The sequence below is a fragment of the Andreprevotia chitinilytica DSM 18519 genome, from assembly GCF_000711875.1.
GTDB lineage: Bacteria > Pseudomonadota > Gammaproteobacteria > Burkholderiales > Chitinibacteraceae > Andreprevotia > Andreprevotia chitinilytica.
The window spans coordinates 173015-288357 of sequence record NZ_JONM01000005.1 but is presented as its reverse complement, the minus strand read 5'-3'; the positions used below and the strand labels follow the sequence as shown (position 1 = coordinate 288357).

Annotated in this window: 98 protein-coding genes and 1 pseudogene (1 of these 99 cut by a window edge); 40 read left to right on the top strand and 59 right to left on the bottom strand. The window is 59.4% G+C overall.

Annotation, left to right across the window (positions count from 1 at the left end; all coding sequences use genetic code 11):
* Nucleotides 1-12: 12 nt before the first annotated feature.
* The 7 genes from BR41_RS09285 to BR41_RS09255 all read right to left on the bottom strand — a co-directional run bounded on the left by BR41_RS09285 (nt 13) and on the right by BR41_RS09255 (nt 9063).
* Nucleotides 13-2133, bottom strand: coding sequence for an ATP-binding response regulator (locus BR41_RS09285; protein WP_035055535.1), 2121 nt, complete (start codon nt 2131-2133; stop codon nt 13-15).
* Nucleotides 2134-2208: 75 nt separating this feature from the next.
* Complete coding sequence (greB, locus tag BR41_RS09280; protein ID WP_051710573.1) at nt 2209-2793, bottom strand: transcription elongation factor GreB; 585 nt, start codon at nt 2791-2793, stop codon at nt 2209-2211.
* A gap of 31 nt (nt 2794-2824) precedes the next feature.
* Entirely contained in the window at nt 2825-3196 is a 372-nt protein-coding gene (locus tag BR41_RS09275; protein WP_035055533.1) for a cupin domain-containing protein, read from the bottom strand.
* 170 nt (nt 3197-3366) lie between these two features.
* On the bottom strand, nt 3367-4722 hold the full coding sequence (gene rluB, locus BR41_RS09270; protein ID WP_035055532.1) for a 23S rRNA pseudouridine(2605) synthase RluB: 1356 nt from the start codon (nt 4720-4722) through the stop codon (nt 3367-3369).
* 100 nt (nt 4723-4822) lie between these two features.
* Entirely contained in the window at nt 4823-5269 is a 447-nt protein-coding gene (locus tag BR41_RS09265; RefSeq protein ID WP_035055531.1) for a hypothetical protein, read from the bottom strand.
* A gap of 94 nt (nt 5270-5363) precedes the next feature.
* Entirely contained in the window at nt 5364-7928 is a 2565-nt protein-coding gene (gene mutS, locus BR41_RS09260) for a DNA mismatch repair protein MutS (RefSeq protein ID WP_051710571.1), read from the bottom strand.
* 82 nt (nt 7929-8010) lie between these two features.
* Nucleotides 8011-9063 (bottom strand): PDDEXK nuclease domain-containing protein, encoded by a 1053-nt coding sequence (locus tag BR41_RS09255; RefSeq protein ID WP_035055530.1) that lies wholly within the window; start codon nt 9061-9063, stop codon nt 8011-8013.
* Between the two features lie 241 nt (nt 9064-9304).
* Between BR41_RS09255 and BR41_RS09250 the strand changes: the two genes are divergently transcribed.
* The gene (locus BR41_RS09250) at nt 9305-9490 is read left to right on the top strand and encodes a ribbon-helix-helix protein (RefSeq protein WP_035055529.1); all 186 of its coding nucleotides are present in this window, start codon (nt 9305-9307) and stop codon (nt 9488-9490) included.
* Between the two features lie 11 nt (nt 9491-9501).
* On the opposite strand, the gene BR41_RS09245 is transcribed toward BR41_RS09250, so the two are convergent.
* Nucleotides 9502-11235 (bottom strand): SulP family inorganic anion transporter, encoded by a 1734-nt coding sequence (locus BR41_RS09245; protein ID WP_035055528.1) that lies wholly within the window; start codon nt 11233-11235, stop codon nt 9502-9504.
* A gap of 274 nt (nt 11236-11509) precedes the next feature.
* Here BR41_RS09245 and BR41_RS09240 point away from each other — a divergent pair, with 274 nt between their 5' ends.
* Both BR41_RS09240 and BR41_RS22840 read left to right on the top strand, forming a co-directional pair.
* Complete coding sequence (locus tag BR41_RS09240) at nt 11510-12340, top strand: spermine/spermidine synthase domain-containing protein (protein WP_051710569.1); 831 nt, start codon at nt 11510-11512, stop codon at nt 12338-12340.
* A 6-nt stretch (nt 12341-12346) separates the two neighbouring features.
* On the top strand, nt 12347-13141 hold the full coding sequence (locus tag BR41_RS22840) for a fused MFS/spermidine synthase (RefSeq protein ID WP_051710567.1): 795 nt from the start codon (nt 12347-12349) through the stop codon (nt 13139-13141).
* Between the two features lie 66 nt (nt 13142-13207).
* Here BR41_RS22840 and BR41_RS09230 read toward each other — a convergent pair whose 3' ends face one another.
* Nucleotides 13208-13669, bottom strand: coding sequence for a CopD family protein (locus BR41_RS09230; RefSeq protein WP_035055527.1), 462 nt, complete (start codon nt 13667-13669; stop codon nt 13208-13210).
* Between the two features lie 190 nt (nt 13670-13859).
* Nucleotides 13860-14483: a PadR family transcriptional regulator gene (locus BR41_RS09225; RefSeq protein ID WP_035055526.1), complete on the bottom strand. Its 624-nt coding sequence runs from the start codon at nt 14481-14483 to the stop codon at nt 13860-13862.
* Between the two features lie 113 nt (nt 14484-14596).
* On the opposite strand from BR41_RS09225, the gene BR41_RS09220 reads away from it, so the two are divergent.
* Both BR41_RS09220 and BR41_RS09215 read left to right on the top strand, forming a co-directional pair.
* Complete coding sequence (locus tag BR41_RS09220; RefSeq protein ID WP_051710564.1) at nt 14597-15823, top strand: FAD-dependent monooxygenase; 1227 nt, start codon at nt 14597-14599, stop codon at nt 15821-15823.
* Between the two features lie 173 nt (nt 15824-15996).
* A complete protein-coding gene (locus BR41_RS09215; RefSeq protein ID WP_035055525.1) occupies nt 15997-16452 on the top strand; it encodes a hypothetical protein in 456 nt (151 codons plus the stop codon).
* Between the two features lie 84 nt (nt 16453-16536).
* On the opposite strand, the gene BR41_RS09210 is transcribed toward BR41_RS09215, so the two are convergent.
* Complete coding sequence (locus BR41_RS09210) at nt 16537-16956, bottom strand: DUF3293 domain-containing protein (protein WP_035055524.1); 420 nt, start codon at nt 16954-16956, stop codon at nt 16537-16539.
* A 446-nt stretch (nt 16957-17402) separates the two neighbouring features.
* On the opposite strand from BR41_RS09210, the gene BR41_RS09205 reads away from it, so the two are divergent.
* The 4 genes from BR41_RS09205 (at nt 17403) to BR41_RS09190 (ending at nt 21731) form a co-directional block, all read left to right on the top strand.
* Entirely contained in the window at nt 17403-18755 is a 1353-nt protein-coding gene (locus BR41_RS09205) for a porin (RefSeq protein ID WP_211251705.1), read from the top strand.
* Nucleotides 18756-18904: 149 nt separating this feature from the next.
* Nucleotides 18905-19906: an ABC transporter substrate-binding protein gene (locus BR41_RS09200; RefSeq protein ID WP_035055523.1), complete on the top strand. Its 1002-nt coding sequence runs from the start codon at nt 18905-18907 to the stop codon at nt 19904-19906.
* A gap of 99 nt (nt 19907-20005) precedes the next feature.
* Nucleotides 20006-20827, top strand: coding sequence for an ABC transporter ATP-binding protein (locus tag BR41_RS09195; protein WP_084186959.1), 822 nt, complete (start codon nt 20006-20008; stop codon nt 20825-20827).
* A 16-nt stretch (nt 20828-20843) separates the two neighbouring features.
* Nucleotides 20844-21731 carry an ABC transporter permease gene (locus tag BR41_RS09190; RefSeq protein ID WP_035055521.1) on the top strand — a complete coding sequence of 296 codons (888 nt, stop codon included), beginning with the start codon at nt 20844-20846 and terminating at the stop codon, nt 21729-21731.
* Between the two features lie 340 nt (nt 21732-22071).
* Here BR41_RS09190 and BR41_RS09185 read toward each other — a convergent pair whose 3' ends face one another.
* Both BR41_RS09185 and BR41_RS09180 read right to left on the bottom strand, forming a co-directional pair.
* Nucleotides 22072-23511 (bottom strand): sensor histidine kinase, encoded by a 1440-nt coding sequence (locus BR41_RS09185; RefSeq protein WP_051710560.1) that lies wholly within the window; start codon nt 23509-23511, stop codon nt 22072-22074.
* Nucleotides 23508-24173, bottom strand: coding sequence for a response regulator (locus tag BR41_RS09180; RefSeq protein WP_035055520.1), 666 nt, complete (start codon nt 24171-24173; stop codon nt 23508-23510). The genes BR41_RS09185 and BR41_RS09180 overlap by 4 nt, the downstream gene beginning before the upstream one ends.
* 320 nt (nt 24174-24493) lie before the next feature.
* Here BR41_RS09180 and BR41_RS09175 point away from each other — a divergent pair, with 320 nt between their 5' ends.
* Nucleotides 24494-25633, top strand: coding sequence for an ABC transporter substrate-binding protein (locus BR41_RS09175; RefSeq protein ID WP_245615841.1), 1140 nt, complete (start codon nt 24494-24496; stop codon nt 25631-25633).
* Between the two features lie 304 nt (nt 25634-25937).
* Here the strand turns inward: BR41_RS09175 and BR41_RS09170 are convergent, their stop codons facing one another.
* On the bottom strand, nt 25938-26720 hold the full coding sequence (locus tag BR41_RS09170; RefSeq protein WP_035055519.1) for an inositol monophosphatase family protein: 783 nt from the start codon (nt 26718-26720) through the stop codon (nt 25938-25940).
* 292 nt (nt 26721-27012) lie between these two features.
* On the opposite strand from BR41_RS09170, the gene BR41_RS09165 reads away from it, so the two are divergent.
* The 6 genes from BR41_RS09165 (at nt 27013) to BR41_RS22835 (ending at nt 32444) form a co-directional block, all read left to right on the top strand.
* A complete protein-coding gene (locus BR41_RS09165; RefSeq protein ID WP_035055517.1) occupies nt 27013-27792 on the top strand; it encodes an RNA methyltransferase in 780 nt (259 codons plus the stop codon).
* A 32-nt stretch (nt 27793-27824) separates the two neighbouring features.
* Nucleotides 27825-28409 carry a YdeI/OmpD-associated family protein gene (locus BR41_RS09160; RefSeq protein ID WP_035055515.1) on the top strand — a complete coding sequence of 195 codons (585 nt, stop codon included), beginning with the start codon at nt 27825-27827 and terminating at the stop codon, nt 28407-28409.
* 96 nt (nt 28410-28505) lie between these two features.
* Nucleotides 28506-28943: a DUF4399 domain-containing protein gene (locus BR41_RS09155; RefSeq protein ID WP_035055513.1), complete on the top strand. Its 438-nt coding sequence runs from the start codon at nt 28506-28508 to the stop codon at nt 28941-28943.
* A gap of 184 nt (nt 28944-29127) precedes the next feature.
* Complete coding sequence (locus BR41_RS09150; protein WP_035055511.1) at nt 29128-29808, top strand: Fe2+-dependent dioxygenase; 681 nt, start codon at nt 29128-29130, stop codon at nt 29806-29808.
* A gap of 141 nt (nt 29809-29949) precedes the next feature.
* Nucleotides 29950-30561 carry a LysE/ArgO family amino acid transporter gene (locus tag BR41_RS09145; protein WP_035055509.1) on the top strand — a complete coding sequence of 204 codons (612 nt, stop codon included), beginning with the start codon at nt 29950-29952 and terminating at the stop codon, nt 30559-30561.
* A gap of 269 nt (nt 30562-30830) precedes the next feature.
* Nucleotides 30831-32444 carry a methyl-accepting chemotaxis protein gene (locus BR41_RS22835; protein ID WP_051710558.1) on the top strand — a complete coding sequence of 538 codons (1614 nt, stop codon included), beginning with the start codon at nt 30831-30833 and terminating at the stop codon, nt 32442-32444.
* A gap of 327 nt (nt 32445-32771) precedes the next feature.
* Here BR41_RS22835 and BR41_RS09135 read toward each other — a convergent pair whose 3' ends face one another.
* A complete protein-coding gene (locus BR41_RS09135) occupies nt 32772-33785 on the bottom strand; it encodes a Gfo/Idh/MocA family protein (RefSeq protein WP_035055508.1) in 1014 nt (337 codons plus the stop codon).
* A 256-nt stretch (nt 33786-34041) separates the two neighbouring features.
* On the opposite strand from BR41_RS09135, the gene BR41_RS09130 reads away from it, so the two are divergent.
* On the top strand, nt 34042-35037 hold the full coding sequence (locus BR41_RS09130) for a serine/threonine protein kinase (protein WP_035055506.1): 996 nt from the start codon (nt 34042-34044) through the stop codon (nt 35035-35037).
* Nucleotides 35038-35055: 18 nt separating this feature from the next.
* Here BR41_RS09130 and tilS read toward each other — a convergent pair whose 3' ends face one another.
* From tilS to fliW, 3 genes are all read right to left on the bottom strand, one after another.
* A complete protein-coding gene (gene tilS, locus BR41_RS09125; protein WP_035055505.1) occupies nt 35056-36381 on the bottom strand; it encodes a tRNA lysidine(34) synthetase TilS in 1326 nt (441 codons plus the stop codon).
* The gene (locus BR41_RS09120; RefSeq protein ID WP_035055503.1) at nt 36350-37318 is read right to left on the bottom strand and encodes an acetyl-CoA carboxylase carboxyltransferase subunit alpha; all 969 of its coding nucleotides are present in this window, start codon (nt 37316-37318) and stop codon (nt 36350-36352) included. The genes tilS and BR41_RS09120 overlap by 32 nt, the downstream gene beginning before the upstream one ends.
* 145 nt (nt 37319-37463) lie before the next feature.
* Complete coding sequence (gene fliW, locus BR41_RS09115; protein ID WP_035055488.1) at nt 37464-37880, bottom strand: flagellar assembly protein FliW; 417 nt, start codon at nt 37878-37880, stop codon at nt 37464-37466.
* A 215-nt stretch (nt 37881-38095) separates the two neighbouring features.
* On the opposite strand from fliW, the gene flgM reads away from it, so the two are divergent.
* Both flgM and flgN read left to right on the top strand, forming a co-directional pair.
* Nucleotides 38096-38383 (top strand): flagellar biosynthesis anti-sigma factor FlgM, encoded by a 288-nt coding sequence (gene flgM / locus BR41_RS09110; protein ID WP_035055485.1) that lies wholly within the window; start codon nt 38096-38098, stop codon nt 38381-38383.
* A gap of 3 nt (nt 38384-38386) precedes the next feature.
* Nucleotides 38387-38869: a flagellar export chaperone FlgN gene (gene flgN / locus BR41_RS09105; protein ID WP_035055482.1), complete on the top strand. Its 483-nt coding sequence runs from the start codon at nt 38387-38389 to the stop codon at nt 38867-38869.
* A 52-nt stretch (nt 38870-38921) separates the two neighbouring features.
* Here flgN and BR41_RS09100 read toward each other — a convergent pair whose 3' ends face one another.
* From BR41_RS09100 to BR41_RS09045, 12 genes are all read right to left on the bottom strand, one after another.
* Nucleotides 38922-39458, bottom strand: a complete 537-nt coding sequence (locus BR41_RS09100; RefSeq protein WP_035055479.1) for a C40 family peptidase — start codon at nt 39456-39458, stop codon at nt 38922-38924.
* A gap of 26 nt (nt 39459-39484) precedes the next feature.
* Entirely contained in the window at nt 39485-39916 is a 432-nt protein-coding gene (gene fliJ / locus BR41_RS09095; protein WP_035055477.1) for a flagellar export protein FliJ, read from the bottom strand.
* A gap of 26 nt (nt 39917-39942) precedes the next feature.
* Entirely contained in the window at nt 39943-41340 is a 1398-nt protein-coding gene (gene fliI / locus BR41_RS09090; protein ID WP_035055614.1) for a flagellar protein export ATPase FliI, read from the bottom strand.
* Complete coding sequence (locus BR41_RS09085; RefSeq protein ID WP_084186950.1) at nt 41333-42139, bottom strand: flagellar assembly protein FliH; 807 nt, start codon at nt 42137-42139, stop codon at nt 41333-41335. Before BR41_RS09085 ends, fliI begins: the two co-directional genes overlap by 8 nt.
* Nucleotides 42140-42142: 3 nt before the next feature.
* The gene (gene fliG / locus BR41_RS09080; RefSeq protein ID WP_245615839.1) at nt 42143-43150 is read right to left on the bottom strand and encodes a flagellar motor switch protein FliG; all 1008 of its coding nucleotides are present in this window, start codon (nt 43148-43150) and stop codon (nt 42143-42145) included.
* Nucleotides 43151-43159: 9 nt separating this feature from the next.
* Nucleotides 43160-44827 carry a flagellar basal-body MS-ring/collar protein FliF gene (gene fliF / locus BR41_RS09075; protein ID WP_051710552.1) on the bottom strand — a complete coding sequence of 556 codons (1668 nt, stop codon included), beginning with the start codon at nt 44825-44827 and terminating at the stop codon, nt 43160-43162.
* Between the two features lie 92 nt (nt 44828-44919).
* Entirely contained in the window at nt 44920-45243 is a 324-nt protein-coding gene (gene fliE / locus BR41_RS09070) for a flagellar hook-basal body complex protein FliE (protein WP_035055473.1), read from the bottom strand.
* A gap of 95 nt (nt 45244-45338) precedes the next feature.
* The gene (locus tag BR41_RS09065; protein WP_035055471.1) at nt 45339-46682 is read right to left on the bottom strand and encodes a sigma-54-dependent transcriptional regulator; all 1344 of its coding nucleotides are present in this window, start codon (nt 46680-46682) and stop codon (nt 45339-45341) included.
* Between the two features lie 60 nt (nt 46683-46742).
* A complete protein-coding gene (locus BR41_RS09060; protein ID WP_281174004.1) occupies nt 46743-47471 on the bottom strand; it encodes a chemotaxis protein CheB in 729 nt (242 codons plus the stop codon).
* A gap of 150 nt (nt 47472-47621) precedes the next feature.
* Complete coding sequence (locus BR41_RS09055; RefSeq protein WP_035055469.1) at nt 47622-49343, bottom strand: ATP-binding SpoIIE family protein phosphatase; 1722 nt, start codon at nt 49341-49343, stop codon at nt 47622-47624.
* Nucleotides 49344-49353: 10 nt separating this feature from the next.
* A complete protein-coding gene (locus BR41_RS09050) occupies nt 49354-49659 on the bottom strand; it encodes an STAS domain-containing protein (protein ID WP_035055467.1) in 306 nt (101 codons plus the stop codon).
* 84 nt (nt 49660-49743) lie between these two features.
* Nucleotides 49744-50916, bottom strand: coding sequence for a sensor histidine kinase (locus tag BR41_RS09045; RefSeq protein WP_035055465.1), 1173 nt, complete (start codon nt 50914-50916; stop codon nt 49744-49746).
* 218 nt (nt 50917-51134) lie between these two features.
* Here BR41_RS09045 and BR41_RS09040 point away from each other — a divergent pair, with 218 nt between their 5' ends.
* The 6 genes from BR41_RS09040 to BR41_RS09015 all read left to right on the top strand — a co-directional run bounded on the left by BR41_RS09040 (nt 51135) and on the right by BR41_RS09015 (nt 57569).
* Entirely contained in the window at nt 51135-52085 is a 951-nt protein-coding gene (locus BR41_RS09040; protein ID WP_035055463.1) for a chemotaxis protein, read from the top strand.
* A 12-nt stretch (nt 52086-52097) separates the two neighbouring features.
* Nucleotides 52098-53036, top strand: a complete 939-nt coding sequence (locus BR41_RS09035) for a chemotaxis protein (RefSeq protein WP_035055460.1) — start codon at nt 52098-52100, stop codon at nt 53034-53036.
* A gap of 72 nt (nt 53037-53108) precedes the next feature.
* Nucleotides 53109-53498, top strand: a complete 390-nt coding sequence (gene cheY, locus BR41_RS09030) for a chemotaxis response regulator CheY (protein ID WP_035055457.1) — start codon at nt 53109-53111, stop codon at nt 53496-53498.
* Between the two features lie 12 nt (nt 53499-53510).
* On the top strand, nt 53511-54302 hold the full coding sequence (gene cheZ, locus BR41_RS09025; protein ID WP_035055454.1) for a protein phosphatase CheZ: 792 nt from the start codon (nt 53511-53513) through the stop codon (nt 54300-54302).
* Nucleotides 54303-54329: 27 nt separating this feature from the next.
* Entirely contained in the window at nt 54330-56264 is a 1935-nt protein-coding gene (locus BR41_RS09020; protein WP_035055451.1) for a chemotaxis protein CheA, read from the top strand.
* A gap of 87 nt (nt 56265-56351) precedes the next feature.
* Complete coding sequence (locus tag BR41_RS09015) at nt 56352-57569, top strand: EAL and HDOD domain-containing protein (RefSeq protein ID WP_035055448.1); 1218 nt, start codon at nt 56352-56354, stop codon at nt 57567-57569.
* 131 nt (nt 57570-57700) lie between these two features.
* Here BR41_RS09015 and BR41_RS09010 read toward each other — a convergent pair whose 3' ends face one another.
* The 3 genes from BR41_RS09010 to BR41_RS09000 form a co-directional block, all read right to left on the bottom strand.
* Nucleotides 57701-58342: an SEN1982 family lipoprotein gene (locus tag BR41_RS09010; RefSeq protein ID WP_156970629.1), complete on the bottom strand. Its 642-nt coding sequence runs from the start codon at nt 58340-58342 to the stop codon at nt 57701-57703.
* A 94-nt stretch (nt 58343-58436) separates the two neighbouring features.
* On the bottom strand, nt 58437-58838 hold the full coding sequence (gene msrB / locus BR41_RS09005; protein WP_035055608.1) for a peptide-methionine (R)-S-oxide reductase MsrB: 402 nt from the start codon (nt 58836-58838) through the stop codon (nt 58437-58439).
* A 27-nt stretch (nt 58839-58865) separates the two neighbouring features.
* Nucleotides 58866-59693 (bottom strand): alpha/beta hydrolase, encoded by an 828-nt coding sequence (locus BR41_RS09000; protein WP_035055443.1) that lies wholly within the window; start codon nt 59691-59693, stop codon nt 58866-58868.
* A 382-nt stretch (nt 59694-60075) separates the two neighbouring features.
* Here BR41_RS09000 and BR41_RS22830 point away from each other — a divergent pair, with 382 nt between their 5' ends.
* The 3 genes from BR41_RS22830 (at nt 60076) to BR41_RS08985 (ending at nt 65927) form a co-directional block, all read left to right on the top strand.
* Nucleotides 60076-63468, top strand: a complete 3393-nt coding sequence (locus BR41_RS22830; protein ID WP_051710548.1) for a DNA translocase FtsK — start codon at nt 60076-60078, stop codon at nt 63466-63468.
* Nucleotides 63465-64199 carry a pseudouridine synthase gene (locus BR41_RS08990; protein WP_035055440.1) on the top strand — a complete coding sequence of 245 codons (735 nt, stop codon included), beginning with the start codon at nt 63465-63467 and terminating at the stop codon, nt 64197-64199. Before BR41_RS22830 ends, BR41_RS08990 begins: the two co-directional genes overlap by 4 nt.
* A 405-nt stretch (nt 64200-64604) precedes the next feature.
* Nucleotides 64605-65927: an MFS transporter gene (locus BR41_RS08985; protein WP_035055437.1), complete on the top strand. Its 1323-nt coding sequence runs from the start codon at nt 64605-64607 to the stop codon at nt 65925-65927.
* Nucleotides 65928-66113: 186 nt separating this feature from the next.
* Here BR41_RS08985 and fumC read toward each other — a convergent pair whose 3' ends face one another.
* Nucleotides 66114-67517: a class II fumarate hydratase gene (gene fumC / locus BR41_RS08980; RefSeq protein WP_035055434.1), complete on the bottom strand. Its 1404-nt coding sequence runs from the start codon at nt 67515-67517 to the stop codon at nt 66114-66116.
* Between the two features lie 132 nt (nt 67518-67649).
* On the opposite strand from fumC, the gene ettA reads away from it, so the two are divergent.
* Together ettA and yjjJ are read left to right on the top strand one after the other, a co-directional pair.
* Entirely contained in the window at nt 67650-69317 is a 1668-nt protein-coding gene (gene ettA / locus BR41_RS08975; RefSeq protein ID WP_035055431.1) for an energy-dependent translational throttle protein EttA, read from the top strand.
* A gap of 176 nt (nt 69318-69493) precedes the next feature.
* A complete protein-coding gene (gene yjjJ, locus BR41_RS08970; RefSeq protein WP_035055428.1) occupies nt 69494-70822 on the top strand; it encodes a type II toxin-antitoxin system HipA family toxin YjjJ in 1329 nt (442 codons plus the stop codon).
* Between the two features lie 6 nt (nt 70823-70828).
* Here the strand turns inward: yjjJ and BR41_RS08965 are convergent, their stop codons facing one another.
* The gene (locus BR41_RS08965; protein ID WP_035055425.1) at nt 70829-72193 is read right to left on the bottom strand and encodes an MATE family efflux transporter; all 1365 of its coding nucleotides are present in this window, start codon (nt 72191-72193) and stop codon (nt 70829-70831) included.
* Between the two features lie 137 nt (nt 72194-72330).
* Nucleotides 72331-72831 (bottom strand): GyrI-like domain-containing protein, encoded by a 501-nt coding sequence (locus BR41_RS08960; RefSeq protein ID WP_051710546.1) that lies wholly within the window; start codon nt 72829-72831, stop codon nt 72331-72333.
* Nucleotides 72832-73067: 236 nt separating this feature from the next.
* Here BR41_RS08960 and dbpA point away from each other — a divergent pair, with 236 nt between their 5' ends.
* Both dbpA and BR41_RS24120 read left to right on the top strand, forming a co-directional pair.
* Nucleotides 73068-74453 carry an ATP-dependent RNA helicase DbpA gene (gene dbpA, locus BR41_RS08955; protein ID WP_035055422.1) on the top strand — a complete coding sequence of 462 codons (1386 nt, stop codon included), beginning with the start codon at nt 73068-73070 and terminating at the stop codon, nt 74451-74453.
* 37 nt (nt 74454-74490) lie between these two features.
* A complete protein-coding gene (locus tag BR41_RS24120; protein ID WP_156970627.1) occupies nt 74491-74643 on the top strand; it encodes a hypothetical protein in 153 nt (50 codons plus the stop codon).
* A 294-nt stretch (nt 74644-74937) separates the two neighbouring features.
* On the opposite strand, the gene BR41_RS08950 is transcribed toward BR41_RS24120, so the two are convergent.
* From BR41_RS08950 to BR41_RS08940, 3 genes are all read right to left on the bottom strand, one after another.
* The gene (locus BR41_RS08950; protein WP_035055419.1) at nt 74938-75597 is read right to left on the bottom strand and encodes a pseudouridine synthase; all 660 of its coding nucleotides are present in this window, start codon (nt 75595-75597) and stop codon (nt 74938-74940) included.
* A gap of 32 nt (nt 75598-75629) precedes the next feature.
* On the bottom strand, nt 75630-77510 hold the full coding sequence (locus BR41_RS08945) for a methyl-accepting chemotaxis protein (RefSeq protein ID WP_035055417.1): 1881 nt from the start codon (nt 77508-77510) through the stop codon (nt 75630-75632).
* Between the two features lie 79 nt (nt 77511-77589).
* On the bottom strand, nt 77590-78531 hold the full coding sequence (locus tag BR41_RS08940; protein ID WP_051710545.1) for a LysR substrate-binding domain-containing protein: 942 nt from the start codon (nt 78529-78531) through the stop codon (nt 77590-77592).
* A 482-nt stretch (nt 78532-79013) separates the two neighbouring features.
* Here BR41_RS08940 and aspA point away from each other — a divergent pair, with 482 nt between their 5' ends.
* From aspA to BR41_RS08910, 6 genes are all read left to right on the top strand, one after another.
* Nucleotides 79014-80465 (top strand): aspartate ammonia-lyase, encoded by a 1452-nt coding sequence (aspA, locus tag BR41_RS08935; protein ID WP_245615838.1) that lies wholly within the window; start codon nt 79014-79016, stop codon nt 80463-80465.
* Between the two features lie 182 nt (nt 80466-80647).
* Complete coding sequence (locus BR41_RS08930; RefSeq protein WP_035055414.1) at nt 80648-81937, top strand: dicarboxylate/amino acid:cation symporter; 1290 nt, start codon at nt 80648-80650, stop codon at nt 81935-81937.
* A 234-nt stretch (nt 81938-82171) separates the two neighbouring features.
* Nucleotides 82172-83620 carry a cysteate racemase gene (gene cuyB, locus BR41_RS08925; RefSeq protein ID WP_035055411.1) on the top strand — a complete coding sequence of 483 codons (1449 nt, stop codon included), beginning with the start codon at nt 82172-82174 and terminating at the stop codon, nt 83618-83620.
* 196 nt (nt 83621-83816) lie between these two features.
* A complete protein-coding gene (locus BR41_RS08920; RefSeq protein ID WP_035055409.1) occupies nt 83817-84620 on the top strand; it encodes an ABC transporter substrate-binding protein in 804 nt (267 codons plus the stop codon).
* A gap of 243 nt (nt 84621-84863) precedes the next feature.
* The gene (locus tag BR41_RS08915) at nt 84864-85604 is read left to right on the top strand and encodes an ABC transporter permease subunit (protein ID WP_035055406.1); all 741 of its coding nucleotides are present in this window, start codon (nt 84864-84866) and stop codon (nt 85602-85604) included.
* Entirely contained in the window at nt 85586-86287 is a 702-nt protein-coding gene (locus tag BR41_RS08910) for an amino acid ABC transporter permease (protein WP_245615837.1), read from the top strand. The genes BR41_RS08915 and BR41_RS08910 overlap by 19 nt, the downstream gene beginning before the upstream one ends.
* A gap of 166 nt (nt 86288-86453) precedes the next feature.
* Here BR41_RS08910 and BR41_RS08905 read toward each other — a convergent pair whose 3' ends face one another.
* Nucleotides 86454-87182, bottom strand: coding sequence for a hypothetical protein (locus BR41_RS08905; RefSeq protein ID WP_035055403.1), 729 nt, complete (start codon nt 87180-87182; stop codon nt 86454-86456).
* Between the two features lie 556 nt (nt 87183-87738).
* Between BR41_RS08905 and BR41_RS24115 the strand changes: the two genes are divergently transcribed.
* Together BR41_RS24115 and BR41_RS08895 are read left to right on the top strand one after the other, a co-directional pair.
* The gene (locus BR41_RS24115) at nt 87739-88008 is read left to right on the top strand and encodes a hypothetical protein (RefSeq protein ID WP_156970625.1); all 270 of its coding nucleotides are present in this window, start codon (nt 87739-87741) and stop codon (nt 88006-88008) included.
* Nucleotides 88001-88276, top strand: coding sequence for a hypothetical protein (locus BR41_RS08895; RefSeq protein WP_156970624.1), 276 nt, complete (start codon nt 88001-88003; stop codon nt 88274-88276). Before BR41_RS24115 ends, BR41_RS08895 begins: the two co-directional genes overlap by 8 nt.
* Nucleotides 88277-88431: 155 nt before the next feature.
* Here the strand turns inward: BR41_RS08895 and BR41_RS24110 are convergent, their stop codons facing one another.
* From BR41_RS24110 to motB, 19 genes and pseudogenes are all read right to left on the bottom strand, one after another.
* Entirely contained in the window at nt 88432-88740 is a 309-nt protein-coding gene (locus BR41_RS24110; RefSeq protein ID WP_156970623.1) for a hypothetical protein, read from the bottom strand.
* A 49-nt stretch (nt 88741-88789) separates the two neighbouring features.
* Complete coding sequence (locus BR41_RS24105) at nt 88790-88984, bottom strand: hypothetical protein (protein WP_156970622.1); 195 nt, start codon at nt 88982-88984, stop codon at nt 88790-88792.
* Between the two features lie 413 nt (nt 88985-89397).
* Nucleotides 89398-91938, bottom strand: a complete 2541-nt coding sequence (locus BR41_RS08890; RefSeq protein ID WP_051710542.1) for an RHS repeat-associated core domain-containing protein — start codon at nt 91936-91938, stop codon at nt 89398-89400.
* A gap of 35 nt (nt 91939-91973) precedes the next feature.
* Nucleotides 91974-93443, bottom strand: a complete 1470-nt coding sequence (locus BR41_RS24610; protein ID WP_169741276.1) for an RHS repeat domain-containing protein — start codon at nt 93441-93443, stop codon at nt 91974-91976.
* A 126-nt stretch (nt 93444-93569) separates the two neighbouring features.
* Nucleotides 93570-93911 (bottom strand): annotated as a pseudogene (locus BR41_RS25545) (DUF6531 domain-containing protein); the annotation flags it as partial.
* Between the two features lie 535 nt (nt 93912-94446).
* Nucleotides 94447-94797 (bottom strand): hypothetical protein, encoded by a 351-nt coding sequence (locus BR41_RS08875; RefSeq protein WP_051710539.1) that lies wholly within the window; start codon nt 94795-94797, stop codon nt 94447-94449.
* Between the two features lie 526 nt (nt 94798-95323).
* Nucleotides 95324-97999: a carbohydrate-binding module family 20 domain-containing protein gene (locus BR41_RS25420; protein WP_051710537.1), complete on the bottom strand. Its 2676-nt coding sequence runs from the start codon at nt 97997-97999 to the stop codon at nt 95324-95326.
* 595 nt (nt 98000-98594) lie between these two features.
* Nucleotides 98595-99485, bottom strand: a complete 891-nt coding sequence (gene malG / locus BR41_RS08860; protein ID WP_035055388.1) for a maltose ABC transporter permease MalG — start codon at nt 99483-99485, stop codon at nt 98595-98597.
* A 152-nt stretch (nt 99486-99637) separates the two neighbouring features.
* Complete coding sequence (gene malF / locus BR41_RS08855) at nt 99638-101200, bottom strand: maltose ABC transporter permease MalF (protein WP_035055385.1); 1563 nt, start codon at nt 101198-101200, stop codon at nt 99638-99640.
* A 344-nt stretch (nt 101201-101544) separates the two neighbouring features.
* Nucleotides 101545-102753 (bottom strand): maltose/maltodextrin ABC transporter substrate-binding protein MalE, encoded by a 1209-nt coding sequence (malE, locus tag BR41_RS08850; RefSeq protein WP_051710535.1) that lies wholly within the window; start codon nt 102751-102753, stop codon nt 101545-101547.
* 313 nt (nt 102754-103066) lie between these two features.
* Nucleotides 103067-104170 carry an ABC transporter ATP-binding protein gene (locus BR41_RS08845; RefSeq protein ID WP_035055382.1) on the bottom strand — a complete coding sequence of 368 codons (1104 nt, stop codon included), beginning with the start codon at nt 104168-104170 and terminating at the stop codon, nt 103067-103069.
* 215 nt (nt 104171-104385) lie between these two features.
* Nucleotides 104386-106011 (bottom strand): alpha-glucosidase, encoded by a 1626-nt coding sequence (locus BR41_RS08840; RefSeq protein ID WP_035055379.1) that lies wholly within the window; start codon nt 106009-106011, stop codon nt 104386-104388.
* A gap of 235 nt (nt 106012-106246) precedes the next feature.
* Entirely contained in the window at nt 106247-107518 is a 1272-nt protein-coding gene (locus BR41_RS08835) for a maltoporin (protein ID WP_035055376.1), read from the bottom strand.
* A gap of 815 nt (nt 107519-108333) precedes the next feature.
* Complete coding sequence (locus tag BR41_RS08830; RefSeq protein ID WP_035055373.1) at nt 108334-109347, bottom strand: substrate-binding domain-containing protein; 1014 nt, start codon at nt 109345-109347, stop codon at nt 108334-108336.
* 447 nt (nt 109348-109794) lie between these two features.
* Nucleotides 109795-110895, bottom strand: a complete 1101-nt coding sequence (locus BR41_RS22820) for a porin (protein ID WP_051710530.1) — start codon at nt 110893-110895, stop codon at nt 109795-109797.
* Between the two features lie 516 nt (nt 110896-111411).
* Entirely contained in the window at nt 111412-112185 is a 774-nt protein-coding gene (locus tag BR41_RS08820) for a TrmH family RNA methyltransferase (protein WP_051710529.1), read from the bottom strand.
* Between the two features lie 34 nt (nt 112186-112219).
* Complete coding sequence (locus tag BR41_RS25415; protein WP_051710526.1) at nt 112220-113758, bottom strand: HDOD domain-containing protein; 1539 nt, start codon at nt 113756-113758, stop codon at nt 112220-112222.
* Entirely contained in the window at nt 113746-114462 is a 717-nt protein-coding gene (locus tag BR41_RS08810; protein ID WP_051710524.1) for a class I SAM-dependent methyltransferase, read from the bottom strand. The genes BR41_RS25415 and BR41_RS08810 overlap by 13 nt, the downstream gene beginning before the upstream one ends.
* A gap of 9 nt (nt 114463-114471) precedes the next feature.
* Nucleotides 114472-115343 carry the 3' portion of a flagellar motor protein MotB gene (motB, locus tag BR41_RS08805; RefSeq protein ID WP_035055370.1) on the bottom strand. 25 nt of this gene lie beyond the right edge of the window, so the window shows 872 of its 897 coding nt (coding positions 26-897); its start codon lies beyond the right edge, outside the window; the stop codon is at nt 114472-114474.

Below are 115343 nucleotides of genomic sequence, written 5' to 3'. Positions count from 1 at the left end.
AGCGAATCAATTTCAAGAGCCGGATTCTACCTGATCCCTACTCGGACTGATCCGACCCGATGCTGGCGGGGTCGGGGCATCGACCGGCAAGGTGACGATAAAGGTCGCGCCGTGGCCGAGCAGGCTTTCGCAGCGCACTTCGCCGCCCATTTCCTCCACCAGCCGGCGCACGATGGAAAGACCAAGGCCGGTTGCGTGTTCGCCGCCCGTGGGCACGGCGGAAAGACGCGAGAACTTGCGGAACAGCTTGCCCATTTCATGCGCAGCGATGCCGGGGCCGGAGTCAACGATGCGCAGCGTAACGTGCGTTTGATCCCGATAAGCGCCGATGCGGATGAGGGTCTGGTACGGCGCGTATTTGCTGGCGTTGGAAATCAGGTTGTCGAGCACCTGCCACAGCGCCTGCCGATCCACGCTGAATACGATGTTGCTGGGGGTATAGAGCAGATTCTGGCGCTTTTCCTCCAGACGGGTTTCCCAGGCTTTTTGCAGCTCTGGGATCAGCACATCGAGGGTGAGCATTTCTGGATGCAAGCGGAACTGGCCTGCTTCCAGCGTGTGGATATCCAGCAGGTTGCCGAGGATGCGCTGGATGCGGTCGGCGTGTTCATTGATGCCGTGCAGGCGCTCTTTCACACGCTCCTGCGGCCATTCGTCCAACCGAGCGGCAATCAGGCTGGCCATGCCGCCGATGCTGGCGACCGGGTTCTTGAGATCGTGCGCGGCAATGGTCAGCAGGTCGTTCTTTTCCGCATCGAGCGCGGTGAGGCGCAGGTTGGCGGATTCCAGTGCGGTGTTACGGATGGCGAGCTGCTCGGTGCGCTCGGCGACTTGTTCTTCCAGATGCTGGCGGTGGTGTTCGACCGTGCGCGACATATCATCGAAGGCGCGGGCCAGTTCGCCGATTTCGTCGTTGCGGGCGGTATCCAGCTCGCTGGTTCGCTTGCCCTCGGCCAAGGCGGAGATGGCGTTTTTCAGGCGGTTGAGCGGCCGGCTCACATCCACGCGCAGCACCCAGGCGAGCAAGCCCAGCTCGACCATCAGGGCGACCAATCCCAACAGCAGCACCATGCTGGCCGCGAGCGCCGCCTGCTGCTGCAGCAAGCGCTTGGGATAGACAATGACGAACAGCCAATCCGCGCCCCGAATCGGCGCGACGCCAAGCCAGTATTTGCCATCGGCGGATTCGACAAAGCGCTGTTTGTCGCCCGCGCTCATCGCAGCATGGAAGAAACCAGCCAGCTGCGGATCGTGTTGCTTGTTGAGGTTGTAACGCCCCATGTTGGCGAAAATCTGCTTCATGCGCTCGCCATGCGCGATCAGATCGCCATCGCGGGTGACGATGAAATTGGTGGTGCCGGCAATGCTGATGTTGTTGGTGCGATCGATCAGTTGTTCGATGAGCACGTCCTGCCCGGAACCGCCGATGTATTTGCCGAGGTAATCGATCGGCGTCACCACCGACACCATCCACTGCAGCGCCTGTTTGTCGTAATAGATGCCGGTCCAGAATGTCTTGCGATCGGGGTTTCGCCCAGGCGTAGCACCGATCTCTGTATCCAGCTCTTCGCCGAAACTCGCCACCGAGCCATTGCGGGCATAGTTGAGATCCGGCAGGAACATCAGGCTGCAATCCGAGACGTTCAGATCGATGAAGGTGTCGTAATAGCGGTTGCGGAACGCCGGGCCGTACTGGGTGAGCAAGTCGTAGCCGAGCAACACCTGCCGCTTGAATTCAGGCGTGAGCGGCACCTTGGGCATGATGGCGACGGTGGCCTTGTATTCGAAGTCATCCAGCGTGGCCTTGATGCGCCGCATGCCGTCGCGGTCAGTGCCGATCAGCGCGTCGAAGCGGGGGCTGGGGTCGGATTGCTGCATGGCGGCGTAGCGGCGGACGAACTCGTTGCGCACCAGCTTGGTATTGGTTTCCGCCTGCAAGAACAGCTCGCTCTCCATCTGGCTGCGCGCCGTGATGTATTTCTCCAGGCTGGAGAGCGCTTCTTCTTGCAAACTCACATAGCTGAAGTAGTAGCTGAGTGCGGAAAGCAGGATCGCCGTCAGCGCAATGCGGATCGCCATATTGCGCAGGACACGACGAAACAGGCTGGATGGCGGGGCGGCGGGTGGATTCATCCGGCGAGGATAATGCAGCCTGCATACATCGCCAAATTAATGTCGAGTTGATGTCGGCATTGCGTTGGCTTGGCGTCAGGCCAGATCACCATCCGATGGGAATTCCGTCTGCAAGGCGACGTACATTACCTCAAGGATTTCCAGATCTTCCATTCCACCCGGCGTGCGCAATGGCACCGTATCGCCCTCGCGCGCCTTGAGCAGCGCCCGCGCCACGGGCGACGTCCAGCTGATGTAGTTGCGCTTCAGATCGGTCTCGTCGATGCCGACGATGGCGACGGTTTCTTCCCGGCCGTCTTCACGCAGATAAGTGACCGTGGCGCTGAAGAAGATTTGATCGGTGGCCTCACGGGTTTCCGGGTCGACCACTTCGGCGTTTTCCAGCCGCTTTTGCAGAAAGCGGATACGCCGGTCGATCTCGCGCAGCCGGCGTTTGCCATATTGGTAATCGGCGTTTTCCGAGCGATCGCCATTGCTGGCCGCCCAGTTCACCACTTGCGTGACGTGCGGGCGCTCCTTGTGCACGAGTTCGTACAGCTCGGTACGCAGACGATTCCAGCCACCCGGCGTCATGTAGTTCTTGCTGCCGACGGGCACCGCCATTTCTGGCGGCAGGTCGTCATCGTCGTTATCGGATTCTTTGGTGAAGGCTTTATTCATGGGCGTACAACATGTTCTTGCAGCGGATCATTCAAACCGGGCGGAGTTGCTCGTCGACGGAACGCGTCTTTTCCATGACCACGTCGCCGGTATGCAGGGTGGATTTGCGCTCGATCAACATGAGGTGGCACTCCTCCTCGGCAACGGGGTTATGCCGCACGCCCTTGGGCACGACGAACATTTGGCCTTCGCTCAAATCGACCGTTTCCTGCTCCATCTCGATGCGTAGCCGCCCCTTGAGGATGTAGAACAACTCGTCTTCGTGCTCGTGGCTATGCCACGTGAGCGAGCCGTGCACCTTGGCAACTTTGACGAACGAGTCGTCAACTTCACCGACGACGCGTGGCGACCAGTGCTCAGACAATGCAGCGGCGACTTCCTTGAGCGAAACGGCTGATGGCATCTGGATTTCCTTGGGGGGTAAACAATGCTTCAAACCTGTTTGCGGCCATTTCTCCCCTCGCCCACTTGTGGGAGAGGGGCCGGGGGTGAGGGTCGTACAACATGCATCGACCTCCGCAAGCACCCTCTCCCTAACCCTCTCCCACAAGTGTGAGAGGGGACAAACTGCGCTTATTCGCGAGCCTGCCCGTTCAACTTGAGGCCCGCCCACTTCACCACCGTCAGCACTTCGGTTTCCGACAACTCATAGAACTGCCCACGCTTGAGGCGTGACGGCAGGTTGAGCATGCCGAAGCGCACACGCATCAAGCGGCTCACGGTCAGTTCGAAGTGTTCGAACATCCGGCGCACTTCGCGGTTGCGGCCTTCTTTGAGGATGACGTGATACCAGTGGTTCTGGCCTTCGCCACCGGCGGCGACGATGCTTTGGAACTTGGCCGGGCCGTCGTCGAGCTGGATGCCCTTGCGCAGTGCGGATAGTTGCTCTTCGGTCAGCTCCCCCAGAACACGTACGGCGTATTCGCGTTCGACTTCAAAGCTCGGGTGCGTCATGCGGTTGGCGAGATCGCCGGAGGTAGTGAACACCAGCAAGCCACTGGTGTTGAAGTCCAGCCGGCCGACGGCAACCCATTTGCTGGATGCCACGCGTGGCAAGCGATCGAACACGGTGGCGCGGCCTTCCGGATCATCACGGGTGACCAGCTCGCCTTCCTGCTTGTGATACAGCACCACGCGCGGCAAGCGGTCTTGCCACTTGAGCGGAATGCGCTTGCCGTCGATACGGACATCATCGCCCGGTTTGATCTTGGCGCCGAGTTCGGCCACCTTGCCGTCCACGGTCACACGGCCAGCGGCAATCCACTCTTCCATCTCGCGACGCGAACCGATGCCGGAGAACGCCAGCGCTTTCTGCAAGCGCTCTTCGCCGACCTGATCGGAGGTCAGGCGCTTGGCGCGCAGTTGCTTCTGGATCGCGACGACTTTTTGTGAATCCGGCCGGGTTTGCATGCGCTTGGCACGAGCGACGGATGACGGCGCTTTGCCACGCACGCCGGGCGAACGCGGCTTGGCACCTGCGCTGCCCTGACCTTCGCCGCTGCGGCCTTCAGGACGACCTTCGCCACGTGCCGTTGTGGCTGCTGCCGGTTTGCCGCTGCTGCGCGGTTTGCCACCCGCCTCTTCCGGCCGGCCAAACCACTCGCCTTTTTCCTTCGGCGTGCGGGCCTCTTGCCGGGCACGGCGAACGTCGCCGGTACGCAGGCTGGCCGGCTTGCTGGCCGGTTTACCAGTGGACGACTTGCCCTGGCGCGGATTGCCTTCGCCGGTGGCACTTGCTGGAGTCGCTGGCTTGCCGCGACCGCCTTGTGCTTGCCCTTCCGGCGCGGCTTTGGGCGACGAACCGTAGGGCTTGGGGCGGCCACCCGTAGCGCCGGCCTTGGGGGGCAAGGCTTGCTTGGCGCGATCCTGCCCGTGGGCGCGTTCTTCACGAATCGCGGGCTGAGGACGGCGGGCGCGGGTTTCTTTCATGGCGAATCCAATTCTTTAGAAAATCTGGCGAAACGGTCGATTATACGCGTTTAAACGTAAGAGCCGCCTTGCGGCGGCTCTGTGGTAGGGCATTCAAGGTTCAGTTACCGGTGTAAAACGCAATCGCGCCCAAGCTCGTGAGACCGAGGTTGAAATGCTGATCGGCGAGTTTTTCATCGCTATCCCGCAATTCGGTGCGCCGCAAGATGTCATGCAGCACTTCCACTTCCTTGAACCACTTCAGCAAGCGCGTATCTGCGTTGATGAAGGCTTCGATCTTGTCTTTGGCATCCGATTCGCTGGCGACCAACACCAAACCGCCTTCGGTACTGCGCAGCTGGATGGCCGGTGGCACGTTCACGCCAAGCTGGCCCAGGTGTTCCAGCAAATCATCGCCATATCGTTTCAATTCGCTCGCAGCCTTTTGCCGGACATCGGCGAGCTTGATGCCTTCATCGGGGTCGCTCGCACCAAGAAAACGGGCAATCCCTTCGTCGAGCCCGTCTTCACCTTCCGGGCGGCTCAGTGGTTCAGTAACGCTATTCACAGCCGATTCCTCTTCTGGGTTCCAAATTTGCTACCACCATCGTAGGCAAACGGCCCGGTACGCAAAAGTCGAAATCGCCAACATTTACACTAAGTTACAAAACCAAACCCCTGATGGCGTAAAGGGTATCGAGCGCTTCGCGCGGGGTCATGCTATCGGGATCAAGCGCCAGCAAGGCTTCCAGCGCCGGGTGCGATTCCGGCTCATCCGTTTCAAACGCCGTGGGTGCAAACAGGTCCGGCTGACCGTTCGTCGAAATACTCGTTTGTTCCAATTCCAGCAATTTCTTCTTTGCGAGCCGGATCGCGTCTCTGGGTACGCCGGCGAGCTGCGCGACGGCGATCCCATAACTTTGCGATGCCGGCCCTTCCTGCACTGCATGCAGGAACACGATGCGGTCTTTGTGCTCGACCGCATCCAGATGCACGTTGGCGACGACGGGGTAATCCTGCGCCAGTCGCGTCAATTCGAAATAGTGGGTGGCAAACAAGGTGTAGGCGCGGTTCTTTTCGATCAGTTGCTTGGCAATCGACCATGCCAACGCGAGGCCATCGAACGTGGACGTACCACGCCCGACTTCGTCCATCAGCACCAGGGAGTGTTCGCTGGCGTTGTTGAGGATATTGGCCGTTTCGGTCATCTCGACCATAAAGGTGGAACGCCCGCCGGCCAAGTCGTCGCTCGCGCCGATACGGGTAAAGATGCGATCCACCTTGCCGATCACCGCCCGCGTGGCCGGCACGAAACTGCCCACATGCGCCAGCAGCACGATCAGCGCCACCTGCCGCATATAGGTCGATTTACCGCCCATGTTCGGGCCGGTGATCAGCAGCAATTTGCGGGTCAGGCTGAACTGCACACCGTTGGGGATGAAGTCGTCGATTTGTGCTTCCACCACCGGATGGCGACCGGCATCGATGTCGATGCGCATCTCATCAACGAACTCCGGCGCGATGTAGCCCCGACTGACCGCATGGGCGGCGAAGCCGGCCAGCACGTCGACGGTAGCCAGTGCCTGCGCGGCCAAACGCAAGGCGGCCAGATGGGTTTGCAACTGCGCCAGCACGGCTTCGAACAGCTGTTTTTCGAGCGCCAGCGCCCGGTCTTGCGCCGAGAGCGCCTTGTCTTCGAACGCCTTGAGTTCCGGCGTGATGTAGCGCTCGGCGTTCTTCATGGTCTGGCGGCGGCGGTAGTCCGGCGGCACCTGATCCAGATACGAGTTGGTGATTTCGATGAAGAAGCCGGCGACTCGGTTGTATTCCACCCGCAGTGTGGCGATGCCGGTGCGTTCACGCTCACGCGCCTCCATCTGCGCCAGATAGGCACCGCAATCGTTCTGAATGCCGCGCAGCTCGTCCAGCTCGGGCGAGTAACCATCAGCGATCACGCCGCCTTCACGCAGCAGCACCGATGGCTCGGGGAGGATGGCCGCCGCCAGCAACGCATGAATCGCCACATCCGGCGCGAGCGCTTGGGCGAGGCCGCCAAAGAACGGCGCATCCGGCAACGCAGCAATCAAGGACGGCAGTTGCGCCAGCGAATCCCGCAGGCTGGATAGATCACGCGGTCGGGCCGATTGCAGCGCGATGCGGCCGGCGATGCGCTCCACATCCGCCACCTGATCCAGCACTGCATGTAGATCGGCATATGCGCCGGTTTCCACCAATGCGCCAATCGCCTGCTGACGTTCCAGAATCCGCGCATGGTTGCGCAGCGGATGATGCAGCCAATGCCGCAGCAATCGCGAGCCCATGCCGGTCGCGCAGTTATCCAGCAGCGAGAACAAGGTCGGCGAGGGTTCGCCGCGAATGGTTTCGGTCAGCTCCAGATTGCGCCGCGTGGCCGCATCCAGCTCGATGTATTGCGTGGCGTGTTCGACTCGCAAACCAGCCAGCGCCGGCAGCGCCCCGCCCTGCGTAGTTCTCACGTACTCCAGCAACGCGCCTGCGCCACCGACTGCGAGCACCGGTTCGGTCACGCCGAAACCGGCCAGATCGTGGGTGCCGAAATGCCGACTGAGATTGCGCTCGGCGGTCTCGGCATCGAACTGCCACGGCGCAAGCTTGCGTACCGGAATTGTCAGGTTATTCAGCAGCGCCAGATCGGCATCGTCTGCCACCAGTACTTCGGCCGGGCGCAAGCGTTCCAGCTCCGAGCCCAGCTTTTCGATCTCGGTATCCATCAACGCGAAATCGCCGGAGGCCAACGACAACCACGCCATGCCCAGCCGCCCCTTGAATGGCACCAGCGCCAGCAGGCGGTTTTCCTGTTTGTCGTCCAGCAGCGCCGCATCGGTCAGCGTGCCGGGGGTGACGATCTTCACCACCTTGCGCTCGACCGGGCCTTTGCTGGTCGCCACATCACCCACTTGTTCGGCAATCGCCACCGATTCGCCCAGCTTCACCAGCTTGGCCAGATACACCTCGCAAGCATGGTAGGGAATGCCGGCCATGCGGATCGGCTGCCCGGCGCTCTGGCCACGGGTGGTGAGGGTGATGTCCAGCAGCTTGGAGGCCTTTACGGCGTCGTCGTAAAACAGCTCGTAAAAGTCGCCCATGCGAAAGAACAGCAGCTTGTCGGCGTTCTCGGCCTTGAGCTTGAGGTACTGCGCCATGAACGGGGTGTGCTGGGGCGTGGCGGAATCGGTTTTCTTGACCATGAAATCGGGAAGACGGCGAATTGCGGGAAGGGGGCGAGTTTACCGCGAGCGCGGGGAAGGCGGGACGGGACGACTCAACATCTCACTCATCTTCGCGTGGCGCAAAACGCTGACGCGCAATCGCTATGGACTGGTGCAACTTGACCTGCAGAGCCTCACGCGATGGCAAAACAGTCAGATATTCCGCCACATGAATGCTGCTTTTATCCAGCTCCAGCAGCTCAATCTGTTCCTGCGTCTTGCCGGTACACAGAATGATGCCCAGCGGCGGCGCTTCGCCGGCTTCCTGTTCGTACTTGGCCAGCCACCGCAGATAGAGCTCCATCTGCCCCTTGTAAGCCGCATCGAAATCGCCAATTTTCAGGTCGACGGCGACCAAGCGCTTCAGCTTGCGGTTGTAGAACAGCAGGTCGATGTAATAGTCGCGATGATCGATCTGCAGGCGCTTCTGGCGGGCAATAAAGGTGAAACCTGCACCGAGTTCAAGCAAAAAATGCTCGATCTCGCGCAGAATGGCGTCTTCCAGGTCTTTTTCCAGATAACGATCCTGCATCCCCAGGAAATCGAGCAAGTACGGATCTTTCAACATCACGTCCTGACTGACGTGGTCTTCATCACGCAGCGTTTCGATCTGATGCCGGATCGTTTCTTCCGGTTTGCGCGACAGCGCCGTACGCTCGAACAGCATCGACTGGATCTGCTTTTCCAACATGCGAGTGCTCCAGCGCTCTACGCGGCACATCTCAGCGTAAAAATCGCGCTTGAGCGGATCTTTCAGCGGAATCAGCGACTTGAAATGTGACCACCCCAATTGTCGCCACAGTGCCGCGACAATGTCCTTATCTGGAAAAGCTTCGGCGAACTGCATCATGCGCCGCAGGTTCTTTTCTTCGAACGAGCGGCCATAGTCGGCACTCAATTGTCTCGCCAGCGTCGCGACCACCTGCTGTCCGTATCCGGCGCGCTCGCCTTGCAGGATTTCACGGTGAATGCGTTGGCCGATCTGCCAATACAGCTGTGTCAGCTCAGCATTCGCCGTAACCGCCACACGCAGACGGGCCGAATCGATAAGTTGCCGGACCTCCGCAAGCAACGGTGCGTGTCCGGGCAGCAATGCATCGACTTCATTGCTCATATGAAACAATCCTTTCAGTCAGCCGTGCACGGCGGCCGTGCGGGCTTTAATGGCGGTGGACACGCAGGAAACCATCTTGAAAGGCCCTGCCGGAGAAGCAATCCAATATCTTCCTTACCGCGCGGATAACAAGAAGAGGAGAAGTTTACCTTTGAAATACTTGACCGCACGATCACGCACAGACAGCCAAATCAATACACATATAATGTGCTTTCAACTCACACCGCCACGGCACTCCATCATGGAAAACAAAACGGCTCGCCTTACGGTGCTGATCGATCCCGAGAAGAAAAAAGCCTTCGAAACCCTTTGCGCCGCGCAGGATCTGACGCCCTCGCAAGTGGTGCGCCAGATGATCCGCGACTATCTGGAGAAGCACGGGGTTGGTTACGCCAGCAAGAGCGCCATCGGCTCGACCAAGCGCTGAGCGCCGTCAAACTATCGGTCGTCTTCGAAAAACCGCCGACTCGTCTCGATCAGATGACAGGCTTGCTCGCTTAACGGGTGGTGCCGTTTGCCCTCCATTTCAGGCGCGATGGCATCAGCGCGAGCCAACGCTGCCGGGAAGTCAGCCAGAAAGTCTCCCGCTTGCAACAACGCGATCACATCCGCTTTTTCCAGTTTGGCCCGCACCCGTGCGTTGGCTTCACACAGCATCACGCGCACACCGCGCTTTTCCAGTTTGCCGATCACCTCCTCCAACATCTGCAAGCCGGTGATGTCCATGAAGGGCACATGCCGTAAACGCAGAATGAGGATGTGCGGGTCGGAATGCGTTTGTAGCAGCACCCGCTCGAAATTTTCGACCGCGCCAAAGAAGAACGGCCCGTCGATCTCATACACCAGCACGCCCTTGGGCAGATCGAACAAGCCCTGATTCAACAGCTCGATCTTCAGCTCGTCCCCGCTCAACTGCTGGACTTCGACGCTGGCCGCCATGCGGCGCAGGAAATGCAGGATCGCCAGCGTGACGCCGATGTTCACGGCGACCACCAGATCGGCGAACACGGTCAGCAGAAAGGTGATCAGCAGTACGACTACATCCGCACGAGGCGCGCGGCGCACCATGCGAGCAAAGTGGCGCATTTCGCTCATGTTGAACGCCACCACGAACAGGATGGCCGCCAACGCCGCGAGCGGAATGTTGACCGCCAAGGGCGCGAGGAACAGCAATACCGCGACCAGCGTCAGCGCATGCACAACGCCGGCCAAGGGGCTGCTGCCACCATTGCGGATATTGGTGGCAGTGCGGGCAATGGCCCCGGTCGCCGCGAAGCCACCGAAAAACGGAATCGCGATATTCGCAATGCCCTGCCCGATCAGTTCCTGGTTGGAGTCATGCTTGGTGCCCGCCATGCCATCGGCCACCACCGCCGAGAGCAGCGATTCGATCGCGCCGAGCATGGCAATGGTGAACGCCGGCCCGAGCAGCTCAATCACCCGCGCCAAGGTCACGGTCGGCAACGCAAAGCTCGGCAAGCCCTGCGGAATGCCGCCGAAGGCGCTGCCGATGGTCGCTACGCCGGGGAAACGGAATAGCGCCACCAAGGCGGTGGCAAACGCCATTGCCAACAGTGGCCCCGGCACGCGTCGAACCCAAGGGATGCGGGGCGCAAACACCACGATCAGCAGGCTCAGCACCGCCAATGCAGTCGTGGCGATATGCAAATGCGGCAAGGCTTCAAGCAGATGCCAGAACTTTTCGTGGAAGTGCGCTCCGGTCACGCTGGGCAAGCCGAAGAAGTCCTTCCATTGCCCGACGAAGATGATGACGCCAATGCCGGCAGTGAAACCGACGATGACCGGCGCCGGAATGAACTTGATCACCGCACCCATGCGCCCCACGCCGAGCAAGGCCAGCATGCAGCCGGCCATCAGCGTGGCAATCTGCAAGCCATCGATGCCGTGGCGGGCGGTGATGCTGGCGAGGATGGCGATGAATGCGCCGGTCGGCCCGGCGATCTGCACCCGGCTGCCGCCCAGCACCGAGACCAGAAAGCCGCCGATGATCGCGGTATACAGACCCTGCTCCGGCCGCGCGCCCGAGGCAATGGCAAAGGCCATCGACAGCGGCAAGGCGACCACGCCGACAATGACGCCGGCCACCGCGTTATGCAGTAGCTTGTCGCGGCTTAGCAACCCGGCGCGGGCGGCTTCCAGCAAGGCAATCACGGTCTTTCCACGTCGGTTTCTCCACGCACCAGCGCTTCATCAGATGCGCAGTATATGCCTAATAAATATGCAATTCATTAACATGCTATGATAACAAACCACGTCAGCAGGCTGGCTTTTGGGTAAAAACGTTGCGATATCCTGATCGGAAAAACCGCGGCTACCCATTGGCAAGCATGTCGTTGCGCAGCAAGCCATAACTGCAAGTTAGTTACGGGCAGATCAAGCCACCAAGCCACGCCTGGTATTTCCTTCGTCGAGACCTGCACTTCGCATGAGCCGTCCACCACCGCTTTTCAATCACACCCACGATCAATTGGCAGAAATGCTGGCTAATTGCGCCGGCAAACCGTTCACCTACGATGGCAACGGCACGGTGTCGCTGCACTTTGATATGTCCACCGTCCAGAGCCGGATGCGTCCCGATCAGCCAGACCAGCTGGTGCTGGGTTACACGCGCACGATGATGGGCAGCCTGCTGCTCAACCCGCAGCCCCAGCACATCACGCAGATCGGCTTGGGCGGCGGATCACTCGCCAAGTATTGCCACCGCTACCTGCCCGACGCCGTGATCGACGTGGCCGAAATCAATCCAGACATCATCGCCTTGCGCGACGAATTCGCCATTCCGCCCGACAGTGCCCGCTTCAGGGTGCATTGCGACGATGGCGCCCGCTTCATTGCCGCACAGGCCAACCGGATCGACCTGCTGTTCGTGGATGGCTTCGATGCCGATGGCCAAGCGCCATCGCTCTGCACGCAACGCTTCTACGATGACTGCCAGCAAGCGCTGACCGCAGATGGCCTCCTGGTCATCAATCTGTCCGGCATGGACCCGCATATCGCCCATTATCTCGACCGGCTTGGGCGCAGCTTTGGCAACGAGGTTGTCGTCATCCGTTCGGAAGACTGCACCAACAAGATCGCCTTCGCTGCCAAGGGCCCGGCCTTGCAGCGCGCTGAAGCCGAGTTGCTGGCCCGCGCCTGGCAACTGGAGCAGCAACACCCGCTGAAGTTGCGTAATATCGCGCATCGCTTGGCCGCCAGCCGCCGCCATGGCTATTTTCTGACCGATGAACCCGGCGATGACATCCATGCCGAATGACGCGCCATGACCCCGCTGCAGCACATCAAGTCAGCGCTCGATATCCCCGCCACCGATACCGGCCAGCCCTATCTGGTCGAATCCGGCGACTATCTATCGCTCCATTTCGATTCGCTCTCCACGCAAAGCCTCATGAAGAAATCAGATACCAGCCAACTCGTCCTGCCCTACACCGAAGCCATGCTGAGCTTCGCCCCGTTCTATCCCGACCCGGACGACATCCTGATCGTCGGTCTGGGCGGCGGCTCGCTCTCGAAATACTGTGCACTGCTCTTCCCCCGCGCCCGCATCACCACGGTGGAAGTCGATGAACGCGTGATCGCCCTACGCGACAAGTTCGAGCTGCCGGCTGATTCGGAGCACTTCCGGGTCATCCACGCCGATGCCGCCACCTACATCGGCCGCAACCGCAAAGTGGCCGACGTCATCCTGCTGGATGCCTACGATAAGCACGGCATCCCCGCGCCACTGGCGACGCAGTTTTTCTACGACGGCTGCAATCTGGCGTTGCGCGACAACGGGGTGGTAGTGGCCAACTTCAGCGCCGCCGTCAAACAAACGGGCGCTTATCTCGGCCGCATGCGCACAGCCTTCGACGACCGTGTGCTGCGCTTGCAAGCCAAGGGCGGTGGCAATGTCATTTCGCTGGCACTGAAAGGCTTGCCGCAGCCGGATTGGTCACTCATCGAAGCGAAGACGGAAGAACTGAAGCAAACACTGGGATTCAGCCTGCTGTTCTATGTAGAGCAAATGAAGCAAAGCGCGGCGCGCAGAAAAGCGGCCGAAGAGATGATGGGGTGATGATTGTGGCGGGGGCTGTGGCGGGCATGCTTTCATAGCAAACCCTCCCTCTCCCACCTTGGCGATCTAGGTCAACCAGCGCCCAAGCGTCGCCAGTGCAATCGTCACGAAGCCAAGGATCAGATTCAAGCCGACCGCCTGCCGGATGCGATTCAGTGCGGCACCGCCGGCCTTCCAGTCCTCGGTATCCACCGCCCGGCCCAGCGCCGCATACGGGCCGGTCACGACGTAGATAAAGATCGCGATCATCACCAAACCGCTGCCCAGCATCAGGTGCCAATTGAGCGGCGCAGCGGCGAACCCTACGTGGCCCAGAATGCCTCCCCCGCTGAGTGGAATCAGGATCACCGCGCCCCAGACCCACACGAAAAACCGCGCAAAGACACGCCGCCATAGTCGCAGACGTTGCGGCGCTTCCAGCACCTCGCCCGCCGCCGGGCGCAGGCACATATAGGCGAAGAACATGCCACCAACCCAAACGGTGACGCTGGCGATGTGCAAAAAGCGAAAGAGCGGTTCCAGGTTCATGAGTTTGTCTTGGCCTTGGGTGAAACGGGTTGGGAATGTTGCGTCTTATACCTTGGGTGACCGGGTGAGGTCGAATCCGGCGTAGTGTCGATTCGTCTCTTCAATCGCCCCGTTCATGTAGCCCGGACGGCTTCACCGGCCGGGGCGCGGCGTCGCTCGAAGCAACCCCGGCCACACGTTGGTGTCCGGGCTACGGTTTCTCTCCCCCTGCAAACGCTGCTGCAATCTCCCGCAGCCACGCCGGGCTCCAGGTGATCGTCTTCGCCCGCAGCTCATCGATCAACGCCCGCACCCAGCCCAATTCGGCCTGCAGCATGGTTTGCCGATATTCGTCCTCGACCAGAAACAAGCGTGGCAAGCCGCCAGCCAGCGCGCCCTTCATGCCAGCGCTGATCTGCGCCAACTGTCCCTCAAGCACCGTCACCCGCGCTTCTAATTGACGCTGCACCTCCTCGGGCGACAGCACGGGCAGAAACGCCAACGCAGCAGGGAATTCAGGAAATTCAGCCGTCGGCGACGAAAGCATCGCCTTGAGCCAGTCCTGCAATGCCTCGCCGCCCTCCTCCGTGATTTCGTACACCACCCGCTCGGGGCGGCCGTCGTCCCGCGCAGTCGTCTGCACACGAATGAGTTCCGAGCGCAGCAAGCGCGCAATCGTCTGATAGACGCTGTTGCGCTGCGCCACGTTGACGACGCTGTCCTTGGCACGCTGCTTGATCAGCTCGTGCATCCGATACGCATGCATCGGTGCTTCGGCGAGCAAGGAAAGCACCACCATCGCCAGCGGTGATCTTTGACGTGACCGGTCTGCCATGGCCTTGAGTCTCTCTGTTTGAACAACGGCGCGATGTTGATTTATTAGTCATAAAATGTATATTAGTCATAATATGACTATTACGTATTTTCTGACCCATCTTGGAGCTAGACATGAAAGCACTGATCATCGGCGGCGGCATTGCAGGGACGGTTTCCGCCATCGCGCTACGCAAAGCAGGGATCGAGTCGGTCGTCTTTGAATCGTTTGATCGGAGTGCGGATGGTGTCGGCGCCTTCCTCACGCTGGCGGTCAACGGCATCGAGGCGCTGCAAGCCATCGATATCGATACCGCCCGGCTGGGCGGATTCGCCACGCCGCGCATGGCCTTGCACCTTGGCAATGGCAAGCAACTCGTCGAGTTCACCAATGGCCCACCGCTCGCCAACGGCGCGACGGCGCAAACCATCCAGCGTGGCGCGTTGTATGGCGCGTTGCGTGATGAGGCAATCCGGCGCGGCATCCGCATCGACTACGGCAAGCGCCTTGTTTCGGCACGCTGCACGTCGGCCGGCAAGGTCATCGCGGTGTTTGCCGATGGCAGTGAAGAAGAAGGCGACCTGCTGATCGGTGCCGATGGCCTGCATTCACGCGTGCGCGAAATCATCAACCCCAATGTGCCCGGCGCCCGCTACGTTGGCTTGCTCAATACCGGCGGCTACGCACGAGGGATTACCGTGCCGGGCCAAGTCGGCACGATGCAGATGTACTTCGGCAAGCGCTGCTTCTTTTGCTATTTGCCGGCTCCGAACGGCGAGGTCTGGTGGTTCGCCAATCCGGCCCGTGCCAAGGAACTCAGCAAGGCCGAACTGCAAGCGATCACGCCGGCACAGTGGCGTGCCGAGTTGTGCGACTTGTTCGCAAAAGATGCCTCGCCAGCCGTCGACCTCATCCGCGCTACGGACGAAATCCTGGCTGGCTGGAACACCTACGACATGCCCACGGTGCCCATCTGGCACAAGGAGCGGATGATCATCATCGGCGACGCTGCACACGCCACCTCGCCGTCATCCGGCCAAGGCGCATCAATGGCGATCGAAGATGCTGTCGTCCTCGCCAAGTGCCTGCGCGATGAAGCGGATATCGATGTGGCTTTTGCAGCATACGAGCTGCTGCGGCGCGAGCGCGTTGAACGCATCGTGGCGCAGGGCAAGAAAAATGGGGACAGTAAGACGCCGGGCTTGTTGGGGCGGGCCATCCGCGATCTGGCACTGCGCTTGATCTTTAGCCGCCAACGCAGCAACCGCAAAGATCCGATGCAGTGGATTTTTGATCATCACGTGGCTTGGGACGGCGCGACAAAAGATGGCGCCATCTTGAACGGCGCAACGGCACGTTAAGAAACAACCCCGATGCTGGCGCGTGCTCTGCAAACACTCGCCAGCATGGCCGGCAACCAGACCAAACGTGCGATCTGCCAACAGCGAGCGGCGACCAAGGCATTTCCCATAGCGTCTAAGACGCTTTCCAGTACAATGCCCGGCTTTAGAATCTGCCAACAACAGACAGCACAATGAACATTTTTGAAAGCAAGGCAATTGCAACACTGGTAGTCAGTGGCTGCCTGATGATCAGCCAAGCAGTCCGTGCGGAGGATAAGGCAGCGGAATGGTCAACGCCATCAGCGAGTGACCTCAGCTTGATCCTGAATCGCTGCCAGGTTAGCGGTGGGAAATTCATGAATATGGGTCAGATGAACTGCTTTTACGAAGGACTGGGCGCAAAAACCGCAGACTTGAACAGCGCCTTACTGCTCAAGGACATCGACAAATTCAACGGTCTCAGCAAAGAGGGTGAAGCGACGCTCAAAGAAACCCTGGAAGCGAATTGTGCCAAGAATATGCCACTCGACCCCGATGGCGGCGTAGCTCGCCGGAACGTATGCCCAGGCTTCGCCGCAGGTTTTATTCAGCAGCTAAAAGTACTGGCCGCAAAGACAGCCAGCACTACCGAAGCATCGCAGCAATAGTGTCTTGCTCGCCTGCTAACAACAGCAGGTCTAACAAAAAACGCGGCCCGGGCCGCGTTTTTTCATTGCTGCACACCCACCCACTCACTTCACCCAAAGCAACTCCGCCTCATGCCCTGGCGGGCCGTACACGATGGCGTTCTGCTCGTAGCTGCGCGCGATATCAAGCGCTGCATCCCGTTCGATATCCAGAATCAGCACCGATAGCTCGGGCGTCCAGTCCGCCGTGGCCGGTTCGCCCAAGCCTTCGAAATAGACATAGCTGGATGCAGCAAGCTGATCGAGCAGGTTTTGGTGGCGTGCCAGGTTTTCGTTCTCGCACAGCGCACCGGAACGGGGGTTGGCGGCCGAGACGAAAGCCCAACCGGGGACGCCTTCCCGATTCAGCAGCGCATCCATATCAGGGTGAAGCTCTCCGATGCGCACAACCAGTCCGAGCGAGGGCACGGTGTAGCGGGTAGCGCGGTAGGCGGCTTCGAGGGACTGGATATCTGCAGAATGCATATGGAAAAGGTCAATAAGCGGATCACCTAGTCTACACCTCTTATCCGTTCACAAATGCCATAGATTCGCTTTTTGTTGCCTCGCAGCATTGGGGACTTCCCGAATCGGCCTCCCCGCCTCTGGAAATCAAACACGGTTTGAATTTCGGGCTCAGTACCGGCCCATATTGCATCGCATCAATCATGCACCATCAGCGGGACACCCATGAATCCCTGTCTGGATGCGTGCTTGCGGCCTGCCGTGCGCCAAATTGATACACGTCCGCACCAATGCCGGGCTGGAAAGCGATTTGAAAGCTGACGCGGCTTAGGATGCGTCCGAGTCTGGCGTTATCGAATGTTCCCTACATCGATTTCATACCAAAAACGTCATCGCCTGATTCTGCATCGCCCATTGCCAGATCACTGATTTGGCTTAGAACGCCCATACCTTGAGGAGTTGATTAAATGCAATTCAAGAGAAAATCGCTATATGTGATCATGCTCGGCTGTTTTTATGCTTCGGCCCCGGCTTTTGCCGATGAAATCTCCGATCTGAAAGCCGAGATTGCCGCCCAGAAGAAACATGCAGCAGAACAACAAGCGCAACTTGATGCATTGGAAAAGAAACTGGATGCCTCGATCCAGTCCCAGCAAAAAGTCGCTGCCAATGCACCCAGCACCCCGGATGTCGCCCCGCTTGAAAAACACCCGGTCTGGGGTACGCCTGGCTATACCGGCCTGACCTATCACACGGCCAAAGATACGATCAGCCTTTATGGCTTGATCGATCTGACCGCAAGCAATATCAACCATACCGATTCATCCGGCGGCCGCACGACGAGCTTCCACCCGACGGGTTGGTTCAGCGGTAGCCGTTGGGGTCTGGATGGCTCGCACAAACTGACCGACAATACGCGCGTCATTTATCGCCTCGAAAGCGAATATGAAATGAACACCGGCAATATGGATACGCCGGGGACGCTGTTCAATCGCGATGCGTGGATCGGCTTCGAAAACGATACCTACGGTAAATTCACCTTCGGCCGCCAAAACGCGCTGGGCCGCGATATCGTAGCCGGCTACCTCGACCCGTACGGTGCAGCAGCAGCCAGCACGAACGAAGGCGGCGGCAGCAACACCAACAACTTCAAGCAGATGATTTACTACGCGGGCAGCGCAACGGGCACCCGTTTTGATCGCGGCGCGGTCTGGAAGAAGAAGTTCGATTCCGGCATCGTCGCCGGCCTCGGTTATCAAGCTGCTGGCGCCACAGACAATGCCGGCCCGCATGACACCACCAAAACGGCTGCACTCGCCTATAACGGCGGCATGTTCAATCTGGCCGGCTATTACACCCATGCGAATGTCACCGGCCTCGCGCACGATGCTTATTCGCTCGGCGGCAATGTCACGTTCAATAAGCTGGTACGCCTGAACGCCGGCTATTTCCACTACACCGCAGATCAAGGCGGCGGTGTCGGCCAGCGCAAGGACAATGCTTATACCATTTCCGCCAAGCTGACCCCGGCCGGCCAATTCGATTATGAACTCGGTTATCAAGTCATGAAGGCCGATAACGCTGGCTATAACGGTAGTGGCATTACGCTGAACGCATTCAAGGATACGTCCGGCGTCACCACCACCGGCTCCGGCAAGCGTTCCACCCTGTATGCATCGGCGTTCTATCACTTCGACCCGCAAACCGATGTTTATGTGGCATTCGATTATCTGAAACTGGATGGCGGATACACCCAGGCTTCCACGCACGGCTTTGATTCCCAAACCGAAGTGGCAACTGGCGTACGTTATAAGTTCTGATCGTAGTCAGGCGGATTCCGGCCGTACTTAAACAATCGGCCGATTGTGTTGGCCCGGAATCCGCCAGTAAATCCAAATACAGATTTCCATGCAGTTTTTGGGGCGCAGCGGATTGGCAATTGCCCCGCATTATTCCAAGGAGTTACCACATGATTCGTAAGCATGCTTTATTGGGCACTGCCGTTTTTGCCTCGCTGGTTGGGGCTTGCGCAACCGCGACCGCTGCGGACAAAGTCACCATCATGGTCGGCGGCTATGAAAAGCAGATCTACCTGCCGGCGAAACTGGCCGAAGGTCTTGGTTATTTCAAGGCGGAAGGCCTTGATGTCGAACTCCTGAACGAGACCTCGGGCGTCGACGCTGAAAACGAACTGCTGGCAGGCGCCGTGCAAGCGGTGGTTGGCTTCTACGACCACTGTGTCGACCTGCAAGCCAAAGGCAAAACCGTCGAATCCGTCGTGCAATTCGCCGATGCACCGGGCGAAGTGGAAATGGTCTCCACCAAGCACCCGGAAATCAAATCGATGGCGGATGTGAAAGGCAAGAGTCTGGGCGTGACCGGTCTGGGTTCGTCGACCAACTTCCTGACCCAGTATCTGGCCGTGAAAGCCGGCGTTGGCCTGAGCGATTTCACCACGCTGCCGGTTGGCGCAGGCACCACCTTCATCGCCGCCATGCAGCAGGACAAGATCCAGGCTGGCATGACCACCGAGCCGACGATTTCCCGCCTGATCAAAACCGGCGACGCCAAAATACTGGTCGATCTGCGCACCATGGCGAAGACCAAGCAAGCACTGGGTGGCACTTATCCGGCCGCATCGCTGTATATGCAAACCGAGTGGGTGAACAGCCACAAGGAAATCACGCAGAAGCTCGCCAATGCCTTCGTCAAGACATTGCGCTTCATCAGCACGCATTCAGCAGCTGAAATCGCAGAAAAGATGCCCAAGGACTTTTACGCTGGCGATAAAGAAGCTTACATCCAGGCACTGACCGGTTCGAAAGGCATGTTCACCGCCGATGGTGTGATGCCTGCAGGTGGCCCGGAAACAGTGCTGACTGTGCTGGCGGCGCACTCCAAGAACGTCAAGGGCAAGACCATCGATCTGTCCAAGACCTACACCACCGAGTTCGTCAGCAAGGTCAAGTAACCCGTCGGCCTGTCGACCGGTGAACCGATCGGCAGGCTTGTCCAATCAAGTACGTTCCGGCGCCCGTCCGTTCGGCGCAGGACGAGAGAGATGAAAATCATGTCTGCTCCACACGACCCGATGACACCGGCCGTCGAAATGATCAACGTCAGCCGGCGTTTCGTTACGCCGGATGGCAAATCAATGACTGCGATCCGCAACTTCAACATGACCATCGGCCGCGGCGAATTCGTCGCCATCGTCGGTCCGACCGGTTGCGGCAAGTCCACCACGCTGAACCTCGTCACTGGCCTGGCCAAGCCCTCCAGCGGTGAAGTGCGCCTGTTCGGCCAGCCCATCAACGGCATCGACCCCCGCATCGGTTTTGCCTTTCAGACCGATGCCCTCTTCCCGTGGCGCAGCGTGATCGACAACGTGGTGGCCGGCCCGCTGTTTCGCGGCAAGCCCAAGGCCGAAGCCTATGAGCGGGCGCGGGAGTGGCTGGCGCGGGTCAATCTGACCGGGCATGAATCGAAGTTTCCGCATCAGCTCTCCGGCGGCATGCGCAAGCGCGTGGCGCTGGCGCAAACCTTCATCAACGAGCCGCAAGTGTTGCTGATGGATGAGCCGTTCTCCGCACTGGACGTGCAAACCCGCGTGCTGATGCACGATGAGCTGCTGAAGCTGTGGTCAGAAGCCAAGGCGTCGGTGCTGTTCGTCACCCACGATCTGGAAGAAGCGATTGCGCTGGCTGACCGGGTCTATGTGCTGACAGCAGGCCCGGCGACCGTGAAGTCCGTCTACGAAATCGATATCCCCCGCCCACGCGTCGCATCCGAAATCCGCTTTGACCAGCGGTTCGTCGATATCTCGCACACGATCTGGAACGACCTGCGGGAAGAAGTAATGGCCGGCGCGGCCCGTACCGAAGTGGCCGCATAGGCGCAAGGAAGACATGATGACTGCTACCGTAACCAATACCGCAACGCAAACCGCCGCCCCGGCATTCCGGGCCGGCACCTCCGATGCCGAGATCGAAGCCGCTGCCGCCAAGGCGGCGCGCAAACGCAAGAACATGGTGATGTTCTGGCGCTTGCTGATCCTGGTGGTGTTTCTGGGCGGCTGGGAAATCGCCTCGCGCGCGAAGTGGATCGACGAGTTCTTCTTCGCCAGCCCGTCCACCATCATGAAGCGCTTGTATGAATGGGGCACCCAGGGCACCGACGGCGTTTCGCTCTGGTATCACCTGTGGGTGACCATGGAAGAATCGTTGATCGGTTTCTTCGTCGGCTCCATAACCGGCGTCCTCGTCGGCGTAGCACTGGGCCGCAACAAGATGGCGTCCGATGTGTTCTCGGTCTACATCAAGGTGATCAACTCGGTGCCGCGCGTGGTGCTGGCGCCGATCTTCATCATGCTGTTCGGCCTGGGCCTGGCATCGAAGGTCGCCCTCTCCTTCGTGATGGTGTTCTTCGTGGTGTTCTCCAACGCCTTCCAGGGCGTGCGTGAAGCGGATCGTGCGTTGATTGCCAATGCGCAGATCCTGGGCGCATCCAAGTGGCAGATCACCCGCTCGGTCATCGTGCCGTCGGCCATGAGCTGGATCTTCGCCTCGCTGCATGTGAGCTTCGGCTTCGCCATCATCGGCGCGATCGTCGGCGAGTTCGTCGGCTCCCGCTACGGCATCGGCCTGCTGATCAACGTGGCGCGCGGCTCGTTTGACGCCGCCGGCATGTACGCCGCCATCGTCATCATCATGGTGGTGGCACTGTTGGCCGAATACCTGATGACGCTGCTGGAACATCGCCTCGCCAAATGGCGTCCGGCGCCGTTACAGGACAATTGATGCGGCGTTGATTCAAACCGTTGCCCAAGAAAAAAGGTGGTCTGATGACCACCTTTTTTTGCGTCTGATTTTTTTGGCATATCGTCGTAGCCCGGACGGCTTTGCCGGCCGGGGGCCGTTGCGTTCAACCGGCATCGTATATTGTCCAGTCAGCCCCCGGGCCATCTGCGGTGTCCAGGCTACCGGCAGAGATTTTGTAGGCGCGAGTTTGCTCGCAATGACAATGGTTCATCCATCGGAGCAATCGCGAGCAAGCTCGCTCCTACAAGAATCACTGCTGGTTTTGTCGGATTGGGTCAGATGGCAGCACAAATGGCCCCGGCCGGCAAAACCGTCCAGGCTATACCCCGACCCCGTTCGCAACCTGCCCCGTAAACCGCAACTCCACCGTCAATCCCCCGCCCGGTGTATCGGCCAGTCGCAGATTCGCGCCATGCTGGCGGGCGATCTCGCGCACGATGGCTAGCCCGAGTCCGCTGCCTTCCACCTGCATGCCGGGAATCCGGTAGAAGCGCAGGAAAACCCGGTCATGCTCATCGGGCGGGATGCCGGGGCCGTTGTCGATGACTTTGAGCATGGGCGTATCGCCGTCCTGCTCTACCCGCACGGTGATTTGCTTGCCGTAGCCGGCGTAGCGAATGGCGTTATCGACCAGATTGCCGATCAACTCCTGCAGCAACTCCGTCTTACCTTCCACCATCGGCGTAGCCTGCTGCTCGAAACCAAGATCGACGCCCTTGCGCCGCGCCACTGGTGCCCATTCCAGCGCCACATCACGCGCCACGGTCGCCAATTCAATTGGTTGCAGCACCACCACGGAGCCGCTGTCCGGCTCCAAGCGGGACAGTGACAGCAGTTGCTTTACCCCGTGCGAAGCCTGCTTCACTGTATTGAGCAAGCCACGCAGCTGACCCTGTACGGCCGGGCTGGCGTCTTCACGCAAAGCCAGTTCCGCCTGTGCCTGCATGACGGCCAGCGGCGTTTTCAGCTGGTGGGCCGCATCGGCAAAGAAGCGGCGGCGAGCGGTGAGCATGCGCTCAATGCGTGCCACGTATTGGTTAAGCGCTTCGACCAGCGGTTTGAGTTCGGCGCGCAGCTCGCTCTCATCGAGCGGCGACAGGTCATCTTCATCCCGGGCCGACACGCGCTCGGATAGTTTGCGCAACGGCCGCAAGCCGCGGCTGATGGCCAGCATGACGATGACGAAGGCCAGCAAGATCAGCAGCCCTTCTTGCAGCAACGCCCCAATCAGGATCTCGCGTGCCAGCTCGCGGCGTAGCTCCGGGGTTTCGGCCACCTGCACCCAGACCTGCCGCGTCTGCGCGGTCGCCACGTCGCGCACCGACAGGCGCATGGCGATCAAGCGCAAGGTGTCGCCTTGGTATTGCGCGTCGTAATACACCGGCTGGTAACTGACCACACGTTCCGGGTGCTTGGGCTGCGGCAGGTTGGCGTAGCCGGTCAGCAGCTTGCCGCCGTCCTCGGCCACGCGATAGAACACCCGGCCCTGGCTGTTGGCTTCAAAGATTTCCAGTGCCAGATACGGGATATCGACCTGAATCTGACCATTGCGCAGTTGCACCCCTTCGGCGATGGATTTGGCCGAGGTGAACAAGGTGCGGTCGAACGCGACATTGGCGGCATGCAGCGCGCGCTGGTAGGTGAGCCAGGCATCGAGCGCCAGCAGCACCAGCAGCGGCACCAGCAGCCAGATGGACAAACTCAGCCGCAAGCTGCGCTGGCGAGCGGCGGCACGACCTTTGGTGGGTTCGGCCGTCATTTTTCTTCCAGCAGATAACCCAAGCCGCGCAGGGTGACGATGGCGATGCGGCTGCCTTCCAGCTTCTTGCGCAGACGATGGACGTAGATTTCAATCGCGTCCGGGCTGCTTGAATCATCGAAACCGAAGATTTTTTCCGACAACGCATCCTTGCTCACCGCCTTGCCGCCGCGCAGCAGCAGCACTTCCAGCACCGCATGCTCGCGCGGGGTGAGATTGAGCAGGTTTTGATCGAGTGTGAAGGCACGGCTGACGCTGTCGTATTCGAGCGGCCCGAAGCGGATCACCGGGCTATCGTGACCGTGGCTGCGCCGGATCAGTGCACGCGCTCGTGCTTCCAGCTCGTTCAGATCACAGGGTTTGGCGAGGTAGTCGTCCGCGCCCATATTGAGACCCTTCACCCGCTCCTCGACCGAGCCATGCGCAGTCAGGATCAGCACCGGTAGCGGATTACGACGCTGACGCAGCCGCTGCAGCACGCCCCAGCCATCGAGCTTGGGCAGCGCCAGATCGAGGATCACCAGGGCGTAATCCTCTGTGCGCAGCACCTGATCGGCCGCCTCGCCGTTATGCATGCAATCGACGCTGAAACCCGCCTGGGTCAAGGCCTGGCTGAGCGACTCAGCGAGCGGAACGTTATCTTCGACGAGGAGAATGCGCATGCGGCGGTCATCACGTGTAGGGCAGCCAAGCGGTGGGCCGGCTGGTATCGCACCGGTCGGCAAGGCCACAGGCGCGATGGGATTCTCGAAAAATACCCAGTCAGTATAAGGGGTGCGAAACCGGCCATTGCACCTTGCGATATGCGATTGGAGTATCTGTGGCGCAGACAATCCCTGCCATCAGCAATACCCCGCAGTGCGCCAGCCTGGCGCAATCACGCACACTGCTCGCACCAACTTCGAGCTGGAAAGTGAATTGAAAGCCAAAGCAGCTAGGATGACATCACGATGCCGGCAATCCGATCTGGCAGGAGCCCGATATGCAACGTGAGATGAACCGCAGGTTGATGCACGGCAAGTGGATACGTTTTGCTCAGCAGCTACTGGCCGGCTTTTCCTGTGTCATCACTACTTTCGCGATCTCCGCACCCTTGCCGGCTGGTTATCCAAGCGACTATCCGGACATCATCAGCGCGGCAAAAAAAGAGGGCAAAGTCATTGTCTACTCCGTCACCCACACCGCCGCGGTCCACCCCCTGATCAATGACTTCGAAGCGCTGTATCCCGGCGTGAAAGTCGAATACAGCGATCTGGACAGCGCCATCCTCTACAACCGTTTCGTCAGCGAAAATGCCGCCGGCACGCCCAGCGCCGACGTGTTGTGGAGCTCGGCGATGGACTTGCAGGTGAAGCTCGTCAACGATGGCTATGCCGCCGCTTATGCATCGCCGGAAATCCCCAACCTGCCCAGCTGGGCGCACTACCAGAACAGCGCCTACGGCACCACCTTCGAGCCCTTGGCCATCGTCTACAACAAGCACCAGATCGCCGCCAGCGAAGTACCACAAACCCGCGCCGAACTGATCAAGCTGTTGAAGGGCAACCCGAAGAAATTCGCCGGCAAGGTCACCACCTACGACATCGAAAAATCCGGCGTGGGCTTCAATTATCTGACGCAGGATTTCCACATCGGCGGCAATACCATCTGGGATCTGGTGCGCGCCATGGGCGCAGCCAACGTGAAGCTGCAATCGTCCAGCGGCACGATGCTGGAGCGCATCTCGTCGGGCGATAGCCTGATCGGCTACAACATGATCGGCTCCTACGCCCACGCCCGCGCCAGGAAAGACCCATCGATCGGCTATGTGTATCCGCGTGACTACACCCAAGTGCTCAGCCGGCTGATGCTGATCACCAAGAACGCCAGGAACCCGAACGCGGCCAGACTGTGGCTCGACTACATCCTCTCCAAGCGCGGCCAGACCGTGCTGGCCAATCAGGCGGACTTGTTCGCGCTACGCAGTGACGTTGGCGGCGATAACTCCGCTGCCGGGCTAACCCGACAACTGGGCGCGAGCCTGAAGCCAGTGCAGGTCGGCATCGGCTTGCTGGTTTATCTGGATCAGGCCAAGCGGATGGAATTCATGAAGACGTGGCAGCAGGCGGTGAAGAAGCCTTGAGGCGTGAGGCGTGAGGCGTGAGGCGTGAGGCGTGAGGCGTGAGGCGTGAGGCGTGAGGCGTGAGGCGTGAGGCGTGAGGCGTGAGGCGTGCAGATTATGTGACCGACGCATGTTGTAGGAGCGAGCTTGCTCGCGATTGCATCGCATCATTCACCGTCGTCATCGCGAGCAAGCTCGCTCCTACAATGGTTTTGAAGAAAAAACGGGACGATAAAATCGTCCCGTTTTTTCATTGCAGAGATCGGCGCTCGAGGCCAAGGTCGTTCACCTCACGCCTCACACCTATCCCCTCACTTCTACTACCTCACTTCATGTGCTGGCGAATCACTTGCAGCATCTGCCCAAACACACGCGGCGTACCGCACAGCACGTCGCCGGATTCGAGGAATTTCTCTTCGCCGTTCAGATCGGTGACGAGGCCACCGGCCTCTTGCACCAGCAGCGTGCCGGCCGCGATATCAACCAGTTTGAGATCGAACTCAAAGAAGCCATCGAAGCGGCCGCAAGCCACGTAGGCCAGATCCAGCGCAGCGGCACCAGGGCGGCGCACGCCGGCGGCTTTTTGGGCCATGTCGCGGAAGATGTTCAGGTACACATCGAGGTTCTTGAAATTGGTGTACGGAAAACCGGTGCCGACCAGCGCTTCGGACAACTCACGTGCCTTGGAAACACGAATGCGGCGGTCATTCAGGAAGGCGCCAACGCCGCGCGTGGCGGTGAAGAGGTCATTGCGGTTCGGGTCGTAGACGACGGCTTGGGTAATCACGCCCTTGTGTTCGAGCGCAATCGATACCGCGTATTGCGGGAAGCCATGCAGGAAGTTGGTGGTGCCATCGAGCGGGTCGATGATCCAGGTGAATTCGGAATTGCCTTGATTGCCGGATTCTTCAGCGTGGATCGCGTGGTTTGGATACGCCTCAAGAATCGTTTCGATGATCGCCTGCTCCGCGGCGCGGTCGACTTCGGAGACGAAATCGTTGTGGCCTTTCTTCTCGGTCGTGATGACGTCGAGATTGTTCGAAGCGCGTTGAATGACGGAGGCGGCACGGCGGGCGGCGCGGACGGCCGTGTTGAGCATCGGATGCATGGCGATTTCCTTGTTATGGCAAAGCTGAAAACGACGAAACCGCCCCACTCCTGATCAGGAATGGCTAAATCGGCAAACTACATCAGATGCGGCAGTGTCGTGTTCGGGTACGGCCCAAACAGCTTTTAAAGATCGGATTCAAAACAAAATTTCCGCGATTCTACCTTGCAACGCAGCACTTGGCAGCAACGTCATGCCACCGGCCAGCCCCCAGCGACCCCATTTCGGCACGGCAAACCTCGAAGCCGCGTAAAATGCCGCGCTTATCCTCTCCGCGCTGATCCCCCCTGCCATGTCGTCCAGCCCTGCCCCGTCCCCCACCGATTGCCTCGCCAATATCCGCGTCGTGCTCTCCCACACCAGCCACCCCGGCAATATCGGCTCGACCGCGCGGGCCATGAAGAACATGGGGCTGACCCGGCTGTATCTGGTCAATCCGAAGGAATTCCCGTCAGAGGTCGCCACCTCGCTCGCCAGCAGCGCGGACGACGTGCTCGATAACGCCATCGTGGTCGATTCCATCGAAAAAGCGCTGGAAGGCACATCGATCCAGGTCGCCATGACCGCCCGCCGCCGCGAGCTGACCCTGCCGCTGCAAACCCCGCGCAAGCTGGTGCCCGAGCTGATCGCCGAAGCACAAAGCGGCACCGAAATCGCCCTCGTCTTCGGCACAGAAATGAGCGGCCTCACCATGGATGAAGTGCGCCAGTGCAACCGCATGGTGACCATCCCCACCAATCCGGATTACTCCAGCCTCAACCTCTCGCAAGCCGTGCAAGTGCTCACCTATGAGCTACGCGCCACGCTGCTGGACGACGTGAGTTACCTCGAAGAAAAGCGCCACTACGCCAGCCACGAATACATCGAGCTGTTCTTCAAGCATCTGGAAGAAACGCTGATCACCATCGGCTTTTTGCGCCCGCACGCCCCCAAGCGCCTGATGCCGCGCCTGCGCCGGCTGTTTTTGCGCACCCATCTGGAACAAGAGGAAGTCGACATCCTGCGCGGTATTTGCCGGGCGGCGGTGGAGTTCGAGCGCAAGCCGTTACCACCCGGTAAAACAGACGCGTGATCGTACGAGTGCAGGCAAAGGGAGCACGAATCATGGGCAATACCTTGAACGAGCAGCCGATCCTGCAATTCGAGCATCAGGACGCTTGGCAAACATGGCTGGCAGAGAACCATGCAACCTCGACGGGCCTATGGCTGAGGCTGGCCAAGAAAGGCGCTGACCAAGCATCGGTTTCGTATGCTGAAGCAATTGAAGTCGCCCTGTGTTACGGCTGGATCGACGGCCAGAAGAAGCCGGACAACGCGCATTACTGGCTGCAGAAATTCACGCCACGCTCCGCAAAAAGTATCTGGTCGCAAATCAACCGGGATAAAGCGCTGGCATTGATCGAAAGCGGCCGGATGATGCCAGCCGGGCAGCGGGAAATCGAACGTGCGCAAAGCGATGGCCGCTGGCAGGCGGCCTATGCATCGGCCAGTCAATCAACCGTGCCGGATGACTTCCAGCAGGCATTGGATGCCAACGCCACGGCCAAGGCGTTTTTCGCCACGCTGGATCGCCAGAATCGCTTCGCGATGCTGTTTCGGATTCAGACCGTCAAGAAAGCCGAGACCCGCGCCAGGAAAATTCAGCAGTTCGTTCAGATGCTGGAGAAGCACGAAAAGCTGTATCCGTAACGCATGCTCGCGCTGTCCCGGCCTCCCGATAATGGACGCGAACTTGCCGGTCGGGGGCTAGTCTTCGTGTATCCCACACACGCGAATGGAGCCCCCATGAATATCACCTTGCCCCGCCTCGGGCTGGCCGCGCTGCTGATCGGCGCAATCACCTGCGCAGTAGCGGACGACTTGCCACGCACCAAGGCACCGACCGGTGCAAAGGCCTATTTCATCACCCCGGCCGATGGCGCGGTGGTGGATAAGACCTTCACCGTCAGATTCGGCCTCAAAGGCATGGGGGTCGCGCCAGTGGGCGTGGATAACCCGACCACCGGCCATCACCACCTGTTGATCGATCTGGCTGAGTTGCCGGCGATGAATCAGCCGCTGCCGATGACGGAACATATCCGCCACTTTGGCCAAGGCCAGACTGAAACCGAGCTCACCTTGCCGCCCGGCAAACACACCTTGCAGCTGTTGATCGGCGACAAATTTCACCTGCCGCACGATCCGCCGGTGATCTCGGAGAAAATCACGGTGACCGTCAAGTAATCAATCTGGACATGGGCATCTGCCCACACCGGTCATTCACGTTCAAACCAAGCGCCATCCCCCCCTCAGGAGAACGGCGCTTTTTTTGGGCGGTTGGAATCCTGCGCCATCGCGAGCAAATTCGCCCCTCCAGCTATAAAGACCAAGCAGCCCCTTCTCAGCGGCATGATCAAGGACCAACTCCATGATGCTGCATATTCCCGCCGTGCTGACCCGCGAACAGGTCACCGAATTCTGCCGGTTGCTGGATCAAGCCACTTGGGTCGATGGCAAAGTCACCGCCGGTTACCAATCCGCCCGCGTTAAAAACAATCATCAACTGGCGGAGGGATCGCCGCTTGCCCGGCAGCTTGGGCACACCATCGAAACCGCGCTGGCGCAAGCGCCGCTGTTCATCTCGGCGGCGCTACCACACAAGATCGTCCCCCCCCTGTTCAACCGGTATGGCGAAGGTGAAACCTTCGGCAACCACGTCGATAACGCCATCCGCAAAGGCAATCGCCACGGGGAGCACCTTCGCACTGATCTGTCGTGCACCCTGTTCCTGAGTGATCCCGATGACTACGACGGCGGTGAGCTGTCAGTGGATGACCTCTACGGCACCCATTCGGCCAAGCTGCCGGCTGGCGACTTGATCCTCTACCCTTCCACCAGCCTGCACCGGGTCGAGCCGATCACCCGTGGCGTACGGGTGGCATCGTTCTTTTGGGTGCAAAGCATGGTTCGCGACGACTGGCAGCGCACCATGTTGTTCAATCTGGATACGACGATCCAGAAACTGAAGCGCAAGACCGGCGATTGTGACGAGGTCGTGGCGCTCACCAGCCACTATCACAACCTGCTGCGGCTCTGGGCTGAGGTGTGAGGTGTGAGGTGTGAGGTGTGAGGTGTGAGGTGTGAGGTGTGAGGTGTGAGGTGTGAGCAGTCTGGATGCGGGATGCCCCCGCTTGCAAGGTATGGCAACGCCACTTAGCCTTGATCGCTTTTCCGCAAACCAGTCCTCCGCATGTTCGCTTCTTTTCTCAATGGCATGGCGCTCACCGCCAGCCTGATCATGGCCGTCGGCGCGCAAAACGCCTTCGTACTCCGGCAAGGTATCGCCCGTCGCTACATGTTTCTGACCGCGCTTGTCTGCTCATTGTGCGATCTGGTCTTGATGAGCGCCGGCGTGGCCGGCATGGGCGAGCTGCTTGCCGCCGCGCCCGGCCTGCAACACTGGATGGCGATTGGCGGCGCGATCTTCGTCACCTGGTACGGCGCCATGGCGCTGAAAAAAGCCGTGCATCCGGGCACGCTATCGCCCGACGCCAATCAAGGCCTCGCCAATCCGAAAGCCGTGGTAATCGCCGCGCTCGGGTTTTCAGTCCTGAACCCGCATGCGCTGCTCGATACCATCGTGCTGGTCGGCGGCATCGGCGCGCAGCAACCGGTGGCGGATCGGCCGATCTTCCTGGCCGGCGCGGTCGGCTTCTCCTTCATCTGGTTCTTCTCGCTCGCATTTGGCGCCAGCCAGCTCACCCCGCTGTTCAAGAAGCCAGCGGCGTGGCGCATCCTCGACCTGCTGATCGCGGTCATGATGTTTGGCATTGCGTGGACGTTGATCAAAACCTTCTGCTGAGCGTCACTAGCAAAACCCTGCTGGCGGCGTTGTGCTCGCTTGCCGTACATGAAGTACTGTCTACGCTTCGCACGCCTTGCCAGCACCGCTACGCTGGGTTTTTCTAGCGACGCTTCAAACACCAAACGAGCCACAACGCACCAAACCGGGGCAAACCCACCCCGTTAAACCCCTTATTGGCGCAGCTCCGCACCCTGCCTACGATGCAACGACAAAGGCATAACACCGGATGTCCGGTCGGCCAATTCAAGGTATGCAGAGGTCATGGAATGAACATCGGTCAGAAACTCGGCGCGTTGATTGCTCTGGCGGTCGCAGCGCTGGTGCTCGTCGGCGGAACGGCGCTCGTCAAATTCAATAGCACGTCCGCCAGCGTGGATTTCATGTCCGATGTTGCGGTCGACGGACTGGTGCGGGTCTACCAGATCAACAACGCCTACAAGGTCGAGCAGATCCTCACCAACCAGTATGTGGCCGAGCAAAACCCGCTCGACAAGGACAAGCTCGGCAGCACCATCGATGAGCAGCGCAAAGCGCTCACCGCCGCCATGAAAGCCTATGAGAGCACGATTGCCGAGGAGACCGACCGCAAGAACTTCGGCGACTTCAAGGCGCGCATCACCGAGTTCAGCCAGATCTATGATCAGCTGCGCAAGGCATCCAAGGACGGGGACATTGCCACCGCGCAAATGTTGATGACCAGCAAGGGCCGTGATGCCGCCGTCGCAGCAGAAGCGGTGCTGCAGAAGCTCACCGACTACAACATCGAAGGTGCGCACAAGCAGGTGGCCGAAGTCCACCAAGGCCAACGCAGCGGCAAAATCGTGCTGATTTCAGCGACGTTGGTCGCGCTAGTGGCGCTGATCGGCTTTGGACTGGTGCTGTTGCGCTCGATTCGCTCGCCGCTGAAGGCGCTGCAACGCACCGTCAGCCAGATCGAAACGAGCCTCGACTTCACCCAACGCGTGCCGGTAACGAGCCGCGACGAAATCGGCGAAACCGTCGCTGCCTTCAACCGGCTGCTGGAGCGCATGCAGGGTAGCCTGAAGGAAATCTCCAGCCGCATCGGCAATGTGTCACAAGCTGCGAATGAGATGAGCCGCTCCGCCAACGAGATGTCCAAGAATGCCGGCCATACCAGCGAAGCCTCCAGCAGCATGGCAGCGACGGTGGAAGAAGTGACCGTCAGCATCAACCACATCGCCGACCGCACGGGCGAAGCTGACGAGCTGGCTCGCCAATCCGGCCAGCAAGCCCGTGCCGGTGCGGACGTGATCGACGCCACCGTAACCCGCATCGATGGCATTGCCAGCACGGTGCGCGATGCTGCCAGCCAGATCGACGTGCTGCGCGAACAGAGCGCCAATATCAGCGCCGTGGTCAACACCATCAAGGACATTGCCGATCAGACCAATCTGCTGGCCTTGAACGCCGCCATCGAAGCCGCCCGGGCCGGCGAGCTCGGCCGAGGCTTCGCCGTGGTGGCCGATGAAGTACGCAAGCTGGCTGAACGCACCACCTCCTCCACCCGGGAGATCGCCACCACCATCGTCAGCATTCAGGACAGCGCCACCCGCGCGGTCAGCGGCATGGAACAAGTGGTTGAACAGGTGGAAGACGGCGTGCAGCAAGCCCGCCAGGCCGGCGAGGCGATCAGCACGATCCGCGAGGGATCGAACGAGGTCGTCGAGCGCGTGGGCGACATCAGTGGTGCAATCCGCGAGCAAAGTGCTGCCAGCACGAATATCGCGCATCTGGTGGAACGCATCGCGCAGATGAGCGAGGAAAGCAGCGCCGCCGCGCAGCGCACTGCCGGCTCGGCCGGACAACTCGACCAGCTGGCGGCCGAGATGCAGCGCGAGGTTGCCCGCTACCGGCTGTGATTCGCCCACTGGATCAATCCCACTGCACAAAAAACGGGCAGGCCTTTAAAAGCCTGCCCGTTCAACCATTTAGGGCCCCTATCCACAAGTTGTCCGCACTGCCCTCCCCACTCGCTGGGGAAAACCCACCAACGGGGCTGAATTGAACTGCCGGCTGGGGACAACTCTGCGAAAACGGGGGAAAAACGGTATTTCAGCAGGGCTGAATCCCACTAAAACCCGCATCGCACAAAATATAGTCAGCCCATTAAAGGCCTACCAACTCAAGCACTTAAGGGTGCTGTCCACAGCTTGTCCGCACTTCCCTCCCCATAGGCTGGGGGCAATTCAGAAGTGGATCACTTCTCCCGGCCGCGCCAGGGTGGCGGACCACACCTGCATATCGTGCCAAGCCTGCTCTACCGTGCTGGCAACCGGGCGGCCGGTGCGGATCGCCGCTGCGAAATCACGCAGCTCGGCCGCATAGCCAAAATCGTCGTCGGCGAAATCCGCTTCGATCCGGCTACCATCAGCGCCATATAACACCACATGCCGGCCATCGAAGGTCGCGGTGCCGTACTCGGCCAGCACCTCCAGCTTGAAATCAGTCAGCCCGGCTGCAGCAAAGTACAGATTCATGGTGCCGTGTGCGCCCGAGGCGGTGTCGAACTGCAAGCTCGCGCCATCCCAACGCCCAAGGTGATTGGTGCTCTGGCTAGGCAGGATGCGGGCGCTGGTGATATCGCCCAACAGCATTTGCGCGGCGGCGGTGTAATGCACACCGGCATCGAGCAGCAGGCCACCCGGAAACGCATCGTTGGTGCGCCAGCCGCTGGCAATGAAGCGGTTATCCGGCTGCATATGCGCCGCCAGACGCCAATGCAGCGCGTAAGTCCTGCCCGCAGCCCCGGAAGCCAGCCAAGCCTTGATATGCAGCATGGCGGCGCTGTAACGCAGGTTTTCCGCCACCATGGTGACCTGCCCCGGATGCTTGCCGGCCAATGCCAGCATCCAGCGTGCCTCTTCTGGTGTGGCGGCGAGCGGTTTCTCGACCAGCACATGTTTACCGGCCATCAGCGCAGCCTGCGTAGCGCGGACGTTCTCGGTGACTGGCAACACGATATCCACTGCTTCCAGCCCTGGATGCGCAAGGAACGCGTCCCAATCGGTGTACCAGGCCACGCCGCCCGCCATTTCAGCGAAGGCCTGCGCTTTTTCTGCACTGCGGTTACAGACCGCCACCAATTCGACTGCATCGTGCGCGCGTTGCAATGCAGGCCAGTGCAACTCGCGCGCGGCGACACCGGTCCCGATCAGGCCGAGCTTGATCGGGTGCTGCTGCGTATCGGGCTGGTTCGACATGGCGAATCCTCTTGCTTCTATTGCTGTTTATTAACCCGTAAGCATAGGCACAGCTCGGCAACTGCGCTGCCCAAAAACTGACCGGCCTAACTTCACCCCTGTCGCCTCAGGCACTTAGCTGAGTTGTCCACAACTTGCTACCAGCCCAATCCCCGTTGCCTGGGGAGAACTATGGAGCATCCATCCTGCATATTTCACCGATGTGACCACGCGGGATAGCTGCTTGCGCAATGTAGGGCGCGAGTACAATCCGTCCATGACTCCTGCTCCGTACGCCCAACTTACACCCGACTGCATCATGGATGCAGTCGATGCCACCGGTCATCGTTGCGATGGCCGCCTGCTGGCACTCAACAGCTTTGAAAACCGCGTTTATCAGGTCGGGCAAGAAGACGGCCCGGCGCTGATCGCCAAGTTCTATCGCCCTGGCCGCTGGACCACCGCCGCCATCGAAGAAGAACACGCCTTCGCCCACGAGCTGGCGGCCGCCGAAATTCCGGTCGTCGCGCCGCTCTCGATTAATGGCAATACGCTACTGGAACACGCCGACTACCGCTTTGCCCTATTTGAGCGGCATGGCGGGCGAGCGCCGGAGCTGGATGACCCGGCCACGCTGGAATGGCTCGGCCGCTTCATCGGGCGGATTCATGCACTCGGCGCGGCCAAACCATTCCAGCATCGGCTCACGCTGGACATCGCCACCTGGGGCGAAGCGCCGCGTGATTTCCTGCTGGCGAACAACTTCATCCCGCAAGAACTGATCGCCAACTACACCGCCGCAGTCAATGCGGTGCTGGATGGGGTGCGGGCGGCATTCGAGCGCGCAGGCAAGGTCAGCAACATCCGCCTGCATGGCGACTGCCATCCGGGCAACGTGCTGTGGACCGATGCCGGCCCGCACTTCGTCGATCTGGACGACTGCTGCACCGGCCCGGCGATTCAGGATTTGTGGATGCTGCTCGGCGGCGACCGCGACGAGATGCGCCGCAAGCTGACCGACGTGTTGGCTGGCTATGAGTGTTTCATGGAGTTCGATACTCGCGAGCTGCATCTGATCGAGGCGCTGCGCACGCTACGGCTGATCCACTACAGCGCCTGGCTGGCCCGCCGTTGGGATGACCCGGCCTTCCCTGCCGCTTTTCCGTGGTTTGGCACGCCGCATTACTGGCAGGAGCAGATCGCCATGCTCAGCGACCAGATCACCCGCATGGCGGAACCGCCGCTGTGGAGTGGCAATTTCGGCAACTTCTGACCGTCGCGGGATGCTGGATCAGGTTGGTAATTGCCACACCGGCTGCCAACCGTTTTCCGCCGCGAACTTGGCATCAACGCCAATGCCGGGCACGGCTGCCAAGCGGTCGTCGATATACAGCAGCGGCATGGCATCGCGCAGCCACGGTGCCACCGCATATTCCTGATAGAGCGATTTCAGCTGCTTGCCCGGCCCACCCTGATGCAAATGCAGCTTTTCGCCGCCGCTGCGCGGGCGCAGTTCGAGCTGGTGAGCAAACCATTTCTCGTCGATACCGATCGCTGCGCGCTGCCACGCCAGCGAGCCTTGCCAACCGGCGACAGCGCCTTCTTGCCGGCCATCGAGACGAGTTGGTGCTCCAGCAAGTAACTTGGCTGGCGTCAGATAGAACCGGTTGCGGTAGCGGCGTATCGCTCGTTCGCGCCAGACCAACACGGGTTGCGCATCTTCTGGCGCATCCAGTTGGGCGAACCATTCGTCGAAAGCGCGTGAGTCCAGGACGATGCCGCCGTCTTTCAGCCACACGCGTAGCGCATTGCGTTGCCGCAGCAGGCTCAAGCGGCCAGTGAGCGTCAGATCGAAAGCGCCATCGATCACGCAGCTAGCGAGATCTTCACGCGCCAATTCGCCAAGCAGGCTGTCTGCTTCCTCGGCATGGCGGCCAACGCGAACCAAGGCGGTCTCGGCAGAGGGGAAGATTTCGCGCAGCAATGGCAAAGCGCGATTGCGCAGGAAATTGCGGCGGAAGGTGCTGTCTGCGTTGCTTTCATCCTCGCACCACGTCAGCGCATGTGCTTGGGCATAGGCTTCCAACGCTTCGCGGGGGAACGGGAGCAAGGGGCGTAGCAAGGTCATCGCTCCCAGATCACGCACGGCGGGCATGCCAGCAAGGCCAGCAATCCCGCTGCCACGCAGCGCATTGAACAGCACGGTTTCCGCTTGGTCGCGCTGGTGATGCGCCAGCAGGATGAAGTCCGCTTCGGCGGCAGAAAAAGCGCTGTAACGCGCTTCACGCGCTGCGGCTTCCAGACCGAGTTCGCGACGCGATCCGACCGAGACGCGTTCGACGCGTAACGGTACGTTCAGCGCCGCGGCAAAAGTCTGGCACGCCGCCGCCCAGGCATCGGCATTCGCTGACAGCCCGTGGTGAACGTGAACGGCAGACAGCACAAAGCCGCGCCGGTCGCGCAGGCCTGCGGCCAAATGCAATAAAACGGTGGAATCGAGTCCGCCCGAGTAGCCAATGCAGAGACGTTGGCGGGAGGCGGAAAGATGGCGATCAAGGCAAGCCTCGACCGCCAGCGAGAGTACATCAGTGGATTGCGACTTCCTTGAACTTGCCATAGCCCAAAAGGCGCTCGTAACGGGTTTCCAACAGTTCGTCGACCGACTTTTCCTGCAGGCCCTTGAGCGCATCGGCCAAGGCTTTCTTCATCGACGTCATCATCTGCACGTGGTTACGGTGCGCACCGCCGACTGGTTCGTTGACGACCTTGTCAATCAGGCCCAGCGTCTTCAGGCGGGTAGAGGTGATGCCGAGCGCTTCGGCTGCTTCCGGTGCCTTTTCGGCCGTCTTCCACAAGATGGAAGCGCACCCTTCCGGCGAAATGACCGAATACGTAGCGTACTGCAGCATTTGCACCAGATCACCCACAGCAATGGCCAGCGCGCCGCCAGAGCCACCCTCACCGATGACGGTGGTGATGATCGGCACGCGCAACTTGGTCATTTCAAACAGGTTGCGGCCGATGGCTTCCGACTGGCCACGCTCTTCAGCGCCCACGCCAGGGTAGGCGCCCATCGTGTCGACAAAGGTAAACAACGGCAGGCCGAATTTTTCGGCCAGCTTCATCAGTCGCAGGGCCTTGCGATAGCCCTCGGGCCGCGGCATACCGAAATTGCGGTATTGGCGATCCTTGGTATCACGCCCTTTCTGGTGGCCGATCACCATCACGCTTTGACCGTTGAAGCGAGCCAGACCGCCGACAATCGCCGGGTCATCGGCGTAAGAGCGGTCGCCATGCAACTCTTCGAAATCGGTGAAGAGCGCGTTGATGTAGTCCAGTGTTTGCGGGCGCTGCGGATGGCGCGCCACTTGGGAAATCTGCGTTGGCGTGAGCTTGGCGTAGATGGCCTTGGTCAGCTCCTGGCTTTTCTTTTCCAGATGGCCGATTTCCACCGAAATATCGACGGCGGAGTCATCCTGCACAAAGCGCAGTTCTTCAATCTTGTTTTCGAGTTCGGCGATGGGCTGCTCGAAATCGAGGAATGTGGTCTTCATGAAACGATATGCTCCTCGCCAGAACACTGGCGCAATACCGGTATGCGCTGCGGGGCGCCGAAAGTCGCGCAATCATACAGCATGCGCGCAGCCCGCCAAAGGCAACCGGGCCATGTCGTCGAGGGCGCTGGCCCTTGGGTCGAATTCAATTACGAAAGACGATATCAGCGCGCAAACCGGCTTTCTGCAAGCCTTTCCGGCTTTTCGTACTCAAGACCAGAGGGGCGAAAGTATTGGCTGCGAGCGGTTTTTGCGAGTCATCCTGCCGCGCCAGCGTAAGCAGCAAAACGGCGTCATCCGGGCTCTCCAGATCGATAAGCGCGGTTTCTTCATCGCTCAGTTCGATCTGATACTCGATACCGAGCGAATTTGCCTGCACTACATTGAATGAAACATCCGCATCGTCGAGCGATTGCAGCCAGAACACCGTCGGATCAGGCTTGTCTTCGTGCAGCAGCTTGTAGCGCGTCAGCGACTCAAAGCCGAGCAGACCTTTGGGGAAGGTCAGGATCGTTTCCGGATCGATTTCGATATCACCAAAACGGGTGTGCACGACTAGCATCGGAGTCTCCTGATGAAATGCGATGAAATTATAGAATTGTCGTATCAGCATACCGGATGATTTTCCGCGCCCCAATCCAAGGCAGCGGAATTTACACTCCCCAGTCACTTAAATCGCTGATTCGCTAAAGGTTTCGCGTGGTCTGTCGATAACAGGCATAATAGAAACAAGTTTTCCATCTTCTGGATGGGCAGCGGGACGACAGGAATCCAGCCATGAAAATCGAACAAGCGGGTAAATCCCTCCCCCAGCCGCTCGGTCGGAGTGGGAGTCGCGCCGTCAGCACAGCCAAATCAGATGACGCCGCGACGGTGGATGACAGCGTGTCCATCAACCCGGCAGCAGCCCAGTTAAGCCAGTCCGATGCCGGCAACGGCCAGGTCTTTGATACCCAGCGCGTACAAGCCTTGCGTCAGGCCATTGCCGATGGCCGTTTCACTGTTCGCACTGATGCGATTGCCGATCGCCTGATCGACAGCGTCAAGGAACTCCTCGGTAAATAAGCTGTGAGCCTCACCTCCCCGTCTACTGCCGAAACACTGCTTATCTTTGTCGATGCTGCACGCAACGCGCTCGACGGCTTGCTGCAGCTGCTGCTGCAAGAACAAGAGTTGCTGACCCACAACAAAATCGATTTCCTCGCCGAACTGAGCAGCCGCAAGCAACTGGCAGCGGTCGCCGCAGAACAAGCTGGCGCGCAGTTGCGTCAGCAATTCAATCAGGCCGGGATGCCGGAAGATGCCGATGTGGCGCAATGGCTGACCGATCAAGCCCCCGCTGCATTGGAAGCCTGGCAAGACTTGCGCGAGATCGCTCGCAAAGCCGAGTTGTACAACCGCAACAACGGGCTGCTGATCGACACTCGCCGGCAGTTGCTCGACCAGTTCATCAGCCAGCTCGCCAGCTCACGTGGCGATGCGCTGTCCTACTCGCCACGCGGTCAGCTCAATAGCGGCAGCGGCGGCCGACTCAGCCGGGACAAGGTCTAAACCAACTCAGCGCAGGAATTCAGCAAGGCCAATAAAACTGTTCTGGCCTTGCTTAATTGGCCGCAAACAGCGTCGCCCCACCCTGATACCGCTTGGCAAAGTACGGCAGCGCAATCGACTCCACCCGCACTTTGCCTTTGCTTGATGGTGCATGGATGAACTTGCTGTCACCCAGATAGATGCCGACATGCGAGTAGGGCTTGCCCGATGTGTTGAAAAACACCAGATCGCCCGCCTGCAAACCCTCTTGATCCACCGGCCGTGCCAACTTGGCCATCTCTGCCGCGTTATGCGGCAAATCCATTCCTAACGCACCTTTGTAAACGAAACGGACCAAGCCGCTGCAATCCAGCCCTGCATCTGGATTGTTGCCGCCAAACTGATAGCCGACATCCAGCAAGCCCAGTGCGTACAGCACGACCTCTTGCCTATCCCGGCCATCGACTTGAAGCCCTCCAACCGAACGGTTGGGCAGCGTCGGCGGCGTTGCTGTTGTGGTCTTCTTTGGTGGCGGCGTACCGCATGCAACCAACAATGCCAGCGGCAATAGCAATGCGGCTTTTTTGATCAGGGAAACCTGCGCGTCCATGCAGACGGCACCGGCAAGACCCGCCCTCATCCTTGCCGCCTGCGGGCATTGAATTCATCCAGCAAGGCCTGCTCGCGTCTGAGCTCCTTAAGCTGCTCACCGGCCCGGTGCCGGGTTTCGAGCGCCTCAAACGCCTTGACCTTCTTTTCGCACTCATTCCAGGCGAGTTTCATTCGCTCATATTCCCCTTGCAACCGTGTGACTTCCTTGGCCTGTGCATCTGCAGCCTGATCGAGCTTGGCCAGAAATAGCTGGAAGTCCCGCCATTGCGTCACCGTCACCCCGCCCTGCCCACTTTGGGCCAGCCGGCCGCGATACTCCTGGCGATACGCGTTCACTTGGTCCAGCTTGGCGGCGGCAGTACGCCAGGACGCTTGCGCGGCCTGCATCCGGCGCGCCGCTTCTTCGCGATCGTCACGCGCCAGATCGAGCAGCAGGGCAAAGCGAAACTCAGCCACGGAAACATCTCCCTAAGCAAACACGATTACGCGAACAACTCGGCCAGTTTCATTCTAGCGCCGTCGTAAGATTCCCGTTCGTTGATCGCCTGCTGCAAGAACCGTTCGAGCACCGGGAAGCGACGGATGGCTTCATCTAGCATCGGGTCTGATCCCGGCACATAAGCGCCGACATTGATCAGATCCCGGCTGCGCTGATAACGCGACCACAGGTACTTGAAGCGACGCGTCAGATCGTAATCATCCGGGCTGATGATGTCGTGCATGACGCGGGAAATCGAAGCCTCGATATCGATCGCCGGATAATGCCCCGCCTCGGCCAATTGCCGGCTCAAGACAAAGTGGCCATCAAGAATGGCGCGCGCGCTGTCGGCAATCGGATCTTGCTGGTCATCCCCTTCGGAGAGCACGGTATAGAACGCCGTGATCGAGCCGCCGCCCTCGCGGGCGTTGCCGGCACGCTCCACCAATTGCGGCATACGAGCGAACACCGATGGCGGGTAACCCTTGGTCGCCGGTGGCTCGCCGACCGCGAGCGCAATCTCGCGCTGCGCCATCGCGTAACGCGTCAGCGAATCCATGATCAACAGCACGTGCTTGCCCTGATTGCGGAAATATTCGGCGACGCTGGTCGCGTAGGCCGCACCGTAAAGTCGCAGCAACGCTGGTGTATCCGCCGGCGCAGCAACCACCACGGAGCGCGCCAAGCCTTCTTCACCCAGAATGGTCTCGATGAAATCCTTCACCTCGCGACCCCGCTCGCCAATCAGGCCGACCACAACGACGTCTGCCGTCGTATAGCGCGCCATCATGCCCAGCAGCACGGATTTACCGACGCCTGAACCGGCAAACAGGCCGAGCCGCTGTCCGCGACCGACCGTCAACATGGCGTTGATTGCGCGCACGCCAACATCCATCACGTGGCGAACGGGCTCACGATCCATCGGGTTGTACGGTCTGGCGAATAGCGGCATGTAGCTGTCGTTATCAACGCGCCCTTTGCCATCCAGAGGACGGCCAAGCCCATCGAGAATGCGGCCAAGCAGGCCCCAGCCAACCGGCACTTGTCGCCCGTGGTCCTCCAGGCGCCGTTGTTCGGCCCGCTCCTGGCCGTAGGTCGGCGTCCAGGCGGCGATGTCTTCATGCGGAATGACCGCAGCCCCAGGCTCGACACCATAGACTTCGGCAATCGGCATCAAAAACAGTCGTTCCTCCTGAAACCCCACAACGACCGCCTCGACCGGATGTCCGCCCGGTGTCATCACGTCACACGAAGCGCCAATCGGCAGTTTGAGCCCAACGGCTTCGAGAACGAGGCCGGAAACCCGCATTAGCCGACCTCGCGGCAGCCACGGACGAACATGAGTAACAGCATCCGCGCAGTCCGCCAGATATTGCTGCGAATGCGCCAGCAGCTTATTCATCGAGCTCATCGTCGCCGCCAGCGGATGCGGCAACGTCTACATCGTCTTGCGGTAAGGCATCCCAGCCGAGCTCCGGCCGACGCGCCCGCCCAAGTACACGCAATTGGGTTGACCAACGGGCCGCAAGCGGCAAATCAAGTTTGGAAGCGGGGGTTTCGATTCTGCACTCACCAGCGCCCAGTTGCGGGTCCGGCAAGAACTGCCAGATATCCGGCGTCAACTCAGCGCCAAGCAAATTGCGGATCGCAGGCAAATCGTCCGGGCTCAAATACAAGCGGGAAGGCGCGGTGGCCGTGGGCAAGCCTGCCAGTGCTTCGCGAATGACCGGCAAGATGCTGGCGCGGTCTGCACTGATATGCGTGCGAACCAGTTGCCGTGCCAGCACCAAGGCCAGATCGAGCACCGACTCGGCCAGCCCTGCCGCCGTTTCTTCGCTCAGCTGCTCAAGGCCATGCAGCACGTCAGCCAGCTTGGCCACCTCAGGCTCCGCTGCGAGCCGTCCCTGCTCCAGCCCGGCTTCAAAACCTTCGCTGTGCGCCTGCAGGCGAATCGCCTCCAGCTCTTCAGCGGTGGGCAGCGGCACGGACTCCACCGGGACTTCTTCGATTGTTTCAGCGGGCTCCGGCATGGGCGCCGGCTCCGGAATCGGTTCGGGCTCGATGACAGCCGGCTCGACCGGCTCCGGCAGCACTTCAGCTTTGGGAGCGGGTTGCTGATCATCATGGATCGACCCAAGTTCCCAGCGCTCCCACGCGGTCAGTTGTTCGCGTGGAATCACACGGCGAGGAGAATTGGCCATGCTTTACTCAACCAAACCTTCGTCACCCTTGCCGCTGAGCACGATCTGCCCTTCGTCGGCAAGACGACGGACAATCTTGAGGATTTCCTTCTGTTCGGACTCGACCTCGGACAACTTGACCGGCCCCTTGGCCTCGAGATCGTCCTTGAGCATTTCAGCGGCGCGCTGCGACATGTTCTTGAATATTTTGTCGCGTAGCGACTGGCTTGTGCCCTTGAGTGCAACCACCAGGGAGTCGGACTGGATTTCGCGCAGGAGTAGTTGAATGCCGCGGTCGTCGATATCCAGGATGTTGTCGAAGGTGAACATCTTGTCCTGAATCTTCTGCGCCAATTCCGGATCGTATTCGCGCACGTTGGCAATGGCCGAGGCTTCGACTACACCACCCATAAAATTGAGGATATCGGCCGCCATCTGCACACCACCGATCGCGCTCTTCTTGACGCGATCCGAGCCTGACAACAGTTGGGTCAGTACGTCGTTCAGCTCTCTGAGCGCCGTCGGCTGCACGCCTTCCAGCGTGGCGATCCGCAATACCACGTCGTTGCGCAAGCGCTCGACGAAATGGCCCATGACTTCAGACGACTGATCAGGTTCCAGATGCACCAGGATGGTGGCGATGATCTGTGGGTGCTCGTTGCGGATGAGTTCGGCCACAGCGGCGGAATCCATCCACTTCAACGACTCAATGCCATTGTTCTCGTTGCCCTGCAAGATACGGTCGAGCAGGTTGGCCGCCTTGTCGGAACCAAGCGCCTTGGTAAGTACGGAACGAATGTATTCGTCGGCTGCACCGAGATTGGCGCGGTTTTGCGTCGCGGTCAGAAAATCGCCCAGCACTGTGTCGACTTCTTCGCGCTTGACGTTGTTCATGCTGGCCATTTCAAAGCCCAGTTTCTGGACTTCTTTCGGGCCAAGGTATTTGAAAACTTCGACGGCGGCTTCTTCGCCCAGGGACATCAGCAGAATGGCAGACTTGCGTATGCCCTCTTCATTCATTGCTGCAGCCATTTATCTCTCCTAAGCCACTTTGTTCGGGTTGCCGCTTTCCTCACCCTGGCTCATCCATTCACGCATGATGGTCGCAACCATGCGTGGATCATTCTTGGCCATTTCCTTGGCCTGCTGCAGCAAGTCGGCAAAGGCCGATGCGCGAGCGGAGTCTTCTTGTTCCTGCGCCGCCTTGAGCGCTGCGGCAATCGAGCCTTCTTCTTCTTTCTCAGGCGTACCGTCGCCAAAGTCGAGTTCGACCAGCTTCGGCTCTTCGCGCGCCTTGGCGATATCTCTCATCAACGGCCGCACGACGAAGAACAGCAGGTAGATCACCGCCAACGCGATCAACGCCAGCTTGACGATGTTGGTCCAATTGGCCTGGACGTAGTCGACAGCCTTCTGCTGCAACGGCTTTTCTTCAAGTGGCGTCTGGTCGGCAAACGCAGCGTTGACCACATTGACCGAATCACCGCGATCCTTGTTGAAGCCGACCGCTTCGCGCACCAGATTATTGATCTGCGCCATTTCCGGCGGGCTGAACGGCACATAGGTCGACTTGCCGTCTTTGTCTTTGCCTGGTTTGAAATTCAACACCACGGCAGCGGAAATCCGCTTGACCGTACCGATCGGCTGTTTGACGTGCTGGATCGTCTTGTCGACTTCGTAATTGGTCGTCGATTCCTTGCGGCTACTGGAGCTACCAGTAACAGCTGACGCGGCAGACGCCGTTGGCGCGGTAATCGGTGCAGTTGCAGCACCCGGTGGCTGATTCGACAGCGCACCCGGTACGCCGCCAGCGCTTTCCTCACGGTTGCTGCCGTCTTGCTGCAAGGATTGCTGGCTGCGGATAGCTGACTGGTTCGGCGGGCTGTTCGGTTTGAAGGTCTCGCTGGTCTGCTCGACTTCGGCAAAATCGACCTGCGCAGTCACTTCCGCGCGGACATTGTCTTTGCCAACAATCGGGACAAGGATCGCTTCGATCCGCTCGTTGAAGGTCTTTTCCAGTTGCTGCACGTAAAGCATCTGGCGCGGGTCAAGATCGGCACGGCTACCATCAAGCCCTGGCATCTTCGACAGCAGGTTCCCGTCCTGATCCACCACGGTCACGCTTTTGACTGGCAAATCGGGAATGCTGCTGGCAACCAGATGAATGATGCCAGCAACTTGGCCGCCATCGAGCGTACGACCGGGGAACAGGGTCAACACCACCGATGCAGTCGGCTTTTGCTGATCACGCAGAAAGACGGTCTGCTTGGGCATCGCCAGATGCACGCGCGCCTTTTCGACAGCCGAGATCGTTTCGATCGAGCGCGCCAGCTCACCCTCGACGGCGCGCTGATAATTGACCTGCTCGGCAAACTGCGACACGCCAAACTTCTGGTTGTCGAGCAATTCGAAACCAACGTTACCGGCACGCGGCAACCCTTGGGCGGCCAGTTTCAGGCGTGCATCATAGATTTTGTCGGCCGGAATCGAGATGGTACCGCCCGCATCAAGCTTGTACGGCACGTTCATCTGCTGCAGCGATTGAACAATCGCGCCGCCGTCTTTGTCGGGGATATTGGTGTAAAGGATGCGGTAGGTTGGTTCTTTGGAATACAACCACGCGCCGATGGCCGCAGCGACGATGGCCGCAAGCCCGATCATGATGACGAGCCTTCTCGCACTGGAGAGCGCGTCGAAGCGTTGGCGCATAGCGCCGACTCCTCGAGCTGTCACCAGGTTGCTGTCAGCCGCTACGCCCGCCTCTGCCATAAACTAGAAAAAATTGAATCCGAATAGCAGGACTATACCTGCATATTCATGATTTCTTGATAGGCGCTCACAAGCTTGTTGCGCACCTGCACCATGGTCTGGAAGGAAAGACTGGCTTTTTGGAGTGAAACCATCACGTCTTGCAGGTCGGCCTCAGGCGCGCCAGCCTGAAAAGCTTGTTGCTTGGCCTGGGCATCCTGCTGCATCTGGTTGACCTGATCGAGCGATGTTTTAAGCATCGAGGCGAAGTCTTGCCCCTGCGCATCGGCAGCAGGCTGCGCAGCCGTATTGCCCGCGGCCAACGCGGACATGGACTGAAGTTCGCCAAGAAGGGAGTCGATGCCTTGAACGCTCATGTATTCATATTTCCTGTCACCAAATTGTAGGTGGCCTATCTAAGCCATAGCAAGCAATTCCTGCGCCAGCACGCGGTCATTGCTTAGTTGATCGCTCAGATCGACAGGTCGCCGTCCTCTTCCCGATACTGCTGCAATTTATAACGCAGGGTGCGTTCGCTCATATTGAGCTTCTCTGCCGCCAATTTACGCACGCCACCGGCAGCCTTCAACGTTTCAAGGATATGCTTTTTTTCCAGCAATTTGATATCCGTGACCACTGCCGGTTCGTCTGCGGCGACCGACGGCACCATTGCCGCTACGGCAGCTTTTGCCGGTGCCTGCGGCAAGTAGAGGTGCTCTGCGCCAATCATGTCACCCGGCGCGAGAATCATCGCGCGCTGAATCAGATTATCCAGTTCCCGGATATTCCCTTCCCACGGATGGGCAAGCAACGCCGCCATTGCCGTGTCGCTCAACGCGGGTACGCGGCGCTTTTGTTGGGCGGCATGCCGCGCCAGCATGGCACGGGCAATTGGCAGGATGTCCTCCGCCCGTTCGCGTAGCGCCGGCAGATGCAGCGGGAACACGTTCAAGCGGTAGTAAAGATCTTCCCGGAAACGACCGGCAGCAACCTCTTCCGCAACATCACGATTGGAAGTTGCCAACACACGCAAATCAACCGGGATTGTCTTGGTGGCGCCAACGCGCTCCACTTCACGCTCTTGCAACACCCGCAGCAGTTTCGCCTGCAAACCAAGCGGCATTTCGGTGACTTCATCCAGCAGCAACGTCCCACCATGCGCCTGTTCAAACTTGCCGATATGCTGCCCTGCAGCGCCGGTAAATGCGCCTTTCTCGTGACCAAACAGGGTTGATTCGAGCAGTTGTTCAGGGATGGCGGCACAGTTGATGGCAACAAATGCTTTGCCGGCCCGGGCGCTATTGCGATGCAGGAAGCGCGCCAATACTTCCTTGCCGGTGCCGGACTCACCCGTAATCAACACTGAGGCATCAGACTGCGCCACGCGCCGCGCCACATCCAGCAGCCGGCGCATGCTTGGGTCTTCGGCAATGACATGCTCATCATCACTGCCGGGCAGCATGTATTTCGCCACTTCCTGCAGTAACTGATCCGGCTCGAACGGCTTGGGTAGATAGTGGCAAGCCCCTGCATGCAAGGCTGATACCGCCTTTTCGATCACCCCATAGGCCGTCATCAAGATGACCGGCACCCACGGGTAACGCTGCTTGATTTCCTGCAGCAAGGTCTCGCCATCCATCGGGTGCATCTGCACGTCAGACAAGACCAGGCCAACGCGCTGCCCCGCTTCGAGCAGGGCCAACGCGCTTTCACCGTCAATTGCGGTGACCGTGGCGTGGCCGCCCAATTCTAGGGTATCGACCAGCGCTTCGCGCAAGGCATCGTCGTCTTCGACAATCAGGATGGGCAATGTCAAACCGGGTTCCTTTTACTCATTTGTTTTTATTGATTTCTGGCTTGGGGGAATTCAAACAGCTTATCGGCGGATCAGTACATTGCTGCCACCCGCACGAGCCAATACGCGTGCCGACATTTCCTTTAGCGAGCAAACCTCATCCACCCCGCCCGCCGCAATGGCCTCTTTCGGCATGCCGAATACCACACAGCTTGCTTCGTCTTGAGCGAAATTGAATGCGCCAGCGTCATGCATTTCACGCATCCCTTGCGCGCCATCACGCCCCATGCCGGTCAGGATGACACCGATCGCATTCGAACCCGCTACATTGGCAGCGGAGCGGAACAAGACATCGACAGAAGGGCGATGCCGATTCACCGGACTACCCTGCGATAGCTCGCAACTGTACTTGCCACCGTTCAACGCCAGCAACAGATGCGAATGTCCCGGCGCGATATAAGCGTGGCCGGGCAATAACGATTCTCCGTGCTCCGCTTCTTTCACCGTGATCGCGCACTGGGCGTTGAGCCGATCGGCAAAGGTCTTGGTAAACAACGCCGGCATATGCTGGGCAATCAGGATGGGCGGGGCGTTCGCCGGCAGCGCCCCCAGGAACTCCTTGATGGCCTCGGTGCCCCCGGTCGAGGCGCCCACGATCACCACTGCCGTTGTTTTACCAACGCGGCGAACCTGGCGTGCCAGCACAACGTCCGCCGAATGGCTCTCGACAAAATGCGGGCGACCTTGACCATCGCCGGTCTCGGCAACACGGTTGCCATGGGAAGAATAAATTTTTTTTTCGTGAGGCATCAACATCTCAACCCGTTACAAGATCCGCGCAGTCCAATTGTCTACTCAGACCTTCGCAGGGGGTTGATGTTACATCCTGGGATGACAGTCCTCGATAGCGCAAGACAGGGAAAGCGCATCAACAGACTCATTTACAACGACTGTTTACGACTATTGGGCATGGCGCCCGGGGAGGTAGTAAGCGACAACGTCATTGCCGCTGCCAAAAAACTGCAGACCGACACACAGGGAGCGCACCAAGGTCAGCCCGCGGCCATGCGCATTGAGCAAGCCAGTCTGACGATCCAGCACACTGGTCCAGTCAAACCCCGGCCCGGAGTCCTTGACACGAATCCGCAACAGCTCCTGACCATTGACCTGCAAGCCGGTGAGATCGATCTCGATACGGCCGTGACGCAACTCGGCAAGCCGCTTGGCCCGCTCCAGCAGATACGTCTCCATCCCCTCATCATCGTGCTTCAGCGCGGACGCGAGACTGAGCACGCCATGATCAAGCGCATTGACGAACAGCTCGGTCAAAATCAAGAACACATCCGACTGATTGGGCGAGAGCGACTTGACCTCGTTGATGAAGGTCATCATGAACGGCACGGTATTGATATATTTCAGCTCATCCGCGCCCAGCGTCAGGCTATAGCGCCAGGCACACTCCTGCGACTTGGCCAGCAACTCCAGATCGGGCAAGCCATCCGATTTTCCGGCCAACGGTGCATCGGCGGCCTTGGGATCGAGCCGGTCGCCAAATCGCGCCAGCACGAGCGAGATATCGTCATGATGCGGCTCGCTATCCAGATGATGGCGCAAATCAGCCTGAAAATGCGACAGCCGCTGCGGCACCGGCCGTGCGGCCAGGGCTTCAAGCAGCCGCTCGACACCGTATGCCACGCCATCTGGATTGCGCGCCTCAATCAGGCCATCAGAAAACGCGACCACTGTCCCCGGTTCGTGGAAGTAGTAACGCTCGGTTGCCATTTCGACTGCATGGGTCGGCACGATGCCCAAGGGCAAATGCGCTGACTTCCAGATCTTTTTGACCTCACCGGCCTGATCGATCACGTGTACGGTAGGCATGCCCCCGTTCCAGACTTCGATACAGCCCGCCGCCTCATCGATCGAAATCAACGCCACGGCCACGAAACGGCCAACCGGCAGTACCTGGCGTACCTTGTCGTTCATTTCGATCAGGATGTCGGAAATCGCGTAACCCTTCTCGGTCATGCTGTAGAAGGGCTGCGTCAGTGGCAGCACGTTCAGCGCCGCGGTCAGGCCGTGACCGATGCCATCGGCAAGCAGCACATGCAAGGCACGGCCGGGGGTACGAGACGCGGCGATCAAGTCGCCAGACAGGCTTTCTGCCGGGGAGAGCCAATAGTCGAGCTGGCGGTCATACAGCCGCTCGGCATTGACCATCTGCTCCATCAAATGACGGACGACGCGCTTTTCTTCCTCGGTGCGGTCGTAGTAATCGGCCAGCTTGGCCGATTGTTCGCGCACCTTGCGATTCAGCTCCAGCGTGCGGTTGAACGCTTTGAGCTTGGCTTCCAGCACGCGGAAATTGACGGGCTTGGTGATGTAATCATCCGCGCCCTGCTCAATCGCCTCTGCCAGCCGGTTCTCTTCACCGATGCCGGTCACGAAGACGATCGGCACCCAGCTCTCGCCCGCTTCGCGCTTGATGGCGACGGCCGCCTCCGGCCCGGAGAGCACCGGCATCATCATGTCCATCAGGACCAGATCGGGCCGTTGCGCACGCCAGACTTCGATTGCTTCGGCGCCGTTATGAGCGGCAATCGCAACGTGACCCAGTGCTTCGACGAACCGAGTGATCAGCAGCAGTACGGCTTCGGTATCGTCGACAACCAGGATTTTCATGGAACGGTAATTAACGGATCGTGAAGATCTTGCCAAAACAGGCGATTTCCAACACCTGCTTGACCGTATCCCGGCAATTCACAAGCGCGAGGCTCTTATTGGCGGCACCGATTTTTTCCTTTAGCAACAACAACATGCCTAGCGCAGAGCTATCCAGGTAGTTGACGTTCTGGAAATCAATCAGCACCTCCTTGATCGCCGCATTGGCAATCAAGGTTTCGCAAACCTGGCGAAACTCGCGATGCGCGCTGAAATCGAATTGCCCGGACAAGACAACCCGCCCCACTTCCCCTTCAATTTGAACCGTCGGTGTCATAAGCACTTAACCTTTAAATCAAACTCGAGCCACGGTCGCACAGCGCAATCCGCGCAACGATTGCACACCACCCTGAGAACGCCATCAAACATTAGATGGATCGACCAGGACTGGCAACTTGACTGCAAACTCACTGCCTTGACCCAGTGTAGATCTGACCGAAATATCGCCGCCGAACTGATCCAGCAAGTTGCGTACGATGGCGAGCCCCAATCCAGTCCCGTCTTTTCTCGTCGTGAAGAACGGCTCGAAAAGACGTTCCTGGACTTCCGGCGACATTCCTTTGCCGTGATCGCTTACCGTGATTGTAGCGAAATCCACATCGAAGACGAGGGAAAGTTCTACGACAGAACCCTCTGCACTAGCCTGTATAGCATTCTCAAGCAGATTCAGAATCAAGCTCAACAGCTCCTTGCGATTGGCCTGAACATATACGTCGCTCGCCAAGTGTTGCACCAGCGACATATCCGCCGCATCCAGCTGTGGCTGAATCGTCTGAATCGCCTCCCCCAGGCAAGAGACCAATTCGACCGGCTCGGTTGGCAATGCCTGCCGTCGCACGAAACGCAGCATATTCTGGATCAAGGCTTCCAGATGCCGCAGTCGGGCCAATGTTTTTTCAGAGAACTTGGCCCGCTCGACCTCGCTCAACTGCGGTTTGGCCAGATGGCCGGTATAGAGCAACGCCGTTGCCAACGGCGTGCGCAACTGGTGCGCCAAACCCGCGGCCATTTCCCCCATCGCGGCCAGACGCCGGTGATGCGCCAACGCCTGCTGCAGCTGCCAACTTTCGGTCAGATCCTGCACCAGCAGGATCGACCCGCCCTCCTCCGGCACTTCTGCGCTCCCAATGCTCAAGCGCAACTCGCCCGAAGCGCACGGATAGATCCATAGATCAGCCACCGAAGTGGGTTGCAGCTTTTGCACGACAAAATCCGTCCAGCGCATGCCCACCGACAGCGGCGCCAGCAGGCGGGCGGCAGCCGGATTCATCAAGGTGACGTTGCCATGCGCATCCAGCTCGACTGCGCCACCCGGCAGACGATCCAGCAACAATGACAAACGCCGTGACAAAGCGGCCTTCTCTTCAAGCTCCCGGCGCAAATGGCCATTGGCAATTTCCAGTTGCTGGGTCAACGACCCCACCTGACGCTCCAAATCGGCGTAAGCCTCGGTCAATTGCTGAGAGGCGGCAGTGAAGAGCGAAAACGCCGCCTCCAGCTCCTGCGGATCAATGCCATTGTTCTGCTCGGCCACGATTGACTATCCTTGTTGCTTTCACGCTTTTGAATTATAAAGAGCCTAGAACCCGCTTTCAGCTTAGGTTTTGTGGCAAATCGCCCGGCTCCACAAATAACCCGCCACCGACAATAACTGCTAACCCTTACAACGCAAATGATTGCACTAAAAAGCCAAAAACCTGTTAATTCATTCGCATTTGAGTCTTACGCACATTCGCAGTTTGGAGCCCCGCCGTGTCTGATCTCCTGAAAAAGATTGATGCCCGAACAAAACTAGCTGGCACCAACAAGCTGGAAATCCTGCTGTTCACGCTTGGCGTGGATCAGCGCTCCGGCCGCCGGGAGAACTTTGGCATCAACGTATTCAAAGTACGTGAGGTGATGCGCACCCCCGAGATCACCCAGGCACCTGAAATGCCGCCGTCGGTCGAGGGCATGGTCAGCCTGCGTGGCGCCTTGGTGCCGGTCATTGATCTCGCCAAATACACGGGCGTGATCACCGACAACCGGTCGGACATCATGATCGTGACCGAATATAACGGCCACACCCAAGGCTTTCTGGTCGAAGCGGTCGATACCATCCTGCGGCTCGATTGGTCCTCGATGCGTGTGCCGCCGGATATGCTCACAGCCCAGATGGGCGGACTCGTCACCGCCGTCACCGAGCTGGAAAACAACAAGCTGGTGATGATGCTCGATGTGGAAAAGGTGCTCGCCGAAACCACGCAAACAGATCATTCCATTGATGAATCGGTCGTCATTCGCGACAGCAAATTCAGCGACATGACGGTTTATTTTGCCGATGATTCCATCGTTGCCCGTCATCAAATTGAAATGACACTCGACGCAATGGGGATTCACCACCTGCAAGCCATCAACGGCAAACGCGCCTGGGATGACTTGCAACGCCTCGCCAAATCCGCCGAGATTCAGCACAAATCGGTGCGGGATATGGTTCAGCTGATCCTGACCGACGTTGAAATGCCGGAAATGGACGGTTACATGCTCACCAAAATGGTGAAGAGCGATCCCCGCTTTGCCGGTATTCCAGTCATCATGCATTCGTCGCTGTCTGGCTCTTCCAATCAGAAGTTGGGACAATCGGTCGGTGTTGATGCTTATGTCGCAAAATTCGAACCGCACAAACTGTCCGAGATGCTGGCCAGCTACCTGCTCAAGGATTAAGGAGTACCCCGCATGAGCGCCCCTCAGACCAATCTTCTGGATAGCGTTGACGCCCGCACCAAGCTGGCCGGCTCGAACAAGATGGAAATCCTTTTGTTTTCGCTGGGCACCAAGGAAATCTTTGGCATCAACGTATTCAAGGTGCGTGAAGTCTCGCAAACCCCGAAGATCACCAAGACCCCGAATATGCCGGTTGGCGTGGAAGGCGTGTTGTCGCTGCGCGGCAATATCATTCCCGTCATCGCACTCTCCAAATTCATCGCAGCACAAGATCAAAGCGCCGCCGACAAGACCAGCACGATGATCGTGACCGAGTTTTCCAAGCACACACAGGCATTTCTGGTGCATGACGTGGATCGGATCATTCGGGTGGACTGGGACAAGGTACGCGCGCCGGAAACCATGCTGGCCGGTAGTCAGGCACTGATCACCGCCATTACCGAGCTGCCGGATGGCAAGCTGGTTTCGATTCTGGACGTCGAACAGATCCTCTCGACCGTCATCGGCGAGCCCATCATTCCGGAACTGCCACGCGCCGCTGTTGATCCGGACACCTTCCTGTTCTTCGTGGATGACTCCATGGTCGCCCGCAAGGAAATCGTCGGTGTGCTCGACAAGATCGGCATCAAGTACTACCAAGCCAATAACGGTCTGGAAGCGTGGGAAAAACTGCAGGGCCTGGCCAACCGCGCCACGCAGGATGGTGAATCGCTGAAGGAAAAACTGCGGCTGATTCTCGTCGATGCGGAAATGCCGGAAATGGATGGCTATGTCCTGACCAAACACATCAAATCCGATCATCGCTTTGCAGGCATTCCAGTTGTAATGCATTCATCCCTGTCGTCTAATGCCAACCGCGCCATGGGTGCAAGCGTTGGCGTTGATGCCTATGTGGCAAAATTCGATCCGCTGGTGCTTGCCGATACGCTCACACCGCTGCTTGTCGGTTAGATAGGCACTTAAAAAACGATTCTGATTGACCCGTTTCTCATCGATCGGGGAACGAGATGGAGCTAGAACAAGATGGCTGATTCGAATATGCGCATCCTCGTGGTGGATGATTTCTCCACCATGCGCCGTATTGTGCGCAATCTTTTGAAAGAACTCGGTTTTTCAAATGTGGAAGAAGCCGAAGACGGTCAGGTCGCGCTGCACAAATTGAAAAATGGCAGCTTTGAGTTCGTCGTCACTGACTGGAACATGCCCAATATGACCGGCATCGAATTACTCAAAGCCATTCGTGCCGATGCGCAATTGAAACATCTTCCGGTATTGATGGTGACTGCCGAAGCGAAGAAGGAAAACATTATCGAAGCAGCCACGGCAGGCGCATCCGGATATATCGTGAAGCCGTTTACTGCGGCGACCCTCGACGAAAAGCTGAAGAAAATCTTCAGCAACATGAATAAATAAAAGGAGGCCGACGTGAGCGATCAAGCCCAATCTTCCGGCGATTCCGACGATCTCGAAGCGCTGTTCGATAGCATTCTGCAAGCGAATCACCCTGCAGCCGACGCCGCGCCCGCTGCTGCGGCACCAGCGCCGGCAGCCCCGGTAGCGGCGGCCTTGGCCGCGGCCATCCCGGCTGGCATGGAAGATCTGTCAGAACCCGCACGCTCGATGTTCTCGCACATCGGCCAGATGACGCGCAAACTGCATGACACCCTGCGCGAACTCGGTCTCGACAAGTCACTGGAAAAAGCCGTCTCGCAGATTCCCGATGCACGGGATCGCTTGTCCTACATTGCCACCATGACCGAACAGGCCGCCGAGCGGACCTTGAACGCGCTCGATGCGGCCAAACCCTTGCAAGACAAGATTTCCGACGACGCAAAATCATTGGCAGCGGAATGGAACAAGCTCTACGCCAATCAGCTTTCCGTCGACGAATTCAAAGCCCTGGTCGAGCGCACGCGGACGCATCTTTCCAGCACCGTGACTCACTCCGATCAGATTTCCGGCCAGATGCTCGAAATCATGATGGCGCAGGACTTCCAGGATTTGACTGGGCAGGTCATCAAGAAAGTCGTCGAAATGGCGAAAACCATGGAAAGCCAGTTGCTGGACTTCCTGCTGATGTTCTCGCCACAAGGCGTGACCACCAAAGCGGAAGAAACTTCGTTGCTCAATGGCCCGGTCATCAAAGCCGAAGGTCGATCCGACGTCGTAACGAACCAGCAGCAGGTCGATGATCTGCTGGACAGCCTGGGTTTCTGAGCCACTAACGAATAACCGGGAGGCCAAATGAGTGACTTTGGCGGAATGGAAGACTTGCTGCAGGACTTTCTGACTGAATCGTCAGAGCTCCTGTCCGAGGTCGATAACAAGCTCGTCGAACTGGAAAAGCGTCCAGACGACAAGCATTTGCTCAACGACATCTTTCGTGGCTTTCACACGATCAAGGGTGGCGCCGGCTTTTTGAACGTCGATGCGATGGTCAGTCTTTGCCACCGTACCGAAAACCTGTTCGACAAGCTGCGTAACGGTGAGCTGAAACTCAGCCTGGAAAACATGGACGTCATCATGGCGGCCACCGGTGAAGTACGGGAAATGTTCGGCGCGCTCTACCAAGGGCGCACGCCTGCCGCCGCCCCGGCCGACCTGCTCGCTGCGCTCGATGCGGTCATCTCGGGCCAAGCTGCGGCCAGTGCGCAAGCCGCAGCACCCGCTCCGGTTCCTGCGCCCGCCCCTGCCCCGGTTGCTGCGCCCGTCGCCGCACCTGCTGGTGCACAAGGCCCGGATTGGCAAAACCTCTATGACTCTTTGCTGGGCAACGCCCCCGCCGCGCCACCACAAGCCGCCGCTGCGCCTGCTCCAGTTCCCGAAGTGGTCCTCGCGCCACTGGCTCCGGCCGTGGTCGATGTCGAAGCCCATCAACTGATGGCTGAGCCGATGCAAAGCCTGCGCCCCGCGCCAGCCACCAAAGCGCCGACGCAAGCCAGCGGCCAACAAGTCGCCGCGCAGGAAACCACCATCCGGATCGATACGGTTCGCCTGGATCAGGTGCTGAACCTGTCCGGTGAAATCGGCCTGACCAAGAACCGCCTGACGACGCTCCGCAGCGACATCATGGCTGGCAAGATGGATTCCGGCACGCTGAAAGCGCTCGATGAGGCCATCAGCCAACTCGATCTATTGGTCGGTGACTTGCAAAACGCGGTGATGAAGACCCGCATGCAGCCGATCGGCCGCCTGTTCCAGAAATACCCACGCCTGGCGCGCGATCTGGCCCGCCAACTCGGCAAAGATGTCGAGCTGGTGATCACCGGCGAAGAAACCGAACTCGACAAGACCATGCTGGAGGATCTGAACGATCCGCTGGTTCACTTGGTTCGCAACGCGGTCGATCACGGTGTCGAAACCATTGAAGAGCGCCTGGCAATCGGCAAACCGGCCAAGGCCATCGTTGAATTGTCCGCCACGCAAGTGGGCGACCATATCCTGATCGAGATCACCGATGACGGTCGCGGCATGCGGCCGGATGTGATCCGCAAGAAGGCCGTCGAAAAGGGCCTGATCGATGCAGAAACGGCCAATAGCCTGGATGAGAAACAAAGCCTGCAGCTGATTTTCCTGCCGGGCTTCTCGACCAAGGATCAGATCTCCAGCATTTCAGGGCGCGGCGTCGGCATGGATGTGGTGAAAACCAACATCATGCGGCTCAATGGCCGGATCGATATTCAATCCGTGGTTGGCGAAGGCTCGCGCTTCTCGATTTCGCTACCGCTGACCCTCGCCATTCTGCCGGTGCTCGTCGTGCGCGTTTGCGAACAGCCATTTGCCGTGCCGCTGGCCATGGTTCGGGAAATCATTCCGATCGATGGCAAGCAAGTCCAAGAGGTGTCCGGGCGCGCCACCATCGTGGTGCGAGACGAAATTCTGCCGGTCAAATCGCTGGCGGGCCTTCTGGGCTGGCAAGAAACCCAGGTGCCGAATTTCGGCGTATTGATGCAAACCGCTGAGCACTCGTTCATCCTCGCCGTGGATAGCTTCATCGGCCGCGATGACGTCGTGATCAAGCCGCTGCAGAACATCCGCCCGATGGGCGTCGCCGGCGCAACACTCTCCGGCGATGGTTCGGTCGTGCTCGTGCTCGATATGGAAGACCTGCTCGCGTCAGCAACGGCGGATAGCTCGTCGCTGCGTACCGCCAGATTTACTGAACTGCCGTCGTATTGAGTACACGCCGGGCTTGTCCCGGCGTTTCCAATTCAGCGTAAGCTGATATACATTTGTAAAAAGTTCACCCACGCCGGGACCGACACAATGCAAGACCACGCTTTTATTGGCCGCCAGCCGATTCTGAATCGCCAACAGCAAATCATCGGTTACGAACTGCTGTTCCGCCTGAATAAAGAGGCGGTATCTGCTGAGTTTTCCAGTGATATGCAGGCCGGCACCAACGTGCTGGTCAATACGCTCTCCAACATGGGCACCGACTGGCTCGTCGGCAGCAAACTCGCCTTCATCAACGTGGCGGAGTCGATGCTGGAAAGCAATTTCCTCGAACTCCTGCATCCACAACGCGTGGTGCTGGAGGTGGTGGAAACCACGCAGCCAACGCCCGAACTGCTCAACCGCCTGAAAGAGCTGCGCGCACAAGGCTTCGGCATTGCGCTCGATGATTTCGTGCTCACACCGCAAACCACCGCTTTCGTTGAATTCGCCAACTACATCAAACTGGATATCCAACTGCTTGGCATGCCGCAAGTGCCGGGGATTTCCAAGGAGCTGCGTAAATTCCCGGTGTTGCAAGTTGCGGAAAAAGTCGAGACCAAGACCGAATTCAAGACTTGCATGGACATCGGTTTCGACTGTTTCCAGGGCTATTACTTTGCCCACCCGGAAACGTTGTCCGCCAAGGTCATCAATCCGAGCTACGCCAACATCCTCAATCTCTTGAACATGCTGCGCAACAATGCGGAGATCAAGGATATCGAGAACGCACTCAAACGCGACGTTGCCCTGTCGTTCAAGCTGCTGCGCTACATCAATTCGGCCGGCTTCGGGCTATCGTGCGAAATCCAGTCCTTCCGCCATGCCGTCACCATCCTCGGCTACCAGAAGCTCTATCGCTGGCTCACGCTGCTGCTGGTTACCGCTGGCGCAGAAACCGGCGCGGCACCAGCGCTGTTGAAAACAGCCGTGACACGCGGCCGTTTGGTCGAATTGCTGGGTGCGCACTTCCTCGATGGTCAGGAGCGTGACAATCTGTTCATCGTCGGCATGTTCTCGCTGCTGGACGTACTGCTCGATATGCCGATGGATCGCGTGCTGGAAACACTGATCCTGCCGGAAAACGTGTGCGACGCACTGCAGCACCGCACCGGTATGTATGGCCCCTTCCTCGAACTCGCCGAAGCGTGCGAAGACCCGGAAATGACCGAAGTACCGCGCCTGTGCGATCAGCTGCAAATCACGCCGGAAATGCTGAATCGCGCTCACGTGCAAGCGCTGACCTGGGTCGAAGAATTGGGTGTCTAACCCGCCCATTCATCCGGATCGTCTCGCTCTAAGCCAATAAGCTCTAAGCCAATAAAAAACCCACCGAGATGGTGGGTTTTTTATTTTGCTCATCAGTAGCTCGTCAGTTGGATTGCAGCGCAGTCCGCCAATCAACGACCATTGGCGTCGATCACATTCCAGCCCTGCCCCCGATTCAACAATTGGGTCTGTAGCGCTTGCTTGCCCGCTTGATCGACAAACTCGGCGAACTTCGGGAATGCAGCTTTCACGGCAGCATCGGTCTGCCACGCAGCCGGCGTATTGAATTTGTACTGATAAGAAACCTGGTGACGCCGGTAATTGCTGCGTTCTTCCAGCACTTTGTCTTCCGTGATCTTATCCACTTCGACATTGCCGCCGCAAAAACCCGGCATCGCCGCCGCCGCCAAGCCGGCATAGCTTTCCTTGCCGACATCGGTCAGGGAGAAGGTCACATTGCCGCCATCCGCTGGCGACGTCTTGATCAGGCCAACCTTGACCAAGGCATCCAGCTGCGCGCCATTCGGCTCTTGCAACTTCGCGTAATCCTTGGCCACCGGCTCGTCAAAATGCACCGGCATGGCAACACAATTTTTCTCTGCGGTATGCAAATCGCCATTCACTGCATCAACCAATTCATGCTGATCGACCGCAACCTGCTTGGTCTCATCGGTTTTTCCGCACGCGACCAGGCCGACGGCGGCCACGGCGCATAACAATCCACATATCGATCCAGATATGGACTTGGATGCCAATGGATGGTGCTGTTTCATTCGCTTACCCCTGATTAGGTTTTATCTCTTGACCGACAACGGGCCGAATAATGATTTCAGAAGAAAAAAGTACCACAAATTCCAGTGAAATTACTCAACGCTTTTCCGGATCGAACGAAAGCGCAACAGAATTGATGCAATAACGCTCACCAGTGGGTTCCGGCCCATCAGGGAATACATGCCCGAGATGCGCATCGCAGTGGGCGCAACGCACCTCGATTCGCACCATGCCATGGCTGTCATCCCGCAAGCGGACAATCGCGCCGTCGGCCGCTTCTTCCCAAAAACTCGGCCAGCCACAACCGGCATCGAATTTGGTCGTGGAGTGAAACAGCAGGGAATCACAACACACGCAGCGGTATTCACCCGCATCATTGTGATAGTAATGCTCGCCGGAAAAAGGCCGCTCGGTGCCGGCCTGCCGCGTGACCCGATATTGCTCGGGGGTCAGTTGCTTGCGCCATTCGGCATCGGATTTGACGATCTTGTCGCTCATCATGTTTCCCCTTGAATTGATTGGTGATCACGCGGCCGGAAAGGTCGCATCCAGCCATTCGGCCACGCAGGTGGCGATCCGTTCCCACCCTTGATCGATCATCAATGCATGGCCGGTTTCGGCGAAAAAGCGCGGCGTGGTATGCCACGCGCGGGCCGTCAGCCAGACATCACCTGCCGAAATGATGCGATCGTTATCAACACCGACCACCAGGCAAGGCAACTGTGGCTCTTTCCACAATCGCCACGGCTGCGGTAACAACAACTCGCCCAGTGCCCGCAAGGACTCGGGTTGCGTGCGCGCGGCGAAATCGCGAATCACGTCGCTATCCAGGGCATTGGAAAACAGCAGCTCACGCATCAGCGCCAGATCCGGCTCGGGCAAGCGCATCGCCAGCGGGTGCTCGCTGAACTGATGCCGGCCAAGCGCCCACAACAGATGCGGTGTACTCCAACCCATATGCGCCAAGGAACCGCTCAGGCCATAGGGCGGCACGCTGCCCAGCAAAGCCATGGCAGGCAAGGATTGTTGCCGTGCCAGCGTCTGCGCGACGAAACCACCGAACGAATGACCGATGATCACGGGTGGCGCGGCCAATCCAGCGGCAACCTCAGCGACATCGGCCACGAAATCATGAATGCCGAAATGATCGAGCCGATCCCGGCCCCAGCTCCCGGCATGCCCGCGCAAACTGACCGCATGCGCATCAAAGCCGCGTTCGGCAAACCAGGGCAGGAAATGGGCATCCCAACACCAAGCTCCGGTATATGCGCCGTGCACAAACAGCAGTGGCGGTGCTGCGTTGCGCGCCACACCCGTCGGCGGATGGTGCAGGACTTCCAACACGCCGCTCATCGCCATGCCCCCAAGGAACATCCCAACGGCACAACATCCCAAACAGCCGTCAACACCATTTCGGTGGACTGGCTTTGAATCACTTTGATGCGCGACAAACTCAAATCCTCGGTGAACTGCCTGATTTCAACGCCCGTTGGCGACTTGCACCATACATCCTTGCATTGTTCTTCAAGATGGTGAAGGAATTCGCCGGAATGATCCACTGCTGCATCGCAACAAAGGCAAATCAACCCGTGACCACCCGCACAGAAGACCCCGCGGGGGAGTCATTCGCGTATGCTAAAATTCCGCCCTTGGTCGCACCACCCAGACCAACCCGATTCAGGGGCCACCGCCCTTCCTCACCAGCGCTGCATCGCGGCGCCACCAGCGTTACAAAATGACCGAAGCTCCCTCGCCCCTGCATACCGAGCCATCCGACCCGGATCGCGCGCCCCATCGCTTCATCATCACCTTGGCCTGGCTGTTTGCGACCATTGTTGTTGCGCTCCTGATGCTGCCAAGCGGCCCGCTCAATCTCCTGCTCGGGCATCCGGCCTGGATGTTGTTGCTGCCATTTGCCAAGGCCTGCTGGCGCACCCACAAGACATTGCGACCGGCTCTGCCCATTGCTGAACCAAAGCGGCTTGCGGGCGTGAGCTTGTTGTTCCTCGGCTTTGTATTGGCGGATTACCTGGCGGGTGCAGATGGCACGCCGCTGCTCGGCAAGTGGTTACTGGGCAGCATCGGACTGCATGCCGGCAAGCCGCTGCTTGCCGTAGCCGTGGTCCTGCTTGCAGTGGGGATCGGCCTGCCACTGTGGACGCAACGGACTTGGGGCACGCTATTCAACGCGCTCGGTGCTGCCCGTATCTCGACCTGGTGGCGAGAGCTGCGCGATACGCCGTATTACACGCCCCCACGCAATCGTGGCCCGGCAGTGCCCGAACATGAAGACATGGATTTGCAAGTGCCGGCTGAAGCCATCGCGACGCCAATCGACAAAGTACTGGCCTCAGTCAACACAGCAGTCGCGCGCCTCAAACGCCGCCGCACTGCGGCCAAATCGGTAGAGACACCAGCTCCCGCGGTGAATGCACCAGAAACCCACGCTCAGGCCCACGACCGCCACGAACCCCAGATCGTTACGCCCCTAGCCACAGAGCCGACCAAGCCAACGCCGCCTTTAGTGGAAATCCAGAAACGGAAAATACCCAACACGCCACGCCAGCAAGAACGCGAACTGCCGGTGATCGAGTTGCCGCAGGTATTGGCGAACCTGAACCAAGCCTATCGCGCACCGCGTCGCGGCTCGGCCCCAGTGCCGCCCCCGGCGGCCGAGCTGCCGATGATCGACACCGCCGAAATCCGCGCCCGCTTGCGTGAGATTCATGGCGAACGGGTCGCAACGCCAGTGGCCAAAACCAGCCCCGTGGTGAGCAAGCCGGCCAGCCCGATGCTGAAACCGGCAGCCATGAAGCCAGTGCCAAGACCGGTCGTTGCCCAAGTGCCGGAAGCGAAAGCGGCGACGCCGACCGTCACCGAAACGCCAATCCCTGCACCGGCCCCCTTAATGCCGGCCGCCCTACCGACTGAATCGTTGGCTGAAGTGCTCACTACACCGCTCGCCATCGAGCCTCGCATCGCGCAAGCGGATCTGTTGGTACCTGGCACCACGGTCATCCAGCCAATCGTGCCCACGCCGGTTGTCGCCGCCGAACCTGTTGCGACGAACGTGCCCGAAGCACAAGCCCTCGTCTTGCCGACGCAACCGTCGCCAGTAGCGTCCCCGACATACCCGACGACCTACACCATATCGCAGCCGCCCATCGCGCAGGTCGTTCCTACACCACCGCCGGTACGGCCAGCATCCGTTGCGCCAAGCCTGCCACTGGATGTTCTGCCCATCAACGAGCCAAGTGCACTAATCACACCGGCTGAAGTATCAGAAATCGCCCCATCCCTGGCGCCGTGGCAAACCACGGCGCTGGCCGAGATTGAGTTCACGCCATCGAGCCCCTCGCCCGCGCTAGAAGCGGTCATTGCCCCGCCGTACGCAGCCCCGCCAGTACCGCCAGCACCAGCGCCAGTACCAGTGCGAATCGAAGCGCCAGCGGTTCAACCTGTTCCAGTCAGAGTCGTCCCGCTTAGCGAGCCAACAACTGCGTTGGGCTTGGCATTAGCGGCAGCACAGCAACGATTTGCCCCTCACGGCGAGCTGGGTGAGCCAGCCCACGCACCCGCCCTCGTTCTGCAGGAACCAGCAGCACTCCAGCCCCCTGCCGCACCGCCCCCCGAGCCGCGCCACTACGACGACACCATCCTGCCGCCGCTGTCACTGCTGCACGCCCCCGACATGGCCGTGGCATCGCAGTCGGAAGAGGAACTGATCGAGCGAGGCATCCTCATCGAGGAGCGGCTGAGCGAATTCCGGGTGAAAGTGCGTGTGATCGACGCCTATGCCGGCCCGGTGATCACGCGGTACGAGATCGAACCAGCCGTCGGCGTGCGCGGCGCGCAGATCGTGAATCTGATGAAAGACCTAGCCCGTGCACTGGGGCTGGCGTCGATTCGCGTAGTCGAAACGATTCCCGGCAAGACCTGCATGGGCATGGAGCTGCCGAACCCGACTCGCCAGATGATCCGCCTCTCGGAAATCCTGGCGGCGGACGAATTCACCCAGACCGCCTCCAAGCTCACCATGGCGCTGGGCAAGGACATCACCGGCAAACCCATCGTTACCGACCTCGCCAAGGCGCCGCATATGCTGGTGGCGGGGACGACCGGCTCCGGCAAATCCGTCGGCGTGAACGCGATGATCCTGTCACTGCTATACAAGGCCACACCAGAAGACGTGCGCTTCATCATGGTCGACCCGAAGATGCTGGAGCTGTCCGTCTACGATGGCATTCCGCATCTGCTGGCCCCAGTCGTCACCGACATGAAGCTTGCCGCCAATGCGCTCAACTGGTGCGTGGCGGAAATGGAAAAGCGCTACCGGCTGATGAGCGCACTCGGCGTGCGGAACTTGGCTGGCTACAACCAGAAGCTGCGCGAGGCCGCCGACAGCGGACGCAAGCTCACCAACCCGTTCACGCTCACACCGGACAATCCCGAGCCATTGGAACACCTGCCCTTCATCGTGGTGGTAGTGGATGAGTTCGCTGATCTGATGATGGTGGCGGGCAAGAAGATCGAAGAGTTAATCGCGCGCTTGGCACAAAAAGCCCGTGCCGCCGGCATTCACTTGATCCTTGCCACGCAACGGCCATCAGTGGATGTGATCACCGGCTTGATCAAGGCCAATATCCCGACACGGATAGCCTTCCAGGTCTCGTCGAAAGTCGATAGCCGCACCATCCTCGATCAAATGGGTGCGGAGGCGCTGCTGGGCCAGGGCGACATGCTGTATCTGCCACCCGGCACCGGCTACCCGCAACGCGTGCACGGCGCATTCGTGGCCGATGACGAGGTGCATGGCATCGTCGAGTATCTGAAGCAATTCGGCGAACCGGACTATGTGGATGGCGTGCTGAATGCGGGCTTCGATGCCGAAAGCGCCGCCACCGGCCCGGCCGCCAATGCGGACGCCGAAGCCGACCCGCTGTACGACGAAGCCGTCGCCTTCGTGCTGCAAAGCCGGCGCGCATCGATCTCGTCCGTCCAGCGCCAGTTGCGCATCGGCTACAACCGCGCCGCCCGCCTGATCGACTGCATGGAAGCGGCCGGCCTCGTCAGCGCAATGGAAAGCAACGGCAACCGCAATATCCTCGCACCGGCCGGTGAGCCATGAGCCGAGAGACACTACCTGTCGTCTATCAGGATGAATGGCTGATCGCCGTGCACAAGCCATCCGGCCTGCTGGTGCACCGCTCGATGATCGACCGCCACGAGACTCGCTTCGCCATGCAGATCGTGCGCGATCAGGTGGGCCGACGCGTCTACCCGGTACATCGTCTGGACAAAGGCACATCCGGCATTCTGCTGTTCGCGCTGGATCAGGACACCGGCCGAGCCGTCTCGACCGCCTTCGAGAACAAGCAGGTCGGCAAGAACTATCTCGCCATCGTGCGCGGCTGGCTACCCGAGGAAGGCCGCATCGACCACCCGTTGACGCGCCAAGCCGATGATTACGGCCACGTGCTCACGATGGGCGACCCGGTAGTGCAGGATGCGATCACCGATTTCCGGCGACTCGCCAGCGCCGAGTTGCCACTACCGAACGACCGCTACCCGACCACGCGTTACTCACTGGCCGCGCTATCGCCAATCACCGGCCGCCGTCATCAGCTGCGCCGGCATTTGAAGCATCTCTCCCACCCGATCATCGGCGATGCCACCTATGGCAAAGGCCCGCACAACCGCATGTTCGCGGCGCAATTCGGCGTGGCGCGACTGCTGCTGGCTTGTACGGGGATGCAGCTGACGCATCCGGTGAGTGGCGAAGCGCTGGATCTGAGTTGCCCGCTGGCGGAGGACATGCAAAGCGTGCTGGATGCGCTGGGCTGGCAAGCCGCCCTGTAGGATGGGTTAGCCCCAGCGTGCGAAGCTTGCTTCGCTCAGCTGGGGCGTAACCCATGCGGAGCGACGTTGAACCGGCACCATGCCGGCCCATCTGCCACGGTACTGCGTGGGTTACGCCCTTTTGGGCTAACCCACCCTACAAGATGGCTGGCCCCAACACCCGCATCAGTGAAAGCAGCACGCCATCGCCACGCACCAAAACCACCCAAACCGGCATAGAATGCCCGCTGGCTGTGCATGCCGGCTGTTCCCGGCGAGGCCCTACCCCGCCTCGCCCGATCCCCGCTCCCCATCCCACCGAGCGCCACGAACAACTGCAGCCAGCAGGCGTCACCCCCCGCCCGTGGAAAACAAGTAGTAAGACCCGCTGTCCCTATCGACTCTGCGCACGCGATCAAAACAACCATGACAACCGCACTCACTGAAGCCGAACTGCACCGGCCGCTCAATCGCAACGATTACAAGACGCTCTCGCTATCCGCCCTCGGTGGCGCGCTGGAGTTCTATGACTTCGTGATCTACGTGTTCTTCGCCGCTGTGATCGGCAAGCTGTTCTTCCCGGCCACCATGCCGGATTGGCTGGCGCAGCTGCAAACCTTCGGCATCTTCGCCGCCGGTTACCTCGCCCGTCCGCTCGGTGGCATCATCATTGCCCACTTCGGCGACAAGCTCGGCCGCAAGCGCATGTTCACGCTGTCGATCTTCCTGATGGCAGTACCGACCCTCGCCATCGGCCTGCTACCCACCTACGCCAGCATCGGCATTGCCGCACCGCTGCTGCTGCTGCTGTTCCGCATCCTGCAAGGCGCAGCCATCGGCGGCGAAGTACCGGGCGCCTGGGTCTTCGTCACCGAGCACGTACCCGCCAGCCGCACCGGCATGGCCGTCGGCACACTGACTGCAGGCCTGACCGCCGGCATCCTGCTTGGCTCGCTGGTCGCCGTAGCGATCAACAAGCACTACACCCCAGCCGAAGTGCTGGGTGACGCATGGCGCATCCCGTTCATCCTCGGCGGTGTGTTCGGCTTCTTCGCGGTTTACCTGCGTCGCTTTCTCGAAGAAACACCGATCTTCAAGGAACTGCACGCTCGCCAGGAACTGGCGCAAGGCCTGCCGCTCAAGCCGATCCTGCAACAGCATATCGGCGCGGTTGGCGTGTCGATGTTGCTGACCTGGGTGCTCTCCGCCGCCATCGTGGTCGTGATCCTGTTCACCCCAACCTATCTGCAGAAGGTGCATCACATCACGCCGATCCTGGCCTCCGAAGCGAATGCCTTCGCGACGCTGGCGCTGACCTTCGGTTGCGTGTTCTTCGGCTGGGCCAGCGACCGCTTCGGCGCGCGGGTGACGATGATCGTCGGCTACCTCGGCCTGCTCGCCTCCAGCTATTACTTCTATATGTCGCTGCCAGATACCGAAGTGTTGCTGCGCAATTACACTGTTACCGGTTTCTTCGTCGGCGCCATCGCCACAGTGCCATTCGTGGCCGTGCGCGCCTTCCCGGCTGCCGTGCGCTTCTCCGGCCTGTCGTTCTCCTACAACGTCGCCTACGCCATCTTTGGTGGCCTCACGCCGGTGGTGCTGTCCTGGTGGCTGACCAAGGATCTGCAGGCTCCGTCGCATTACGTGGCGGCGCTGTCAGTGTTGGGGTTGTTGCTGGCGTTTACGGCGCAGGCGGGGCGCAAGGCTCTTGGCACGGGCAGTAAATTGGCCAATGGAGCGGCCTGAGTCTTCGCTCTAAAACAACAACGCCCGGTTCATGCCGGGCGTTGTTGTTTGTGCCGTATCCCCTTGAACGGGCTACGATTCTTGCAGAAATACATCATGTAGGAGCGAGCTTGCTCGCGATGACCACGCTGGATTCAATCGATGCAATCGCGAGCAAGCTCGCTCCTACAATGTTTTCACCCCGATCTACCCCTCACTCGGCCGCGTCATCTCGATCGGCACAATCCACCGTGCATACTCCTCCTCGCTCACATAGCCGAGCGCCAGCGCGGACTCCTTCAGCGTCAGCCCTTCCTTGTGCGCCTTTTTGGCAATGGCCCCTGCCTTGTCGTAACCGATGTGGCGATTCAGCGCCGTCACCAGCATCAGGTTCTTGCTCAGGTTTTCTTCGATCTTCGGCAGGTTCGGTTCGATACCGAGCGCGCAGTGGTCGTTGAAGGCGAGGCAGGCATCGGCGATCAGCTCGATGCTTTCCAGCACGTTATGCACCATCACCGGTTTGTACACATTGAGCTGGAAATTGCCCTGGCTACCGGCAAACGCCACCGTGGCGTCGTTGCCGAATACTTGAGCGCAGACCATCGTCATCGCCTCGCATTGGGTCGGGTTGACCTTGCCCGGCATGATCGATGAACCCGGTTCGTTTTCCGGAATATTGAGTTCGCCAATGCCGCAACGCGGGCCGGAGGCGAGCCAGCGCACGTCGTTCGCCATCTTCATCAGACCGCCGGAAAGCGTGCGCAAGGCGGCGGAGGTTTGCACCAGCGCATCATGCGCTGATAGCGCAAAGAACTTGTTCGGCGCATCCACAAAGGGCTGGCCGGTCTGCTGCGCGATGTAATGTGCGGCGCGCGCACCAAATTGGGGATGGGCGTTGAGGCCGGTGCCGACCGCCGTGCCGCCAATCGCCAACTCCAGCAAACCCGGCAACGCGGCCTTGACTGCGGTCAAACCAAAATCGATCTGCGCCACCCATGCGCCGATTTCCTGGCCGAGCGTAATCGGCGTGGCATCTTGCAAGTGAGTACGGCCGGTTTTGACCACGAACTCGTAATCAGCCGCTTTGGTCGCCAGCGTATCGCCCAACGTTGTCACTGCCGGCAGCAATTTGGCATAGATCTGCTCGACCACAGCAATGTGCATAGCGGTCGGGAAGGTGTCGTTGGAGCTCTGGCCGCGGTTCACATGGTCATTCGGATGCACCGGCTTCTTGCTGCCCAGCTCGCCACCGGCGATTTCGATGGCGCGGTTGGAGATCACTTCGTTGGCGTTCATGTTCGACTGCGTACCGGAGCCGGTCTGGAACACCACCAGCGGGAAGTGCTCATCCAGCTTGCCGGCAATCACCTCATCCGCCGCCTGCACGATCAGCTTGGCCACGTCGGCTGGCAACTCGCCCAGTTCTGCATTGGCCTCGGCGGCAGCCCGTTTCAGCACCCCCAATGCGCGGATCACCGGCCGCTGCCAGCGAAAGCGGCTCACCCCGATGGGGAAGTTGATGGTGGAGCGCTGCGTCTGCGCCCCCCAGTAACGGTCGGCGGGGACATCGATCGCGCCCATCGAATCGGTTTCGGAACGGAATGCGGTCATGCTGTGGCTCCTTTCAAGAATGGTTTCAAGCTAGCCCGGACTCGCCCCGCACAAGAGACGAATCGAACAAGCAGGCTGACCAGTGCCCGCCCTGTTAAAATCCCGCCATCTTTCACCCGACGGTTTCAGGTCATGGCCCAATACGTAATGTCGATGCTCCGTGTGAGCAAGATCGTGCCGCCCAAGCGGCAGATCATCAAGGATATCTCCCTCTCCTTCTTCCCCGGCGCAAAGATCGGCCTTCTGGGCCTGAACGGCGCGGGTAAATCCACCGTGCTGCGCATCATGGCCGGCGCGGATAAGGAATTCGACGGCGAGGTGCAACACCTGGCCGGCGTAAAGATCGGCTATCTGGAACAAGAGCCGAAGCTCAACAGCGAAGCCACCGTGCGCGAGGAAGTGGAAAGCGGCATGGGCGAAGTGATGGCCGCGCAGAAGCGCCTCGAAGAGGTCTACGCCGCCTACGCCGATCCGGATGCCGATTTCGACAAGCTCGCCGAGGAACAAGCGCAACTGGAGGCCATCATCTCCACCGGTGCTGGCGACAACACCGAGCTACAGATGGAACTGGCCGCCGACGCGCTGCGCCTGCCGCCGTGGGATGCCATCATCGGCAACCTCTCCGGCGGTGAAAAACGCCGCGTCGCGCTGTGCAAGCTGCTGCTCTCCAAGCCGGACATGCTGCTGCTGGACGAGCCGACCAACCACCTGGATGCAGAATCAGTCGAATGGCTGGAGCAGTTCCTGGTGCGCTTCCCTGGCACCGTGGTCGCCGTCACTCACGATCGCTACTTCCTCGACAACGCAGCCGAGTGGATTCTGGAACTCGACCGCGGTCATGGCATCCCCTGGAAGGGCAATTATTCGAGCTGGCTGGAGCAAAAAGAAGCCCGCCTGAAGCTGGAAGAATCGCAAGAATCGGCCCGCCAGAAAGCGCTGCACAAAGAACTGGAATGGGTGCGGCAGAACCCGAAGGCGCGTCAGGCAAAATCCAAGGCGCGGATCGCCCGCTTCGAGGAACTCAGCTCGTTCGAACACCAGAAGCGCAACGAAACGCAGGAAATCTTCATCCCGGTTGCTGAACGCCTCGGCGACAAGGTGATCGAGTTCAAGAATGTCTCCAAAGCCTTTGGCGACCGCCTGCTAATGGACAACTTTTCGTTTGCTGCCCCGGCCGGTGCCATCGTCGGCATCATCGGCCCGAACGGCGCGGGTAAATCGACCTTTTTCAAGATGATCGCCGGCAAAGAACAGCCGGATTCGGGCGAAATCGAGATCGGCTCCACCGTGCAAATGGCCTTTGTCGAACAAAGCCGCGAAGGGCTGGAAGACGACAAGACCGTGTTCGACGATGTCTCCGGCGGTCACGACCTGATCACGGTCGGCAAATTCGAAATGAGCAGCCGCGCCTATCTGGGCCGCTTCAACTTCAAGGGTGGCGATCAGCAGAAGAAGATCGGCTCGCTCTCCGGCGGTGAGCGCGGCCGTCTGCATCTGGCCAAAACGCTGCTCAAGGGCGGCAACGTACTGATGCTGGATGAACCGTCCAACGATCTGGACGTGGAAACCCTGCGCGCACTGGAAGACGCCCTGCTGGAATTCGCCGGCACCGTTTTCGTGATCAGCCACGATCGCTGGTTCCTCGACCGGATTGCCACGCACATCCTCGCGGCGGAAGGCGACAGCCAATGGACATTCTTCGACGGCAACTATCAGGAATACGAAGCCGATAAGCGCAAGCGTCTGGGTGAAGAAGGCGCGAAGCCGAAGCGGATTCGGTATAAGCCGATTACGCGGTAAGGCTAGGCAAGCAACGACGGGAAGGCTTCACGCCTTCCCGTTTTTTATTCATTCATTTTTCTGCGTAAAATCAAGAATAAAAACCATCAACAACTTGTTTTATAAAAACAAAAATTCATAACAAACAAAAATAAATCGATTCATAATCCATTCAGTATCCATTCAAGTTCATCTCGATGCCCAGCAACGACCCGCTACTTGCCCTACTGAACGATGGCCCGCTACCAGCGCGCACGCTGTGCGAGCAGCTTGGCATCAGCCAGCCCACGCTCTCCCGCCGCGTCGCCGCGCTGGGTGATGGCTTGCTGCGTTTCGGCAAGGCACGGCAATCCAGCTATGCCCGTCGCCGGCAGGTGGCCGGGCAATTCGGATTTACGCTGCATCGCGTGGACGCCAATGGGCGGCTGGTGCAATGGGGCACGCTCTATCCGGTGTGGCGCGACGGTTGCGTCGTAATCGAGGCCGACGGCAACAGCAGTCATCACGACGGTTTGCCGTGGTGGTTGCAAGACATGCGCCCACAAGGCTTTCTTGGGCGCGCCTTTGCGCACAGCCATGCCGCCGCGCTGAACTTGCCAGCGGATCTCAATGCTTGGGGTGACAGCGCGGTTCTGCTGGCGCTGGCCCAAGCCGGCGAAGATAGCGTCGGTAATCTGTTGCTGGGCGACACGGCTGCCAGTCGGTTGCTGGCCCGGCCAGAACCCCATGCAATCCCAACAGATGCACGCATCACCACCTTCGCGGAGCTGTCCAGACTGGCCTTGGCCGGTGAGGCCGTTGGCTCATCCGCTGGCGGCGAGCAACCCAAATTCACTGCAACGATCTCGACTGAGCACGGCCCACAAGCGGTTCTGGTCAAGTTCAGCGCGCCGGATATCAACGCTGCCAGCCAGCGCTGGGCCAGCTTGCTGGTGGCCGAACATCTCGCACTGCAAACGCTGGCGGCTGCCGATTTGCCAGCCAGCCAAAGCGAGCTACTGCAGAGCGAGCGCCAGACCTTTCTGCAACTGCAACGGTTTGACCGCATCGGCCTATATGGTCGGCGCGGCGTGGTGTCATTGGCCGCGCTCGATCACGGCTTCATCGGACGGGCCGGCGACAACTGGCCGCAACTGACAGGCAGCCTCGCCGCGCAGCGCATCATCACGCCCGAGTCCGACGCGATTGCACAGCGGCTCCATGCCTTTGGCGTGCTGATCGGTAACAGCGATATGCACCATGGCAATTTATCCTTTTTGCATGATGGCAATCTGCCGCTCACCATCGCCCCGGCCTACGACATGTTGCCCATGCACTACGCGCCACGCGCCAGCGGACATCTGCCGGAGGCGCTACCCGAATTGGCGCTCGCCACGCCACCCAATCTGGACGTGTGGGCGGAAGTGCTGCCGCATGCACAAAACTACTGGCGGCAAGTCGGAGCCGATACCCGCATCGATGACGGCTTCAGAACAATCGCGGGACAATGGCAAGCCCGACTAGCGCAACTGGCTACACGCTTGTAACCCACCTCAAGCCACCGCCAACTTCGCATGCGTCGCCTGCGCATGCGGCAGCCACGCCCGGCGCTGCCAGCGGCGATACATCAACACCCCGCGCAGCCATTCGTCACACAACATCGCCAGCCACACGCCGACCAAGCCCAAACCGAGCACGGTTCCCAGCAGCCAGCTGCCGCCTACCAGCACGCCCCACATCGAGATCACGCCGATCATTGCCGGATAGCGGGCATCGCCAGTGGCGCGCAAGGCGTTGATGGCGACCAGATTGGCGACACGCCCAGGCTCCAGCACAATGCCGATCCGCATCAGCAGCGTGCCAGTGGCGATGATCGCGGCGTCCTTGGTGAAGCAGCCCAGCAGCCACGGGGCGAGCAAGGCAACGACCGCCGCTACGCCCACAGCGATCATCCAGCCGATTTTCAAACTGCGCAGGACTTGCGTATAGGCGGCATCGAAATCACCACGGCCGACCAGATGGCCGATCATGATCTCGGTGGCAAGGCCGATCGATACGCTCGCCAGCACCACGATATGCACCAATTGCATGGTGTAGGACTGGGTGGCGAGCACGGCGTCGCCCATGCGGGCAGACAGCGCGGTGATGGTCATGAAGGCAAGATACCAGCTGACTTTCTCGCCCGCGGCGGGCAGGCCGATATGCAGGATGCGCCGCAATACATCACGCGGAATCACGAATAGATCGCGCAGTACCAGCCGCAAGTGCAGTGCGCGCGATAACAAGAACAGCAACGCGACCAAGGCAAGCACGCGGCTGAATACCGTCGACCACGCCACCCCAACCACGCCGAGCGCCGGCAAGCCGAACCACCCGAACAGCAGCACCGCATTGCCAGCCGCGTTGACGAGGTTCTGCGCCAGACTCACCCACATCGCCGCTCGCGTATAGCCATGCGCGCGCAAGACCGCCGAGATCGACAGGTTGATCGCCTCCAGAAACAGCGTGCTGCCCAGAATGGTCAAAAACGGCCAAGCGTAGACGCGCAAATGCTCGGACAACTGCATGGCACGCAACAGCGGCCCGGCCGCCAGTGCCACCAACAGGCTGATCGCCAAGCCGATCCAGGCATTGACCGCGATAGTAGAGCGAGCCGTCTGCGCCGCGCCGGCCTTGTCGCCAGCGCCGAGATGATGCGTCAGCACTACGCTGCCGCCGATGCCGACGAAACCGAACACCATGATGCATAGCGAGACGATCTGGTTGGCGGCAGCGAGCCCTGCCACCGCCGCGTCGCCCACATGGCTGACCATGAACACGTCGACCATGCCGACCAGCATGTGCAGCAGCTGTTCAAAAAAGATCGGCAAGGCCAACTGGAACAGGGAAAGCCGGAGTGGCTTGGTGGGTGCAGACATCAGAAAAATCGCTTCGGTACGCGGAAAACCGCCATTTTGTGCGATTCAAACCGTTTTGGATATGCCGTTGTGCTGATTAAATGCCATGAACCGTAGGATGGGTGGGGCTCGCGATAGCCATCCTACAAAATGCGCCCCTATCGCTTCACCGGCATCCAGATTTCCATCGTACGGTTCGGCAAACCCGGCTCGCCACGTTCGTCATACAGCTCGAAATCCGGCGTGCCAGCATGTTGATAGCCCGAAGCCGGAAACCAGTCATGCATCAGGTATTGCCAGCCCTGTTGAATAGCGCGGATGAAATCAGCCTCTTCAGCCGCCGGATCAGTCGTCAGCACCGCATATTGGCCAGCCGGCACGGTCACCGTAGTAAAGCCTTCCGCACTCTCACTCGCTGCCGTCACCGGCACGCCAATCAGATAATTGAAATCGGTGGTGGCGTGATCGAACCCTGATATCACCCCCAGGAAAGGGTGAAAGTCGCTGCCACGCCCCGGCACCCCAGCCAGCAGATGCCCAGCACTGACTCGCTGCCACGCCGCGTCAATCTCGCGGAGATTGCGGCCGTCCCGCAGAGAAGTGGCCACATTGATGCCCCGGATGGTTGCGCCGTGATATTGGTCGATACGGACTTGCATGGTTTTGCTCCTGGCCGACAAAAGTTTGAAGATACCACCAGGAAAGTTACAAGACAGCAAAATGGAACGGGGCAAACCTTGCGCGGCGGGTTATTAACCCGCCCTACGAAACACACCCCACCAAGCAATCAACACATCAAAAAACCAGCCGCCCAAACGCCCCGACACGGCATTTCCATAGCCCCCGCCCCGCCTCACTGCTAGACTCCGAAACCATTCAATTCCGGCCGCGCACCATGACCCAATCCGCCGCTTTTTCCTCGCTGGCGCTGCCGGCTCCGTTTCTCGCCAATCTTGCCAGCCTCGGTTATCAACAGATGACCGCCATTCAGGCCGCTGGCCTGCCCGCCGTGCTGGAGGGCCGCGATCTGATCGCGCAGGCCAAGACCGGCAGCGGCAAGACGGCCACCTTCGGCATCGGCCTGCTGCAGAAGCTCAACCCGCGTTACTTCGGCGTGCAAGGGCTAGTGCTGTGCCCGACGCGCGAACTGGCCGATCAAGTCGCGGGCGAGCTGCGCAAACTGGCGCGGCATCTGGAAAACGTGAAGATCGTCAGCCTGTGCGGCGGCACGCGCATGGGGCCGCAGATCGCCTCGCTGGAGCACGGCGCACACATCGTCGTCGGCACGCCAGGGCGGATTCAGGATCACCTGTTCCGCGAAACGCTCAATCTCGCCGGTATCAGCACCCTCGTGCTGGATGAAGCCGACCGCATGGTGGACATGGGCTTCGTGGATGACATTACCCGCATCGTGCGCGCCTGCCCGTCGCGGCGGCAGACGATGTTGTTCTCCGCCACTTATCCGGATGCCATCCGCAAAATCGCCTCGCCCTTCCTGCGCCAGCCGCTGGAAATCAAGGTGGAAAGCCAGCATCAAGCCAGCCGGATCGAGCAGCGCTTCTACGAAGTGCCGCATGAAGAACGCAATCAAGTGGTGGCCGAGTTGCTGCGCCACTTCCGCCCGTCCTCCGCGCTTACCTTCTGCAACACCAAGATCCATTGCCGCGAACTGGTCGCCGCCCTGCGCGAACAAGGTTTCGCCGCCCGGGCGCTGTATGGTGAGCTGGATCAGCGCGACCGCGACGAAACGCTGGTGATGTTCGCCAACCAGAGCATCACCGTGCTGGTCGCCACCGACGTTGCCGCGCGCGGACTGGATATCCAGACGCTGGATATGGTGATCAACGCCGATGTATCCCGCGATACCGAAATCCACATCCACCGCATTGGCCGTACTGGTCGCGGTCACGACAAGGGCTTGGCGGTGAGCCTGGCTGCGCCGCAAGACAAGAAGTGGGTAAAGCTGATCGAGGAATATCAGAACGGCCCGGTCAGCTGGTTCGACCGCGCCGAACTGCAAGACACCGACCCGGCCCCACTCACCCCGACCATGCGCACACTCAATATCGCCGGCGGCAAGAAAGACAAACTGCGCCCCGGCGATTTGCTCGGCGCACTGACCGGCGATGGCGGCTTGGCCGGCAATCAGGTCGGCAAGATCAGCGTGTTCGATACGCAGTGCTTTGTGGCCATCGAACGCAGCGTGGCCGATGCGGCATTCAAACGCCTGAGCCGCAGCGCCATCAAGGGGCGGACGTTCAAGATGCGCTGGGTGGATTAGGCCAGCTGAATTTCCAAAACACACCGACAAACTGCCAGTGACCACGCTCAAATTGTCAGCAGACCTGAAAGCCCGCATCACCCAGCTTGCTCAAGCTGCCGGGCAAACACCCCAAGCCTGGATGGTCGACGCGCTGGAAGCGCAGGTACAGAGAGCAGAACAGTCCGCAAGCGTGATCAGGATGCACTGACCTCCGAGTGCGAAGCCGGTAAAACCAACGTGGGTTACGAGGCTGACGCGGTTCATCGCTATTTGTGGGCCAAGGCAGCCGGTCAGCCCACCGACCGTCCTGCCCCGTTGAAGCGCTAGCGCAAAACCCGTTTTGCACGCTCGCGGCAGTCAGTCTCAGCTCAAACGGCCGCAACAACGGGATCAATCGGGTGTAGGGACTTGTTCCGTAGCCCGGACGGCTTTGCCGGCCAGGGTGTCCTTTCGCAAAACAGCCCCGGCCGGCAAAGCCGTCCGGGCTACGTGTGACGTGCGCTCAAAACGGCACCGCCGCCTCAAATACCATCCGCTCCCCCGTCACTGGATGCGGCAGCGCCAGCATCCCGGCATGCAGCAGCAGCCGATCTGCCCGCGCCGCCCAGACCGGCCCGGCATACAAGCCATCCCCAACGATCGGATGACCAATCGCCATGAGATGCACGCGCAATTGATGCGTGCGGCCGGTGATCGGCTCCAGCTCGACGCGGCTGGTGTCGCTGGCGACGTCGTACGCCAGGCACCGATAGCGCGTGAGGGACAGTTTGCCGTGTTCGGCATCGACTTTTTGTAGCGGCCGGTTGGGCCAATCGGCCATCAGCGGCAGATCGATCTCGCCCTCGACCGGCAATTGGCCGGCGACCACCGCCACATAGCGCTTGTCCACCCGCCGCTCGATAAAAGCAATCCCGAGCGCCCGTTGCGCCGCCTCGCCCCGCGCAAAGACGACGAGGCCGGAGGTCGCCATATCCAGCCGATGCACGATCAATGCATCCGGGTAATCCAGCTGGATACGGCTGGAGAGGCAATCCTGCTTGTCCTCGCCGCGCCCCGGCACGGCGAGCAGGCCGGCGGGTTTGTCGAGCACCACCAGATGGTCATCGACAAAGATCGGCGCAAGCGCGGTATGGCTGGGAGGTTGGTAAACGTGAATGGTCATCGATCTGCGTGGTTTTGTTACAACTAAAACGGTTACACCTGAAACCGCCGCATGATCTCACTTAAACCGCTCGCCACTGTATTGAGTTGCGCCACCGTGCCGGAAGCCTGTTGCACAGCGGCATCCGTTTCGTTGGCCACCTGATTGGCCGATTCGGCAAACTTCGCCATCTCGTTGGCCGCCACCGATTGCTCGTGCGTGGCGGCAGCGATGTCGCGAATGCTGTTGACCACCTGCGCCATCCGCGCCTGAATCCCCGCAATTTCCTCAGCCGCCTGCGTAGAGCGCGCCACGCTGGATTTCACCGAGCTGCGTGTTTTTTCCATGCCGGACAGCACCGCCTGGATTTCATGCTCGGTGCCGGAGCTGAGCTGGGTAATTTCCACCGTCGCCTTGCCGGCACGCTCAGCCAGCTTGCGCACCTCGTCGGCCACCACGGCGAAACCGCGCCCCTGCTCGCCGGCGCGGGCGGCTTCGATGGCGGCATTCAATGCCAGCAAGTTGGTTTGATCGGCGATTTCCTTGATGACCGCGACGATCGAATTGATTTCGGACAACCGATCGCCGTGCGATGCCACGGTGGTGGCGAGGTGTTCCACGTCCTGCAAAACGGAACTGATTTCATCGGCCAGCGCGGCTACGGAACGCGACGATTGCTGCGAGGTATCGCCCGTCTGCGCGGCGACCGCCTCCGCATCGTGCGCGTTCGCGGCGATGTGATTGATGCTGACGGTCATTTCCTCGATGGTGGCGGCGTTTTCGCTCGACATCTGCGCTTGGCGGGCGGATTCCTTCGATACGCGCTGCGTCGCATCGTGTAGTTCATGCACACCTTTGGAGAGCCCGACTGCGTCATCACGCACCTTGGCGAAAATGGTGCGCAAGGTGGCGACGAAGCGGTTAAAAGCCTCGGCCGCCAGGCCGATTTCGTCCCGACGCGATACGGTGATGGTGCGGGTGAGATCGGCATCCCCTTCAGCGATTTCCAACAGCGCGTCACGCAGCTTGAGCAAGCCAGACAACAGCTGGGTCAGCGCGAAGTTGGCGATCAGGATGGCGATGACCGCAACGCCCAAACACGCGACGGCCAGCTTGATCAGCAGCGTATCCAGCGGGGCCAGCACCTCGGTCTTGTCGGTGACGAAGCCAAGCAGCCAATCCGTGCCCGGTACTTCGGTGATGGTCAGGTATTTATCATGGCCGTCGAGGCGGATTTCGGTTTGTGAACCCTTGGTCAAGAATTCCTGCAGCTGGTTTTCCGTCAGGCCGGGCATGACTTCGCCAATCGGCTTGAGGGTGGATTCCGGCGCGGGATGCGCGATCACCTTGCCGTCCCGCGTGGTCAGAAAGGCATACCCCGCGCCGCGCAGCTTGATGCCTTGCACCAGGGCGGTCATTTCTTCGAGCGATATATCGCCGCCCACCACACCGACTGTCTGGCCGTTCTCAACCACCGGGCTGGCAAAGGTCAGCCCCAGCTTCTTGGTGGAAGCAAAGATATACGGCGCAGACACCACGGCTGTGGTGCTGCCGTTCGCTTTCTTGTACCAAGGCCGCGAAGTCGGATCGTAATCGGCCGGCGCGTGCTTCGTCGGCAGGTGATAGATCATGCGTTTGTCCGCATAACCGACAAAGGTTTGGTCGAAGCGCCCGGCAATGCGGCCGGCATCCAGAAACGGCACCGGATCAGCCGCGCCGCTGACTTTGGTCGATGCGGCGGTGATGGCATCCCGCCGCTGCGCCACCCAACGGGACAGCGCTTCGACATTACCGCGCACCGCCACAGCGATTTCGTTGCTGGCCCCGGCCAGAATCTCGGCGTGCATCGACCAATAGGCGGTCGCCGACAACACGACCACAACGGCCGCGACCAGCGCAGTCACAAAAAGAAGCAGGCGGTGTTTGAGGGTCATGGGTACGTTCTCTTGTCTGATTGGTCTGCCGCTGCCCCACCTGCTCGCAATGGGTAAGGCAAGGCGTTGAGGTGATGCATTACTTGTCCACCACTCCACCCGCCGGATGCTCGCCGCCCTGGTGTTCTTCCAGCAGCGACAGCCACAGTTCCCGCAGGGTGGGATTGGCGCTCTGCACGGCGCGATAGGCGCGGATTTCCAGCTCGGCGGTCCATTCCGGCCCACCGGCCCGCACGAGCGTACGGGCGGCCAATTCATCCGCAACCACGCCCTCCGGCAGCCACGCCACGCCGTAGCCTTCTTTCGCCATTTTCATCAGCAGCAGCGCCATATCTGCTTCATAGCACCGCTCCAGCACATGCGGCGTGACGGCTTGCTTGAGGATCACGTCAACGATGCGGGCAAGGAAGGTCGTCGCTGTATACGCGAGGTAAGGCACCGGCGCGGCAGCTGTGCCGGGCAAGGCAAACAGCGGCTTGCCGCGCGCATCCGGTGCGGAGACGGGAATGAACAACTCATGCCCGAGCGTGACGCTGGCGAACTTGGCCGGATCAAGCAGGATGGGCGCGCCGGGATGGTGATAGCCGAACATCAAATCGCACGCGCCATCGGCCAGGGCCAGCACCGCATCGTGCACATTGGCCGCCACCACCCGCACGTTGAAATGATCGTGCCGGGGCTGGGTCTGCTTCAGCCATTTGGGCAAGAACGTCATCGAAAGCGAATGCCCGGCCGTGACCTGAATGGCCCGCCCCAGCATCTTGGCATCGCGCCGGATATCGGATCGCACGTTCAGCAGCAGGGCCAGCGCCTCCCGCCCCTGCTCGCAGAATTGCTGGCCGGCAGCGGTCAGCTCCAGCGGATAAGTACCGCGGTGCACCAGCTCCGCGCCCACCCAATATTCCAGCGACTGAATGCGGCGGGATAACGCCGACTGCGTGATATGGCGCACCTCGGCCGCCCGCGAAAAACTACGGGTATCGGCCAAAGCCAGAAGATCACCAATCCATTTGAGCTGCATAGGGTTTCGATGATGGGGAAACGGATCAAAGGGGAATTGCGAATCTTGCGAATGCGGATTTTCCATCCAAAGCACATATGACAAACAGCTTGGATTTCCCTATGCAATTGCCCGCACACGTTCAACGCTCACCAGCGTCCCCCCCTTTTTGTGCCGTGCGAATCTTCGATTCGTTCAGGTATAGGGGCCAGCGGGGGGATTTCTGCGGCGTCTCAAGTTGCAATGGCGTCGAAATCCCCCTCCATCCCCCTTCACAAAGGGGGAGGTAAAAACCCAAAGCGCATTCCAATAAATACACTCCGCATATTTTTTCAACCGACTGTCGCTCGCGTTCCCAACCCAGCCCACACACGCCGCCAGCGCCCATTTCTAGCCCATTCCAAAACCGCATAACACCAGTTCGCATCCGCATCATGGTCACGAACGGCCGTAAATAGAATGAGCTCGTCTTGCACATATCGATGCAACGAGGAGCGATAAAAATGAACAAGGCCATGAACGCGACCCTGAGTGAACAGGGTTTCCGACTGGAGCACGACCTTTTGGGGGATAAGCAAGTCCCCGCTGCCGCTTACTACGGCGTCCACACCGTCCGCGCGCTGGAGAACTTCCCGCTCACCGGCCAGCCGGTTTCGCACTACCCCGATCTGGTCGTCGCGCTGGCCGATATCAAGCAAGCCGCCGCGCGGGCCAATCACGAGCTGGGCATTCTGGACGAGGTGCATTGCGTGGCGATCTGTGCCGCCTGTGACGACCTGCGCGCCGGCCTCCTGCACGACCAGTTCCCCATCAGCCTGATCCAGGGCGGCGCGGGCACCTCCACCAACATGAATGCCAACGAGGTGATCAGCAACCGGGCGCTGGAAATCATGGGCCATGCCAAGGGCGACTATGCGCACCTGCACCCCAATGAGCACGTCAACCTGAGCCAATCGACCAACGACGTCTACCCGACGGCCTTGAAGCTGGCGACGCTGCGCGGCATCGCCGTACTGCTGGAACGCATGCAAAGCCTGGCCAGCGCGTTTGAAGTCAAGGCCAACGAATTCAGCGGCCTGCTCAAAGTCGGCCGCACCCAGCTGCAAGACGCGGTGCCGATGACCTTGGGCCAAGAGTTCCAGACCTACGCCGTGATGATCCGTGAAGACATCCTGCGCCTGTGCGAAGCCATGCCGCTGATCCGCGAGATCAACCTCGGCGCGACTGCCATCGGCACCGGCATCAACACTCAGCCGGAATACGCCGCCGCTGTCTGCAAGCATCTGGCGACCATCACCCGCCAGCCTTTCGTCACCGCCCCGAATCTGATCGAAGCCACGCAGGATTGCGGCGCCTTCGTGCAGCTCTCCGGCGTGCTCAAGCGCATCGCGGTCAAGCTCTCCAAGGTATGCAACGACTTGCGCCTGCTATCGAGCGGCCCGTGTGCCGGCTTTGGCGAGATCAACCTGCCGCCGGTACAAGCCGGGTCGAGCATCATGCCGGGCAAGGTCAACCCGGTGATCCCGGAGCTGGTCAACCAGATCGCCTTCGAAGTCATCGGCAACGATCTGACCATCACCATGGCGGCCGAAGGGGGCCAGCTGCAGCTCAATGCCTTCGAGCCGATCATCGCGCATTCGATGTTCAACAGCGTGAACCACCTCGCCCAAGCCTGCCGCACGCTGGAAGAAAAATGCGTGCGCGGCATCACTGCCAACCCGGACCGCCTGCGTGAGCATCTGGATCGCTCAATCGTACTGGTGACTGCGCTCAATCCTTACATCGGCTACCACCACGCCACCGACGTCGCCCGCGAAGCGCTGGATAGCGGCCGCCGCGTGTACGACATCGTGCTGGAACGCGGGCTGGTTTCGCGCGAGGTGCTGGATGAGCTGCTGCGGCCGGAGGCACTGACTGCGCCGCGTTATCCGATTACCGGGGCGTTGGTGCAGTAGGGGCCATAGCGCCCTCTCCCTTGAGCCAACATGTAGCCCGGACACCTTTGGTGGCCGGGGTCTCTTTGCACAACACCCCGGCCGGCCAAGCCGTCCGGGCTACACATTTGGCCCGCTCAACACACCAAGAACCGACACCAAGCCGGCCAACCCTCCTCGAATCAATCTGAGATGAGCAAAAAATGAATACCCGAAAACTGACGAGTCAAATCGGTATCGCCATGGTGCTTGGCATCGTGGTCGGTTATCTATGCCATGCCTATGCCAAGGATGCGCAAGCAGCCAAAGACATCGCCGCTTACTTCGGCATGGTCACGGATATCTTCCTGCGCATGATCAAGATGATCATCGCGCCGCTGGTGTTCGCCACGCTGGTGTCCGGCATTGCCAGCATGAGCGGCTCTGGCGCGGTTGGCCGCATTGGCCTCAAGGCCATGCTGTGGTTTGTCTGTGCGGCAACGGTCTCGCTGCTGCTGGGCATGACCCTGGCGAACCTCTTCCAGCCCGGCGCACAGATGCATCTGGCCCTGCCGGATGCCACGGCGGTCAGCGCGCTCAAGACCGGCGATCTGAACCTCAAAACCTTCATCACCCACGTGTTCCCCAAGAGCATTACCGAGGCGATGGCGAACAACGAAATCCTCCAGATCCTGGTGTTTTCGCTGTTCTTCGGCGGCGCGCTGTCGTACATCAAGTCGCAAGGGCACACCACCCTCGACCGCATGATCGACGAACTGTCCCGCATCATGTTCCGCATCACCGACTACGTGATGCGCTTCGCCCCGATTGGCGTCTTTGCTGCGATGGCCGCGGCGATTGCCACGCAAGGTCTGGGCATTCTGGCGGACTACGGCAAGCTGATCGGCGAGTTCTACCTCGGGCTGGCCTTGCTGTGGGCGATCCTGTTCGGTGTTGGCTACCTGTTCCTCGGCCGCTCGGTCGTCCAGCTGGGCAAGCTGATTCGCGAGCCGGTGATGCTGGCCTTCTCCACCGCCAGCAGCGAATCCGCCTACCCGAAAACCATCGAATCGCTGAAACGCTTTGGCGTGCCCCGTCGCATTTCGAGCTTCGTGCTGCCGCTGGGTTATTCCTTCAATCTGGATGGCTCGATGATGTATCAGGCATTCGCGGTGATGTTCATCGCGCAGGCTTACCACATCGAAATGAGCTGGAGCCAACAGCTGACGGTGCTGTTCGTGCTGATGGTCACCAGCAAGGGCATGGCCGGCGTTGCGCGTGCTTCGCTGGTGGTCGTGGCCGCCAGCCTGCCGATGTTCCATCTGCCGGAAGCGGGTTTGCTGCTGATCATCGGCATCGACCAGATTTTCGACATGGGCCGCACTGCCACCAACGTGATTGGCAATAGCTTGGCGACAGCGGTGATTGCGAAGATCGAAGGGCAGACGGATCACGCGGATGAGACGGAGGAAGCTGCGCCGTTGGGGGTGCCCCTAGCTGCTGCGAAGGCGTAAGGGCTACTCATGATTTTGTCCCCTCTCCCACTTGTGGGAGAGGGTTAGGGAGAGGGCGCTTGTTCAGTCACTGCCCGTAGCAAGACCCTCTCCCCCCGCCCCTCTCCCACAAGTGGGCGAGGGGAGCCAAGACGCGGCCCTTCCCCCCCAAATACCCGATTCCCTCAATATCCCTGCGTCATTTCAAACGCCAAAATCCCCTCCACTCTCCCGGCCCACCTCGGACAAGACGACATGAGCAAAAAAACCTTCGGCATCATTGGCGGCCTTGGCGCGCTGGCCGGCGCGGATTTGTTTTACAAGCTGGTCAAATGCCGCCCGGTCATGGCGGATCAGGGGAAGTTCCATTTCCTGTTCGAGCAACACCCGTTCAAGGACGTCGCCGCGATCCTGAGTCGCGATGCGGCCATGATCTCGCGCCAGCTCTACGTGTTCGAAGTCAGCCGAGCCTTTGCCGAGCGCAAGGTCGATGCGATTTTGCTGCCCTGCTTTGCCAGCCATACCTTCCGCGAAACGCTGCAAGCCGAGCTGAACGTACCGCTGCTCGACATGATGGCGGCGCTACGGCAATACGTAGACCGGCGCGTATCCGCCGGCGAGACGATCGGCGTGCTGGCATCCGATTACGTGCGCCATTCGGCCTTGTTCGAGCGCTATTTCGGCGACCGCTATCCCCTCGTCTACCCGAGTGCCGCCAACCAGCAAAAACTCATGGGCGCGATCTATGGCGCGCACGGGCTCAAGGCCGGCAATCTCGACGGCCCTGCCATCGAGCATTTGCACGAGGTCTGTCTGGACGTGATCGACCAAGGCGCCAAACTCATCCTGCCCGGCATCACCGAACTGGCGATGGTCTGCTCAGCTATGCAGCGGCGTGGCATCGAGCTGGTGGATTCCAACCAGGTGTATGCCGACTTCGCGGCGAGTGGCGAGCACGGCGAGATTGCACCAGCGTTCAAGCTCGGCATCGTCGGCGGCGTCGGCCCGGCTGCGACGGTCGATTTCATGGACAAGATCGTCCGCAACACCCCAGCCGGCCGGGATCAGGACCACATCAAGATGGTGGTCGAGCAGAACCCGCAGATTCCCGACCGCACCGCCAACCTGCTGCATCAGGCCGCCGACCCCACCGTCGCGCTGTTCGCCACCTGCAAGCGGCTGGAAACCGAAGGCGCTAACGCCATCGCCATCCCCTGCAACACCGCCCACGCCTTCGTCAGCGCGATCCAGCCCAGCCTGAACGTGCCGATCATCAACATGCTGACCGAGACGGTGAACCACATCCGCGACCGCTATGGCGCGGACGTCACCATCGGGCTGCTCGCCACCTCCGGCACGCTGCACAGCCGCGTTTATCACGACGCCGCCGCAGCAGCCGGGCTGGCACTGATTGCCCCCTCGCCAGACCTGCAGGAAAAAGTGATGCGCGCCATTTATGGCCCGCAAGGCGTAAAGGCCGGCTTCACCACCGGCCAATGCGAAGACGACCTGCTGGACGCCGCCGCCCACCTCGCCGCCGCTGGCGCGAAGGTGCTCATTCTGGGCTGCACCGAACTGCCGCTGATTCTGCCGGGCATCACCCAGCTGAAGCTCGATAGGCAGGAGATTGGCATTGTTGATCCGACCGAAGTGCTGGCGAAGCGGTGTGTGGCGCTGGCGCAGCGGTCGGTTGCGATGGCCTAGCGCGTTCACAAATCATCACAAGCTGGTTTGCTCCCCTCGCCCTCATAGACCAAATAAGAATATTAAATACATTTAATGTAATTTTACGGAATTAATCTTACCCACTAGCATTGGCCTCGCTGACTGGCAGATGACTACCCGTCGTCTGCCAGCGCCTTTAAAACACTCATCACCACTCACGAATGAGGCCAAAACAATGAAACAGACTCTCGCCCTTGCCATCGCCCTGCTTGGCGCCGCTACCCCGGTGCTGGCCGATCGCCTTGATGACATCAAAAAAGCCGGCGTACTGCGCGTCGCCGCCTTCGACAGCAACCCGCCCTTCGGCTTTCTGGATGCACAAACCCGCCAGATCAGCGGTCTGGATGTGGACGTCGCCAAAGCCATCGCCACCAAGCTGAATGTGAAACTGGAACTGGTGCCCACCAACCCGGCCAACCGGATTCCGCTGCTGGTCGCCGGCAAGGCCGACATCGTCGCCGCCAATTTCACCGTCACCGACGAGCGCCGCAAGCAAGTCGATTTCAGCATCCCCTACTTCGCCTCCGGCCAGCAGTTCATCGCCTACAAGGGCAAGCTGCAAAAGCCGGAACAACTGGCCGGCCTGCGCGTCGGCGTGGACAAAGGCACCACGCAGGAAATCTATCTGCGCGAGAAATACCCCGCCACAACGGTCGTCGCCTATGACGACACGCCCCTCGCCTTCACCGCTCTGCGCAACGGCAACGTGCAAGCCATCAGCCAGGACGGCTCCAAACTGATCGCCCTGCTCGCCAACGCGCCGGACAAACAGAAATACGAAGTCGCCCCGTTCACCCTCAGCCGTGAATACCAGGCCATCGGCCTGCCCAAGGGCGAAACCCGCCTGACCAAACTGGTGAACGAAACCCTGCACGAGCTGGAAAAATCCGGCGAGGCGGTCAAGATTTACGACCACTGGTTCGGCCCCACCACCAAGGCCCCGCTGCCGCGTGATTTCAAGATTGGGGATCAGGGTTGATCACCTGATCGAAGAATCCATTCTCGATCCTGCAGAGCAGCTTATTCGAAGCGCATCAAGGTGTTTACCTCCCCCTTTTTGAAGGGGGATTGAGGGGGATTTCGACGTCATTGCAAATTGAGATGCCGCAGAAATCCCCCCTAGCCCCCCTTCAAAAAGGGGGGAATGGTCAGTCATGCGAGCGATTGAGCTTCTCTTCCAGCTTTGCCTTCCTGCTGTATGACTTGTCCTAGGCTCCACCCCATGACTCCCCCCGCCTGGCTAGGCCAAAACTGGCTAGCCCCGCATTACCTCATCTGGCTACTCAAAGGCGCACTACTGGCCGCATGGCTCGCCCTGCTGGTCTGCATCGCCGCCACCCTGCTCGGCACACTGCTCACTGCACTCCAAGCCAGCCATCAACGCGCCATCCGCATCCCCACCGACACCTTCCTCAGCCTGCACCGCAACACGCCGCTGATGGTGCAACTGCTGCTGTGGTACTTCGGCGTCTCCGGGCTATTGCCGGACGATGCCAAGCAATGGCTCAACACACCGCATGTGTTAGCGCTGCCAGCCGGCCTATCGCTGGCGTGGCCATCGTTCGAGTTTCTGGCCGCCTTCACCGCCCTCACCCTCTACAGCGCCAGCTTCATCGCTGGGGAACTGCGTGCCGGGCTGCGTGGCGTGAGTGACAACCAACGCGCCGCAGCCCAAGCGCTCGGGCTGACACCGTGGCAAACCTTTCGCTGGATCGTGCTGCCGCAGGCGCTGGTGATCGTGCGGCGGCCGCTGGTTGGCCAATACACCGCCGTGATCAAGAACACCTCGCTCACCATGACCATCGGCGTGGCCGAGTTGTCATACAGCTCGCGCCAGGTCGAAACCGAAACGCTGCTCGCATTCCAGGCCTTCGCCGTCGCCACCGTGCTCTATCTGGCGCTCGTATTGCTGCTGCAGATCAGCGGGCGGAAACCCGTGCCAGCGTGGAGACCAGCACCGTGATGCCCGACTTCCTCGCCAGCAATCTCGATTACCTGCTGTGGGGCAATCTGGCCCACGGCGCGCCGGGAGGACTGCTGCTGAGCCTGCTGATGAGCGTGGCCGCCGGCATCGTCGCCTCTGCGCTCGGCTTGGCTGGCGGGACTGCACTGGTGATGGGTGGCCCGCGCTTGCGAAGCGTGCTCAAAACGCTGGTCGTCCTGCTGCGCGCCATTCCCGTGCTGATGCTGATTTTCTGGTGCTACTTTTTGCTGCCGATCCTGTTCGGCATCGACATCCCCGGCGTGCTCACCGTCATCGCCGCCTTGGCGATCATCAACGCGGCCTACCTCAGCCAATCGGTGCAATCCGGCATCGAAGCCATCGGCCGCGGCCAATGGGGCGCCGGGCTATCGCTCGGCCTCACCCGCTGGCAAACCCTGCGCCACATCGTGCTGCCGCAAGCGCTGCGCATCATGCTGCCCTCCTTCATTAATCAGTGGATCACGCTGATCAAGGACACCTCGCTGGCCTACGTGGTGGGCGTGGCCGAATTCACCTTCGTCGCCACGCAAGTGAACAACCGCGAGCAGGTCTACCCGCTGCAGATTTTCGCGTTCGTGGGGCTGGGCTATTTGCTGGTGTGCGGCGGTTTAGAGCTGCTCGGGCGGCGGTGGGAACGGCGTTGGCGGTATGGGGCCGCATAAAGCCGGGTAGGCTCGGTTTGTTCGCGTACCTACCAAGTACCGGCCCACCCTGATATTCGTCAGACCAACCAGTTTTAACGAAGGCAATCTTGTCGTACATGCCTGGTTTTCCCTCCGAATGCGGTAGGAAGTGTGGGCTGTGAGGTCTAACGTTTGTTGTCGTGTTTTAATCGGGAATGGAGATATGGCCTTCTTTGAAGTATGACGCTTTATCATCACGGTAATACCATCCGGCCCCTTTTTCCGGGCAGCATTGGTTTGCATCGATTACTTTCGATGTGTTGGTGAGCGGAAAATAAACTGTCTTTCCATTTCGACCGCAATATCCATAAGCAGGAATGGACCGGTCGTAGAACATGATTGCTTTACTGTACACATTGGCATTCTCGCTCGGGCTGCACACTTCAATGGTGCTTTCATGCAGCAGGCGATCTTTAGTGAAGACCTTTACGGTTGCCTTATAGAATTGCTCGTTCACGCTCACATATTGGAGGAGGTTGCCTCCCTCTCTGTGGACGAGTTTTGTATCCGGATGCATGGTTCCTGTTACCCAACAGGCGTTGGCGTCGTTATAGAAAACGATATCGATGGCTGCTTTCCGGTCGGGATCATTTTTAGCGTTCAAAAATGATAATTCCGTCGTAGTGTTGTCAGGCATGGTGAGGGTGTATTGGTAATCGACCGCCCTGGTTGATGATTTTAGCCCCTCTGGAGTGAACACCCTCTCCCGATAGAGGGTTTGCTGCAGGGTGATTTTTGTCGGAATTGGTGCACCAGAGTTGTAGATTACTTTCGGCTCTGGTTGATAGGTCGTAATTTGTGATGCGCAACTGCACAGAATTGCCGGGACTATGGAAAATATTGTGATGCGCAAGAGGTGTGTTATGGAATACATGGCTTGCTTTTTTTGTGGTCAGCGTTGTTTAGGAACACAGATGGGGTCAGGTCTTGCATTGTGACACTCCATTCACACACCAGCAAAATATTGCAATGCAAGACCTGACCCAAAAACATGCTGGCTTTTTTGCTGGCCTTGGTAGGTTGGCACAGAGCGCGGCGAAGCCCAACGATATGCCCATCAGTAATGTCACGGCCAGTGTTGGGCAGCCACGCCCTTGTTAACAACCCAATGACAACGGCGTATCCTGCCGCGCGCAGTGGTTTTTTCGGGCTGGCGTTCTTGACCGGATTGGTAACGGTTGGGGATACTCCACCTTGTCACGTTTGATGACGTGATCGGGTTTAGCAGCCCGGAATTAGAGGCGGACAACCGCTGCGAAGCGGTTTATTTTCGTCCGCAACATCCTTGGTACGTCCTCAATGGCGGAGCAAGGAGGGGGCACCTTCGGGTGCGCCGGTTCCTCTATTCCGGTCTGCTAACCCGTCCTTGCGCCCGCCACCTTCGTTTAGCAGCGAAGCGGCGGGTTAATCCGCAAATAGAGGAGGCTCCCATGCCCATTTCCCAACACTCCACCCCCGCCCCGCCCGACCCCGGCCACCTCATCGCCCAAGCTCGCGATGGCTTTGCGGAGCTGGATCAGATTTTTACCATCCTCACATCCCTGATCGACCAGCGCAGCGTCGGCTACCAATTGGCGCGCGACGGCCGCCGACTGGCAGAGCGACATCACGCGGCGATGCAAACGCTACCGCCACCCTCCGATCGCCTAACCACTTCACTCCGCACGCCTTATGCGCACAGCGGAGGTCGTCATGGCTGACCTTCATCGCTGCCCTACCCCACCCAAACTGACCATCAATGACTTCAACGACATTGCCGATCTTGGTCTGGATCGCATTGCCCAATTAGGGAGTGTGTTCCGCGCAATGGTCGGCATCGCCGAGCCGGAATCTGATCTGCATCATCTGGCGAAGATCGGGGCGTATTTGTCAGAGGAATGGCATTTCGCACTGGATATGTCCCGCGCTGACACCTTGGATCGGCTCAATGTGCCGCGCTCCGTGAATCGGATGACGGATCGGCGTTAGGGGCCAATTGGCGGATTTGATGGCAAAAGGCCGGCGTTTTAAAAACGCTGGCCTTTTTGCTGGCTTTGGTAGGTTGGCGCAGAGCGCAGCGAAGCCCAACAATGCCCCCCGGTGGCAATGTGTGCGGCAAATGTTGGGCTGCCTGGCTCAGGCATCTACAATCCTGAATTTGGCGAGCTTGCATCCCCACCAAAATAACTTTCAACAATTTCCCCTGATCGAGTAAACAACGCATACCAAGAATAGTCGTCCTTACGACTGGGCACTAAATTATTCAATCGACACGCAACTCTTTTGAAAGTTGACAACAACTCCGTTTCCGGCAAAGCATCAATTGGAATATAAATTAAGACGCACTGGCCTTCATCTTGGACTTCGAAAGTAATCGAAGCCTTTCGAAATGACTCACCCTCAAGGAGATCCAAGATCTGGGCAAGCAATTCTTCCGTTATGATTTCCACCATTGAAGGCCTCTATCCAACTTTCTTCATGCCGACACAACTGGAACTAACATCATAAACATCCAGCATCTTTCGCCTCTTTTATTGCCCTATCCAAACCACGTTGCAAAGCAATAATTTGATCAACATGCCCTTCAAAAGTGGCTATTTTGGAGTCTGGATTGGAGCCAATGTGGTAGTGATTGTTATAAAGATCGTGTTGATCCGCGTAAAGTTGCGCCCGTTTTTTGTCAAGCTTCGCAGCCATGTAGCGCGGGTTAGCCGCGAGGCGTAACCCGCGAATTCAGCGAGCAAGAGACGCATTGCCCGCGCGGGTCAAACGACCCGCCCTACATGGCTTCATGGCTATGAGCCGAATGTATTTAAAACCACAAACAAAAAGAGATACAACACAAGCAAGACAACAATCGCCGAATAAAAAACACTTCCCATAACGCGCCAAACGCAGCGCTGGTTTACAAGCAACTTTCTCCAAGCATAAACACAAGTAAATATTGCAACAAACACCAAGCCCACATACAGAAATGGGAATGACTTCAACCAAACTCCTGAAGTAGAGTTTTTCCAAACATGAATAAAAACCAAAAAAATCGTCGCGACTAATATTGTAATCGCAGCATTAATAGTGTTCTTAATCCATAGAGACATCGTCAATTTTCTTTATTTAAACAGTGACGCCCAGCCTGGAGCTGTACCCACTGGCTGCGTGTATCGCAGACTCTGAAGGTCTCTTGCCTTATCGAGCAAGTTTTTGGTTTCCATTTTGCAATTGTTGGTCACAACCCAATTTGCATGTTCATATATTTTCTGATTAAGTGCACTAAAGGCTTGCCGGACATACGAATCAAGATCTGATCCACCAACCTTCTCGGCCAGCCCAGCCTTAATAGCTTCGGACGCCGTTTTTAAATCAATGTCTTGATTCACATTCCAACCCCTTAAATTCGCCTGATTACCCCAGCTGAAGGTTGTGATTGACCCATCCGAGTTAGTAACAGCCGTAAATGTATGAGTTATAGGATTATCACGTGATCGTGCAGAGTTACCAATGGCAGATAAATCGCGATTCACTACATAGGTATCTAGCCCTAGCGAATCCGTGCCGATCAATGGATTCCCATTCACATACGCATACGTCGAATTACTCCCCCCAGCCAACCCAATCGGATCACTCTCCGCATACCGCCCCGTCGCCGAATCATAATCCCGGAAATAGTTATAGCTATGCCCCGTCTCCGCATCGAAATACTGCCCCGGAAAGCGCAAGTTATAGGCAAACGCCGTGCCGGTTCCATTAGGGTCTTGATCCGGCAGGCTATTGCCAAACGCCTCGCCATCCCAGCGCCAGACCAGTGCATTGCTCACTGAATCGGTGATCTGCCGTGGCGTGCCGAGGTGGTCGGCCCAGACGTAGTAGGTCTTGCTGCTGGCGCCGTTGGGTTTGACCACGGCGATGGGGGTGTCGCCGAGCCAGACGGTTTCCTGAATCGCCTTGCCGGTGGCGTCGTATTCGCCCAGCAGGTGGCCGGCTTCGTCGTAGACAAAGCGGGTGGTGCCGTTGGCGTTGCTCTTCTGCAGCCGCTGGCCAATCGCGTTGTAGCGGTATTGGGTGGCGAGCGTGCCGACGGTGGCTTGGGTCAGCCGGCCGGCGTTGTTGTAGACACTGGTGATGGTGCCAGCTTGGGTCTGGTTGCCGGCTGCGTCGTATTGGTAGTTGGTGGCGTTGGTGCCGGTGATGCTGAGCAGCTTGTTGCTGTGGTTGCCGGTGTCGTAGTTGTAGGTGTTGTTGCTGCTGACGCTCACGAATGAGTTGCGGTTGCCGTTGGGGTCGTAGGCGTAGTTGCTGACGCCGCTGCTAGCGGAGGTGAGCCGGTCCAGCGCGTCATAGCCGAAGGTTTGGCTGGCGCTGCTGTCGTGCACCGGATCGATGAGGGTGAGCAGGTTTCCGACCTGATCGTAGCCATGCAGGCGCACGGTATCGCCGAGCGCGAGGCCGGCGATGCGGCCGGTTTTGTCGCCGGCGCGAGCCCATTTCTGGCCGTTAGTCCAATCCCAACTGTATGCGCCGATATTGGTGGACCAGTTGATATTGCTGGCGAGCGGTTGGCCTTTGACCTGCACAGCGCTAATTGCGCCGTTGCTCCACGTATAGCCGACCGTCAAACCGGATGGGTAGGTGATCTGGTTGAGCCGGTTGCCCGCGCCCCAGCCGTAGCCGACGCTTTGCGTGAGCGTGCCGCTGACTCGACTGACTTGGGTGACATGGCCAAGAGTGTCGTAGCCATAGCTGGTGCTGCCATCGGCATCGCTGAAGGTGGCGAGTTTGCCGATGCCGTTGGCGGCGGTGTCATAGGTAAAGCCGAGCTGCTGATCGCCATAGTCGCTGCTGGTCACACGGCCGAGCGCATCGTAGCCGTAGGTGGCGGTTTTGTTGCGGGCGTCTTTTCTGGTCAGGACGTTGCCGGCGGTATCCGGCGTGTAGGTGGTGGTGCCGGTATCCGGGCTGACCAGCGTGAGCAGGTTGTCGAGGCCGTCGTAGGTATAGGTGGTGGAATAGCCGTTCGGGTCTTTGACGCTGACCAGATGGTCGTTGGCGTCGTAGCCGAAGGTGGTGACCTTACCGTTCGGGTCGGTGAGCGTGGCGAGCCGGTTCAGCTCGTCGTAGCTGTATTGGGTGACGTGGTTCCACGCATCAGTACGCTTGGTGCGATTGCCGTCGGCGTCGTATTCGAACTTGGACTGGTTGCCCTTGCCATCGGTAATGGTCTGCAGCCGGCCGAGGGCGTCGTAAGCGTATTGGGTGGTGACGAGGCTGACGTGGGCCGGCACGGCGACCGGGGCGATCGGCAGCAGGGTCGGCGCGGGAGTTGGCGTCGGGCTGGGGATCGGGGTGGCGGTGGGTGCAGGCGTCGGCGTGGCGGTTGGGGATGGAGCAGGAACCGGCGCGGGGGTGGGGGTGGGAACTGGTGTTGGAGTGGGGGTCGGTGTTGGGGTGGGTGTCGGCTCACCCTGAATGATGCTGAGCATCATCGACATCACGGCCGCGCTCGATACTGGGGCTGGCGTGGGCGTTGCCGTCGGTGTGGCTGCGGCCAGTGCGTGGGGCGCAGCATTGGGGAAGGCCAAGTAGGCGGGAACGCCCACCAGCAGCCCGGTCAGCAATGCCGTGAGCGTGGTGCGGCCGAATTGTTGCGTTTTCATGGAGAGATTCTTGTTCATTGATCGCGCTCGGCTCGTTATTGCGGCTGGGCCGAGGCCAGCGGGATGTTGCGTTGCGTGGCCGCTTGTTGCAGTGCAGTCGCCAGCGTGCCGCTCGGGTCGTTGCGATCTTCCTGCGTGATGTTGCCGGCGTTATCCAGCATGTAATGCACCTTGCCGCCGCGACTGTCAGCAATGTCCGTCAGCCGGTGTGCTTTGTCATAGGTGTAACTCAGGCTGCTGCTGTCCGGCAGGGTGACGGTGAGCAGTTGGCCTGCGTTGTCATAGCCGAACTTGGTCAGGTCGTTGCCGGTCTTGCGCGTGAGCAAGCGGTTGCGCAGGTCATAGGTGAACGCGGTCACGACGTTATTTGGATCGGTCAGCGACAGCAGGTTGCCGTTGGCGTCGTAGCTGGTGAACGTGGTGACCTGGTTCAGCGCGTTGGTGACGGTGCTGAGATTGCCTTGGCCATCGTAGGTGTATTTGGTGACCTTGCCGTTTGGATCGGTGGCAGTGGCGACGAGGCCGAAGTTGCCGTAGGTCCAGTTCCAGACCCGGGCTTGTTTGGTCGCGGTGTCAGTGACGGTTTTGGTGAGCAGATTGCCGCTGGTGTCGTAGTCGAACTTGGTGGTGCGGTTCGGCTCGGTGATCAGCACCGGCAGGCGGAAGGTGGAGTGCCATTGGGTGGTAATGGTGCGTTCGTTCTTGGTACTGCCCACCGCTTCGGTGCGTTTGGTCTCCAGATTGCGAACGAGGTCGTATTCGTACTTGGTCTGGTTGCCGTTGAAGTCGGTGCTGGTGGCTGGATTGCCGTTGACGTCGTAGCCGAGACTATTGGTGGCGGCGCTGCAACCGGCACCACCGGGTTGGTTCTTGCCGGTCAGCAGCCATTGCTTGGCAATCTGTTGGAAGAAGTAGGTGCGCGTAAAGCCGCGCGGGTCAGTTTCGGTCGTAGTATTTGCCCCGGAAGTCGGATCGACGCCGAAAACCAGCGAGAACAAATCAACATCTCCTGCATGTTTCGAAGACGTAGCCCGGCCTTGCGTGTCATAGGCCCATGTGGCGAAACGAACGGCGTTTTCGTCGATGATGCCAGTCAGCAGATAAGGGTTGTTACTGTCGCCGTAGGTGTATTGGCGGGTAGTGGCGTCGGGGTAAGTGACGGTTGTTAGGCGTCCCGTGGTATCAAACGCGTAGTTCGTCGTATTGCCACCGCTTTGGATACTGGTCAGATGAAACTGGTCACTTGAAGCAACATAGAGCTGATGGCCTAAATTGTCGGTGATCTTACTTAGCACGCCCCAATAATAAGCCAGCGTGATTATGCGACCGCCGGGTGACGCAATCTGCGTCAGGTATCCCTTGCTGTCATAAGTTTCGGTGTTGATGCCGTCAAAGACGGTAAAACCAGTGCTGGTGACCGTGAGTTGGTACGGATTGCGACTTTGCGGTACGAGTGACTGACCATTCAAACCAAAAGCAAAGCTTTTGCCATCTTCGCGCTCCACCAAGTAACGTGCCGGCGGCCCAATGACAGTAACTTGCCAATCGGGATCCACGTCGGGCGTAGGCACGTAAGTAAATTGGCTTTGCGCCACGAACACGATGCGACGCATATAATTGTGCCGCCAGCCTTTGCCCAAACCATAATCGGTCAAGTTGCTGCTATTGAAAAAGCGTTGGAATGTCAAACCGCCCCCCCAATTGAGATCCGGTTCGATCTGAAACTTATTGCCAGTAGCCGTATTAATTGGATTACCAGAGCAAATATTAGGGGCACCCTGCTCAGCGTCAGCATCATAGGGTTGTGCACAACTGCTATTTGCCGGACAGAGGGGAATTGGTTTACAGCTGCCGCCAATACTCAGGTAATTATCGGCAGGGCAAGTCAGCTTGCAGATGTGGCTGGCTGGGCCAAAGAACTGGCCGTCCGGGCAGCTGGTGTCATATTCAAATTCGACATCTCCGATTGACATGTCGCCATTTTGGCCAAAGGTAACAGAACAGCCATACGATTTGATCGGAGTCGGTTTATTTGTTTCACAATAGTTATAACCAACTTGCATGTTCATAAGAGGGTTGCCAAAATTGCAAGCAGTAGCCGCCTGTTGCGTCAACGCGATTGGATCACCAATCGTACCCACGGTCGGCGAAGCAATATTGCCAAAGCGACAGCCAATCCGTGTAATTTTATATGAATCGGCAAATGCGCTCGTACAGCAGAAGCAAATCATCAAACCCAACAAGCAACGGCACAATTGACGAGCGAGATCACTCACCCCAGCGTTACGAACATTCATACAAGCCGCCTTCAAATATTACGTTTACGTCGCAGGAATTCTTACCACAGAAAAATATGGGATATAAACTTGCGCGGCAGATCGTGCGGTACAGCCATAAGCGTTCATCGCACTAAATTGTCATTGACAAGCCTATACCCATACATTGCATCCCAATACCAGCCAATGCATGGCAGGTATATTTCAGTACTTCACGCCACCGCCGTTCTACTCAGTAGCTAACCACTGATTGAATATAAAACACTTTGCAATAAACCGGACTATTAGTGCCAGTCCACACTTGATCAGTAAGAGCAACCACGCTAATCGGGGTCTTGGTCGTTACCGCCAGCATAATGAGTGCAAAGTTCGAGGTGTAGCCTGGATCAGACTTTGTAAGCCAGATCCCGCCACAACCGGCAGGAGGCGTATCCAAAACGATCGCTACATCGCCGCCACCGTATTGATTAAATGTATAGATATTCGTGACTTTTGCGCCATTTACAGTAGATTGCGCGGCCAAGGCCGACCCACCAACCAACAAAAACAAAACGAAGCCAATTATGAATTTCAGTGATTTCATTTTTAATTCCAGACTAATTTAAAAAATGTTTCGGTCAAAAAAAGCAGCCTCGCGCTCCCGCACCAACCAAACTGTAAAAGAGACAACGGAGGCGAGCGGGTTGAAATCCACTCGGAAGCAAAACCGCGGAATCATGCCTGCGACATTATTTGACGTCAACGCTTTTTCCCTTACGGCCAACGCTGACAAAAAGACTTACAAATTTGAGATCACGACCTATCTTGGCGAGCGGCTGATCATGTTGTGCGCAGTGGAAAGAGACGAAGCAAACCCGACCTACCCTACTCACTGCTGGGGAACGAAACCCCGTCCGGGCAACGTGTACTTGGCTTCTCTGCCGCGCTCTGATGTTGTGACTGCGCAGCTATGCGCATAAAAAATCCAGCTTCAACAAAGAAGCTGGACTCCAAAGGGCAAGGGCAAATGCGAGTTGTGTAGCTCGGGTTGGCCGGAAGGCGTAACCCGCAAATTCGCGAACACACCACGCATCCGCCCTGCGCGGGTCAAACGACCCGCCCTACCAAGCTTAGAAATTGCCGTCGCTCTGCGATTGCGTCGCGCCGCAAGTGCTCGATGTCGTGAACTCGCGATTACCGCTGGTGGTGGATTGGCTGCTTTCCCACGTCACGGCGGCAGTGGTCGGGTTGTATTTGATGTACTTGTATTGAATCGCCGTGCTGGCTGGCAGCGTGACGGTGCCGGTCCACGGCACGTTGGCGCCGCTGCCCTGGATCGTCAGGGCGAAGGCGCTGGCTGGGGTCCAGTTGCCGAGCGCCGTCTGGTTGCCGGCCACATAGATGTTTTGACCAGTCACCGTGTTGGCGTTGGCAATGGTGAAGGTCACGCTCACGTTGCAGGCCGTGCTGGCGGAGGTCGTTACCGACAAAGCTGTGCTGACGGCAGAGGTGTTGCCGGCAGCGTCGTACGCGGCGACGGTGTAGCTGTAGGCGGTGGATGCGCTCAGGCCGCTGTCGGTGTAGCTGGTGGTGGTCGTGGTGCCTACTTGCGTGCCGTTGCGGTAGACCTTGTAGCCAGTCACGCCGACGTTATCGGTCGAGGCCGTCCAGCTCAGCGCGACCGTATTGCTGCCTACGGCGGTGCTGGTGAGGCCGGTCGGGACGGTGGGTGCGGTGGTGTCGGCGGCGGCGCAGGGGTTGGCGGCGTTGGATGTCACGACGCCGCTCTTGACCAGCGTGGTGCCGGTGCCGAGCGTGTAGTTGGCGCTGCTGTTGTTATCCCATGTGGTGCCGTTGTTGAAGTCGACCGTGAAGCTCGTTGCCGTGCCGAGGCTGACGGTGCGAGTCCAATAGCCCGTGCACGCCTGAGTCATGGCGACGCCCGGCGAGGTGGTCCAGGTGCCGTTGATGCCGTAATGGATGTTCACGGCAGTCCAGTCGGTCCGGTAGTAGTAGACGACTGCGTTATTGCCGGCGCTGGTAGTGACAGAGACAGCGCTGCTGGCGGCGGAGGTGTTACCGGCTGCATCGTACGCGGCGACCGTGTAGCTATAAGCAGTCGATGCGGCGGCGCTGGTGTCGGTGTAGCTGGTGCTTGTGCTGGTGCCGATCTGCGTACCGTTGCGGTAGACCTTGTAGCCGGTCACGCCGACGTTGTCGGTCGAGGCCGTCCAGCTCAGGGTGGCGCCGGAGGCGGTCACGCTGCTGGATGCAAGCCCGGTCGGTACGGATGGCGCGGTCGTATCGGTGACTGCCTTGGCACCGATGTGCAGGGCAACGCCGGTGGACGGTGCAATGCTCAGTGTGACTTGCCCGCCGCTCACGGTCACGGTTGTGCCGGAGCAGCTGCCGGTTTCCGGGTTATCGGACGCGAGCACGTTGCAGTAGCTGCCATCCGCCAGCGTGGTGGTAAAGGTGTTCTGCCAGGTGCTGCTGCTGTTATTGATGGCGACAAAGCCCTTGCCGCTGCGGGCAAACGCGATCTGGTTGGAATCCCCTGTCACCCAATTGGTGACCGATGCACCGCTCACGTAGTTACGGAAGCCGACCATATTGGCGACGCGACGATCGCGGTGGACGCAGTCCCATTTGCTGGTATCGAACGTGCTACTGCAGTTGGCCGGTACGGTTTCAGTGCCGTTATACGGTTGGGACGACGGCGAGCCGGAATCGTGATCGGCGAAGTAATAGCCGGATGCCACGCTCGGGTAGCCATAGTCGTAGGCCAGCATGAATACGTTGGCGAGGTAGAGCTTGTCGCCGTTGTAGGTGCTGAGCGAATCGCACACGCCGCCGGGAGCCCAGCTGCTGCAGGCGGTGCGTTCGGTATCGTGGTTGTCGACGAACACGGTGGCCTTGGCCGACGGCAGGAAGCCCCAGGTGGAGAACTCGGTCGGCAACGTCGACATATTGAAGCCGTTGGTATTCAGGAAGGAGTTCTTCATCGCGTAAACGTAATTGAACTCGTTGATGGTGCCGATGTTCTGGTAGGCCAGCATATCGCCGCTGGTGGCGGAGCCGACCGTGCCGTCGCGCAGCACTTCCTGCGTAAAGAAGTAACTGCCGGGCACCAGGCTCTTGATCGCAGCCAGATCGGCCGGATCGATATGCTTGGCGGCATCCATGCGGAAGCCGGCCACACCGAGCGAGCGCAGATCATTCATATAGGCGGCGATCTTGCCCTGCACGTAGCTGCTGCCGGTATTGAGATCAGGCAGGTTGTTCAGGTCACAGTGGGTGACGTTGTAGCGGTTGCTGCTGTAATCGCTGCTCTGGATCGTGCATTGCGGCGTGTGGAAATCGCTGCTGCCATAGGGCACGGCCGGGAATGAGCGTGCGGTAAAGGTCGAGCCAGCCGTGCCGGTGCCGCTGGCGGAAGCCATGTGGTTGGTCACGGTATCGACATAGACATCGACACCGGCCGCCGCGCAAGTGCTGACCATATTCTGGAATTGCGCGCGATTGCCGCTGCGCGAAACCAGTTGGTAGCTCACCGGTTGGTAGCGAGTCCACCATTGCGAACCGGTGATCGCTTCATGCGGCGGCGAGACCTGCACCGCCGCATAACCCTTGGGGCCGAGGAAGTTGGTGCATTCCTTGGCGATCGAATCCCAGCTCCACTCAAACAAGGTGGTATAGGCCGTACGCGGCACGCCCGGCTTCCATTCCGATGCGGCCTGGGCGGGTGTGGTGCCCAACGCTGCCGCCAGCAAGGCGGGAATGGTCAAAAACTTGATTAGCTTCATCTTACTCACTCCGTTTTTAGGGCAACTCACGCCCCTACGGGTGAGTCGCTCTGCTTTCAATTGAAATCACTTCAATGAATATTCTGAAAAACAGGCAAGACTGCAGATTGACTCTCTGGATCGTTCCATTCCCTCCGTGCAGTGTTACGGCATATCGGCTCGTTCTCTCCAACCCTTTTTTATGAAATGCAGCGCACAACAGAAGCTCTCATTCAAACCGCTATTTGAACTCATATTCAAACCGATTTGAAAACAAGACTCTCACCCTATAGAGATAAAAAAAGCCGGCCCATGACGGGCCGGCTGAAAGCGTGTTACTGAGGAAGAACTACTGCTTCATGCTGCTACAGCTGCTGTTAGCACGCGTTACGCAGTTGTGTAACGGATGCTAGCAACGCCTTGGTGCTTGTTCAGAATCTCTCCCGGCAACGTTTTACGCTGCCATCCCCCCTTTTTGAAGGGGGGCTAGGGGGGATTTCTGCGGCATCTCAAATTGCAATGACGTCGAAATCCCCCTCAATCCCCCTTCGAAAAAGGGGGAGGCAAAAAGCTGCAGCGCTTTAAACAGGCCGTTAGCGAGATTTTGAACGGCCTATCAGCCCTTGACCCCGCCTGAGGTTAATCCGCTAAGCATGAACCTTTGAGCGAAGAGAAAGACAACGGTAATCGGCAGCCCGGAGAGGATTGCCGCTGCGGCGAAATCGCCCCAGAGATAATTCTGCGTATACAAATACAGTTTGGAACCCACCGCCAGCGTGAGGTTTTGCTCTTGGTGCAGCAATACCGATGCCACCGGGTATTCGATAATCGCGCCAATAAAGGCCAGCAGAAATACGACCACCAGAATCGGCGCGGCCATCGGCAGCAATACATAACGGAATGCCTGGAAATGCGTTGCGCCATCGACCCGGGCGGCTTCTTCGATTTCCACCGGCACGGTGTCGAAATAGCCTTTGATGGTCCAGATATGCATGGCAATACCGCCGGCATAGGCCAATACCAGACTGCCGTGGCTATCGATGCCCAACCAAGGCACATAACTACCGATCTGATCGAAGATCGCGTAGATGGCAATCAGCGATAGCACGGCCGGGAACATCTGCATCAGGAACAGCGCGTTCAATCCCAATTGCCGGCCTTTGAAGCGCAGCCGGGCGAAGGCGTAGGCGCAAGTGGTAGACAGCAGCAGCACCACGGCGGCGGTGATGCCGGCGACCTTGATCGAGTTCCACAGCCAGCGCAGCACCGGGAATGGCGGATCGATCCAGCGGCCGGAGTCATCCATATACCCCATGCCGAGCGCGAGCTTCCAATGCTCCAGACTGAAATGCTCCGGGATCAGACTACCAGCGGCGAAGTTGCCGGCGCGCAGCGAGATCGAGACGATCATCAGGAACGGGAACAAGGTCAGCACCAGGAAGGCGATCAGGCCAGCGTGCGCGAGCAACACCTTGGTGCCATGTGATTTATCAAGAACCATGGACATGGGACTTTCCTTTAAAGCTTATTGCTAGTCTGTTTTCTCCCCTCGCCCATTTATGGGAGAGGGGCCGGGGGAGAGGGTCGTACCAATTGCAGAGTTCTTTTCACCACCCTCTCCCTAGCCCTCTCCCACACGTGGGAGAGGGGACAAATGCCTTAGCGTTTTTCTTGCGCGTTCACACGCGTCAGCTTCAGGTTGATGATCGAGAGGATCGCCACCAGCGCGAAGATCACGGTCGAGATCGCGGCGGCCAAGCCGAAGTTCTGGCCCGAATCCTGGAAGGCGACACGGTAGGTGTACGACACCAGAATGTCGGTCGAACCAGCCGGCGCGATGCTGTCGGTGAAGTCCGGCAGGCCGCCCGTCAGCAGCGAGATCAGCACGAAGTTGTTGAAGTTGAAGGCGAACGAGGCGATCAGCAGCGGCATGATCGGCTTCATGATCAGCGGCAGCGTAATCTGCGTCAGGTTGGTCCACACCCCGCCGCCGTTGATTGCGGATACCTCATACAGATCGGACGGGATCGATTTGATCAGGCCCATGCACAGCAGCATCATGTACGGGTAACCCAGCCAGGTATTGACCAGCAGCAGCATGATCTTGGCCAGCAGCGGATCGGAGAACCACTGCGGTTTCAGGCCGAACAGCTGGTTGAGCACCAAGTTGATTTCACCGAAGTTCTCGTTGAACAAGCCCCGGAAAATCAGGATCGAGATAAAGCCCGGCACGGCGTACGGCAGGAACAGCAACACGCGGTACACGGCTTTGAACTTGAGCCCTTCCCAGTTGAGGATCGATGCCAGCGTGAAGCCGACCACGAAACAGAACACGACGGTGAGAAAGGCGAATACCACCGTCCAGATAAAGATCTTCACCAGCGGGCCACGGAATTCGTGGCTGGAGAACAGCCGCTCGAAGTTGCCGAAGCCGATGTTGACCTTGAAGCCCGGTGCGACTTTTTCGCCACTGGCGAGGCTGGTGTAAAAACCGGTCTTGAAGTCGGGCTTGAGGACATCGTGGTTCTGCGCGTTGGTCAGCGAGCCATCGGCATTCTGCTTGTAGAGCGGCTCCATCTTGGCGAACTTGGTCAGCCCGGAAAGGCGGAACTCATCGGCGTCGTCCGGCAGCTTGAGCGCCAGTGTCTTGAGCGTGGCCTGATGCGCGATCACGTCCTTGAGGCCGGCTTTGTCGCCGCTGGGCGCATGTTCAGCTGGCTTGAGCTTGAGGGTCGAAGCATCCGCGCCCCTGAGCACCATCGGCTCGGATTGCCACGCTTTGCCCTGGGCGTTTTCGACATACACGATGTAGCGCTCATTGGCCCGATCGCGTTTATCGGTGCTGACCAGCAGCGGATAAAGCGACAGGGTCAGCTGGCCTTCATCGCCCGAGGCCGAGTATTTCTGATCGAGGAAATAGCTGGTGGCGCGTTGAAAGCTCAACAGATTGGTCGAGCTGTAATTGGTGAAGCCGCTGCCGATGGTGTAAAGCGCCGGGAACAGCACGAACACCAGCACGGCGGCCACGCCGGGATAGAGATAGCGCCAGGCGTAGGCGCGTTCCGAGGTGAAAACCCAGGTCGAAGCACCCAGCAGCACCAGGCCGCCCAGCGCGTAAAAAGGATGGCCGATGCGGTAGATGGCCAGGATCAACCACAGACCGGCGAGGAACGTCAGCGCGCCGAAGGCAAACCAGACGTAGCGCGAATTGAATCGTTGCATGCTTATATTTTTCCGTGAGAGCCCGACCTGATTGTCGACCGTCCGTAGCGCAACATCCATCGTCATGACTCATCCTCCAGCTAGGGATACAACCCGGAAGCCGGGCGGGTTTGGCGCCCTGCTTCTGGTGACTGCTGATCATTTCAATCGTTACTTCAAGCGCCTGCGCTTGGAGCTTGCTTAAAGTCTTGCGGTGCTGCGTGTTCAAAGCGCTTCTGGTTTTCGCCTCCCCCTTTTTGAAGGGGGATTGAGGGGGATTTCGGCATCGGTGAAAACTTGATATGGCGTCGAAATCCCCCCTAGCCCCCCTTCAAAAAGGGGGGAACAGAGGCACGAACAGCCGTCTACTTCGCAGTAATCCGCTCAGCCGCAGCATCCAGCCCAGCCTTCACGGTCTGACGGCCTTGGGTCACGCTTTGCAGCGTGGAAGCCATGGTCGACCAGAACTTGCCCATTTCCGGGTTGTTCGGCATCGGCGCGCCGTTCTTGGCGCTGGCCATGGTGGCCTGGATGTTCGGATCAGCCTTCAGCTCGTTGAAGAACGCCTTGTTGGCCGGCACGCCAAGCGGCACGTCGTCGTTGATGGTCTTCAGGCCCTTGAGCGCCAGCATGTGGTTCTCGATGAACTCCACCGCGAGTTCCTTGTTCGGGCTCGCCTGGTTGATCATCGCGCCCATCACGCCCACGAACGGCGCGCCCGGCTTGCCATTGACGGCAGGAATCGGGGCCACGCCGAAGTTGATCTTGCTCTTCTTCAGGTTTTCCCATGCCCACGGGCCGGTGATCATCATGGCGACCTTGCCTTGGTTCACGCCGGCTTCCATATCGGAATACGACGCGCTCTTGGGCATCACGCCGCCATTGATCAGCTTCATCAGCGTATCGACGCCCGCCACCGCACCCTTGTTGTTCACGCCGGTGTTGCCGGCGTCGTACGTGCCATCAGGCCGTTGCTTGAACGGATAGCCCCCGTTTGCAGCCAGGAGCGGCCAGGTAAAGTAGGTGTTGGTGAAGTCCCACAGGATGGCTTTCTTGCCGGACGCGGAGAGTTTCTTGTCCAGCGCGATCACGTCATCGAATGACTTCGGCGGGGTCGGTACCAAGTCCTTGTTGTAAACCAGTGCGACGGATTCGATGGCGATCGGATAGCCCCAGACCTTGCCACCGGAGGTGAAGGCCTTCCAGCCCAGATCGTCGATCTCACCCTTGACCTTCGGGCTTGGGGTCACCGGCGACAGCAGGCCGGCGGTCTTCCATTCGCCCAGGCGGTCATGCGCCCAGATCCAGATATCCGGGCCCTTGCCGGCAGCAGCAGCTTGCTGGAACTTGGCAGCGGCATCTTCCGGGCGCTCGACGATGACTTGCACGCCTGTGGCTTTGGTGAATTCCTCACCCACCTTGGCCAGACCCTTGTAACCCTTGTCACCATTGATCCAGATCAGCAGCTTGCCCGGCTCGGCGGCAAAGGCAGCAGGCGCACAGAGGCCGGCGGCCACTGCGACGGTGAGCGACGACAACACGAATTGCCCTAAACGGCGGCGCGAAACGTTCATCTTTTCAACTCCTCTCTCTTGCGTGTGTTTGTGCCTGTTCGAACAGGCACCTGTGGACCCGACCACTTTGGGGTGGCTGACGGAATCTGGCTTGGCGGCAATGCGGTTCACTTAAGTGCTCCCCTCGCCCTCGCGTGCAAGGCTTTCGCCTTGCTCAGCTATTGGTGGGAGAGGGGCCGGGGGTGAGGGTCGTGCAAAATACATCGACCTTTGCAAGCACCCTCTCCCTAACCCTCTCCCACTAAGTGGGCGAGGGGACAACTTCCTGAAGTGAACCGCGTTACCACTTGGCAAATGATTCCGTCAGTCCCCCCTATTCGGCCAAGGGATTCAATCGGCGGAACGCACTGCCATCCGCCCGGAATAAATAACCATGCTCCGGCTTGAAGCCGAGCAAACACTTCTGCCCATCGGCAATACGCGTCAGCGCCGGCAGGCGGGCCGACAGTGTTTCATCCGAACCCGGCGCTTGCAGATACAGCACCGATGCATCGCCCAGATGCTCCAGCGCCAGCGCAGTCGCGGCGATCGCGTTGCCCTCTTGCACCAGATGCAGATGTTCCGGACGCACACCCAGCGTGACTTGATCGCCCACCTTGGCGCCCTTCCCGTCAACGGCAACGCGTACTTTCTGCTTGCCCGGCAACTCGATTTCGACGCCGATGCTCTCGATGGCCGCAACCTTGCCCTGCACACAGTTCATCGATGGCGAACCGAGAAAGCCGGCGACGAACAGGTTGGCGGGCTCGTGATAGAGCTCGATCGGCGAGCCGACTTGCTCGATCCGACCGGCCCGCAGTACGACGATGCGGTCGGCCAGCGTCATGGCTTCAACCTGATCGTGCGTCACGTAAATCATCGTGGCGCCCAGTTCGCGATGCAGGCGGGCGATCTCGATCCGCATTTGCACGCGCAGCGCGGCATCGAGGTTGGAGAGCGGTTCGTCGAACAGGAAGACTTTGGGCTTTTGCACGATGGCGCGACCGATGGCGACGCGCTGGCGCTGACCACCGGACAACGCCGCCGGCTTGCGCTCCAGCAGGTGTTCGATCTGCAATACCTTGGCCACGCGCATCACATGCGGCGTGTATTCGACCTTGTTCATGCCCGCCAGCTTGAGGCCGAACGCCATGTTGTCGAATACAGACATGTGCGGATACAGCGCGTAGCTCTGGAACACCATCGAGATGCCCCGTTTGACCGGCGGCAGCTCGTTCACCCGGATGCCGTCGATCTTCAGCTCGCCATCGGTGATGTCCTCCAGCCCGGCGATGGTGCGCAGCAGCGTGGATTTGCCGCAGCCAGACGGACCGACGAAGACCACGAATTCGCCTTCTGCGATGTCCAGATCGATGCCGTGCAGGGTGGTGACGTCACCGAACCGTTTCTGCACATTGCGTAGGTTGACTGCGGCCATGATGGTTTCCTCTTAGAACCTGTTCAACGTCTCACATGCAGCTACTTGAAGCGCTGCAGGGTTTTACCTCCCCCTTCTCGAAGGGGGATCGAGGGGGATTTCGACTCAGTGGCAATTTGAAATGCCGCAGAAATCCCCCCTGGCCCCCCTTCAAAAAGGGGGGATGACTGCCAAGCCATGCCTCATAAAGACCTTGAAGAGGTTCATATTCCTTGTCATTCCTTGACGCAGCCGAACCAGCCGCCAAAGCCTTGCAACTTCAATGACTTGCCGTCACGCGCCGTACCTGTCAGGCCGTGGCCGTCCAGTTCGGTTGCCGCAAACGGCAGGGTGAATTCGGCCGGGGTATCGGCCAGGTTGAATACGCAGACCAAGCGGCCCAAGGTCGAACCACTTTCGTTGCTGCGGGTAAATGCCAGCACCGACTCCGGCGCACGCAGAAAACGGATATCGCCCGAGATCAACGCATCCTGCTTGCGCCGCCAACCGATGAATTGGCGGTAGAACTTGAGCGTGGAGCCGGCTTCGTGTTCTTGCACGTCGACCGAGCGAGCGATGTGCTCGGCCGGTAGCGGCAGCCACGGCTCGCCAGCGCTGAAGCCGGCTTGCGGCGCAGCGTGCTGCCACGGCATCGGCGTGCGGCAACCGTCGCGGCCCTTGAATTCCGGCCACATGGTGATGCCGTACGGATCTTGCAGCTGCTCGAACGTGAGTTCCGCTTCCGGCAGGCCCAGTTCTTCGCCCTGATACAGGCAGACCGAACCGCGTAGGCTGAGCAGCATCGCCAGGATGGTTTTCGGGAACAGCGGATTGGGGGTGTTGTGGCCCCAACGGGTTTGCACGCGCACCGAGTCGTGATTGCCACTGGTCCAGCAGCCCCAACCCAAGCCGGTTTGAATGGCAGTTTCAAACTCTTCGACCTGGCGGCGGATATAGTCGGCGGAGAATTCCGGCGTCAGCAGATCGAAGCTGTACGCCATGTTGAGTTTGTCGTTATTGGCGGTATAAGCGGCCATCAACGGCAGGCTGTTGACGTCCCCTACTTCGCCGACGCTCATCGCGCCGTAACGATCCAGCAGCGAACGAATCCGCTTCAGGAAGGCAATGTTCTGCGGCTGTGATTTGTCGTAGCGATGCGTCTGGTAGCCGTAGGGATTGTCGGCGCTGACGGTCTTGGTATCGCGCACCTCAGCCGGCGGGTTATTGCGCAGCTGAGTGTCATGAAAATGGAAATTGCAGGCATCGAAACGGAAGCCATCCACGCCGCGCTCAAGCCAGAACCGGATGTCGGCGAGCACGGCTTCTTGCACTTCCAGACTGTGGAAGTTCAGATCGGGTTGGCTGGTGAGGAAGTTATGCAGGTAGTACTGATTGCGGCGGGTATCCCATTGCCAGGATGAACCGCCAAAGATCGACAGCCAGTTATTGGGCGGCGTGCCATCAGCGCGCGGGTCGGCCCAGACATACCAATCGGCTTTCGGATTGGTGTCGCTCTGCCGGCTTTCCTTGAACCAGGCGTGCTCATCGGAGGTATGCGAAAGCACCTGATCGATGATGACCTTGAGCCCGAGCGTGTGCGCGGTGGCAATCAAGCGGTCGAAATCGGCCAGGGTGCCGAACAGCGGATCGACCTTACGGTAATCGGACACGTCATAGCCAAAATCACGCATCGGCGATTTGAAGAACGGCGCAATCCAGATGGCATCGACACCCAGACTTGCAACATACGGTAGCTTTTCGATAATGCCGGGCAGGTCGCCCACGCCGTCACCGTTGCTGTCAGCAAAACTGCGCGGGTAAATCTGGTAGATCACCCCACCGCGCCACCATGGTTGGTTCATTACTTCAGTCTCTTCTTTGGTTGAATTGTTTTTGTGTATCGACAAAAGGCCAGTCGAAGCCGTAATGCTGTTGGTGAGTTGTTCCCTCTCCCATCCCGTGCAAGGCTTTTAGCCTTGTTCAGGGAAAGTGGGAGAGGGTTAGGGAGAGGGTGCTAAAAAGGACATTGCCCGTGGCACGACCCTCTCCCCCAGCCCCTCTCCCACAAGTGTGAGAGGGGAGCTTAGGCAACCCGATTTACCACCAGGCTTCAGCTTGGGCGCCAATGGTCATACCGTTCTTCTTGCTGCCGAACGGGCCGTTGATCGACAACGGGTTGTTCACATCGGTACCAGCTGCGGCTTGCGCGGCGCTGTTCCACTTTGCGTAGGTGGCGAAGAAGCGCAGTTGCGGACGAGTCCAGTAACCCGGCTGCGGTTGAACGATCAGCGCGGCGGTCAGCTTGCCGAGTTGGCGGGCATCGCTGCCATCCGGCTTCACGCGGTCGTAACCGGCTTCGAGCGCACCAGCGAGGTGCTCGGTGAAGGCATACACCGGGCGAACGCCGAACGAGTACCAGGTCTGGCCGGAATTGGCTTGCTTCGGATCACGCTTTTCCCAGATCGCAACCGCTTGGCCGGACCAGTTGGTGCCCTTCGGCTCGACGACGATCTGTTCAACGAAGCGGTAAGCCTTGTCGTCCTTGTCGGCGGTCACGTTCGGGTAGCCGTAGGAGAAGCCGGCGATGTCACCCTTGGAGAACTGAGCGGCAAACTGGTTGAAGCCACCGTACACATCACCTTGGGTGTGCATGATGTTCAACGCTTGGCCATTCGTATGCTTGCCGTTGTCCTTATCTGCCTTGTTTGCAAAGCGGAAATCAACGCCGATGGTCAACTCGCCACCCGGGTTGGTCTTGATGCCCGACAGACGGAAATCGTGACCGGACACGCCGATGTTGCGGCTGGTGCCATCATCTGTGGTCACGGTGTTTTCACGCCATGCATAGGCGAACTTGCCGAAACCGACGTCGACGTTTTCGATACCAGCACCCGGGCCGGAGTTATCCCAGAAGTAGAAGTCGTTCATGTGCACATCGTGGCGGTCGTAGTAACGCTTACCGACCCACAACTTGGTGTGCTCACCCAAGCCAACGCCTTCGGCCGTGGCATAGAACTGGCGGACGGCGATATCAGCGGAACCCTTGGTGCTTTCCCAGTCTTGCGCTTGGGGAGCGACCACGGCCAGCATCGATTCGATACGGAACTTGGTGCCGGTGGCTTTGTTTTCATAAGCGGTGCCGCCGAAAGCCAGCTCGCCGTAGGTTTCACACTCGTTGCCGAGACGGTACTTGGAACCGGCGCCGTCCAGCTTGAAGCAGTTGGTGGAACCACCGCCGCCGATCGTGCTGCCGATACCGCTACGGAAGTAGCCGTGGAAATCCACCGGCACATCAGCCAGAACCGGTGCAGCCACACCAGCGGCAAAAATTGCGGCGATCGCAAACGACATAACGCGTTGCTGAGTCATCTATCCACTCCTGGGCCCTGATGCGGGCCGCTCGTCTGTGTTGTAGTGAATGACATAACAGGTTCGTAGTGGACTACGAAATTCCGATACTCATGTCATCTTTTCCGCAAACTCAAACCGATTTGGTTATTTTCAAACCGGTTTGAAGTTCGGACGGGGCTGATATTAATTCCGTAACGGAAATATTTACACTACACAGTAACCCTTATGTTGCACCGAAACCAAACCGGTTTGAAATTTGTTGCACCAGAGTGGAGCATGTGTTTAGCAAGGGGAGTGGGCATGGCTTTTAACCCATCAGTGATGCGCCTACGGCGCGGCCAAAAGCTTTACAGCGGGAATCCGTCCCGCGGCCGGGGAAAGGACTTTGTCTCGCCAAAGCCCTCTCCACTCCAAAGGCGACCCTGCGCCTTACGGTCCTCCGGACTACCCTCGGTCGGTCGCGAGCCTAAGGTCTCGCGACACTCCCTCGGCGCTTAGCGAAAGGGGGGAAAAGCGCGCAGTGCAACCCGTGTGGTTACAAATAGCGGGGCAGCTTTTGTACGATGAGCAACGCATTACGGTGATCTGTCCCCTCGCCCACTTGTGGGAGAGGGTTAGGGAGAGGGTGGGGAAAAGAACGCCGTCCTTGGTAGCTCGTAGGGCGCAATCCCTATAGCTGGGCGAATCTCTACGTGCGAATTTTTAATTCGCTCAGTGATGGATTCGCACGCGAAAGGGCATTGCGCCGTATCTGCGCAGAGACAAGGACTACGCATGTCCTCAAGAACCGGGAAAAACGCTTAGAACACGCAAAGAAAAACGCAGGGGAAAGATCAGACCGGCAGCGGCGTATCGGTCGTGCCGGCGACGAATACCGGCTTCCAGAGGCGGGAAAGTTCAGCGGCCGGGCGGCCGTTCAATCGCGCCAGCATCAGCTCGGCCAAGGTGCGGCCAGCCTCGCGTGGTTCGGGCTGCAAGACCGCGCTGACTTCGGAGGTCTCGGTCTCCTGGCTGCGTAGACCACCAAAGACGATGACCGAAATATCGCGCCCGGCCACCAGTCCGGCTTGGCGCAATGCGGTCATGACCCCCGGTGCGGAGACATTGTTGTCGACCACGATCGCCGTCGGCGGCTCTGGCAAAGCCAGCAGCGCCTGGGTTGCTACAGCGCCCTCCTTCGGACTCAGGCCACCGCAGACGAGGTACTCGGACCGGGCATCCGCACCGGCGGCGTTCAGGCCGACCAGGAAACCCAAGCGGCGCTGCATGGCGAAGTTCATTTCCAGCGGCGCATGCACTAGCGCAATGCGACGGTGCCCTTCCCCGGTCAGCTGATCGACTGCAAGGCGCATGCCGGCTTCGTTGTCGTAGTCGAACCACGGGTAGGGATCGGCCAGCTCGCTGCGGCCATGCGCCACAAAGGGGAAGTTCTTGCTGGCGAGATATTGCAGGCGTGCATCATGCACACGGGTCCGCGCCACGATCAGGCCGTCGACCCGGCCACCCGACACCACGCGGTGATAAGTTTCCAGCTCGTTTTCGACCGCAGCGGAGACGATCACCAGATCCATGCCCGCCTCGCCCAACCGTTCAGTCGCCCCGGCGATGATGTCCAGAAACACCGGATCGCCCAGGTCGGTCGGCTCGAACGGGTAAATGATGCCGATGCTATCGGTCTTGCCCGTTGCCAGCCGCCGCGCCACGGTATTGGGCCGATACCCCAGCCGCACTGCGGTTTCGACCACACGTTCGCGGGTTTCCTGATTCACCTCAGGGAAACCATTCAGCGCACGGCTGACCGTGGTCGGGGATAACTGCAGATGGGCGGCCAGTTGGCGAAGGTTCATTGTATGGATGAATTAGTTGACACGTGTCTCAATGTTACTTGGCGTTTGGCTAATCAGCTATCGGCAAAACGCAATGAAGCGTAACGCAGAAAACACATGCGGATAGGGCATGTAAATTGCGTTGCAGACCTGTCGTGGCGCGGCTTGCGATGAAATAATCCAAAGCGGTGTGAATACGCTGTATGTAAACTTTTTTTGCAATTTTTCCGGATATTCATGCAATAGCCGCCCAAACAGTATTGGAAATATTATCAATAGCTGATTGATCGGCCGTGTTGTATCGATACAAATCCATGCATGCCACTAGCTAAACCGTGATGGCATCCGGCAAGCAGGCAACGGCCATGCCCGCGGATGATGGACAAAATAATGGATGGCCATTTCGCAATGGCCATCCACGGGCACCGTTGAATCGGACCGGAATCAGGTTCCGGTCATTTCACCGGATCAGAACGAGGTGCTGAAACCCACGCTCACCGATCTCTCGGTGGCGACGCCGGAACCATCCCACTTCACGATACCGGCCGATGCAAAGCCGGTGGTGGCCTTGCTCAGCGTGTACTGCACACCCAGCACGCCTTGCTTGTAGCCGGTGTTATCCACGGTCTTGCCGGCGGCCTTCAGATCAAAGCCGCGGGTGAGTTCGACAAACGGCATGGCCTTGCCGAACTTGTAGCCGGCGGTGAGGACAGCTTCCTGGGCACGAACCTGATCGGTGGTCGCGATCTTGCTGCTGGTCGGGTCAAACGCTTGCAGCGCGGCAACGTTGTAAACGGTGCCTGGGCCATCCACGTACTGGCCGCTGGCCTTGCCGAGGTAGCCATTCGCTTGCTGGAATGCGCCCACCACGTACAGCTCATCCTTGATGTAGCCGCCTTCAAAACGCCACCAGTCCTTGAGTGTGCCTGCGTTGGTTGCCTGATTCAGCTGCGATGCATCGCCAAAGGCCTCGTAGTTCAGTTTGGCCAGATAACCAGCGCGCTCGAAGGACAGACCCACGTTGATCGCCTGGCTGTTTGTGCCGGCAACACGTGCGGTATCCGCGTTGTAAAGGGTGGTGAAGGTGAAGCCGCCGAAGTCCGGGCTGTCATAGCGGATGGCGTTGTTGAAACGATGATCGATGCGGGTCGAGTACAGCTGGCCGGCGACGTCGCCGCCGTAGGACAGCGGATCGATGTATTCCATGTCCAGGTTGGCGTAGTCAGAGAGGTGGCCGGCGCGGAACGTGCCCCAATTCCCTTGCAGGCCAATGAAAGAGTCACGCGTGCCGAACAAATCCTTGCTGTTGCTACCGCCGACGTGGATACGGTTTTCCACTTGCCAGATCGCGGTATCGCCGCTATCGAGCTTGTCCGAGCCCTTGAAGCCGATGCGCGAGACATAGTCGCCGATCTTCACGCTGTTGACCGGATTGCCGTTGGCATCAACGACGCTGTTGTAGCTGTGGTTGAAGTTCAGACCGGCGCCAAGCTTGCCGTAGATCGTCACGTCAGCCAGCGCCATTGCCGGCACCGCAGCGATCGTTGCTGCGAGGATGTACTTTTTCAATTCAATTCTCCCTGTTGCTGCTTGATTAGCTGAAATAAAACAATTTCTTGCTGAGTCCCCCCAGCCTTTCTTCAGCCTCGTTCTCTTGCGAGGCATTGTGCTTTTGCGGCCGTGCCTGAATGCGCCGATGCCCCCTGTTCTGCAGTTGTATGCATCGATCCGCAGACAAAATGGCCAGCAGACGGAGGGAGAGGCTGCTGTTTGCGCAAGCAGGCGTGAAGCAGGTAAATCCCCAGCCCGCTTGTTGGCGGCATTTCTGACGGGCACGTTGGCAGTGCTCAAGGCGGACGCGAAGGCAACAAGGCGGTGCAAATGGCGCGTGCATGCGCCGCTTGTCCTTGCTGTTGCTGGCTTTAGCGGGTGATGTCAGGGCATGGCGGCTGCACCATGTACGGGCAGCGATAGGGGCGGTACGGCCGGTCTAATCAGCCGGAGCCAGGGGGAAAAGTGTTGTATTTATACAAACGAGAATGAATGAAGGCGCGACGGCCAGCCAGAACAGCAAACTCAAGGGGGTCAGCTGCGCAGTTGCCGCACGCGTTCGAACAGGCAGATCGCTGCTGCCGCACCGACATTCAGCGATTCAATCCCCGGCGCCATGGGAATTTTCAGGCGGCGGCTGGCGAGCTTTGCCACCTCCGCACTGACCCCCTGCCCTTCCGAACCGAGCACCATGGCGAGGTTGCCGCGCAGATCGGCGTCGTACAGATCGACCGCGCCATCCAGCAAAGTGGCGGCGATCGGGCCATCGAAGTGCCCCAGCAAGCCTGGCAAATCAGCCCGCTCAATCAGTTCAATCGCAAAATGCGCGCCCATGCCGGCCCGCAGCACCTTGGGCGACCAGACATCGGCACATGCGCTGGATAACCAGATTTGATCAACGCCCGCCGCCGAGGCGGTGCGGAGAATCGAGCCGACGTTGCCGGGGTCTTGCACCCCATCGAGCGCCAGCACACAGCCATCCTGCCGCGCGACCGGGGCAGCGGGCAGCGCGGCCAATGCAATCAGACCGGTCGGGCTCGGCAGCTCGGTCAAAGTCTGGAACAAGGCATCGGCAATCACCAGCGGTTTGACCGCGGCGCGTTCGATCAACCGTGCACATTCGGCATCGCCCAATGCAGTGACAGTCACCAGGAGTTGCTGCATTTGCCAGCCGGCATCCAGCGCAGCTTCGATCAGGTGTGCGCCGTCTAGCACCATCAATCCCTGCTTGAGCCGATCACGCCGATGGGTGGCGAGCTTACTGGCCAGTTTGTAGTGCGGGTTTTGCAGCGACTGGATGATGTCCATGAGCGAATGTTGGGTTTGACTTTCTTGGGGGGAATTACTGGGCGCGGTCAGCCAGCGCACGGCTGACGAGCAGGCAGATTTGTTTGAAGTGGGCGTACACATCGTTATCGATGGGGCGATCAGCAGGCCGATCAGCGTAAATCAGGCCGACCGGGCGGTTGCCGACGAAAATCGACATCGCACAGAAATCGCCCTTGCCACACTGGCGGAGAAACAGCGGCGGCAGGCGTGGCCCGAGTTCGGCCCGGGTCGCGTTGTTCAGCCAGATACTTTGCTGCTTGCTCATCAGCTTGGTCAGCAAATGCGGCGGATCGAGCGCCAGCATGAAGATACGCAAAGGATCGTCATCCTCCGCCCCGTGACTGAAGCGCGCCTTGAGCGTCTGCTTTTCGGCGTCCAGCAGGCAGAACATCACCCGCCGCATGCCCAAACCGTTGATCAAGGCTTTGAAGGCACGCTGCATCACTACATTGGTCGGCGCACCGGATTTACCGGCCAGATGCAATGCCTGCATGGCTTGGGCGAGCGGATCGGTGGGCAACAATTCGGGCGGTTTATGCTCGGCCGGGGCCGGAATAGGATGCGGAACCGGGGCCACTGGCGTGGTCGGCGCGACCACCGGCGAAGCGGGTGCGGCACGTGGCACGGGTGGCGCAATAGCGGGTGTGGCCAGGACACGCGTAGGTGTCGGCACGGCATGCACTGCGGAAACCGGTGCAGCCACCTTGGGCACGGGCCACTCGCCGGGCAACATGGGCAACCAACGCGCCGCCGGCCAATGCTCCTGGACCTGCCGACGCGGTGCACGGGCAATCTGCAACAGGCGGTGGCGAATCGTGTCCCAAACGTCTTCCGCCGGCCGATCCAGCACGGCCGCGATGGTAATCAGCGACTGTTGTACGGCTTGCTGCCACCAACCACGTTCGAGCCCGGGGACAAGTTCCAAGACTGCGTGCTGCATGGCGATGCGTGGCTGCATATCGCCGCCAAATTCGTTGAGTTTGCGGAAGGCGTCCGGCAGCTTCCAGCCACCGATCAAACCAAGTGCCTCACCAGTGACACGTGGCGCGTTCGGGTCGATGCTGGCGATCTGGCGCAGCAGCTGCGGCACATGTGCGAGGTAGGCGGAGAGGTAGATTTCTTCGAGCTTGGCATCGATCCGCTGATTGGCGAATTCACGCGCCAGCTCAGCGCTAACCCGTGCGCAGGCGGCTTCGGCATATACGGCTGCCAGCACTTGCGGATGATTCTGCAGTAGGTCTTCGACCGCGGGGCCGCGTGAAAAACGCTCCAGAAATGCGGTCAGGCCGAACAACATGATCGCGCTTTCGATGGTGGTGACATCGGCGGCAAGGCTGCTTTTGTCGCGTTGATTGACGAGCTTGAGCACCTGCGCGCACAAGAGTGGATCGCCAAGCACGACATTCGCCACTTCATCCGACTTGATCCGGTCGGCACGGCGCAGCAGCGGCATCAATTGCTCGCGCGTTTCCTTGAACGCAGGCCACGGCCGCGCATTCCAGTAGCGCAGCCAGGTCGTCACTTCTGCCGGGGTGGCGCTCACAGTCGCCATAACAACAACTCGCTTCCTTTCCAGTCATCCACCGCGCCGATCCAGTCGGGCTCGACATCGGGAATGGCAAAACTGTTACTGATCAAAATCGCGCCGGGTTTCATCTCGGCACGCGCTTTTCGCCATAACCGCGCCATTGGCGCGGGTGACAGGTATGCATACACCACATCGTAGTCGGCGAGGGGCAAGGCGAACAGGTCGCCGCGCAGCCAACGTATGTCACGCCGCCGCAAGCGCAGGCGACCGATCAGCCACGGCAGCCAGGCGAATTCGATGCCGGTCGAGCACACGTCCGGCCGGTGCCGCGCCAGCCATGCCAACGCCGTGCCGGTGCCAGCTCCCAGATCGATGAATCGGGCATTTGGCGGAATCTGGCTCGCCAGCATCTGCAAGGCTTTGGTGTTGCTGAGGTAGAGGGGAACGCGGCTTTGCAAGGCGCCAGCGCAGACGATCCAGCTGACGACAAAGGCCGCCAGCCAAACCCACGACGACCAGTTCAGCCAGATGCCGAAGGCGAGTGCGAAGGGAAAGACCAAATGCAGCGCACCCCACCACCAGCCTTGGCGCTGGAATCGATAGGCAAGCCCCAGCGCAAACAGCGAGGCCAGTCCGAGGCCCATCAGGGCAGGCTGCGCAACATACATGGCAAGCCCAAGACCGGCCGCGAGCGCAACCAGCTGGATCAACAGAAAACGCCAGACCATCCGATATGATCAGCCGTTGGGAGCTGCGGCTGGCGCAGAGGCTGCTTCTGCCCCGCCGGTGCCGGCCTGATCGCGGATATCCTGCTCGGCATCCTTGTTCAGGACGACGATGCTGATCCGTCGATTGATCGGGTTGTAGGCGTTGTCCTTGTCGAGCGGCACTTCGTCCGAGAAGCCGTTGACGCGCAAGACTTTCTTGGAGTTGAGCGACCCGCCGCCGATCATTTGCCGCCGGGCGGCATTGGCGCGATCGCTCGAGAGCTCCCAGTTGCTGTAGCCGGCTTGCCCGCCAGCGAACGGCTGCGCATCGGTATGGCCGGACATCGACAAGGTATTCGGTACCTCGTTCAGCAGTTTGGCAATCTCGCTGAGGATGTCTTTGGCATAGGGTTCGAGCTCGCTCGAACCGGATTTGAACATGGGTCGATTCTGGTCATCGACGATCTGGATGCGCAGGCCTTCGGCGACCATATCCAGCTTGAGCTGCTTCTTGAATTGCGCAAGCTTGCTGTTGGTCTTGGCCTTGTCTTCCATCAGCTCTTCGAATTTCTTCTTGAGCTCGGATAAGCGCTTGCGATCCTTGGCCGTCTCATCGGGGGTCGGATTGCCTTTGGTCAGCTGGCCGGTTTTCTGCGTCAGATCCTTGCCGCCGCCCTTGATGAGCGAGGTGGCATCGCCCGCCCCGCTACCACCGGTCTTACCGATCTTGAGCGGGTTGGAGAAGTAATCGGAAATCCCCTTCAGATTGCCCTTGGAGACCGAGCCCAACAGCCACATCAGCAGGAAGAACGCCATCATCGCCGTCACGAAGTCGGCATAGGCGATCTTCCACGCACCACCGTGATGGCCGTGACCGCCCTTCTTGATCTTCTTGACGACTA

Bases quoted from the DNA above. Each gene is read 5' to 3' on its own strand.
- BR41_RS09285 (WP_035055535.1), bottom strand. From the start codon at position 2,133: ATGAATCCACCCGCCGCCCCGCCATCCAGCCTGTTTCGTCGTGTCCTG.
- greB (WP_051710573.1), bottom strand. From the start codon at position 2,793: ATGAATAAAGCCTTCACCAAAGAATCCGATAACGACGATGACGACCTG.
- BR41_RS09275 (WP_035055533.1), bottom strand. From the start codon at position 3,196: ATGCCATCAGCCGTTTCGCTCAAGGAAGTCGCCGCTGCATTGTCTGAG.
- rluB (WP_035055532.1), bottom strand. From the start codon at position 4,722: ATGAAAGAAACCCGCGCCCGCCGTCCTCAGCCCGCGATTCGTGAAGAA.
- mutS (WP_051710571.1), bottom strand. From the start codon at position 7,928: ATGGTCAAGAAAACCGATTCCGCCACGCCCCAGCACACCCCGTTCATG.
- BR41_RS09255 (WP_035055530.1), bottom strand. From the start codon at position 9,063: ATGAGCAATGAAGTCGATGCATTGCTGCCCGGACACGCACCGTTGCTT.
- BR41_RS09250 (WP_035055529.1), top strand. From the start codon at position 9,305: ATGGAAAACAAAACGGCTCGCCTTACGGTGCTGATCGATCCCGAGAAG.
- BR41_RS09240 (WP_051710569.1), top strand. From the start codon at position 11,510: ATGAGCCGTCCACCACCGCTTTTCAATCACACCCACGATCAATTGGCA.
- BR41_RS22840 (WP_051710567.1), top strand. From the start codon at position 12,347: ATGACCCCGCTGCAGCACATCAAGTCAGCGCTCGATATCCCCGCCACC.
- BR41_RS09230 (WP_035055527.1), bottom strand. From the start codon at position 13,669: ATGAACCTGGAACCGCTCTTTCGCTTTTTGCACATCGCCAGCGTCACC.
- BR41_RS09225 (WP_035055526.1), bottom strand. From the start codon at position 14,483: ATGGCAGACCGGTCACGTCAAAGATCACCGCTGGCGATGGTGGTGCTT.
- BR41_RS09220 (WP_051710564.1), top strand. From the start codon at position 14,597: ATGAAAGCACTGATCATCGGCGGCGGCATTGCAGGGACGGTTTCCGCC.
- BR41_RS09215 (WP_035055525.1), top strand. From the start codon at position 15,997: ATGAACATTTTTGAAAGCAAGGCAATTGCAACACTGGTAGTCAGTGGC.
- BR41_RS09210 (WP_035055524.1), bottom strand. From the start codon at position 16,956: ATGCATTCTGCAGATATCCAGTCCCTCGAAGCCGCCTACCGCGCTACC.
- BR41_RS09205 (WP_211251705.1), top strand. From the start codon at position 17,403: ATGCAATTCAAGAGAAAATCGCTATATGTGATCATGCTCGGCTGTTTT.
- BR41_RS09200 (WP_035055523.1), top strand. From the start codon at position 18,905: ATGATTCGTAAGCATGCTTTATTGGGCACTGCCGTTTTTGCCTCGCTG.
- BR41_RS09195 (WP_084186959.1), top strand. From the start codon at position 20,006: ATGTCTGCTCCACACGACCCGATGACACCGGCCGTCGAAATGATCAAC.
- BR41_RS09190 (WP_035055521.1), top strand. From the start codon at position 20,844: ATGACTGCTACCGTAACCAATACCGCAACGCAAACCGCCGCCCCGGCA.
- BR41_RS09185 (WP_051710560.1), bottom strand. From the start codon at position 23,511: ATGACGGCCGAACCCACCAAAGGTCGTGCCGCCGCTCGCCAGCGCAGC.
- BR41_RS09180 (WP_035055520.1), bottom strand. From the start codon at position 24,173: ATGCGCATTCTCCTCGTCGAAGATAACGTTCCGCTCGCTGAGTCGCTC.
- BR41_RS09175 (WP_245615841.1), top strand. From the start codon at position 24,494: ATGCAACGTGAGATGAACCGCAGGTTGATGCACGGCAAGTGGATACGT.
- BR41_RS09170 (WP_035055519.1), bottom strand. From the start codon at position 26,720: ATGCATCCGATGCTCAACACGGCCGTCCGCGCCGCCCGCCGTGCCGCC.
- BR41_RS09165 (WP_035055517.1), top strand. From the start codon at position 27,013: ATGTCGTCCAGCCCTGCCCCGTCCCCCACCGATTGCCTCGCCAATATC.
- BR41_RS09160 (WP_035055515.1), top strand. From the start codon at position 27,825: ATGGGCAATACCTTGAACGAGCAGCCGATCCTGCAATTCGAGCATCAG.
- BR41_RS09155 (WP_035055513.1), top strand. From the start codon at position 28,506: ATGAATATCACCTTGCCCCGCCTCGGGCTGGCCGCGCTGCTGATCGGC.
- BR41_RS09150 (WP_035055511.1), top strand. From the start codon at position 29,128: ATGATGCTGCATATTCCCGCCGTGCTGACCCGCGAACAGGTCACCGAA.
- BR41_RS09145 (WP_035055509.1), top strand. From the start codon at position 29,950: ATGTTCGCTTCTTTTCTCAATGGCATGGCGCTCACCGCCAGCCTGATC.
- BR41_RS22835 (WP_051710558.1), top strand. From the start codon at position 30,831: ATGAACATCGGTCAGAAACTCGGCGCGTTGATTGCTCTGGCGGTCGCA.
- BR41_RS09135 (WP_035055508.1), bottom strand. From the start codon at position 33,785: ATGTCGAACCAGCCCGATACGCAGCAGCACCCGATCAAGCTCGGCCTG.
- BR41_RS09130 (WP_035055506.1), top strand. From the start codon at position 34,042: ATGACTCCTGCTCCGTACGCCCAACTTACACCCGACTGCATCATGGAT.
- tilS (WP_035055505.1), bottom strand. From the start codon at position 36,381: ATGGCAAGTTCAAGGAAGTCGCAATCCACTGATGTACTCTCGCTGGCG.
- BR41_RS09120 (WP_035055503.1), bottom strand. From the start codon at position 37,318: ATGAAGACCACATTCCTCGATTTCGAGCAGCCCATCGCCGAACTCGAA.
- fliW (WP_035055488.1), bottom strand. From the start codon at position 37,880: ATGCTAGTCGTGCACACCCGTTTTGGTGATATCGAAATCGATCCGGAA.
- flgM (WP_035055485.1), top strand. From the start codon at position 38,096: ATGAAAATCGAACAAGCGGGTAAATCCCTCCCCCAGCCGCTCGGTCGG.
- BR41_RS09100 (WP_035055479.1), bottom strand. From the start codon at position 39,458: ATGGACGCGCAGGTTTCCCTGATCAAAAAAGCCGCATTGCTATTGCCG.
- fliI (WP_035055614.1), bottom strand. From the start codon at position 41,340: ATGAATAAGCTGCTGGCGCATTCGCAGCAATATCTGGCGGACTGCGCG.
- BR41_RS09085 (WP_084186950.1), bottom strand. From the start codon at position 42,139: ATGGCCAATTCTCCTCGCCGTGTGATTCCACGCGAACAACTGACCGCG.
- fliG (WP_245615839.1), bottom strand. From the start codon at position 43,150: ATGGCTGCAGCAATGAATGAAGAGGGCATACGCAAGTCTGCCATTCTG.
- fliF (WP_051710552.1), bottom strand. From the start codon at position 44,827: ATGCGCCAACGCTTCGACGCGCTCTCCAGTGCGAGAAGGCTCGTCATC.
- fliE (WP_035055473.1), bottom strand. From the start codon at position 45,243: ATGAGCGTTCAAGGCATCGACTCCCTTCTTGGCGAACTTCAGTCCATG.
- BR41_RS09060 (WP_281174004.1), bottom strand. From the start codon at position 47,471: ATGCCTCACGAAAAAAAAATTTATTCTTCCCATGGCAACCGTGTTGCC.
- BR41_RS09055 (WP_035055469.1), bottom strand. From the start codon at position 49,343: ATGAAAATCCTGGTTGTCGACGATACCGAAGCCGTACTGCTGCTGATC.
- BR41_RS09050 (WP_035055467.1), bottom strand. From the start codon at position 49,659: ATGACACCGACGGTTCAAATTGAAGGGGAAGTGGGGCGGGTTGTCTTG.
- BR41_RS09035 (WP_035055460.1), top strand. From the start codon at position 52,098: ATGAGCGCCCCTCAGACCAATCTTCTGGATAGCGTTGACGCCCGCACC.
- cheY (WP_035055457.1), top strand. From the start codon at position 53,109: ATGGCTGATTCGAATATGCGCATCCTCGTGGTGGATGATTTCTCCACC.
- BR41_RS09020 (WP_035055451.1), top strand. From the start codon at position 54,330: ATGAGTGACTTTGGCGGAATGGAAGACTTGCTGCAGGACTTTCTGACT.
- BR41_RS09015 (WP_035055448.1), top strand. From the start codon at position 56,352: ATGCAAGACCACGCTTTTATTGGCCGCCAGCCGATTCTGAATCGCCAA.
- BR41_RS09010 (WP_156970629.1), bottom strand. From the start codon at position 58,342: ATGAAACAGCACCATCCATTGGCATCCAAGTCCATATCTGGATCGATA.
- msrB (WP_035055608.1), bottom strand. From the start codon at position 58,838: ATGAGCGACAAGATCGTCAAATCCGATGCCGAATGGCGCAAGCAACTG.
- BR41_RS09000 (WP_035055443.1), bottom strand. From the start codon at position 59,693: ATGAGCGGCGTGTTGGAAGTCCTGCACCATCCGCCGACGGGTGTGGCG.
- BR41_RS22830 (WP_051710548.1), top strand. From the start codon at position 60,076: ATGACCGAAGCTCCCTCGCCCCTGCATACCGAGCCATCCGACCCGGAT.
- BR41_RS08990 (WP_035055440.1), top strand. From the start codon at position 63,465: ATGAGCCGAGAGACACTACCTGTCGTCTATCAGGATGAATGGCTGATC.
- BR41_RS08985 (WP_035055437.1), top strand. From the start codon at position 64,605: ATGACAACCGCACTCACTGAAGCCGAACTGCACCGGCCGCTCAATCGC.
- fumC (WP_035055434.1), bottom strand. From the start codon at position 67,517: ATGACCGCATTCCGTTCCGAAACCGATTCGATGGGCGCGATCGATGTC.
- ettA (WP_035055431.1), top strand. From the start codon at position 67,650: ATGGCCCAATACGTAATGTCGATGCTCCGTGTGAGCAAGATCGTGCCG.
- yjjJ (WP_035055428.1), top strand. From the start codon at position 69,494: ATGCCCAGCAACGACCCGCTACTTGCCCTACTGAACGATGGCCCGCTA.
- BR41_RS08965 (WP_035055425.1), bottom strand. From the start codon at position 72,193: ATGTCTGCACCCACCAAGCCACTCCGGCTTTCCCTGTTCCAGTTGGCC.
- BR41_RS08960 (WP_051710546.1), bottom strand. From the start codon at position 72,831: ATGCAAGTCCGTATCGACCAATATCACGGCGCAACCATCCGGGGCATC.
- dbpA (WP_035055422.1), top strand. From the start codon at position 73,068: ATGACCCAATCCGCCGCTTTTTCCTCGCTGGCGCTGCCGGCTCCGTTT.
- BR41_RS08950 (WP_035055419.1), bottom strand. From the start codon at position 75,597: ATGACCATTCACGTTTACCAACCTCCCAGCCATACCGCGCTTGCGCCG.
- BR41_RS08945 (WP_035055417.1), bottom strand. From the start codon at position 77,510: ATGACCCTCAAACACCGCCTGCTTCTTTTTGTGACTGCGCTGGTCGCG.
- BR41_RS08940 (WP_051710545.1), bottom strand. From the start codon at position 78,531: ATGCAGCTCAAATGGATTGGTGATCTTCTGGCTTTGGCCGATACCCGT.
- aspA (WP_245615838.1), top strand. From the start codon at position 79,014: ATGAACAAGGCCATGAACGCGACCCTGAGTGAACAGGGTTTCCGACTG.
- BR41_RS08930 (WP_035055414.1), top strand. From the start codon at position 80,648: ATGAATACCCGAAAACTGACGAGTCAAATCGGTATCGCCATGGTGCTT.
- cuyB (WP_035055411.1), top strand. From the start codon at position 82,172: ATGAGCAAAAAAACCTTCGGCATCATTGGCGGCCTTGGCGCGCTGGCC.
- BR41_RS08920 (WP_035055409.1), top strand. From the start codon at position 83,817: ATGAAACAGACTCTCGCCCTTGCCATCGCCCTGCTTGGCGCCGCTACC.
- BR41_RS08915 (WP_035055406.1), top strand. From the start codon at position 84,864: ATGACTCCCCCCGCCTGGCTAGGCCAAAACTGGCTAGCCCCGCATTAC.
- BR41_RS08905 (WP_035055403.1), bottom strand. From the start codon at position 87,182: ATGTATTCCATAACACACCTCTTGCGCATCACAATATTTTCCATAGTC.
- BR41_RS24115 (WP_156970625.1), top strand. From the start codon at position 87,739: ATGCCCATTTCCCAACACTCCACCCCCGCCCCGCCCGACCCCGGCCAC.
- BR41_RS08895 (WP_156970624.1), top strand. From the start codon at position 88,001: ATGGCTGACCTTCATCGCTGCCCTACCCCACCCAAACTGACCATCAAT.
- BR41_RS24110 (WP_156970623.1), bottom strand. From the start codon at position 88,740: ATGGTGGAAATCATAACGGAAGAATTGCTTGCCCAGATCTTGGATCTC.
- BR41_RS24105 (WP_156970622.1), bottom strand. From the start codon at position 88,984: ATGGCTGCGAAGCTTGACAAAAAACGGGCGCAACTTTACGCGGATCAA.
- BR41_RS08890 (WP_051710542.1), bottom strand. From the start codon at position 91,938: ATGAAAACGCAACAATTCGGCCGCACCACGCTCACGGCATTGCTGACC.
- BR41_RS08875 (WP_051710539.1), bottom strand. From the start codon at position 94,797: ATGAAATCACTGAAATTCATAATTGGCTTCGTTTTGTTTTTGTTGGTT.
- BR41_RS25420 (WP_051710537.1), bottom strand. From the start codon at position 97,999: ATGAAGCTAATCAAGTTTTTGACCATTCCCGCCTTGCTGGCGGCAGCG.
- malG (WP_035055388.1), bottom strand. From the start codon at position 99,485: ATGTCCATGGTTCTTGATAAATCACATGGCACCAAGGTGTTGCTCGCG.
- malF (WP_035055385.1), bottom strand. From the start codon at position 101,200: ATGCAACGATTCAATTCGCGCTACGTCTGGTTTGCCTTCGGCGCGCTG.
- malE (WP_051710535.1), bottom strand. From the start codon at position 102,753: ATGAACGTTTCGCGCCGCCGTTTAGGGCAATTCGTGTTGTCGTCGCTC.
- BR41_RS08845 (WP_035055382.1), bottom strand. From the start codon at position 104,170: ATGGCCGCAGTCAACCTACGCAATGTGCAGAAACGGTTCGGTGACGTC.
- BR41_RS08840 (WP_035055379.1), bottom strand. From the start codon at position 106,011: ATGAACCAACCATGGTGGCGCGGTGGGGTGATCTACCAGATTTACCCG.
- BR41_RS08835 (WP_035055376.1), bottom strand. From the start codon at position 107,518: ATGACTCAGCAACGCGTTATGTCGTTTGCGATCGCCGCAATTTTTGCC.
- BR41_RS08830 (WP_035055373.1), bottom strand. From the start codon at position 109,347: ATGAACCTTCGCCAACTGGCCGCCCATCTGCAGTTATCCCCGACCACG.
- BR41_RS08820 (WP_051710529.1), bottom strand. From the start codon at position 112,185: ATGGACATCATCCAGTCGCTGCAAAACCCGCACTACAAACTGGCCAGT.
- BR41_RS25415 (WP_051710526.1), bottom strand. From the start codon at position 113,758: ATGGCGACTGTGAGCGCCACCCCGGCAGAAGTGACGACCTGGCTGCGC.
- BR41_RS08810 (WP_051710524.1), bottom strand. From the start codon at position 114,462: ATGGTCTGGCGTTTTCTGTTGATCCAGCTGGTTGCGCTCGCGGCCGGT.